Origin of the sequence: Micromonospora sp. NPDC005194 (assembly GCF_040608335.1) — a bacterium.
Lineage (GTDB): Bacteria > Actinomycetota > Actinomycetes > Mycobacteriales > Micromonosporaceae > Micromonospora.
Genome location: NZ_JBEXIA010000027.1, coordinates 1 through 94687, shown reverse-complemented (window position 1 = coordinate 94687; position 94687 = coordinate 1). Strand labels below are relative to the sequence as shown.

Genomic DNA, 94687 nt, shown 5'->3' with positions numbered 1-94687 from the left:
CACGCCGCGCGCGCCCGGCCGCGCCGACCGGCCGGCGGCCCGCCGGCCGTCGCGCAAGCCGCCGCGCCCGCCGAAGCTCGCCGACCCGCGGCTGCGGCTGCGCCTGGGCACCGTGCTCACCCTGGCGCTCTTCGTCGTCATCGGGGTGCGGCTGATCTTCCTGCAGGCGGTCGACACCCCGGCGTACGCCGGTGGTGGCGTCGCCGACCGGACCCGCACGGTCGAGCTGCCCGCGCCGCGCGGCGCGATCTACGACTTCCGGGGCGAGCCGCTGGCCCACAGCGTCGAGGCGCGGTACGTGTTCGCCGACCCGACGCTGATCGAGGACCGGCCCGCCACCGCCAAGGCGCTCTCGCCGCTGCTCGGCATCCCGGTGTCCAAGCTCACCGACCTGATGAAGCCCCGCAAGCTGGAGAACGGCAACCCGTCGCGGTTCGAGTACCTGGCCCGGGGGGTGGAGATCCCGGCGGCCAAGCAGGTGCTGGCGTTGGAGCTGCCCGGCATCGGGGTGCACCGCGACGAGCGCCGGGAGGTGCCCGGCGACGACCTGGCGGCCAACCTGATCGGCTTCACCAGCCAGGACATGGTCGGGCTGGAGGGTCTGGAGGCCCGCTACGACGACCTGCTCGCCGGGCAGGACGGCAAGCGGGTGTACGAGGCCGGCCTCGGTGACCTCGCCGCGCCGATCCCCGGCGGCTACAGCAAGACGACCCCGGCTAAGCCGGGCAGTTCGCTGACCCTCACCATCGACCGGGACCTGCAGTTCCGCACCCAGCAGATCCTCAGCGCGGGGATGGCGGGGCAGCGGGGCGCGACCGCCGCCGCCGTGATCATCGACGTCGCCACCGGCGAGGTGCGGGCCCAGGCCAGCGACCCCACCTACAACGCCGCCAAGCCGGTGCCGAGCGATCCGGTCGCCCGCGAGGACGCCGCGACCAGCTTCGTGGTCGACCCCGGCTCGGTGCACAAGGCGATCACCTACGGCGCGGCGCTGCAGGAGGGGGTGATCACCCCGGACACGACGCTGCCCATCGCGAACAGCATCAAGAAGGGTGACACCTGGTTCTCCGACACCCACCCGGCCAACGGCCGGAAGATGAGCGTGCCCGGGATGCTGGCCTTCTCGTCGAACGTCGGCGCGATCACCGTCGCCGACCGGCTCGGCCCGGAGCGGCTGATCGACTACCAGAAGCGGTTCGGGCTGGGCAAGCCCACCGGCGAGGGCCTGCCCGGCGAGGCCAGCGGCCGGCTGCTGCCGGTCGACGAGTGGAGCGGGTCGTCGGCCGGGTCGGTGCCGATCGGGCACAGCGTCGACGCCACGCCCCTGCAGATGGCCGCCGCGTACGCCGCCATCGCCAACGACGGCACGTACGTGCAGCCGCACCTCGTGAAGGAGACGATCGGCCCGGACGGCAAGCGCACCCCCGCGCCGGCGCCGGTCACCCGCTCGGTGCTCAGCCCGCAGAACGCGGCGGCGCTGCGCACCATGCTGGAGGCGGTCACCACGGTCGAGGGCGCCACCGGCACCCTGGCGGCGGTCCCCGGCTACCGGGTCGCCGGCAAGACCGGCACCGGTTGGCGTCTGGTGGACGGCAAGAAGCAGCCCGGCGAGGTGTCCTCCTTCATCGGCATGGCCCCCGCCGAGAAGCCCCGGTACGTGATCGCGGTCTTCGTGTACGCGCCCGGTGGTGGGGGCGCGGCGATCGCCAACCCGGCGTTCCGCGACATGATGCAGTTCACGCTGCGTCACTACCGCGTGCCGCCGTCCCCGAGTGGTTCCGCACCCAAGTTCGTGGTCTATCCGCGCTGACCAGCGGAGGCGCGACATCATCGGTGAGTGCCGACGAACCACCGGGGCGGCTGTGCGGCCGGAACCGGGCGACCGGGTAGGGTCTGACGCCGTGCCCGGCAATCCACGTCCACGTACCGTGACCGGCGTCCGGCTCGGTGACCTCGCCGTCCGGCTCGCCGTCGACCTCCCGGCGGACGCCGCCGACGTGGTCGTCACCGGTGCCACCCACGCCAGCCAGGAAGTCCGCCCCGGCGACCTGTACGCGGCCCTGCCCGGCGCCCGCCGGCACGGCGCGGAGTTCGCCGTCGGCGCGGCCGAGGCCGGCGCGGTGGCCCTGTTGACCGACCCGGCCGGCGCCGAGCTGGCGGCGGCGAGCGGCCTGCCCGCCCTGGTGGTGCCCGACCCCCGCGCGGTGCTCGGCGAGCTGGCCTCGGCGGTGTACGGCGACCCGACGGCGGCGCTCACCGTGATCGGCGTGACCGGGACCGCCGGCAAGACCTCCACGGCGTACCTGGTCGAGTCGGGGTTGCGCGCCGCCGGGCACACCACCGGGCTGATCGGCACCGTGGAGACCCGGCTCGGCGATCTGGTGATCGACAGCGTGCGCACCACCCCGGAGGCGACCGACCTGCACGCGATGCTGGCCACCGCCCGGGAGCGCGGCGTCACCGCCGTGGTCATGGAGGTCTCCAGCCACGCCCTGGCCATGGGCCGGGTCGGCGGGGTGCGCTTCGCCGTCGGCGGGTACACGAACTTCGGCTCCGACCACCTGGACTTCCACGCCGACAGCGCCGACTACTTCGCCGCCAAGGCGCAGCTCTTCGACGGCCGGTGCGCGGTCGAGGTGCTCAACCACGACGATCCGGCGCTCAAGCCGCTCTACAAGCCGGCGACGGTCAGCTACTCGGCGGCCGGCGACCCGACCGCGACGTGGTGGGCCGACGGCGTCGACGGCGAGGGGTACGCGCAGCGGTTCACCGCGCACGGCCCGGACGGCGTGGCGCTGACCGCCGGGGTGGCGCTGCCCGGGCGGCACAACGTGGCCAACGCGCTGCTGGCGATCGCCGCCCTGGTGGGCGCCGGGGTGGAGCCGGCGACCGCGGCGGCCGGCGTGGCCGCCTGCGGTGGCGTGCCCGGCCGTCTGCAACTGGTCGACGTCGTCGGGCCGGTACGCGGGGTCGTCGACTACGCGCACAAGGCCGACGCGATCGTGGCCGCGCTGGCCGCGCTGCGCGAGCTGAGCGCCGGCCGGCTGATCTGTGTGATCGGCGCCGGCGGGGACCGCGACCGGGGCAAGCGCCCGGTGATGGGCGCCGCCGCGGCCGAGGGGGCCGACGTGGTGCTGGTGACCGACGACAACCCGCGCACCGAGGACCCGGCGGAGATCCGCGCCGAGGTGCTCGCCGGGGCGTACCGGGCGGGCACCGCCGCCCGGATCATCGAGGTGGCCGGTCGCCGGGACGCGATCGACGAGGCGGTCCGACTGGCCGAGCCGGGCGATGTGATCGCGCTGCTCGGCAAGGGCCATGAGCGGGGCCAGGAGGTGGCGGGCGAGATGTTCCCGTTCGACGACAGCACCGAGCTGGCCGACGCGCTGCGGGCCCGCTTCTCCGACCGGGCGGGTCAGCGGTGATCGCGCTGACCCTGGCCGAGGTGGCCGCGGCGGTCGACGGGCGGCTCGTGCACGCGGACCCGGCCGCCACCGTCAGCGGTTCGGTCGAGTTCGACTCGCGCAAGGTGGGGCCCGGTTCGCTCTTCGTGGCCTTCCCGGGGGAGAAGGTCGACGGGCACGACTACGCGGCGACGGCGCTGGCGGCCGGCGCGGTGGCGGTGCTCGGCACCCGCGAGGTGCCCGAGGTGCCGATGGTGCTGGTCGACGACGCGCTGACCGCGATGGGCCGGCTGGCCCGCGCGGCGGTGGCCCGGCTGCCCGAGCTGACCGTGATCGGTGTGACCGGCTCCTCGGGCAAGACCACCACGAAGGACCTGATCGGCCAGCTGACCGCCCGCCTCGGCGCCACGGTGGCCCCGCCCGGGTCGTTCAACAACGAGCTGGGCCACCCGTACACGGCTCTGCTGGCCGGGCCGGACACCCGCTACCTGGTGATGGAGAAGGGCGCTCGCGGCATCGGGCACGTGCGTTACCTGTGTGAGCTGGTGCCGCCCCGCATCTCGGTGGTGCTCAACGTCGGCACGTCGCACATCGGCGAGTTCGGCTCGCAGGACAACATCGCGCTGGCCAAGGGCGAGCTGGTCGAGGCGCTGCCGGCCGACGGCCTCGCCGTGCTGAACGCCGACGACCCCCGGGTGGACGCCATGGCGGGTCGCACCCGGGCCCGGGTGGTCCGCTACGGCGAGGCGCCGGACGCCGACCTGCGCGCCGAGGACGTCACGCTCGACGAGCGGGGGCACCCGTCGTACACCCTGGTCACGCCGGAGGGGCGCGTGCCGGTGCGGCTCGCGTTGACCGGCCGTCACCAGGTCGGCAACACCCTCGCCGCCGCCGCGGTCGCCCGGGAGCTGGGCATGCCGCTGGCCGACGTGGGCACGGCCCTCGGCGAGCTGGGGCTGAAGTCCACCCGGCGGATGGACGTCTTCGACCGGCCCGACGGGGTGACGGTCATCGACGACTCGTACAACGCCAACCCGGCCTCGATGGCTGTCGCGCTCCGGGCGCTCGCCAGCCTCGGTCGGGGGCGGCGTACCGTCGCGGTGCTCGGTTACATGGCCGAGCTGGGCCCGTTCGAGCGCGACGGCCACGCCGAGGTCGGCCGTCTCGCGGCCGAGCTGGGTGTCGACCGGCTGCTCGTGGTGGGTGAGCCGGCCGCGCCGATCCACGAAGGCGCGACAGCGGTAGCGAACTGGGGAGGAGAGTCGGTGCTGCTCACCGATCAGGCGGCGGCCGTCGAGGTGCTGCGGGGCGAGCTACGGCCGGGCGACGTCGTCCTGGTCAAGGGCTCCCGGTACCGGACCTGGGAGGTGGCCGACGCCCTGCGCGCCGACGCCGCCGAGGAGGCCGGTCGATGAGGGCCATCATCGTCGCCATCGGGGTGGCCTTCGTCGTCTCGCTGTTCTGCACGCCGATCGCGATCAAGGTGTTCACCCGGCTCAAGGCCGGCCAGCCGATCCGGTCCGACGGCCCGGCCATGCACCAGGGCAAGAAGGGCACGCCCACGATGGGCGGCGTGGTCTTCATCCTGGCCACGGTGATCGCGTACGTGGCCGGGCACCTGGCCCTGACCACCCTGCCGGACGCGCAGATCGCCCAGGTGGAGCCGACCATCACGGCGCTGGTGCTGCTGGGGCTGATGGTGTTCTCCGGCGCGGTGGGCTTCCTCGACGACTTCCTCAAGGTGCGCAAGCGCAACAGCGCCGGCCTCAACAAGCGTGGCAAGTTGCTCGGCCAGATCCTGGTCGGCGCGGTCTTCGGGGTCATCGCGCTGTGGTTCCCGAGCACCATGACCGACGCGACGGGTAAGGCCACCAACACCCAGACCGTGGGCAGCACCACGCTGAGCTTCATCCGGGACATCGACTTCCTGGAGGTCAGCAAGGTCGGCGCGGTGATCATCTTCATCTTCGTGGTGATGGCCGCGACGAACGGCGTCAACCTCACCGACGGACTGGACGGTCTGGCCACCGGCGCCTCGGTGATGGTTCTCGCGGCGTACGCGCTTATCGCGTTCTGGCAGTACCGGCACTGGTGCGCCGACCCGAGCTACACCCAGCCGTACTGCTACGAGGTCCGTGACCCGTTGGAGATCGCGCTGATAGCCGGGGCCGCAGCCGGGGCCTGTGTGGGCTTCCTGTGGTGGAACACGTCCCCGGCGCGGATCTTCATGGGTGACACCGGGGCGCTGGGCCTGGGCGGCCTGATCGCCGGCATGGCGATGTCCACCCGGACCATCCTGCTGCTGCCGATCATCGGCGGGCTCTTCGTGATCATCACGATGTCCGTGGTGATCCAGATCATTTCCTTCCGCACCACCGGCAAACGCGTGTTCCGGATGTCGCCGCTGCAGCACCACTTCGAGTTGGCCGGCTGGAGCGAGGTCAACATCGTGGTCCGGTTCTGGATCATCGCCGGCATCGGTGTGGCCATCGCCCTGGGCCTGTTCTACAGCGAGTTCCTCGCCAACATGACCTGATCCACCCTGTTCACCCGCCTGCCTGCCTGCCTGCCTGCCCGGCCGGCCGGGCGGTGCGGTGTGCGCGTAGCCGGTCGGGTGGCAGGGTAGTCGAACTCTCCTTTGCTCTGCTTCAACGGACGCAACACTCGCGCGGCAAAAGTGTTGCGTGGGGTGAAGCAGAGCAAAGGGGTGAGGCGCCTTCCCTGGGGGGCGAAGCCCGACACGCCCGGTGCATCGTTGTGGGCCTGTCGGGCGTGCCGAACGGTGATGATGTCCGGGTGGGGGAGGAACCAGGCACCGAGGACAGGACAACCGGTCGACCGCGACGGTCATCGGGCACGGCGCGTGCGGCGGAGGCCGGCCGCGCGGCCCGCGAGCCCGACCGCGCGGCCCGCCAGGCGGACGGCCCGGCGCGTCCGGCGGAAGGCGCAGCGCGTGAGCCGGGCCGGGGAGCGCGTGAGCCGGGCGCCCCGGGACGTGCGGCGGGATCGACGGGGCGTGCGGCGGGATCGACGGGGCGTGCGGCGGGATCGACGGGGCGTGCGGCGGGATCGACGGGGCGTGAGCCGGAGGGCGGCGCTGCCGTCCCGCTGCGCGGATTCGACGCGGCCGGTGGGCTGGCCGCGCTGCGTGGCCTGCTGGACCGGCCGCTGGCGTCCTACTACCTGCTGCTGTCCTGCGCCGGCCTGCTGCTGCTGATCGGGCTGACCATGGTCTTCTCGGCGACCAGCGTGAAGGACTACGCCGAGGACGGCAACGCCTCGGCCTCGGTGACCAAGCAGGCGATCTTCGCGGTGATCGGCATCGGGGCGTTCTGGGCCTGCCAACGCCTGCCCGCCAGCACCTACCGGTCGCTGGGTCGGCCGTTGCTGATCACCTCGGTCGCGCTGCTGGTGGTGCTCAACCTGCTGGTCGGCTACGCCCGGCTCACCGGTCAGCGGTCGGCCGGGTTCGGGCCGGTCGAGGCGCGGCTGAACTGGCTGTTCGTCGGCGGGATCCAGCTACAACCGTCCGAGTTGGCCAAGTTCGCGATGGTGCTCTGGGGTGCGCACATCGTCGCCCGCAAGGGCGCCGCACTGGGGTGGTGGCGCGAGTTGGCCACCCCGCTCTTCCCGGTGGTCGGCCTGCTCTTCGTCCTGGTCGGCTACAACGACACGGGCACGATGCTCTGTCTGCTGGCCCTGGTGGTCGGCCTGCTCTGGGCCGCCGGGGTGCGGATGCGGGTCTTCGGCGCCCTGGCCACTGCCGGTCTGATCGGGATCGGCCTGCTGGTCGCGGTGGCCTCGCTGGGCGCCGGCTCCGGAGAGCGTGGCGCGGACAACTACCGGCTCGCCCGACTGGACATGTTCTTCAATCCACCGGACCCGGAGACCTGCAAACTCAACGACTGCCTCCAGTTCTACCAGGGGCGGCTGGCCATCGAGCACGGTGGCTGGTTCGGTGTCGGGCTGGGCAAGGGCAGCCTGAAGTGGGACTGGCTACCCGAGGCGCACAACGACTTCATCTTCGCGATCATCGCCGAGGAGCTGGGCGTGATCGGCTGCGCGGTGGTGCTGAGCCTGTTCGCGGTGCTCGCGTACACCGGTCTGCGCATCGCCCGACGGGTCGACGACCCGTTCCGGCGGCTCGCGGCCGCCGCGGTGACCACCTGGCTGGTGAGCCAGGCGGTGATCAACATTGGTGGGGTGGTCGGGCTGCTGCCGATCACCGGCCTGCCGCTGCCGTTCATCTCCGACGGCGGAAGTGCCCTGGTCGTGACGTTGGCGGCGATCGGGATGCTGGCGTCCTTCGCCCGCGCCGAACCCGATGCGGCCAGAGCACTGCATGCCCGTCCGCCGGCCCGGTGGGTCCGACTACTCTGGGCCCCGTTGCCGCCGCTTCCCGGCCGGCGTCGCCGACCGGCGTCGCCGCCGGCTGGCCGAGGGTCCGTGCCCCGGTCCCGCGAGCGGCGCCAGGACGACCAGGCCGCACCGCGCGGCGCCCGGCAGGGCCGGAGCCGCCAGGGTACGGCGAGCGAGAGGAGACGCTGATGGGTCCGCTGCGTTCGGTGGTGCTCGCGGGAGGTGGCACCGGGGGGCATATCTACCCGCTGCTCGCCTTCGCCGACTGCCTGCGCCGACACGACCCGGGCGTCCGGATCACCTGCCTCGGCACACCCAAGGGCATGGAGAACGAGCTGATCCCGCCACAGGGATACGACCTGCGGCAGATCCCGGCGTACCAGCTGCCCCGGTCGGTGAACATGAACCTGGTGCGTACGCCGGGCCGGATGTGGACCGCGGCCCGCGCCGCGGGCAAGGTGATCGACGAGGTACGCGCCGACGCGGTCGTCGGCTTCGGCGGGTACGTCTCGGTGCCGGCCTACCTGGCCGCGTGGCGCCGCGAGCTGCCCATGGTGATCCACGAGGTGAACGTGCCGCCGGGCGTGGCCAACCGGCTGGGCATGAAGTTCACCAAGAACATCGCGGTCGGCTTCCCGCACCAGCCGAGCCAGGCCGAGTCGCTGCGCGACGCGACGGTGGTGGGGGTGCCGCTGCGCCGCAGCATCGCCTCGCTGGATCGGTACGCGCTGCGCAACGCCGCCCGCGCCCACTTCGGGCTCCGCCCCGACCTGCCGGTGCTCTTCGTCGCGGGCGGCTCGTCGGGCGCCCGCTCGATCAACCTGGCGGTCTCCGGCGCGGCCAAGGAGCTGGCCCGCAACGGTGTGCAGGTGCTGCACGTGATGGGGGCCCGCAACGAGCCGGTGCCGATCCCCACCGACCTGCCGGTGCCGTACGTGACGCTGCCGTACCTGTCCGAGATGGAGCTGGGCTACGCGGCGGCCGACCTCATGCTGGCCCGGGGCGGTGCGATGACCGTCGCCGAGGTGGCCGCGATCGGCCTGCCGACGATCTTCGTGCCGTACCCGCACAGCAACCAGGAGCAGAAGCGCAACGCGCTGCCCGTGGTGGAGGCTGGCGGCGGGCTGCTCGTCGACGACGGGGAGCTGACCCCGGACTGGCTGGAGCGCGCGGTGATCCCGCTGATCCGCGATCCGCAACGGCTCTACGCGATGGGCGCCGCGGCGTCGGCGTACGGGCGGCGCGACGGTGACGAGGCGCTGCGCTCGTTCGTCCTCGAGGCGGTGGCCCGGTGACCGCGCAGTTCACCCCGGCGGGCACGCTGACCGCCGAGGACCTGGGCGCCGTCCACCTGATCGGCGTGGGCGGGGTGGGCATGCTCGGCGTGGCCCGACTGCTGCTCACCCGGGGCATCCGGGTTTCCGGCAGCGACCTGCGCGAGTGGCCCTCGCTGGCGGGTCTGCGGGCGCTCGGCGGGACCATCTACCTCAGCCACGAGGCGACCAACCTCGACGGGGTGGACACCGTCGTCTACTCCTCGGCCATCCCGAATGACCACCTGGAACTGGTCGAGGCGCGTCGCCGCGGCCTGCGGGTGCTGCACCGCTCGGAGGCCCTGGCCGCGGCGATGACCGGCCGCCGGGCGGTGGCGGTCGCCGGCACCCACGGCAAGACCACCACCACCTCGATGGTGACCATGGTGCTCCAGCAGGCCGGGGTCGACCCGTCCTTCGTGATCGGCGGGGAGATCTCCGAGGTCGGCTCGGGCGCGCACCACGGCACCGGCGAGTACTTCGTGGTGGAGGCCGACGAGAGCGACCGCTCGTTCCTCATCTACCGCCCGTACGTTTCGATCATCACGAACGTCGAGCCGGACCACCTGAACACCTACGGCGACTACGCGACGCTGGAGGCGGCGTTCGTCGAGTTCGCCCGGCTCACCGACCCGAACGGGTTCATCATCACCTGCGCCGACGACCCGGGCGGTCGGCGGTTGGCGGCGACCCTGCGCGCCGAGGGGCGGCGGGTGTTCACCTACGGCGCGGCCGAGGACGCCGACCTGCGGCTGACCGAGATCGTCTCCTCCGCGCGGGGGGTGCGCTACCTGGCCGCGATCGACGGCCGGTCGCTGGGCGAGTTCCGGCTGCCGGTGCCGGGGCGGCACATGGGGCTCAACAGCGCCTCGGCGGTGCTGACCGCGTACCTGCTCAAGCTGCCGCTGGAGGCGGCGGAGGCGGCGCTGGCGGTCTTCCCCGGCGTGCGACGGCGCTTCGAGCGCAAGGGCGTCGCGGACGGCGTGCTGGTCTACGACGAGTACGCCTACCACCCCACGTCGATGACGCTGGCGATGCAGACGCTGCGCGAGGTGGCCGGCGACGGACGGTTGATCGTCGTCTTCCAGCCGTACCGGCTGTACCGCACCCGCGACAACCAGGCGGAGATCGCCGAGGCGCTGGCCATCGCCGACGAGGTGGTGCTGCTGGAGGTCTTCGGGCCGGGCGAGCTGCGCCAGCCCGGTGAGGGCTCGGCGGCGCTGATCGAGGCGGTGGCGCTGCCGGCCGAGCGGAAGGTGTTCGTCGACTCCTGGGATGCCGCGCCGGTCGAGGTGGTCCGCCGGGCCCGCCCGGGGGACGTGGTGGTGACCATGGGCGCTCCGCCGATCTCGCTGATGGGTGACGAGCTGCTGGCCGCCCTGGGCGCGCGTACCGCCGAGTCTGCGCCGGGGGCGACGGTCGACCCGGTGGCCACGACCCCGGCGATCGGCCAGCCGGTGCCCGGCGGGTCCACGGCCGGTGGCGACGGGGCGGCGCTCGGGGGCGCCGCCGCACCGGACGGCGCGGCCCCCACGGCCGGATGAGCCCCGGCCCCGCCCGAGGGCGGACCAGCGGCGCCGACGGCGGCGCCCCACGGCGCGGTCCGGTCCGGCGTTGGCAGTTGGTCCGGGCCGGCAGCGACGCGGTGCCGGCGTCGACCCGCCGCTTCATGGCCCGGGCCCGGCAGCGCCGGATGCGGGCGGCGTTGCCGTGGGCGGTGGCCGCCGGGGTGCTGGCCCTGCTCGGGATGGTCGCCTGGACGGTCCTCGGTACCGGGCTGTTCGGGGTCCGCACGGTGACGGTCGAGGGCGCCAGGCTGGTCACGGACGTGCAGGTGCGCGACGCGGTGGGGGTGGCCGACGGGGTGCCCCTGGCCCGGGTGGATCTGGCGGCCGCCGCGCGTCGGGTCGGCGCGTTGGCGCCGGTGGAGCGGGCCACGGTGTCGCGGGACTGGCCGGGCACGCTTGTGGTCCGGGTGACCGAGCGGACGGCGGTGGCGGTGGTGCCGCAGGCGGACACGTTCGCGCTTGTCGACCGCAGCGGCGTGGCGTTCCAGACGGTGGCCCGCCGCCCCGCCGGGCTGCCGCTGGTGCAGGTGGCCCGGCCCGCCGCCGACGACCCGGACACCCGGGCCGCGCTGGAGGTGCTCGGGGCGCTGACCCCGCAACTGCGGGCCGAGCTGGTGGAGCTGAGGGTGGAGGGGCTGGCCCGGATCAGCCTGCGGCTGCGCGGAGACCGCACGGTGGTCTGGGGCGACGCCACGCGGGGTACGGACAAGGCCCGGGTGGCCACCGCGCTGCTCGACGAGGACAGCAAGCGCATTGACGTGAGCGCGCCGGACGTGGTGACCTTCCGCTGACCGGCGAGCGTGCTCCGGACGTGACGAGTCGCGCTCCGGCGGCGACACGCCGGTCAGGTCCTTGGCTCATCGCGTGGTGGCGCTTACGTTGCCCCGAAGAGGTTCAGTGGTTGACATAACTGTAAGCCTCTAGTAGAGGGTGAGGGTTCACCCCTGACTCTCGCTGGTGACAGCTGTCGTCGGCCGCTGGTCTGGCCACGCCGTACCCGGTCGGCCGAAGCCAATCTCGAAGGAAAGGACCGGAGATGACACCTCCGCACAACTACCTGGCGGTCATCAAGGTCGTCGGCATCGGGGGCGGCGGCGTCAACGCCGTCAACCGGATGATCGAGGTTGGGCTCAAGGGCGTCGAGTTCATCGCGATCAACACCGATGCCCAGGCGCTGCTGATGAGTGACGCCGACGTCAAGCTCGACGTCGGCCGGGAGCTGACCCGTGGTCTGGGGGCCGGGGCCAACCCGGACGTCGGCAAGAACGCCGCGGAGGACCACCGCGACGAGATCGAAGAGGTGCTCAAGGGCGCCGACATGGTCTTCGTGACCTGCGGCGAGGGTGGCGGCACCGGCACCGGCGGCGCGCCCGTGGTGGCCAACATCGCCCGCAAGCTCGGCGCGCTGACCATCGGCGTGGTGACCCGCCCGTTCTCCTTCGAGGGCAAGCGCCGCCAGGTGCAGGCCGAGACGGGGATAGACGAACTCCGCAACCAGTGCGACACGCTCATCGTCATCCCGAACGACCGGCTGCTGGCGCTCGGTGACCGCAACATCAGCATGATGGACGCCTTCCGCACGGCCGACCAGGTGCTGCTCTCCGGTGTGCAGGGCATCACGGACCTGATCACCACCCCGGGTCTGATCAACCTGGACTTCGCCGACGTCAAGAGCGTGATGAGCGGCGCCGGCAGCGCGTTGATGGGCATCGGCAGCGCCCGCGGGGAGAACCGCGCGGTCGAGGCTGCCGAGGCGGCCATCTCCAGCCCGCTGCTGGAGCAGAGCATGGACGGCGCGCGCGGCGTGCTGCTCTCCATCGCCGGCGGCTCCGACCTGGGCCTGTTCGAGATCAACGACGCGGCCCAGCTGGTCACCGACGCGGCCCACCCGGACGCCAACATCATCTTCGGCGCGGTGATCGACGACGCGCTCGGCGACGAGGTGCGGGTGACTGTCATCGCGGCGGGCTTCGACGGTGGCACGCCGGCGTACAAGGCGGCCGAGCCGACCCGCAAGACCAACACCAACCAGCCGGCGCCGCAGAGCACCCCGGTGCCGCCGCCGGCCACCCTGCCGGCTCCGGCCCAGTCGCCGCGCCGGGTGCTCTTCGACGACGTGGACGTGCCCGACTTTCTCAAGAACGGTTCCTGAGCGCCGCCGATGACCGACAGTTCAGCCACGGTACGACCGGACCGCCGCGCCGAACTCGCGGCCGGCCTGGCCCAGGTGCGAGCCCGGATCGCCGACGCCTGCGCGGACGCGGGCCGGGACCACGCCGACGTCACGATGATCGCCGTGACCAAGACGTACCCGGCCGGGGACGTGCTGGCGTTGGCCGGGCTCGGGGTGACCGACATGGGGGAGAACCGCGACCAGGAGGCGGCCGGCAAGGCCGCCGAGGTGGCTGCGGCCGGCGTACGCCCCCGCTGGCACTTCATCGGGCAGTTGCAGCGCAACAAGGCCCGCTCGGTCGTCCGCTACGCCGACGTCGTGCACTCGGTGGACAGCGTGCGGCTGGCCCGCGCGCTGGGTAACGCGGCGGCGGAGCGGGAACGGCCGCTGGACGCCCTGGTGCAGGTGAGCATCGACGGCGACCCGGCGCGCGGCGGCGCGTTGCCCGACTCGGCCGATGAGGGCGCGGGGCTGGAGGCGGTCGCCGCTGCGGTGGCCGACGCGCCCGCGCTGCGGTTGGCCGGTCTGATGGCGGTGGCGCCGCTGGGGTGGTCGCCGGAGCGGGCCTTCGCCCGACTGGCCGAGGTGGCCGAGGCGTTTCGGACGCTCCATCCGGGAGCGACAGCGTTGTCGGCGGGAATGAGCGGCGACCTGGAAATCGCGATCCGATACGGCGCGACACATGTCCGCGTCGGTAGCGCGTTGCTCGGAATGCGTCCCACGCTGCGGTAGCCTGACCGCGAGACAGGCAAATTACATCAGTGTTGTTTCAGGGCGGCGGATCCTTGTGGGGGTCGTGACGCGCGACGCGAATCGCGCGCCAGGGGGATTGCCGTTCCGGTCCGATGGGCATGGTTGTCCACTCGCGACGGGCGACATGGCACGGGGGCGAGTGCCGCACGGCGGACGGAAGGGCGCGGGATGGGTGCACTGCGCAAGGCGGGGGTCTGGCTCGGTCTCGTCGAGGAAGACGACGAGCGGGCCTACGACGACGGTGGCTACGACAAGGGTGGCTACCGCGACTCGCGGTACCGGCAGAGCCGGTACGCCGAGGAGTTCGCCGACGAGGACGACGACGACACCGAGGAGCCACCGGCTCCCCGGCCGCGCTCCAGCGAGCGGGGCCGGCTCTCCGAGCGGTCCACCGGGCGTGGCGGCGAGTCCGACCGCGGTGACGGTGAGCGTCCGGAGCGGGCCGAGCGGTCCAGCGTACGGTCGATCACGCGGTCCTCGGCCGGCGACACGTCGGGCGCGCTGACGTACCACACGCGCGACAATCTGGCCCTCGCGCCGCAGGCCGCGACGCGGGAGCGCGTGGCCGTGCCCGAGGAGGAGCAGCGGTACCAGATCACCACGCTGCACCCGACCACCTACCGCGAGGCGCGCACCATCGGTGAGCACTTCCGCGACGGCGTACCAGTGATCATCAACCTCACCGAGATGGACGAGGCCGACGCCCGCCGTCTGGTTGACTTCGCGGCCGGTCTGGCGTTCGGGCTGCGCGGTACGATCGAGCGCGTGACCAATCGGGTGTTCCTGCTCTCACCGGCCAATGTCCAGGTCACCGCGGAGGACAAGGCCAAGATCGCTGAGGGCGGTTTTTTCAGCCTGAGTTGACCCCGCCCGACCCGAGGGACGTCGCTGACCGTGTTGTCGATCTTACTGCAAGTGCTGTACCTGGTCCTTTATGTCTTCCTGCTTCTTCTTCTGTCCCGGTTCGTGTTGAGCGCCGTTCTGCAGTACGGCCGGCGGTGGCAGCCGGGACGCGGCGCATCGGCAGGACTGGAATCCGTGTGGAGCGTCACTGATCCCCCTCTCAACGCGTTGAGGCGTGTGATCCCTCCGCTGCGAATTGGTACCGTGAGCATCGACCTGGCCTCCCTTGTGCTCCTGGTTATCCTGTTCGTGCTGATGGAGTTCGTGTTAGGGCCGTCGATCAGGGCATCTGCCTGATGACCGACGCGCTTTCGCGGCCGCAACTGACCCGAGGAGTTTCGATGCCGCTGACCCCGGCCGACGTCCACAACGTCGCCTTCAAAAAGCCGCCGATCGGCAAGCGGGGGTATGACGAGGAGGAGGTCGACGCTTTCCTGGACGAGGTGGAGCGCGAGCTCGCCCGTCTCATCGAGGAGAACAACGAGCTGCGCGCCCAGGTGGAGCGCGGCGGCCGTGGCGGTGCCCCCGCCGGCCCCGGCGGCGACGCCCGACTGGCGGCGGAGCTCAACGACGTCAAGGCCCAGCTGGACCGGGTGCAGCGCGACAAGGCGGCGGCCGAGCAGGCCGCCCGCGCGATGCAGGCCGAGCTGGAGCAGGTCCGTACCACCGGTGGCCCGGCCGTCGGCGCTGCCGCCGACGGTGAGCAGCAGGCCCTCCGCGTGCTGATGATGGCCCAGCGCACCGCCGACGACCACGTGTCCGACGCGCGCCGCGAGGCCGACCAGCTGCTGTCCGAGGCCCGCAGCAAGGCCGAGGAGGTGACCCGCGAGGCGCGCGCGAAGGCCGACGCCCTGGAGCGGGACGCCCGCCAGCGGCACCAGGAGGCCATGGGCGGCCTGGACGCCAAGCGCACGGCCCTGCAGAAGCACATCGAGGAGCTCAAGCAGTTCGAGCGCGAGTACCGCACCCGGCTCAAGGCGTACCTGGAGAGCCAGCTGCGGGACCTCGACGGTCGCGGCCAGGGCCTCGAAGCCGAGATGACCCGCTCCGAGGCAGGCCGGGTCGCCGGCGGCAACGGGCTGGCGGCGGCAGGTCTCGCCGGTTCGTACGGCGGCGGGCGCTCCGGCGCCCTCGAAGCCGGACGCTGAGCACCGGCCGGCGATCGCTGTCCGCAGATGGTGACGGTCGCCGGCCCTGCCTGGACGGTACGACGCGGCGGGGGTGAGCCGTGATAGTCGCGAGTCTTCTGCTCATCCTCGTCGCTGTGGTGCTGCTGGTGTTCGGTCTGGCCGGTGGCTCCAGCATTCTGTTGACCATTTCCATCGCGGCCAGTCTGCTGGCCGCCGTCGCGTTGGTGGTGGGCGCCCGCCAGGCAGCCGCCAACCGCGCGACGGCGGATCCCGGTCGGGCCGGTCCGCGGGACCGCGCGACATTCCGCAGGGCCAGCCAGGCCCAGCCGGGTTTCGCGTACGGTCCACCGCTGGCCGAGCCGGATGTGCCGGTCCAGCACGTACCTTCGACGGTCGGCAACGGCGGCACCGGGTGGCGGCAACCACCCGAGCCGCCGTCCGACCCCGACGCGGCCCCGCCCTTCGACGCGGCCCCGTCCTTCGACGCGGTCCCGTCCTTCGACGCGGCCCCGCCGTTCGAGCCCGAGGCGCCGCTCGTGACCCCGGCCGACGGGTCACGCTCCTCGCCCGTCAGCCCGGCATCGCCCTTCGTGGCCCGGGGCGACGAGGCGTACCCCGCCAACACGATGTCGGTCGACGCGCTGGCCGACGAGCCGGCCGAGCAGCCGATCACCCCTGCCGAGGCGGCCCGGGTCTCCCGGCTGCCCGACCCCGTCGTGGTGGTCGACGGGCGGCCCCGCTACCACCTGGCCGGGTGCCGACGCCTGGCCGGCCGGGTGCCCGAGACTCTTCCGGTCGCCGAGGCCGTCGAGCTGGGATTCACGCCGTGTGCGGCGTGTGCGCCGGCCACCGCCCTGCTCACCGACGCCCGGCCGATCTGAGAGCCGTGTCGGTGCCCCCGCAGGACGCGCTCACCGTCGCGGTACGGGTGAAGCCTGGCGCCTCCCGGAACACCGTCGGCGGCCGCTTCGACGGCACGTACGGGCCCGCCCTGGTGATCGCGGTCCACGCTCCGGCTGTGGACGGCCGGGCGACCGAGGCGGCCCGCCGCGCCCTCGCCGACGCGTTGGGGGTCCGGGCGGCCACGGTGTCGCTGCGCACCGGCGCGACCAGCCGGGACAAGCTGTTCGTCGTCGACCGGCCCGGCCCCGAGCTGACCGACGTGCTGCACCGACTGCGCGACGGATCCGCAGGGTGAGGACCGCCCGGGCTCGGCAACCGTGACGCCCGGGCTGGACATCGCGCTGCTGCTCGGCGCGGCCGTGCTGCTGGTGGCGGTCGGCGCCGTCCGGCTCTCCAGCCGCCTCGGGGTGCCCAGCCTGCTGTTCTACCTGGCGCTCGGCGTGGCCATCGGCGAGGCCGGGCTGGGTATCCGCTTCGACGACGTCGAGTTGACCCGGACCCTCGGCTTCTGCGCGCTCATCGTGATCATCGCCGAGGGTGGCCTGACCGCCCGGTGGAGCGCGCTGCGCCCGGTCCTCGGGTTGGCCTCCGCGCTCTCCACGGTCGGCGTGATCGTCAGCATCGTGGTGGTCGGCATCGCCGTACACCTGTTGTTGGGTCTGGACTGGCGGCTGGCGTTGCTCTACGGCGCGGTGCTCTCCTCCACCGACGCGGCAGCCGTGTTCGCCACCCTGCGACGGCTGCGGCTGCCACCGCGGCTGGTGGCCACACTGGAGGCCGAGTCGGGCATGAACGACGCCCCGGTGGTGCTGCTGGTGGTGCTGCTGTCGCACGCGGGCTGGTCGCATCCGTGGTGGTACGAGGTCGGCCTGGTCTGCTACGAGTTGGGCGTCGGCGCGGCGGTGGGCGTGGGCGCGGGCCTCGCCGGTACGTGGGCGCTGCGCCGGGCGGCGCTGCCGTCCGCCGGGCTGTACCCGATCGCGGCGGTGGGGATCACCGTCCTGGCGTACGCCGCCGGCGCCGTGCTGCACGCCTCGGGCTTCCTCGCCGTCTACGTGGCCGGAGTGCTGCTGGGCAACGCCCGGCTGTCGCACCGGCAGGCGATCCTCGGCTTCGCCGACGGGCTGGCGTGGGTCGCCCAGATCGGGCTGTTCGTGCTGCTCGGGTTGCTGGTCTCGCCGGGCCGGTTGGACGCGGCGGTGCTGCCGGCGGTGGTCGCCGGTCTGGCGCTGGTGCTGCTGGCCCGGCCGCTGTCGGTGGCCGTCTCGGCGTTGCCGTTCCGGCTTGGCCTGCGGGAGCAGGCGTTCCTGTCCTGGGCCGGGCTGCGCGGGGCGGTGCCGATCGTGCTGGCCACCATTCCGCTCTCGGAGCGGGTGCCGGGCGCGGAGCGCCTCTTCGACGCGGTCTTCGTGCTGGTGGTGATCTTCACGCTGGTGCAGACCAGCACGCTCGGTCCGTTCGCCCGCTGGCTGGGGACCACCGCGCCGGCCGAGGCCACCGAGATCCACGTGGAGACCGCGCCACTGGAGCGGATGCGGGCCGATCTGCTCCAACTTGAGGTGCCTCCGGGCTCACGGCTGGCCGGCGTGCACGTCGACGAGTTGCGATTGCCGCTGGGCGCCTCGGTGACCCTCGTGCTGCGCGACGGGGTGGGCTTCGTGCCCGGCCCGGACACCCGGCTGAAAACCGGCGACAGCCTGCTGATCGTCGCCACCGGTGGGGTGCGCGACGCCGCCGAACGGCGGCTGCGGGCGGTCAGCCGACGCGGTCGGCTGGCCCGATGGTTTGGCGAGTACGGGGATGAGGCGGTCGGTTGATCTGCTAGCGTTCCCTTTGCCCCGGTTAGGCAGGGCTCGGGGCTGTTGAGCGGTGCGACGGTGCGCCACGTTGTCGGACGCCTGTACGTTCCGTATTCTTGCCAACCTCCGGAGTGCGCGGCCATCGTCGCCGTGCGCCCCTTTTCGTACTTGGGGGACGCCTTCGTCGGCGCCCCTGACCAGGTGCCGCGACCGAGCGGCTCCGCGGCCGAGGAGCGACCCATGGCGAAGCCAGCCGACACCAGGACCGCCGGCCGCAAGCCGGTGGCCAAGGCCACCCGCAGCGCGGCGGAGACCGAGAAGATCCGGGCGGCGCTGGCGGCGCGGCGGGACGAGCTGCGCGCCGAGTACGATCAGACGCTGAGCGAGATCACCGAGCTGCAGCGCGATCGGTTGACGGACTCGGCCGGGGACGACCAGGCCGACACCGGGACCAAGACGTTCGAGCGGGAGCAGGAGATCTCTCTCGCCAACAGCATTCTGGAACGGATCACGCAGGTCGAGCGCGCCCTGGAGCGCCTCGACGAGGGTGGTTACGGCTGGTGCGAGCGGTGCGGCAACCCGATCCCGGTCGAGCGCCTCGCCGCCTTCCCGTCGGCCACCCTGTGTGTGACGTGCAAGCAGTTGGAGGAGCGGCGCTGACGCCCGGTCCCCGTCTGCGATGAGGCGGTGAGCGATCACCGCCGAGACACCTCGATGGGGAGCGCATGACCGCAGCACCGCCCGCCGACCCCGGCCGTACCGACCCGGGCGGCGGCAAGCCCCGGCCCCGGGCCGTCGCGATCCTCGCCGGGGTGGCCCTGGTGGCCCTGGTGGCCGACCTGCTGACCAAGCACCTCGCGCTGGCCGCGCTGAGCGACCGGGAGCCGGTCCGGGTGCTGGGTGGGCTGGTCTACCTGAGCCTGACCCGCAACAGCGGCGCCGCGTGGAGCATCGGTGCGAACTACACCTGGGTGTTCCCGCTGATCACCATCGGCGTGGTCGGCTGGATCGTCTGGATGGCGCTGCGGCTGCGTTCCCTGCCGTGGGCGATCTCCCTCGGCCTGGTGCTCGGTGGCGCGCTGGGCAACCTCATGGACCGGATCTTCCGGGCGCCCGCTCCGTTCCACGGTCACGTGGTCGACATGATCAGCGTCTTCGGGCCGTACGGCGAATATTTCCCGGTGTTCAACCTGGCCGACAGCTCGCTGGTCTGCGGTGTGCTGCTGGCCGTGCTGCTGGAGCTGACCGGTCGCCAGCGTGACGGGCGGCGGGCCGGCCGTGACGGCGCCCCCGCCGACGCGGACGCCACCGCCGATGCCGAGCAGAGGGAGCGGGCATGACCTCCGCGTTCGCCGCCGGTGGCGACCACCGTTCGCTGCCCGTGCCCGACGGCCTCGACGGCATGCGCCTGGACCAGGCGGTGTCCCGGCTGTTCGGCCTCTCCCGTACCGCAGCCGCCGCCCTGGTCGACGCGGGCGACGCCCTCGTCGACGGCGCTGCCCGGCCCAACTCCCACAAGGTCAAGGCCGGCTCCTGGCTGGAGGTCACGCTGCCCGCCCCGGTCGCCCCACCGACCGTGGTGCCGCAGGCGGTGCCCGGCCTGCGCGTCGTGTACGCCGACGACGACATCGTGGTGGTGGACAAGCCGGTGGGCGTGGCCGCGCATCCCAGCCCGGGGTGGACCGGCCCGACGGTGATCGGTGCCCTCGCCGCGATCGGGCACCGCATCTCCACCAGCGGCGCCGCCGAGCGGCAGGGCGTGGTGCACCGTCTCGACGTGGGCACCACGGGGATCATGGTGGTGGCCAAGAGCGAGCAGGCGTACACGGCGTTGAAGCGGGCCTTCAAGTACCGCGAGGTGGACAAGGGCTACCACGCGGTGGTGCAGGGGCACCTGGACCCGCTGCGGGGCACCGTGGACGCGCCGATCGACCGGCACCCCACCCACGACTACCGCTGGGCGGTGGTGTCCGGCGGCAAGCCGAGCATCACCCACTACGACACCCTTGAGGCGTTCCCGGCGGCCAGCCTGGTCGATGTGCGATTGGAGACCGGCCGGACGCACCAGATCCGGGTGCACTTCTCCACGCTGCGGCACCCCTGTGTCGGTGATCTCACCTACGGCGCCGATCCCACCCTCTCGGCCCGTCTCGGCCTGGCCCGACAGTGGCTGCACGCCCGCGAACTGAGCTTTTTGCACCCCCGTTCGGGGGACGAGGTCCGGTTCGTCAGCGACTACCCTGACGACCTGGAACGTGCGCTTGAGATCCTGCGTGACTGAGCGGCGACCACCCGACATCGATCCGACGAGGGGATCCCGCCTGTGCGCGCCGGCGACCTGCTGCGGCAGCTGGACCAACAGCTGCTGCCGCCGCTGACCCGGGCGGTGGCCCGTCTCGGTGACCGGTCGGGGCGGTCCGGGGTGCTCACCTGGGCCGCCGTGCTCTCCGCGGCGGCGGTCCTGGGCACCGCAGTGTGGGCCGCCGACGATGCTCCGGTGGGCGACCGGACGGTTGGCGAGGTGACCCGCGTCGGGGTGGCCGACGGCGACTGGGTCCCCGGCTACCTGCGTTCGGCCGCGGCCGATCTGGCCGCGCTGAGCCCGACGGCCCCGGCCACCGGGGACGGGACGTACGCCCTGGTGATGCTCGACGCGTACCTTCCGCCGCAGCGGCTGGCCGCGGTGCTCGGTGACGTGTCGGTGTCGACGGTCTTCGGCCGGGTGCCGCTGCCCGGCCGGCAGACCGAGATCGTCCGGATCCCCGCGTCGCGGGTGCCGGACGACGTGGTCGCTCAGATGGCGCAGGTGGCCGCCCGCAAGGACGGCGAGGCCGCCGACTACCGGGCCAGGGCCGCCGGGGTGCGTGGCGACGGCGCCGCCGAGCGCGAGCTGCGCCAGCGGTACGTCACCGGGGCGGACGTGGCGAGCGCCGAGGCGGCGGCGTACCGCACCGGCTGCGCCTGCGTCTACGCCGCGGTGGTGCGCGCGGCGCCGGAGGTGCTGCGGGGCGTGGCCTCCCGCCCGGACGTGCGGGCCGTCGATCCGGCGCCCGAGGTGTACCGACTCGACCGTACGGTCTTCACGCCGCCGCTGCCCGAGCAGCGCGACGTGGTCCGCCCGCCGGCCGACACCGGGCCGAGCCCGGAGCCGACGCCGCTGGCGAGTGGCGGGCCGACGTCGAGCACGCCGAGACCGCCGGTGCCGATGGGCGAATCGTCGGAACCCGCACCGCTCGTAACGATTCCGTCACCCGCGTCGCCCTCGGCCGAACCCACCGAGGCGGCCCCGCCGGGTGTCGCCACCTCCCCGGACGCGATCGACGAGGGGCTGCTGACGCCCTCCCCGTCGTGATCTGCGCCGGGTGGTGTGCGTGCTCAGGTGTGGTCCGAATAGGGTTTGGTTCGTAGCCTGTCAGACAGAGATCGATGGTGCTGGGAGGGCGGGCCGTGGAGGGCAGTGAGACCGGCTGGGGCCGGCCGGCCGAACCAGCGCCGAGGTGGCGGGCATTGCTGGACCGCGCCCGGCTGGGCGGTCGGGCCGCTGAGCAGCCCGAGCCCGAGCGCCGGGCCGACGAGGCGCCGCCGGACCCACTGCCGCGGCGCGCGGCCCCCAACGGCTACGCGGGGCGGGCGTCGGCCATCGGGCATCCGGCCGATCTGTCGTACGGCCAGGAGCCCGGTTACCGTGCCGAGGCGACCTACCGGGTCGATCCCGCCTACCGGGCCGAGCCGGGGTACCGGGCCGAGCCGGACTACCGTGCGGAGCCCGCGTACCGGGCCGAGCCGGACTATCGGGCGGAGCCCGCGTACCGGGCGGAGCCGGACTACCGTGCCGAGCCTGCGTACCGGGCGGAGCCGGACTATCGGGCGGAGCCCGCGTACCGGGCCGAGCCGGACTACCGCGCCGAGCCGACGTACCGGGCTGACCCCGGTTACCGGGCCGAGCCGACGTACCGTGCCGACCCGGGCTACCGGGCCGAGCCGACGTACCGTGCCGACCCGGGCTACCAGGCCGAGCCCGAGCCGCCGCCGCGCCGGGCCGAGCCCGAGTCGCGCTACGCCCTCCTGGACAACGGCTACCGGCCGGGCAACCCGGCGGGGGAGTCCCGCTACGCGCTGCTGGAAACCGGTTACCAGCCGGAGACCGGCTACCCGAGCGCCGCGCCGCCGGTGACCCCGCCGGTCCCGGCGGTCGCGCCACCACCGGTCGCGCCGCCGCCCGCCCCACCGGTCGCGCCGCCGGTCACTCCGCCGCCCGCCGCGCCGGTCACCCCGCCACCGGGCTCGGCCATCGCCGAGCGCGGCTACCCCGCCCGAATCGAGTGGCGGCCGCAGGGCGGCGACCAGGAGCTGGAACGCGCCACCGGCGTGCTCCGCCGCGATCTGGGCACACCCCGCGTGTTCGCGTTCGCCAACCCCAAGGGCGGGGTGCACAAGACCACCGCAACGGTGCTCGCCGCCGCCACCATCGGCAGCGTCCGGGGGCGGGGCGTGCTGGCCTGGGACGACAACGAGCTGCGCGGCACCCTGGGGCTACGCGCCGGCAGTGCCCGCCACGCGCGCACCATCCGGCACCTGATCGGTGACCTGGCCCAGATCGAGATCCTGGAGGGCGCGACCCTGCTGGAGCGGCTGGACGACTACCTGCGGCACGCCTCCGACGGCTCGTACGACGTGCTGGCCGGCGAGGAGAGCCCGCGCTTCGCCCAGCGGCTCGACCAGTTCACCGTCAAGCGGGTGCTCGAGCTGCTGCGGCGTACGCATGACGTGGTCTGCGTGGACACCGGCAACAACGTGGAGAGCGCCAACTGGCGCACCGTGATGCAGGCCGCCGACCAACTGGTGGTGACCACCGTGCCCCGTGAGGACGCGGCGTTCAGCGCCGACTGGATGCTCGACCTGCTGCACGAGGAGGGCATGGGCGAGCTGGCCGACAACGCGGTCACCCTCATCTCCTGCCCCACCCCCGGCCGCTCGCCCCTGCAGGACGACCTGGAGCGGCACTTCGCCACGCGTACCCGCGCGGTGGCCGTCGTGCCGTACGACCCGGCGTTGGAGACCGGCTCGTCGATCGAGTACCACCAGCTCCAGCCGGAGACCCGGCAGGCGTGGCTGCGCGCCGCCGCGGCCATGGCGGAGCCGTTCGCCCGGTGAGCGGGTTCGCCGCCACCGGCGCCCCGGCCCGTCTCGGGGCCTGAGAGGATCATCGGGTGAGCCCGGACAACCCCGACCCTGAGCGGCACGTCGACGACGCCGACCGGCCCGCCGCACCCCCACCGTCGGGTGCGGCGCCCACGGGAAGCGAGTCGGCCGTGCCGCCACCAGCCGCGCCGCCGCCCGGGTTCGGCCCCGGTGAGGGTCCCGCCTCGACGGCGTACCGGAGCGAGCTGGAGCTGACCCTCGACGAGCCGCGCCGGCCGCTGCGGACGGTGGCGACGGTGCTCGGCGTCGTGCTCGCCCTGGCCGTGCTGGGCGGGGGGCTCGGGCTGCTCTGGGCCGTGCTCGCGCCGGACACCCCGGTGCTCAAGACCGCCGAGGGCGCGATCTACGCCGAGCCCCAGCCGGAGCAGCCGATCGCCGCGGACGGCTGGTTCAGCCTGCTCGGGCTGGCCTTCGGGGTGCTCGCGGCGCTGGCCCTGTGGTTCCTGCTGCGCCGGCAGCGCGGCCCGGTCGGGCTGCTCGGCGTGGTGCTGGGCACGCTGGCCGCCGCCCCGGTGGCCTGGCAGGTGGGGCGTCGGGTCGGGCTGGCGACCTTCGACCGGCTGCTGGACACCGCCCCGGCCGGGCAGGCGTTCACCAAACCCGCCGACCTGCGCGCCGGCGGAATCGACTGGCTCTTCGGCGTGTTGCCGGTGCCGCACGGCAACCTGCTGCTGCCCGCGTTCGGCGCCGCCGTCACGTACACCCTGCTGGCCGGTTGGTCGCGCTGGCCGGGCCTGCGGCCGGAGCCGGACCCGGCGGCCCTCAGTTGGGTGTCGGCGGGGACGCCAGCTCCGACAGCGGCACCGGAACCGCCCGCACCTGGCGCAGCAGAGCCGCCTCGCGGTTGAGCAGTCGCAGCTCGGCGCGGAGCCGGGCGGCGGTGTCGTCGATCGCGAGCAGCCGTTGCCGGTCGTCGACGGTCAGCGCGGCGGTGGCCGCCACCAGGTGGGAGAGCACCGTCGGATCCTCCGGCAGCTGCTCGGAGATCTCCTCCGGGTCGGGGCGGATCAGCCCCAGGTACTGCCGGAACACGGCGATCACCCGGGCGGCCAGCAGGTCGGCCACCTCGTCCGGCCCGGTGGCCTCGGGCAGCCATTCCACGGCAGCCGTCAGGTAGGGCGCGGACGTGTCGTCGACGTCGGCGATCCGGAAGCGACGGCGGCCGACCGTGACGATGTCGAAGCCGCCGTCGGCCAGCTCGGTGACCTGGCGCAGCTCGGCGGTGCAGCCCACCTCGTGCAGGGTGACGTCGCCGACACCGGTGCTCGCGCGGGTGCCGGGCCCGGCGGGCGCGACCTCCCAGCCGGCCTGGATGGCCACCACCCCGAACTCGCGGGACGCGCCCTCGGGCAGGTCGACAAGGTGCCGGACCAGGGCCCGGTAGCGCTCCTCGAAGATGTGCAGCGGCAGCACCAACCCGGGAAAGAGCACCGTTGCGAGCGGGAACACCGGCAGCCGTGCGGTCACGTGGTCGAGCCTAACCAATCGCGTCCGCGGCGGCGTGGCCCGGCTCACCGTCCCGCCGAGCGGGCGACTGGGGTGAGCTCCGGGCGGGCCGCCTAGACTCGCAAGGGTGCTGAATCGGATCGACCTGCGCGACGGTCTCGTGGACCCGCGCCGCCTGCTGCCCCGTGCCCAGCTCGACGTGTCGGTGGCCGTCGAGCGGATCAAGCCGCTCGTCGAGGCGGTACGGGAGCATGGGTACCCGGCGATCCGGGAGGCCAGTGAGCGGTTCGACGGCATCTCACCGGAGGTGCTGCGGGTGCCGGTGGAGGCGATCGCCGAGGCCGAGGGTGTGCTCGACCCGGCCGTGCGTGCCGCGCTGCTGGAGTCGATCGCCCGGGCCCGCAGGGTGCACGACGACCAGCGGCGCACCGACCACACGACCCGGGTGGTTTCCGGCGGCACGGTCACCGAGCGGTGGCTGCCCGTCGACCGGGTGGGCCTCTACGTCCCCGGCGGCCTGGCGATGTACCCGTCGACAGTGGTGATGAACGTGGTGCCGGCCCAGGCGGCCGGAGTCCGCTCCCTGGTGGTGGTCAGCCCGCCGCAGAAGGACAACGGCGGCCTGCCCGACCCCCGGGTGCTTGCCGCGTGCGCGCTGCTCGGCGTCGACGAGGTCTACGCCGTGGGCGGCGCCCAGGCGGTGGCGATGCTGGCGTACGGGTCCGCCGTCGACCCGGCGGGCGCGCTGCGGTGCGAGCCCGTCGACCTGGTCACCGGCCCGGGCAACATCTGGGTGACCGCCGCCAAGCGGCTGCTGCGGGGTGTCGTCGGCATCGACGCCGAGGCCGGCCCGACCGAGATCGCGATCCTGGCCGACGCCAGCGCCGACCCGGCGCACGTCGCCGCCGACCTGATCAGTCAGGCCGAGCACGACCCGCTCGCGGCGAGCGTGCTGGTCACCCCGTCGGTGGCGCTCGTCGAGGCGGTCGAGCGGGAGCTGGCCCGGCAGGTGCCCGCCACCAAGCACGCCGAGCGGGTGACCACGGCGCTGACCGGCGAGCAGAGCGGCGTGGTCCTGGTCGACGACCTTGAGGCGGGGCTGCGGGTGGTCGACGCGTACGCGGCCGAGCACCTGGAGATCCAGACGGTCGACGCCCGGGAGTGGGCGCTGCGGGTGCGCAACGCCGGAGCGATCTTCGTGGGCGCCTGGTCGCCGGTGTCGCTCGGCGACTACTGCGCCGGCTCCAACCACGTGCTGCCCACCGGCGGCTGCGCCCGGCACTCGTCCGGGCTGTCGGTGCAGTCGTTCCTGCGCGGCGTGCACCTGATCGAGTACACCGAGGCCGCGCTGCGCGAGGTGGCCCCACACGTGGTCACCCTGGCCAACGTGGAGGACCTGCCGGCGCACGGCCAGGCCGTGCAGGCCCGCTTCCCGAAAGGGGTGGCGTGACCTCGCTCGATGATCTGCCGATCCGCGACGACCTGCGCGGGCTGTCGCCGTACGGGGCGCCGCAGCTCGACGTGGCGGTGCGGCTCAACACCAACGAGAACTCCTACCCGGTGCCGGAGCCGGTCGTCGACGCGATCGGCAAGGCGCTCGCGGCCGAGTTGCGCGACCTGAACCGCTATCCGGACCGGGACGCGGTGGCGCTGCGCGCCGACCTGGCCGAATATCTCGGGCACGGCCTGACCGTCGAGCACGTCTGGGCGGCCAACGGCTCGAACGAGATCCAGCAGCAGTTGTTGCAGGCGTTCGGTGGGCCGGGGCGCACCGCGATGGGTTTCGTGCCGGCGTACTCGATGCACCCGCTGCTGGCCCTCGGCACCGGCACCCGGTGGGTGCCCGCTGAGCGCGGCGTCGACTTCGGGCTGACGGCCGACGAGGCGGTGGCCCAGGTCCGCGAGCACCGGCCCGACGTGGTCTTCCTCTGCTCGCCGAACAACCCCACCGGCACCGCGCTGGACCCGGCGGTGGTCGCCGCGGTGCTCGACGTCGCGCCCGGCATGGTGGTCGTCGACGAGGCGTACGCCGAGTTCGCCCGGCCGGGCACGGTCAGCGCCCTCGCGGTGCTGCCCGGCCACCCGCGGCTCGTGGTCACCCGCACGATGAGCAAGGCGTTCGGCTTCGCCGGTGGCCGGCTGGGCTACCTGGCCGCCGACCCGGCGGTGGTGCGGGCGGTGCAGCTGGTCCGTCTGCCGTACCACCTGTCCGCGCTGACCCAGGCCGCCGCCCGCGCGGCGCTGGCCCACCGCGACGCCCTGCTGGGTACGGTGAGCGCGATCATGGCCCAGCGGGACCGGATCGTCGCGACGCTGCGCGAACGCGGCCTGCGGGTGGCCGACAGCGATGCCAACTTCGTGCTGTTCGAGTCCGGCGGCGACCAGGCCGCCGCCTGGCAGGCCCTGCTGGCGCAGGGGGTGCTGGTCCGTGACGTCGGCCTGCCCGGCTGGCTGCGGGTGACCGCCGGCACCCCCGCCGAGACCGACGCCTTCCTAGCTGCAATGGAGATTCAGCAATGAGCCGGACCGCCCGGGTGGAGCGGATCACCAAGGAGACCAAGGTCCTCGTCGAGATCGACCTCGACGGCACCGGCGCCGCCGAGATCAGCACCGGCGTGGGCTTCTACGACCACATGCTGAACCAGATCGCCCGCCACGGCGGCTACGACCTGACCGTGCGCACCGTGGGCGACCTGGAGATCGACGCCCACCACACGATGGAGGACACCGCGCTCGCGCTGGGCGCCGCGTTCGACCAGGCGCTGGGCGACAAGGCCGGCATCCGGCGGTACGGCTCGGCGACCGTCCCGATGGACGAGGTGCTGGTCCGGGCCGCGGTGGACCTGTCCGGCCGCCCGTACGTGGTGCACGACGAGCCGGTGCTGGCCCCGTACATCGGGCCGGTGTATCCGACCAGCATGACCCGGCACATCTGGGAGTCGTTCGGCCAGGCGGCCCGGATGACCCTGCACGTCGACGTGCTGCGGGCAGCCCGTCCGGGTGGGCACCCGGACGCGCACCACGTGGTGGAGGCCCAGTTCAAGGCGGTCTCCCGGGCGCTGCGCGAGGCCACCGCTATCGACCCGCGGGCGGCCGGCGCGATCCCGAGCACGAAGGGGGCGCTCTAATGGGTGCCGCGTTGCCGACGTTGCTGCTGATCCTGGCCGGGGTGCTGGTGGGCGGCGCGTGGTCGCTGCACCGGCAGGGTGCGCCGAGGGGCGCCGTGGTGATCACCGGGCTGCTCGCGCTGCTCGCCACGGCCGCCGGGGTGCTCCGGCTGATCCCGGAGTCGGGGTCGTGACCGCCGACGTGGTGGTGCTCGACTACGGCTCGGGCAACCTGCGCTCGGCGGAGCGGGCGCTGGCCGCGGCGGGCGCGTCCGTCCGGGTGACCGACGACCTCGCCGCGGCGGCCGCCGCGGACGGTCTGGTGGTGCCGGGTGTGGGCGCCTACGCGGCGTGCATGGCGGGTATCGAGGCGCTCGGCGCCGGGCCGGTGATCGCGGAGCGGGTGGCCGCGGGCCGCCCGGTGCTCGGCATCTGCGTGGGCATGCAGGTGCTCTTCGAGCACGGCGAGGAGCACGGGGTGGTGACCAAGGGCCTCGGGCTGCTGCCCGGCGGGGTGACCCGGTTGGCCGCGCACCGCCTGCCGCACATGGGCTGGAACACGGTTCGCGCGCCCCGCGGGTCGGTGCTGTTCGCCGGGTTGCCGACGCAGAGCCGGTTCTACTTCGTGCACTCGTACGCGATGGGTGACCCGGCGGCGTTGGCGGCCGCGGGGGCCGTGGTGACCACGGCCCACCACGACACCGACTTCGTGGCCGCGGTGGAGCGTGGGCCGCTGTCGGCGGCGCAGTTCCACCCGGAGAAGTCCGCCGACACCGGTGCCGCGTTGCTGCGCAACTGGCTCGCCACCCTGCCCGCCGGTGACTGAGCGCCGGCACCGCCCGGCGTCCGGCGGGCGGGCGTCGCGGTGAGCCGGGAGCGGGCTCGTCGGCGGGCCGAACGTGAGGCTGACCTGGCGCGGGAGCGGGCGGCCCGGCAGCGCCGGGTGGCGCGTCGGCAGCGCCGCCGCGCGGTCGTCCGACGGTTGACGCCGCAGTTGCGCCGGGGCCGCACGGGCCGGCTGGCTCGGCACACGCGGGGTGAGCGGGCGGCGATCGTGCTGCTCACCGGGGCGGCGATGATTCTGATCTGGACGTTCGTCGACGATCTGGCGTTGCGTGTCGCGCTGATCGTGCTGTTGCTGCTCGTACTCCCGGCGATCGTGGTGATCGCTCTGGACCGTCGTACCTGATCGAGGAGAAGACGTTGAGTCTCACCCTGTTACCCGCCGTGGATGTCGCCGACGGCCGGGCTGTCCGGCTCGTGCAGGGCGCCGCCGGCAGCGAGAGCGTCTACGGCGACCCGTTGGACGCGGCGCTGGCGTGGCAGCGCGACGGCGCGGAGTGGATCCACCTGGTCGACCTGGACGCGGCGTTCGGCCGGGGCACCAACGCGCACCTGCTCGCCGAGGTGGTGCGGCAGTTGGACGTGCAGGTGGAGTTGTCCGGCGGCATCCGTGACGACGAGTCGCTGCGCGCGGCGCTGGGCACCGGGGCGAGCCGGGTGAACATCGGCACCGCCGCGCTGGAGGACCCGGTGTGGTGCGACCGGGTCGTCGGGGAGTACGGCGACCGGGTCGCCATCGGGCTGGACGTACGCGGTCAGACCCTGTCCGCGCGGGGTTGGACCCGTGACGGCGGTGACCTGTACGAGGTGCTGGAGCGCCTGGACAAGGCGGGCGCCACGCGGTACGTGGTCACCGACATCACCAAGGACGGCACCATGCGCGGCCCGAACCTGGATCTGCTGCGCGAGGTGTGCGCGCGTACCGACCGGCCGGTGATCGCCTCGGGTGGCGTGTCCACCCTGGACGACCTGCGGGCGCTGGCCACGCTGGAGCCGCTGGGCGTGGAGGGCGTGATCGCCGGCAAGGCGCTGTACGCGGGCGCGTTCACGGTGGCCGAGGCGCTGCGCACGTTGGCCGAGGCGTGACGGTCACCCGGCTGGGCTCGGGAGGGCCGTGGGAGCAGAGCTACGGCTACTCCCGGGTGGTCCGGGCCGGTGACCTGGCCTGGACGGCTGGCTGTACGGCCACCGTCGACGGTCGGGTGGCGCACGTCGGGGACGCCGCCGCGCAGACGGCGCAGGCGTTGCGGATCGGGTTGGCGGCGCTCGCCGAGGTGGGCGTGCAGCCGGGTGACGTCGTCCGGACCCGGATGTACGTGACCGACCGGCTGCACGCCGACGAGGTGGGCCGGGCGCACAACGCGGTCTTCGGGGCGGTCCGCCCGGTGGCGACGCTGGTGGTGGTGGCGGGTCTGCTCGACCCGGAGCATCTGGTCGAGGTGGAGTTGGAGGCGTACGTCGGCGACCGCTGAGCTGCCGGTGGCCCTCGTCACGGCCGCGCTCCGGCCCGATAGGTTGTGCACAACTTAATTGCGGGCTACGGTTCACGGGTGACCGATGATCTGGTGCTGCGCCGGCAGGTGTGCTTCGCGCTCTACGCCGCGTCGCGCGCCCTCACCGACGTGTACCGGCCGATCCTCGACGAGTTCGGGCTGACCTATCCGCAGTACCTGGTGCTGCTGGTGCTCTGGGAACGCCCCGACGACGCGCCGACGGTGTCCGAGCTGGGTGCCGAGCTGCGGCTGGACTCCGGCACGCTCTCCCCGCTGCTCAAGCGGCTGGAGGGGGCGGGCCTGGTGGTGCGGCGGCGGTCGGCGCGCGACGAGCGGCGGGTCGAGGTGGGCCTCACCGAGCAGGGCCGGGCGCTGCGGGAGCAGCTCTGCGACGTCCCGCTGCGGATCGCGCAGGCCACCGGGCTGGGCATCGCCGAGCTTGTCGCGCTGCGCGACACCCTCACCCGGGTCACCGACACCATCCACCGACAGAAGGAGCAGTGACTCTCATGCAGGTTCTCTACACCGCGTCCGCGACCGCCACCGGCGATGGCCGGGACGGCCACGTCGAGACCTCCGACGGCACCCTCGCGTTCGACCTGGCGGTGCCGAAGGAGATGGGTGGCGCGGGTGGCGCCGCTAACCCCGAGCAGCTCTTCGCCGCCGGCTACGCGGCCTGCTTCCACAGCGCCCTGCGCGTGGTGGCCCGCCGCGCCAAGGCCGACGTGACCGGCTCCGTGGTCGGCGCCGAGGTCGGCATCGGCCCGAACGGCAGCGGTGGCTTCGGGCTCACCGTGCGGCTCGTCGTCGACCTGCCCGCCGTCGCCCGCGACGCCGCCGAGCAGCTCGTCGAGCAGGCCCACCAGGTCTGCCCGTACTCCAACGCGACCCGTGGCAACATCGAGGTCGCGTTGACTGTCCGCGAGACCCTGGCCGCCTGATGTCGCGGACCCGGACCCCACCCGCGGACGAGAGGACGACCACCCGATGACCAGCAACCGTGAGATCCACCTGGCCAGCCGCCCCGAGGGCTGGCCCACCGAGGACACCTTCCGGCTCGTCGAGACCGACGTCCCGAGGCCCGGACCGGGCCAGATCGTGGTCCGCAACCAGTTCATGTCCGTCGACCCGTACATGCGGGGACGGATGAACGACGTCAAGTCGTACGTCCCGCCGTTCGCCCTCGACGCCCCGCTCGACGGGGCCGCGATCGGCGAGGTGGTGGCCAGCGAGTCGGCCGACATCGCGGTCGGCGACACCGTGCTGCACGGGCTGGGCTGGCGGGAGTACGCGCTGCTCGACGCCACCGCCGCGCGCAGGGTCGACCCGAGCGTCGCCCCGGCCAGCGCGTACCTCAGCGTGCTCGGGATGACCGGCCTGACCGCGTACGCCGGTCTGCTGGAGGTCGCCGCGATGAAGCCCGGCGAGACGGTCTTCGTCTCGGCCGCGGCCGGCTCGGTCGGCAGCCTGGTGGGCCAGATCGCCAAGCTCAAGGGCGCCGGCCGGGTCATCGGCAGCGCCGGCTCGGCCGCCAAGGTCGAGCGGCTGCGGGCGCTGGGCTTCGACGCCGCGTTCGACTACCACGACGGGCCGGTCCGCGAATCGCTGCGGGCGGCCGCCCCGGACGGCGTCGACGTCTACTTCGACAACGTCGGCGGGGACCACCTGGAGGCGGCGATCTCGGCCATGAACCTGCACGGCCGGGCCGCCATCTGCGGCATGATCGCCCAGTACAACGACACCGAGCCGCCCGCCGCGCCCCGGAACCTGTCGCTGGTCATCGGCAAGCGGCTGACGCTGCGCGGCTTCCTGGTCCGCGACCACAACCACCTGCGGGACGCGTTCGTCCGCGACGTCGCGGGCTGGCTGCGCGAGGGCAAACTCTCCTACGACGAGACGGTCGTCGACGGCATCGAGAACGCCCCGGCGGCGTTCCTCGGCCTGCTGCGCGGCGAGAACCTGGGCAAGATGCTCGTCCGGGTGTGAGCACCCGCACGTGGCGCACGGCGGTCGGCCCGGTCGGGTCGGCCGTCGTGCCATGCGCGGAGGATAGGCTGGCGGCATGACGGTGGCGGTGCGCGTGATCCCCTGTCTCGACGTGGACGCCGGGCGCGTGGTCAAGGGGGTCAACTTCCTCGACCTGCGGGACGCCGGCGACCCGGTGGAGCTGGCCGCCGCGTACGACCGGGCCGGCGCCGACGAGCTGACCTTCCTCGACGTCACCGCGTCCTCCAACGACCGGGGCACCATGCTCGACGTGGTGCGCCGCACCGCCGAGTCGGTCTTCATCCCGCTGACGGTCGGGGGTGGGGTCCGGCAGGTCGGCGACGTCGACACGCTGCTGCGCGCGGGCGCGGACAAGGTCGGTGTGAACACCGCCGCCATCGCGCGGCCGGAGCTGATCGCCGAGATCGCCGACCGGTTCGGCCGGCAGGTGCTCGTGCTCTCCCTCGACGTACGCCGTGCCCCGGCCGGGGTGACGCCCAGCGGGTTCGAGGTCACCACCCACGGTGGCCGGCGCGGCACCGGCCTCGACGCGGTGCGCTGGGCGCGGCAGGTGGCCGAGCTGGGCGCGGGGGAGATCCTGCTCAACTCGATGGACGCCGACGGCACCAAGGCGGGCTTCGACCTGGAGCTGATCGGCGCGGTGCGGGCCGTGGTGGACGTGCCGGTCGTGGCCAGCGGTGGGGCCGGCGAGGTGGCGCACTTCCCGCCGGCGATCGGGGCCGGCGCCGACGCGGTCCTCGCCGCCAGCGTCTTCCACTTCGGCGAGCTGACGGTGGGCGAGGTCAAGGACGCCCTGCGCCGCAGCGGTCACCCCGTGCGCTAGCCACGCCGGGCCGTCGTCCGCGCCGCGCCCAGGTGGTACGCGTCGTGCGCGATCAGATTCGCGAACGCTCCCGCCCATACCCAGCACCGGGCGCGGGTGCCGCAGATCGGGCATCGCCCGTGTCGCTGCTCATGCTCGGCCAGAACCCGCCACCATCTGGCCAGTTGCTCCGGGCTTGGCGCACTCACCGGGCTCCATCCAGGTTCGCGCGGATCGCAGCGACCGACACCTGCGCCTCGAAGCACCACCCGCCGGCGCAGTCCGGTACGGGGCCAGCACACGTGTGCCCCCGCATCCGCACCAGTCCGCCGACCGGCTGCTGGTCCACGACCACCGCCCACACCAGTTCGTCGCGGTTGGTCGGGTTCGGGCTGATCTCCCACGCCAGCAGGTGCAGCAGGGTGCCCGCAGGCACCTGAAGGCTGTCGGTCATGCTCGGCTCCGAGGGCAAAGGGTGGACATCACCGGGAACGGCAGCCACAGTTCCCGTCGATCCCGCCGGAAGCTGCTGTGCCAGATGGGCTGACACGTCGAGCGTGGCCGATAAGCTGGGCCTACGGCAGGCGTGAGCGGTGTGCACACGCTCCTGCACACGCTGGGGGTCGGGAATGGACACCTTCGGGCAGCTACTCAGACGGCATCGCGAGAGCGCCGGGCTGTCCCTGCGGCAGCTCGGTTCGCTCATCCACTTCCAGTACAGCCACATCGCCCAGGTGGAGCGTGGTGGACGCCGTGCCACCGATGCGCTGGCCACGGCCTGCGATCGGGCCTTGGGCGCTGACGGCGCGCTCGTCGAGGCGTACCGGACCGACCGTGCCGGCGCCACCGACATGCACAGACGCACCATGCTGCGCGCCATGACCGCCTTGGCTGCCGCCCCCGCCGTCGCGCCCCTGGCCGGGTTGGAAGCCCTCCGCCACGGCCTCGGCGACGCGGTGACGCCCGACCACGACGAGTGGGAGCAGATCGTGGCCGACTACGGCCACAGCTACTACCGGCAGGCCCGTCCCGCGCTGATGGCCCAACTGGGTGCCGACCTGACCGTGCTGCAACACCAACTCGCCGCCGACACTGGTACGCGCCGGCCTGGTCTTCTGCGAGCTGCCTCCCGCCTGTCCGTCATCGTCGCGTTGAGCCTTGTCGCGTCGGGGCAGACCGTGCTAGGTCGCCGCTGGTGGCGGACCGCCCATCGGGTTGCCGACGAATCCGGGGACACCGACACCCGGGTGTTGGTGCGGGCGTGGAATGTGGTGAACGGCTGCTACGACGGACGCCAACCGTCGGCGGTCGTCGCCCTGTCGGACGAGGCACTGCCTCTACTGGGGCGGCGGGCTACGTCGGCGGCGTGCGGGTTGCTCGCCGGCCGGTCCCAAGCCCTGTCGTTGGCCGGGCGGCATGCGGAGGCGGTGGCGACGGTGCGGCAACTCGCCGACCTTGCCCAGCAGCTACCAGCCGCGATCGTGGACGACGTGGAGTCGTTGTGGGGGTGGCCGGAGCATCGGCTTCACCACACCGAATCGTGGGTGTACACGCACGGTGGCCGTCTGGTCGACGCGGAGGCCGCGCAGGAGCGGGCCCTCGACCTGTACCCGGCGTCGCAGGCGCGGTTACGTGCGCAGGTGCAACTGCATCAGGCTGCCCGGCTGATCCGGGGCGGGCATGTTCCCGACGGGTTGCGGTACGCCGCCGACACCCTCGACGCGCTGCCGGTCGAGCTGCACAACCACCTGCTGCGGTCGGTGGCCGCCCAGGTCACGGCTGCCGTACCCACAGTGGAGCGGTCGCGGCCCGCGTTCGCCGATCTCGCCGACCGGGTTCGGGCCTAGGCTCATCCGCTATGCCGGTGACGTACACCGTGCACACCGCCGAGTCGGCCGCGGCCGTGTTTCCGGCGCTGGCCCGCCTGTACGCGGTCGTCTACGCCGAGCCGCCCTACGCCGAGGGGCCGGAGCAGGTTGCCGCGTTCGCCGACGGGTTGCCCGACGAGTCGCGACGCCCAGGATTCACCCTCGTGGTCGCCGAGGAGGTGGGTGTGCTGGTGGGTGCGGCGTACGGGTGGACGATGCCCGCCGGCCGTTGGTGGATGCGCGCCGACACCAAGCCTTTCGCCGACCTCCGGACCGCCGACAAGTTCGCGGTGATGGAGTGGGTCGTGCATCCCGACCGGCGCGGTGCGGGCATCGGTGCGGAGCTCATCCGCCGGCTCCTCGACGGGCGGCCCGAACGGTGGGCGACCCTGGCGTCCAACCCGGCCGCACCCGCCCGTGCCATCTACCAGCGCGCGGGTTGGCAGCAGGTCGGCGGATCGGCGATGCCCGACGGCACACCCATGCACCTGCTCGTCCTGCCGTTGCCCGCTGCGCCGGTCCGGCGTCGCTGACCCCCGGCCCGGGTCCATCGGCGCGACGTTTCGCCCGCTTGGCAATCTTGGACAGTTTCCGTTAGCAGGTAACGGAAACTGTCCAAGATCTGCAATGGGTGTCAGTGGCCGCCGGAGTGGCCCTCGGGTGACCGGCGGGGGGTGGGGATCGACCGGACGGCGTACTCCTGCACGGCCGCCGCGTGCTCGGCCTCGTCCAGGATCCAGTCGGCGCGGCCCGGCGCGTGCCGGCGGCTCAGCACGCCCTGCACGGTGTCCACCATCGTCGCTACCCCGGCGCGCGGCCGGGTGCGCCAGAGCTGCTCACCCTCCGTGGTGATGCGGAACCAGCCGTCGGCGACGGTGACCAGACCCGCGCCGACCAGCCGCTGCACCGCGGCCTCCACCTCGTGCCGCTGCGGAATCGCCTGGTTGAGGTGATCGGCGGTGGACAGCACGTCGGTCAGGCGTACGCCCTCCGGCCGACGACTCGTCGCGGACCGTCGGTGCCGCCCGGCCCCGCTCGCGATCACCAACGACACGAAGATCCAGGCGTCGCTCCAGCGCCAACCGTTCTCCCCCATGCAGAGATGATGACGGCGAGCGCCGCGGAAGGGAACACCCACCCTCCAACGAGCCCGTTTCGACCATCGTGCGTGCCGGCCCGTGGACGGTCGGTGAGCGCTCAGGCGGCCGGGGCGGGAGCGGCGCCCGGCGGGTCGCCCGCGGTGGCGCCCGGCGGGTCGCCGGCGGTCGCGTCCAGCGCGGGCACCGCGACGAGCGGGATGAAGAACTGCGCCAGTGGGCCGATGGCCAGCGCGTACGCGATGGTGCCCACGCCGACCGTGCCGCCGAGCAGCCAGCCCAGCGCGAGCACGGTGACCTCGATGACCGTGCGCACCAGGCGGATCGAGCGCCCGGGTCGGCGGGCGACGAAGCCGGTCATCAGCCCGTCGCGTGGACCCGGACCCAACTGGGCGCCGAGGTAGAGCGCGGTGGCCGCGCCGTTGGCGACGATCCCGGTGATCAGCAGAGCGATGCGGGCGCCGAGGGGGCCGCCGGTGGGCAGCAGGGCCAGGGTGGCGTCCACCACCAGGCCAATCACCACCACGTTGCTGACCGTGCCGAGGCCGGGCCGCTGGCGCAGCGGGATCCACAGCAGCAGCACCAGGGCGCCGACGCCGATGGTGACCGTGCCGAAGGAGAGCCCGGTCCGCTCGGACAACCCCTGGTGGAAGACGTCCCACGGGTCGAGGCCCAGGTCGGAGCGGATCATCAGGGCCATGCTGACCCCGTAGAGGACGAGCCCTGCGTAGAGCTGGGTGAGCCGTCGCACCGGCCGCTGCCGCAGATTGCCAATCAGTGCCATGCATGCCACCCTAGGTGCCAATCCTCCCGGAGGAAGAGGCCAATATCCGAGGAGTGGCCATGACAGCGCAGGTGCGAGGCGTCCAATTGGCCCGCTTGCTGGGGCAGTGGCACGCCCTGCCGGGCCGTCGTCGCAGTCCCGACTACGCCGCCCTGGCCGGCGCGGTGCGCGGCCTGCTCGCCGACGCCCGGCTCCCGCTGGGCGTGCGCCTCCCGGCGGAACGCGAGCTGGCCGAGGCGCTGCGGATCAGCCGCACCACGGTCACCGCCGCGTACCGGGAGCTGCGCGAGACCGGGCATCTGGCCAGCCGCCGGGGCGCCGGCAGCTGGACGATGCTCCCCGGCAACCACCGGGTCGCCAGCACCGGGCTGTGGACCCCGCTGGACGACCGGGAGATGATCGACCTCGGCGTCGCCGCGTTGGCGGCCCCGCCGCAGCTGCTCGCCGCCGCGCGGGCCGCCGCCGAGGATCTGCCCCGCTACCTGGGCGGGGCCGGCTACCACCCGACCGGGATCGGCGAGCTGCGCGCCGCGGTGGCCGCCGGCTACACCGCGCGGGGGTTGCCCACCTCGGCCGACCAGATCATGGTCACCAGTGGCACCCAGCACGCCCTGGACCTGGTGCTGCGCCTCGCCCTGGCGCCCGGCGGGAGCGTGCTCGTCGAATCCCCGACCTACCCCAACGCGCTCGCCGCGCTGGCCAGCCGGCGGGCCCGGATCACGACACACGGGCTGTCCTCCGACGCCGGTGGCTGGGAACCCGACCTGCTGCTGGGCAGCCTGCGGCAGACCCGGCCCAAGCTGGCGTACCTGATTCCGGAGTTCCAGAACCCGACCGGGCACCTGATGCCGTCCGCGTTGCGCGAGCAGGTGGTCGCCGCCGCCCACGCCGTCGGCACCGACCTGATCGTCGACGAGTCCTTCGTGGACCTGCCGCTGGACGACACCGAGCTGCCCCCGCCCACGGCCACGTTCGACCGGCACTCCCGGGTGGTGAGCATCGGAGGAATGAGCAAGCCGTACTGGGGTGGCCTGCGCATCGGCTGGGTACGCGCCTCCGCGCCGCAGGTGCAGCGGCTGGCCGCCGTCCGGGTCGGTGTGGACATGTCCAGCCCGGTGCTCGACCAGTTGGTCGCGGTGCACCTGCTCAACGACGCGGCGGCCATCGTCGCCGCCCGCCGGGCCCAGCTCACCGCCCAGCGCGACGCGTTGCTGGCCGCGCTGGCGCACCGACTTCCGGACTGGCGGGTGACCGTGCCGCGCGGCGGCGTGACCCTCTGGGCCGAACTGGACGGCCCGGTCTCCAGCGCGCTCGCCCGCGCCGCCGAGGAGGTCGGTGTCCGGCTCGCGCCCGGCCCCCGGTTCGGTCTGGACGGCACCCTGGAACGCTTCCTGCGGCTGCCGTTCACCCTGCCGGCCGCCGACCTGGTGGAGGCCGTGGAGCGGATCGCCACGGTCCGCTACGACCTGGACCGGACCGGCCGGCAGCGATGGCGGGAGCCGTCCGTCATCGCCTGAGCCCGGCCGGCCCCCCGGTCGACGCGCCGGTGGCCCCACACCCGAGCGGGTGCGAGGCCACCGGCGGACCGTTTCTACAGCTCGGCGAGGGTGCCCGCGTACATCTTGTCGATCTCGGCGGCGAAGTTGCTCTCCACGCCACGGCGCTTGATCTTCAACGACGGGGTGATCTCGCCGTCCTCGATCGTCAGGTCGCGCGGCAGGATCGCCACCTTCTTGATCGTCTCCCAGCGGTTGAGCTTGGCGTTGAGCTGGGCGACGTACTCCTCGACCATCGCCTGCGCCTCCGGCGAGGCGACGATCTCGGCATAGTCGCGGCCCTCCAGCGGGCCGCCGGCCACCCAGCCCCGGATCGCGTCCGGGTCCAGCGTGACGAGCATCGTGCAGAAGTTGCGGGCCTGACCGACCACGACCGCCTGCGAGGTGTACGGGCAGATCGCCTTGAACATCCCCTCGATGTGCGACGGCGCGATGTACTTGCCGCCCGAGGTCTTGACCAGGTCCTTCTTGCGGTCGGTGATCCGCAGGTAGCCCTGCTCGTCCAGGCTGCCGATGTCACCGGTGCGGAAGAAGCCGTCCTCGGTGAACGCGGCAGCGGTCTCCTCCGGCAGGTTGTGGTAGCCGCGCATCACGGGCCGGCCACGGACCAGGATCTCGCCATCGGTGTCGATCCGGCACTCCAGGTCGCCCATCGCCTGCCCGACAGTGCCGATCCGCAGCCCGGAGGGCGGGTTCACGAAGTTGCCGGCGCTGGTCTCGGTGAGGCCGTAGCCCTCGGAGATCGGCAGGTTGGCGGCGGCGAAGAAGGTGGCGATCTCGGGGCTCAGCGGAGCGGCGCCGGAGACCAGCACCCGCATCCGGCCGCCCAGGCGGGCCTGGAGCTTGCTGAACACCAGCTTCTCGGCCAGCCCGTAGCGCAGCTTCAACCCGGCCGGCACCGGCTTGCCGGCCTGCTCCAGAGCGACCTTCTCCTTGCCGACCTGGACACCCCAGGCGAAGATCTTCGCCTTCGCGCCGCCGGCGCCCTGCGCGGTGGTCACCGCCCGGTTGTAGACCTTCTCGAAGACCCGGGGAGCGCCGCACATCAGGGTCGGCCGGATCACCGCGAGCAGGTCGACCAGCTTGTCCACCCGCCCGTCGACGTAGGTGGGCAGACCGACGTGGATCGCGCCGCAGAGCAACGTCTTGCCGAACGAGTGGGCCAGCGGCAGCCACAGGTACTGCAGGTCGTCGTCGCGCAGCAGCCCGACCTCGGCCTGCGCCACGGCCTCCCAGCACCAGCCGCCGTGCAGCAGCTCGACACCCTTGGGCTGGCCCGTGGTGCCGGAGGTGTAGATCAGCGTGGCCAGGTGATCCGGGCCGATGCCGGCCACCAGCATGTCGATCAGATCGGGCTCGGCGGCCAGCGCGCGGGTGCCCTGCTCCTCCAGGTCGGCCAGGGTGAGCTGGGGAACCGCGGCGTTCGGGTCCGGGGTGCCGTCGAAGAGCACCACGTGGGTCAGCGCCGGCAGGGCCGCTCCGGCGATCTTGGCGGCCTGCGTCGGGTTCTCCGCGAAGAGCACCCGCGAGGCGGAGTCAGCGATGATGAATGTCGCGTCCGCCGGCTCGGTGGTCGGGTAGACGGTGGTGGTCGCCCCGCCGGCGCACATGATGCCGAGGTCGGCGACCACCCAGTCGAGCCGGGTGTTGGCGAGGATAGCGACGGGATTCTCCTGGCCGACGCCGAGCGCGTGCAGGCCGGCGGCGACGGCCTTGGCGCGTTGGCCGACCTGCTCCCAGGTCAGCCAGTCGGGGCCCGAGTCGTCGGGGGTCGGGGACGCGAACGCGTGGCGGTCGGGGGTGGCCGCCACACGCTTGAGGAACATGTCCGGGATGGAACGGTACGGTACATCGAGAGCCATCGCTGTAGCCGCCTTCGGGGGTGGTGGCGTGACGGTCGTCACGTCATAGTGGTTACCGAAGAGTATTGCCTGGCACCGGGCATCGGCTAGTGCTGGTGATCGGCTGGCTGCCCTGGCCCGCCGGCCGACACACCCCGGATCAGGCGTAGCGGGCAGCCACGAGTGACCAGTCGTAGGTCGCCTGGACCCAGTTGCGCCGCGCGGCCAGCGGCGAGCGCAACGCCTCGACACCGCTGGCCAGCAGCCTCTCCTCCGCCGCCAGGTACGCCGCCAACCCCCGGTTGAAACGGTCGGCGGCCGCCCATAACGCGTCCGCCTCGGCCAGGCCGCCCTCCTGGGCGATGACCGTCACCAGGTTGTGCGCGTCCGGGTCGGCCCGGCTCTCCTTGCCGTACGAGAAGAGGTCGTTGCACCAGCAGACCAGGTCCACCGCCAGCAGGTCCAGGGCGGCCAGCGCCGGTTCGGCACGCCGGGTCGGGCCGGGTGGCTGTTCCGACGCCAGGTCGGTCAGGGTGAGACAGGGGTGCACGCCGCCGATGTGCCGACGCAACTGGACGTACTCCGTCAACCCCGGCACCCGCCGGCGTTCCCGGTTGGCGGCCTCCCAGAGCAGCGCCAGCAGATACTGGCGCACCTGGCTGACGAACCGCAGCAGCATCGGCGCCCGACCCTCGGCCCGGGTCCGGCGGCACAGATCGTGCAGCGCGGCACCCAGCGGGCCGGCGTTTGGCGGCAGTGGCGCGAGCGGGTCGCCGCACCGGTCCAGCACGTCGAGCAGCGCGGCGATGACCGGCGCCAGCCGGCCCGGGTCGGCCCCGAGGCCGTCCTCGTCGCAGGCGTCGTCCATGACGAAGAGCCAGGAGATCAGGTCGGTGAGGAGCCGCAGCCCCTGCGCCGGCCCTTCCGGGCAGGCCCGGCCGGCCAGGCCGGCGGCGTCCGCCAGTTGTAGTCGATGAACCTGATGACCGGAATTGACCAAACCGAGAGCGCGCGCCCACTCGACGCTCTCGCTGGCCACCCGATCCGTGGACTTGTGGCGCCCCGCCGCGAAGGAGGGTTCCCGTAGCGCCGAGATCGCGAAGCTCCGCATCGTGTGCCCCCACATAGTGCCGCCCCGGCGCGGAACGGCGCGGTGAAGCGTACGGGAGGAGGTATCGGCGCGCATCGCTAGGACTGCGGCAGTTGTCCGGCGCCTATGACCGATTAGGCGCAGAAAGTCACATGCCCAGGCTGGCGTTGCGGAGCTGCCGCGCGGACGTCGCCGAACCGTCCAGTTGAACCCGGGCCACCCGCTGCCGACCGGAGAGGAACAGGGTCAACTCGGCCGGCGCGCCCACCAGCCGCAGCCGCTCGCCACCACGGCCGACGGAGATTTCGCCGTGACCGGGCGCCTGCACGTAGAGGTCCGCCGGGAAGCGGCGCAGCGTCAGCCGGGCGAGCGGGGCGACCCGCTTCCACAGGGTGGCCTGCAAACCGCGGGACAGCTCGCGCGGCTGCCACCCCGGGACGGCCCGCCGCACGTCCTCGTGGTGGATGAAGAACTCCACCGTGTTGACCAGCTCGTCGGTCAGCGGGTTGCTGATCGGGCTCCACACCGGCGGCCGGCGCACCTGCGCCACCAGCTCAGGGTAGGGCCCGGCGGCGAGCCGTCGGCGGACCCGCTCGGCGTGCCCCCGCAGCGGCGCCAGCAGGATCCCGCCGGCCGCGTCCGGACGGCGCTCGCGCGACACCAGGTGCGCGGCGAGGTCACGGGTCGCCCAGCCCTCGTTGATCGTCGGCGCGTCGGGCCCGAGGGCCAGGAAAAGATCGGCCAGCGCCTCGCGCTCGGCTCGGGCGTACCGCGACATGGCCCGATCGTAGGCCCGCGGACGCGCCACCGCGCGCCGGCGGACGCCCGGCCGCACCCAGAGCCCGTACGTCCGGTACGTGACGGTCGACATATCCCGTCCGGGTCGGCGGTGCCGGCTCGCAGCGGTAAGGATGAGGGAGATAATTGTGGCTTACGGCGGGGGAGAGCGTGGCGAGCAGGACAAGTCGGGACGTGCTCGGCAGGGGGCTGGGGGTTCTGCGGCAGGCGATCCGGGAGCAGCCGCGGATCTTCGCGGTTGCCGTGATCGGCAGTGTGCTGTTCGGCTCGATGGTCATCGTCAGCGCGTACGTGGTGGGCGCGGTGGTCGGTGATGTGGTGGTGCCGGCCATCGCGCGGGGCGAGGTGGGCGTCGGCACCCTGGCGCTGGCGGCGGTCGCCCTGTTCGGGATCAGCGTGCTGCGGGTGGTGGGCATCTTCGGCCGCCGGCTCGGCGCGGGCTACATGCAGTACCGGCTCCAGGCCGCCTACCGCCGCCGGGTCACCCGCCGCTACCTGGACCTGCCGCTGTCGTGGCACCACCGCAACGCCACCGGCACGCTGCTCTCCAACGCCAACTCCGACGTGGAGGCGGCCTGGTATCCGATCGCTCCGCTGCCCTTCGCGGTGGGCACGCTGGTGATGCTGGTCGGCGCGATCGTCTCGCTGTTCGCCACCGACTGGGCCCTCGCCCTGGTCGGCCTCGCGGTCTTTCCCGCGCTGTTCGCGCTCAACGTGGTCTACTCGCGCCGGATGGCGCCCCGGCAGGCCCGGGCGCAGCGGTTGCGCGCCGAGGTCAGTGGCATCGCGCACGAGAGCTTCGACGGCGCGTTGGTGGTCAAGACGATGGGCCGCGAGGCGCAGGAGACGGCCCGGTTCGCCGGTCGCGCCGGCGAACTGCGCGACGCGTTGATCGCGGTCGGCCGGCTGCGGGGCGTCTTCGACCCGCTGCTGGAGACGCTGCCCAGCCTCGGCACCCTCGCGGTGCTGGTGGTCGGGGCGTTCCGCCTGCGCGAGGGCGCGATCAGCGTCACCGAGCTGGTCAGCGTCGCGTTCCTCTTCACCGTGCTGGCCTTCCCGGTGCGGGCCATCGGCTGGGTGCTGGCCGAGCTGCCGCGCAGCGTCGCCGGCTGGGACCGGGTGCGCCGGGTGCTCGACGCCACCGGCGAGATGCCGTACGGGCAGCACGTGCTCGACCCGGCCACCCCGGGGCCGGCCACGCTCACGTTCACCGACGTGCACTTCTCCTACCCGCCGGCCGAGGCGCACCAGCCCGGCGCGCAGGTGCTCGGCGAGGTCGGCTTCACCGTGCCGGCCGGCCGCACGGTCGCGCTGGTCGGGCCGACCGGCGCCGGCAAGTCCACCATCGCCTCGCTGGCCGTACGCCTGGTCGACCCGGACTCCGGCGTCGTCGAGCTGGACGGCGTGAATGTGCGCGACCTGACCGCCGCGTCGCTGGCCGGCACGGTCGCGCTGGTCGCGCAGGTGCCGTTCGTCTTCGACGACACCGTGCGGGCCAACGTCGCCCTGGACCGGGCGGGCATCGACGACGAGGACGTCTGGGCGGCGCTGCGCCTGGCCGAGGCGGACGGGTTCGTCGCCGCGCTGCCGGAGGGCCTGGACACGATGGTCGGCGAGCGGGGCACCTCGCTCTCCGGCGGCCAGCGGCAGCGGCTCACGCTGGCCCGCGCGCTGGCCGGTCGGCCACGCCTGCTGGTGCTCGACGACGCGACGAGCGCCGTGGATCCCCGTGTGGAGGCGGCCATCCTCGCCGGTCTGCGGGCGTCGGCGGGCGAGCCGGGAGTGCCGGCCGCGTCGATCCTGGTGGTGGCGTACCGCCGGGCGACCATCGCCCTCGCCGACGAGGTCGTCTACGTGGAGCAGGGCCGGGTGGTCGCCCGGGGCACGCACACCGAGCTGCTGGCCACCGTCGGAGGGTACGTGGACCTGGTCACCGCGTACGAGCAGGCGGAGGTCGACCGCGCGCAGGAGCGCGCGTACGACGACGAGGTGGCGCAGCTGCCGTCGGGCCTGGAGATCGAGGTGGACCGGTGAGCGCGAGGAGTGCAGCGCAGCGGAGCCCCGCAGTCGCGAACGAAAGGCAAGACCGGTGAGTACGACGGTGACGAATGACGAGCGGGACGCGCGGACGGAGACGACCTGGCAGACCCTGCGGCGGGGGTTGGCGCTCTCCCCGGAGCTGCGGACCGGCCTGGCCGCCACGCTGGGCCTGGCCCTGGTCTACATGGTGGGCCGGGTGGCCGTTCCGGTCGCGGTGCAGCAGGGCATCGACCGCGGCATCGTCGGCGGTCTGAACCTCGACGTGGTCTGGTCGGTGGTGGCGGTCACCGCGGCGATCCTCGTGGTCACCACGGCCTGCGGCTATCTGATGATGCGCCGGCTGTTCACGGTCAGCGAGACGGCGTTGGCGAATGTGCGGACGCGGGCGTTCCGGCACGTGCACGACCTGTCGATGTTGCACCAGCAGTCGGAGCGGCGTGGGTCGCTGGTCTCGCGGGTGACCAGCGACGTCGACCAGATCACCCAGTTCCTCCAGTGGGGTGGGGTGATCCTGCTGGTCAACCTGGGTCAGCTGGTGGTGACGACGGCCGTCATGCTGGCGTACTCCTGGCAGCTGACCCTGGTGGTGCTGGTGGCGTTCCTGCCGGCGGTGCTCGTCATCCGACAGTTGCAGCGTCGCCTCGGCGCGGCGTACGCGACGGTGCGTCAGCGCACCGGCACGCTGCTGGGCGCGGTCGGCGAGAGCGTCGTGGGCGCGCCGGTGATCCGGGCGTACGGCATCGCGGGGCGCACGGCCCGGCGGTTGGACGACGCCATCGACAATCAGCGCCTGGCGCAGCAGCGGGCGATCCGGATCAGCATCGTGGGCAGTTCGGTCGGCGAGCTCGCGGCCGGGTTGGCGCTGGCGGGCGTGGTGGTGCTCGGGGTGACGTTGGGGGTGGACGGCACGCTGTCGATCGGCCAGCTGACCGCCTTCCTCTTCCTGGTGACGCTGTTCATCCAGCCGGTGCAGATCGCCACCGAGGTGCTCAACGAGGCGCAGAACGCGATCGCGGGCTGGCGGCGGGTGCTGGACGTACTCGACGTGGCCCCGGATGTGGCGGACCCGGGGGAGCAGGGACGGGACCTGCCGGCTGGTCCGTTGGACATCCGGTTCGCCGGGGTGCGGTTCGCCTATCCGGGTGGCCCGCCGGTGCTGCACGACATCGACCTGGAGATCCCGGCGAAGAGCCGGGTCGCGGTGGTCGGCGAGACGGGCAGCGGCAAGACGACCTTCGCGAAGCTGCTCACCCGCCTGATGGACCCGTCGGCGGGAGCGGTGCTGCTGTCCGGGGTGCCGCTGGCGCAGGTGCGGTTCGACTCGCTGCGCTCCCGGGTGGTGATGGTGCCGCAGGACGGGTTCCTCTTCGACGCGACGGTGGGGGACAACGTCCGGTTCGCCCGGCCGGAGCTGACCGACGAGCAGCTCGGCGCCGCGTTCACGGAGTTGGGCCTGGCGGACTGGTTGGATGGTCTGCCCGCCGGCCTGGACACGCCCGTCGGGGAGCGTGGCGAGGCGTTGAGCGTCGGGGAGCGGCAGCTTGTCGCGCTGGCCCGGGCGTACGTGGCCGATCCGGACCTGCTGGTGCTGGACGAGGCGACCAGCGCGGTGGACCCGGCTACCGAGGTGCGGCTGCAACGCACCCTGGACGCCGTCACGCGGGGTCGCACGACGCTCGCCATCGCGCACCGGCTCTCCACCGCGCAGGCTGCCGACGAGGTGATCGTGGTGGACCGGGGTCGCATCGTGCAGCGCGGCCCGCACGATGAGCTGGTGCACGATGCCGACTCGGTCTACGGCCTGCTGTACGCCTCCTGGTTGGAGCAGACCCGGTAACGAAGTGCCAGGCTGCTGGACGCCGTGGAACGGGTGCTCTACGCTCCGGGTTAGGTAAGCCTAACCTCTTAAGGAGGTCGCGCCATGCGGCCCAGCCCCGCCGAGATCGTTCGTACCCTCGTCGCCGGTCGGCTGCCCGGTCTCGTCCACCTGGCCCGCCGGCCGGGCCCGCACCACGCCCGGCACGTGACCGATCCCGACGGCCGGGTGCTGCTGCTGGTGCCGGTGGCCAGCCACCTGGGCGCCGCGCTGCGGCCGGTGGCCGGTGGCGCCGACGTCGCAGTGGTTCTGGACGTCCTCGACCTGCCGCCCGCGGCCGGCGCTCCCGGGCTGGGGCGGGCCTGGGTCTCCGGCTGGGCCGCCGAACTGCACGACGAGGAGGCACGCCGAGCGGCGCTCGACTTCGCCGCGGTCGAGCCGACCGGCGACCTGCTCGACGTGGGCGTCCGGTTCCGGCTGTTCCGCTTCGAGGTGGCCGAGGTGCGCTGGGAGCGGGCCGGCGTCGTGCACCGGATCGACCCGGGGGAGTACGCCGAGGCCGAGCCGGACCCGGTGCACCCGTTCGAGGCGCTGCTGCTGGCCGACCTCGCCGAGCGCGACGCCGACCAGGTGACCGACTACCTGCGCCGGCAGCTCGGGTTGACCGAGCAGACCCCGGACGGGCCGCCGCGCGTGGTGCGCATCGACCGTTACGGCCTGGTGGTCGCCCTCGGGCGCCCCGGCGCGCGGCGGCGCGTCCGGCTGGCGTTCCCGTGCCCGCTGGCCGAGCCCGATGAGCTGAGCCGCCTCCTGCCGCCGCTGCGTCGCCCGGCCGACGCCCGCCCGCCCCGCTGAATGGCGGTCTAGGTCGGCAACTGCCCGGTGAGGTAGCGCTGAATGGTCGGGCCGATCATGGCGACCAGCGTCTCCCGGTCCGCCGAGGCGACCGGCTCCAGCCGTACCACGTGCCGCATCATGGCCAGCCCGATCAGCTGGGTGGCGACCAGCGAACCGCGCAACGGCAGCTGGGCCGGATCGACGTCGAGCTGGTCGAGGACCCGACGCAGCACCTGCGTGGTGATGAACTCGCGCAGCAGGCGGGCCGTCCACTCGTTGCTCACAGCGGAACGCATCAGCGCCACACCCGCACTGCCGGCCGGGGAGTCCCAGATGCCGAGGAACGCCCGCACCAGTCGCTCGCCGATGCCGTTCCGGTCGCCGGCGAGCACCGTCGGTAGCACCTCGCCGGGATCGACCGGGAACTGCATCGCGGCCAGGAAGAGCTGGTCCTTGCTGCCGAAGTAGTGGTGCACCAGCGCCGGGTCCACCCCGGCGGTGGCGGCGATGCCGCGGATCGAGGCGGCGTCGAAGCCGCGCTCGGCGAACGCCGCCCGCGCCGCGTCGAGGATCGCCTCCCGGGTGTCCGGGTTGCCGGGTCGCCGGCCGGTCCGCCGCGTCATCGCCGCCCTTCGTTCGTCCGCTGACGCCGCCGGTCGCCCGACGGCTGGCGGCAACCCGCGGGGCGCGGGTCGCCGCCGGTCGGTCAGCCGGTGCGCCGGCGCAGGGTCGCCGCCGCGAGCACCAGCGCCAGCACCACCGCGCCGAGCACCACGCCCACGTCCCGCCACATCGTGCCGGTCGGCTCGGCGTTGGCGCCGACTTCCTGCAACGCCTCGATGGCGTACGACAGGGGGAAGGCGTCACTGAGCGCCTGGAGCCAGCCGGCCATCTGGTCGCGGGCCACGAACAGCCCACAGAGCAGCAGTTGAGGGACCACCACGACCGGCAGAAACTGTACTGCCTGGAACTCGGTGCGGGCGAAGGCGCTGCACAGCAGCCCGAGGGCGACGCCGAGCACCGCGTCGAGCACCGCGATCCCGATCACCAGGCCGCTGCTACCGACGGTCCGGAGATCGAAGATCCAGTACGCCACACCGGCGGCGACCGCGGCCTGTACGGCGGCGGCCAGCCCGAACGCGATGCCGTACCCGAAGAGCAGGTCGAGCTTGCCCAGCGGGGTCGTGAGCAGCCGTTCCAGGGTGCCGGAGGTGCGTTCCCGCAGCATCGCGATGCTGGTGACGAGGAACATGATCACGAAGGGGAAGATGCCCAGCATCACCAGCGCGATCCGGTCGAACGTCGACGGCTGCCCCGGCGGGGTCGGCTGGTCGACGTACATGAAGTAGACCAGGGTGAGCAGGACGGCCGGCACCAGCACGAGCAGCGCGATGGTGCGCCGGTCGTGCCGGAGCTGACGCAGGATGCGGCCGGTGGTGGCCGCCAGGATCCGCGGGTTCACGATGCCTCCCGTCCGGCCGGCGCGTCCGTGGCGCCGGCCTTGATCAGTCGCAGGAACGCCTCGTCGAGGTCGTCCACGCCGGCGGCGGCGCGGATCGCGGCCGGGCTGTCGTCGGCGATCAGCCGCCCCTGGCGGATCAGCAGCAGCCGGTCGCAGCGGGCCGCCTCGTCCATCACGTGACTGGACACCAGCAGGGTGGTGCCGGCGGCGGCCATGGCGTGGAACCGGGCCCACAGGTCGGCCCGCAGCACCGGGTCCTGACCGACGGTCGGCTCGTCGAGGATGACCAGCTCCGGGTCGCCGACCAGGGCGCAGGCCAGCGAGGCGCGGCTGCGCTGACCACCGGAGAGGGTGGCGACCAGTTGACCGGCCGCCTCGGCCAGCCCGACCGCGCTGACCGCCTCGTCGGCCTCGGCACGACCACGGCCGTACAGGGCCGCGAAGTACCGGGCGTTCTCCCGGACGGTCAGGTCGGCGTAGACGCTCGGCGCCTGGGTGAGGTAGCCCACCCGGTTGCGCAGCTCCGGGGCGCCCGCCGGCTGGCCCAGCACGGTGACCGTCCCCGCGCTGACCAGCTGCACGCCGACCACCGCGCGCATGAACGTGGTCTTGCCGCTGCCGCTGGGGCCCAGCAGGCCGGTGACGGCGCCGCGCGGAACGGCGCAGCTGATGCCGTCCAGCACCCGCCGTCCGCCCCGGTCGACCACCAGGTCGCGGACGGTTATCGCGTCGTCCATCACGCACCTCCGAAAAACTCATCGTCTGTTGAACTCAACGCTAGATGAGATAACTCCGTCCGCGCAACAGCCCGCTTCCCCGACACCGCCCGCCGTCGCGCCCAGCATCACAACGGGCAGTAGGCTCCGGACCGGACAGCAGGTCCGGCAACGGGCATTGCGTACTGATCGGGCGTACGGCACGATGACGCCGTGGGTCACGCTCCGTTACCGCACAGCGGATTTCTTGAGGACTGGGCCGCGCGGTTGCGGGACGCCGCTGAGCGGCCGGTCGTCGGCATCCTGCTGCGCGGCAGTCACGCCCGACGGGCCGCCACCGCGCACAGCGACGTCGACCTCGACGTGCTGGTCGGCGGCTCCCCGTACGCTGCCCGCCGCGCGTACCTGGCCGAGACCGCCGGCCGGGTCACCCACGTCTCGGTGGCCGCCCGCGACGTCCGCTCCTGGGTGCACCGGCTCGGCGAACCGGCCGACTGGGCGTTCGGGCTGCCGGTCACCGCGCCGGCCCGGCTGCTCTGGGCCGACCCGCACTGGCGGCCCCGGATCGACCTGCCGGTGCTCTGCCAGCCCGCCGGGCCACCCCGGCTGGAGGAGCTGATCGCCATGCTCGGCAAGGCCGCCGCCGCCCGGGCCGCCGCCGACCGCCTCGGGGTCCGGCTCGCCGTGGCGGACCTCGCCCGGCTCTGCCCGTCGGTGCTGCGCCCGGCGAACCCGTCGGTACGGGTGTCGTCCCGGCGGGCGGCGTTCGCGGCGGCCCTGGAGCTGCCGGTCGCCCCCGCCGGTTACCGGGACGACATGCTGCTCTGCCTCGGGCTGCGTCCGGGCGGCACCGGGCAGCTCTGGGCCGCCGCCGTACGGCTGGTCGCCGGGATCCTGCCGTTGATCCGCCCGTACGCCGGGGAGATCGCCGACACGGCCGGCGCCGACCTGGCCGACGCCCTGGTCGACGGCCGGCTGGACCGCTACGTGGCCCAGCTCGCCCGGCCCGGGGGCCACCTGCCGAACCCTCGGCGGGAGTCGTCGCCGGTGCCCGCGCCGCGTGCAGGACAATGGGTAACTGTGCCCGTACCTGACGCGCCGGTGACCGGCGTCCCCAGCGATCCGAGCGGCCCGGCGGCGTCGACGCCGGCCCGTCCGACCCGGCTCGACCCGGCCATCGCGGCCCGGCTGCGCCGCACCGCCGACGGTCTGGTCGCCGCCGTGGTGCGCGCCCACGACTCCGGCGAGGTGCTGATGGTCGCCTGGATGGACGACGAGGCGCTGCACCGCACCCTCACCACCGGCCGGGCCACCTACTGGTCGCGCAGCCGCCGGGAGTACTGGGTCAAGGGCGCCACCTCCGGCCACCACCAGTACGTGCGCTCCGTCGCGCTGGACTGCGACGGCGACGCGCTGCTGGTCAGCGTCGACCAGGTCGGCGCGGCCTGCCACACCGGGCACCGGACCTGCTTCTTCACCGAGCTGCCGGTGACGGGGGCCGGCACATGACCGACGGCGCGGTGAGCCCCGACCTGGCCACCTTCACCGACGTGGCTGCCCGCTGGCGCGTGGTGCCGGTCACCCGACGCCTGCTGGCCGACGCCGAGACCCCGGTGGGTGTCTACCGCAAGCTCGCCGGCGGGCCCGGCACGTTCCTGCTCGAGTCGGCCGAGCAGGGCGTCGGCTCGGCGGGCATGGCCTGGTCGCGGTACTCGTTCATCGGCGTGCGCAGCAGCGCGACCCTCATCGAGCGGGACGGGGTGGCGACCTGGCTCGGCCAGCCGCCCGCCGGGCTGCCCACCGACGGCGACCCGGTGCGCGTGCTGCGGGACACCGTCGTGGCGCTCGCCGGCCCGCTCGGGGACCCGTCCGACGGTCTGCCCCCGCTGACCGGGGGCATGGTCGGCTACCTCGGCTACGACCTCGTCCGCCGCTTCGAGCGGCTGCCCGAGCTGACCGAGAACGACCTGGGCGTGCCCGAGCTGGGCATGATGCTCGCCACCGACCTGGTGGTCCTCGACCACTACGACGGCTCGGCGATCCTGGTCGCCAACGCGGTGCTGCCGCCGCTGGACACCCCGGGCCGCGACGCGCAGGTCACCGCCGCGTACCACCACGCGGTGGGCCGCCTCGACGCGATGACCACGGCGCTGTCCCGACCCATCCCACCGATGATCTCCACGGTCGAGCGTCCACCGGCCGACGAGGTTCTCTGTCGTACGCCCGAGGGTGGCTACCTGAAGGCGGTGGAGGCCGCCAAGGAGGCGATCCGGGCGGGCGAGTGCTTCCAGATCGTGCTGTCCCAGCGCTTCGAGCGGGCGACGCACGCCGATCCGCTGGACGTCTACCGGGTGCTGCGCACCAGCAACCCCAGCCCGTACATGTACCTGCTGCGCTTCGACGGGTTCGACATCGTCGGCTCGTCGCCGGAGGCGCACCTGAAGGTCACCGCCGGTGCGGACGGGCGGCGCCGGGCGCTGCTGCATCCGATCGCGGGCACCCGGCCACGCGGTGCCACCGCGACGGCGGACGCCGGGCTCGCCGCCGAGCTGCTCGCCGACCCCAAGGAGCGTGCCGAGCACGTGATGCTCGTCGACCTGGGCCGCAACGACCTGGGCCGGGTCTGCGAGCCGGGCAGCGTCCAGGTGCCCGAGTTCGCGACCATCGAGCGGTACAGCCACGTGATGCACATCGTCTCCACCGTGACCGGCACGCTGCGTGACGACTGTTCCGCTTTCGACGCGCTCGCCGCGACCTTCCCGGCCGGGACGCTCTCCGGGGCGCCCAAGGTGCGGGCCATGGAGATCATCGAGGAGTTGGAGCCGGTTCGCCGCGGTCTCTACGGCGGCACGGTCGGCTACTTCGGCTTCGGCGGCGACCTGGACATGGCCATCGCCATCCGGACCGCGCTGATCCGCGCCGGCCGCGCCTACGTGCAGGCCGGCGCGGGGGTGGTCGCCGACTCGGATCCGGCCGCCGAGGAGCAGGAGACCCGCGACAAGGCCGCCGCCGTGCTGGCCGCGATCGCCGCGGCGGAAACGCTGAGGGCGGCCCGGTGAGCGCGAGGAGTGCAGCGCAGCGGAGCCCCGCAGTCGCGAACGAAAGGTTGGTCCGGTGAGCGCGGGGGGTCGGCGTCAGTTGACGTACGCCATGCTGCTCTGCCTGGCGGGCGCGGGCCTGGCGCTGTGGGCGGCGACCCGGGGCTGGTCGGTCGAGGTGACCGCGCGGCCGGCGCCGCTGCCGCCGGTTCGCGAGGCCCGCAGCGGGGCCGCCCTGCTGCCGTGGCTGCCGGCGCTGGCGCTGGTCACGCTGGCCGGCGGTGGCGCGGTGCTGGCCACCCGGGGTTGGGTGCGGCGGCTGCTGGGCGTGCTGCTGGGCGTTCTGGGCCTGGCGGTGGCGGCCGGTGGTGGTTACGGGTTGGTCGCCGACCTCGACGGCGTGGTGAGCCGGCAGTGGCCTGCGCTCTGCCTGCTCGGCGGTCTGCTCGCCGCCGTGGGCGGCGGGTGGACGGCGCTGCGGGGCGACGTGTGGCCGGCGATGGGCGCCCGGTACGAGCGGCCGACGCGGACCGTCACGGAGAGTGCGCCCAGGACGGTCGCCCCACCGGGCCGGATGGCCGGGCGGCGGACCACCGAGGCGTGGGACGCGTTGGACCGGGGCGAGGACCCGACGGCCGGCTGATCAGCCGACCGGCTGACGCTCCCGCTGCGGGCGGGCGGAGACGGCGCGGGCGGCGGTCAGTTCGGCCACCAGGCGGTCCAGTTCGGCGCGTCGGTCGGCGCGGGCCCGGTCGGCGCAGACCGCCTCCCAGGCGTTGCCGCGCGCCGTGCGCATCCGGCCCTCGCCGACGACGGCCCGCTCCAGGGTGTGCACCACGCCGACGGCGAGTGACGCCACGGTCCGGGAGATGGTGGTCAGTCCGATGCTCGGGTTCGACTCGGCAATGCTCATTGGTCACCCCGCACGAGGAGTTGGCGACGGTCGGGCAGGCGCGTCATCGAGTCTGCCCGAGGACGATGCTGGCCGGCTGACGTTTCGCCGGGGTGACCGCCCGGTCAACTGTCCCGCCAGGCCCGCGATCTGGCACCGGCCGTTCGGCCTTGAGCTTGCTCACAGCATCGACCGGTGTCGTTGTCGTCGGGCGGCGAGCCGGAAGCGGTGGCATGATCGATGGGTCGGCCCGGTTCGACCGGGGCCGCCGGGCCCCCGTCGTATGACGGCGGTCGATACCGGAGGTGGCGCTGCGTGACATCCCGTTCACGGCAAGTCGGCCATTATGCCGCAGCCCTTTTCGTGAGCAGCGCCATACCCCCGGCTCCCGGCGTCGGTCGGCTGCCCCTAGCATCGGCCCATGACACCCGGAGAGGGGAGTCCGTTGGTGACTGCTGAGCATGCGCACGCGGAGGGGGACGAGGCCGGTCAGGCGGCGTCCGTAAGCGTGCTCGACGAGATTCTGGCTGGCGTGCGCGAGGACGTCGCCCGACGCCAGGAACAGGTTCCGTTGGAACGGATCCGTGAGCTGGCCGCGGCGGCGCCGCCGCCGCTGGACGCCTACGCTGCGTTGCGTAAGCCCGGCGTGGCGGTCATCGCCGAGGTCAAGCGCTCCTCGCCGTCGAAGGGCCGGCTGGCCGAGATCGCCGATCCGGCCGATCTCGCCGTCGACTACGCGGCGGGCGGGGCGCGGGCGATCAGCGTGCTGACCGAGGGGCGCTGGTTCGGCGGGTCGCTGGACGACCTGGCCGCCGTCCGGGCCGCGGTCACCGTGCCCGTGCTGCGCAAGGACTTCGTGGTCTCCAGCTACCAGGTGCACGAGGCGCGCGCGCACGGCGCCGACCTGGTCCTGCTGATCGTGGCCGCCCTTGAGCAGAACGTGCTGATGGGCCTGCTGGAGCGGATCGAGTCGCTGGGCATGACCGCGCTGGTCGAGGTCCACGACGAGGAGGAGGCCGACCGGGCCCTGGAGGCCGGCGCGCAGGTGATCGGGGTCAACGCCCGTGACCTGCGTACCCTTCAGGTGGATCGGTCGGTGTTCGAGCGGATCGCGCCGGGCCTGCCGAGTAGCGTCGTCAAGATCGCCGAGTCCGGCGTCCGCGGACCGCACGACCTGATCCGGTACGCCTCCGCGGGCGCGGACGCGGTTCTCGTCGGCGAGGGCCTGGTCACCCAGAAGAGCCCACGCGAGGCGGTGGCCGAACTGGTCAACGCCGGCAACCACCCGGCGACGCCCCGGCCGGTGCGCTGACCCGCGCCGGTGTGACGCCCCACCGAGAGGATTTCCGATGAGCGCCGATGCGCTGGCCCCGGCGGCCGGCTCGCAGCCCGACTCCGCCGGCCACTTCGGCCGCTTCGGCGGTCGGTTCGTGCCCGAGGCCCTGGTGGCCGCGCTGGACGAGCTCGACGGGGCGTGGCGTACGGCGATCGCGGACGAGTCCTTCCGGGCCGAGTTCGGGGCGCTGCTGCGCGACTACGCGGGCACGCCGTCGCTGCTCTACGAGGCCCGGCGGTTCTCCGCGAAGGTCGGCGCGCGGGTGCTGCTCAAGCGTGAGGACCTCAACCACACCGGCGCCCACAAGGTCCGCAACGTGCTCGGCCAGGCACTGCTCACCAAGCGGATGGGCAAGACCCGGGTGATCGCCGAGACCGGGGCGGGCCAGCACGGCGTCGCCACCGCGACCGCCGCCGCCCTGTTCGACCTGGAGTGCGTGGTCTACATGGGCGAGGTCGACACCGAGCGGCAGGCGCTCAACGTGGCCCGGATGCGGATGCTCGGCGCCACAGTCGTCCCGGTCACCACCGGCTCGCGCACCCTCAAGGACGCGATGAACGAGGCGATGCGCGACTGGGTGGCGAACGTCGACGAGACCCACTACCTGATCGGCACCGCCGCCGGGCCGCACCCGTTCCCGGCGATGGTCCGTGACTTCGTCCGGGGCATCGGTGACGAGGCCCGCCAGCAGTGCCTCGACCTGACCGGCGCGCTGCCGGACGCCGTCACCGCCTGCGTCGGCGGCGGCTCCAACGCGCTGGGCATCTTCCACGCCTTCGTGCCCGACGAGGACGTGCGGCTCTACGGTTTCGAGGCCGGCGGCGACGGGGTGACCACCAGTCGGCACGCCGCGAGCATCACCGGCGGGTCGGCGGGCGTGCTGCACGGCGCCCGCACGTACGTGCTGCAGGACGCCGACGGGCAGACGCTGGAGTCGCACTCGATCTCCGCGGGCCTGGACTACCCGGGCGTCGGGCCCGAGCACGCCTGGCTGCACGACACCGGCCGGGCCAGCTACCTGCCGGTCACCGACGCCGAGGCGATGGCCGCGTTCGAGCTGCTCTGCCGCACCGAGGGGATCATCCCGGCGATCGAGAGCGCGCACGCCCTCGCCGGCACCGTCACGCTGGCTCCGAAGCTGGCCGCCGAGCTGGGCCGGGAGCCCACCATCGTGGTCAACCTCTCCGGCCGGGGCGACAAGGACGTGCACACCGCCGGGGACTACTTCGGCATCCTCGACAAGGAGCACTGAGATGAGCCGCATCGGGGTGGCCTTCGACAAGGCCCGGGCCGACGGGCGGGCCGTGCTGGTCGGCTGTATGCCGGCCGGGTTCCCGACCGTCGAGGGCAGCATCGCGGCCATGACGGCGATGGTCCAGGCCGGCGTCGACGTCATCGAGGTGGAGATCCCGTACTCGGATCCGGTGATGGACGGCCCGGTAATCCAGAAGGCCAGCGACATCGCGCTGGCCGGCGGCGTCCGGACGTCCGACACGCTGCGCATCATCGAGGCGGTCGCGGCGACCGGCGCGCCAGTCGTCACGATGACCTACTGGAACCCCATCGAGCGGTACGGCGTGGACGTGTTCGCCCGCGACCTCGCCGCCGCCGGCGGCACCGGCCTGATCACGCCGGACCTCATCCCCGACGAGGCTGCCGAGTGGCTGGCCGCCTCGGACGCGCACGGCCTGGACCGCACCTTCCTGGTGTCGCCGTCGTCCACCGACGCCCGGGTGGCGATGACCGTGGACAACTGCCGGGGCTTCGTCTACGCCACCGCCGTGATGGGGGTGACCGGCGCTCGGGCGCGGACGTCCGACGCCGCCCCCACGTTGGTCTCGCGGGTTCGCGCGGTCACCGACCTGCCGGTCGGTGTCGGCCTGGGCGTGGGCACCGGAGCGCAGGCCAGCACCGTCGCCGGGTACGCCGACGGGGTGATCGTCGGCAGCGCGCTCGTCCGTTGTGTGCTCGACGCCTCCTCGGAGGCCGAGGGGCTGGCCGCGCTGCGCACCCTCAGCGCCGAACTCGCCGAGGGCGTCCGCAACCCCGCGCGCTGACCTCGGCCCCCGGGCCCGGACGCCGGCCCTTCGGGCCGCTGGGCGCTGCACCGCTGGTCCCGTTCGGCTGGCCGGTGGTTTCGTTCGGCCGGCCGGTGCGACGGACGGCATGAGCGCCGGGCCTGCCTTTCGCTGAAGAGACGTATGCCTGTGAGTCATGTTCATGACTCACAGGTATACGGCTCTGCGGCGCGTGCGCTCCCCAGGGCGCGGGCATCAACGACCCGTGACCCCCGCTGGCCCGGGCCGCGGTGAGTGCGGCGTCCGGCAGTGCGGTTGCCGGCAGTGCGGAGTCAGGGCAGTAGGGACGGGTCCGCTGCCGGCTCGCCGCGTTGCTCCGGCGGCTGACCGGCCCCCGACCGCTCATCGCGATCCGCGATCGGCCGGGCCTGCGTGGCAGGTTGGCCCTCCCCGGTGGGGCGGCCCGGCGGAGTGGGGGTGACGGTGTCGAGCGCCCAGGAGACGCGGCGCAGGACGCCGGAGCGGCCGGCGAGCCCGTCGGTGACGGCCGCCCGGGTGAGCGGGGTGACGGCCTCGGGCAGCACCCCGGGGGCGTGCCAGGACAGCCGGCAGCCCGGCGGCGGGTCGGCACTCGGCCGGCCCTCGGCGACACGCGCGCGGAACACGTGCACCAGGATGTCCGGCAGCGGGCCGGCCCGCCCGGCTCGCGTGTGCGTCGTCGGGCCGTCGAGGTGGTAGACGCCCACCAGGTCGACCAGGTCGATCTCCCAGCCGGTCTCGGCACGGATGTCGCGCAGCGCCGCCCGCACCGGGCTCTCCGCCGGGCGCAGCCGGCCGCCGGGCAACGCGTAACGGCGCTGGCCCCGGCCCTGGCGGCAGAGCAGCACCCGGCCGGCGGCGTCGGTGACGACCGCGGCGACCGCCCAGGTGAGCGCGCTCATGGACAAAGAGCGTACGGCGGCGCAAACCAGAAGTCATCGGGATCCGCGCACGGCGGCCCGGGGTGCCGCTGCGGGGGTGCGCAGCGGTAGCGTGTGCACCCGTGACCATCGCCTCGCTGTCCCCCCAGGCGGCCCTGCCCAGTCCCAGCACCGCGGTATGGCAGCTCGGGCCGGTCCCGATCCGGGCGTACGCGCTGTGCATCATCGCCGGCATCGTGCTGGCCTGCTGGGTGACCGAACGCCGTCTGCGTCAGCGCGGCGTCGCGCCCGGCGCGGTGCTCGACATCGCCGTGTGGGCGGTGCCGACCGGCATCATCGGCGCCCGGATCTACCACGTGATCACCTCTCCGGAGAAGTACTTCGGCGCCGGTGGCGAGCCGATGAAGGCGTTCGCCATCTGGGAGGGCGGTCTCGGCATCTGGGGCGCCGTCGCCGGTGGGGCCATCGGCGTGTGGATCGCCGCCCGCCAGCTGGGCATCCCGTTCAGCGTGGTGGCCGACGCGCTCGCGCCCGGGCTGCCGCTGGCCCAGGCCGTCGGGCGGCTCGGCAACTGGTTCAACAACGAGCTGTTCGGTGGCCGCACGACGCTGCCGTGGGGCCTGGAGATCCACCGGATGGACCCGGACAACCCGGGGCACGCGCTGCGGGACGACGCCGGGCAGCCGATCCTCGAACCCGGCCTCTACCACCCGACGTTCCTCTACGAGGCGCTGTGGAACCTGGGCGTGGTCGCGCTGGTCCTCATCCTGGACCGGCGGTTGCGGCTCGGGCGGGGCCGGGCGTTCGCGCTGTACGTGATGGGCTACACCGCCGGCCGGTTCTGGATCGAGCTGATGCGCACCGACGAGGCGAACCAGATCTTCGGCGTACGGCTCAACGTCTGGACGGCCGCCCTGGTCTTCCTCGGCGCGTTGATCTACTTCGTGCGGGTCCGCGGCCCCCGGGAGTACCTGATCCCGATCGGCCCGGCCGCCACGCCCACGCCGCCCACCACGTCCGACCTGTCCCAGGTCGACGTCTCCGAAGGCCAGACCGGCGCGCGCGCCGCTGCCCCGGAGGGTTACCGGGTGGTCAGCGAGGAGCAGTACGACACCTGGCGGAACACCGGCGTGGCGCCGCCGGAGGCGGCCGACGACGTACGCCCCGAGGGCGCCGAGCCGCTCGACGACGAGGCGACCGACGACGAGGCAGCCAGCGCCCGCGCCGACGGGCCGGCGGATGACCCGCGCGAGGCGCGCGACGAGGACCGGGCCGACGCCGCCGGCGTACGCCCCGCCGACCGGGACAGCTGAGCGGGGGCGGCACCGATGCGAAGCGCGGTGGTGGTCGGCGCCGGGGTCGGAGGCCTCGCGGTCGCCGGCGCGCTGGCCCGGTCCGGTTGGCAGGTCACCCTGCTGGACCGCGCCGAGCGGGTCCGCCCCGAGCCGACCGCCGTGGTGCTCTGGCCCAACGGCGTCCGCGCGTTGCAGGCCCTCGGCCTCGGCGCCGGTCTGGCCGCCATCGCCACCCCGCTGCCCGACGGTGGGGTCCGCCGCCCGGACGGGCACTGGCTGGTGCAACCCCGGCCGACGCCGGCCGACCGGATGCCGGTGGTGGTGCACCGGGAGGATCTGCACGACGCGTTGATCGCCGGCCTCGGTGACCGGGTCGAGCTGCGTACCGGGGTGACCGTGCGCCACGTTCGCGTCGAGCCGGGCGAACGCCCGGGTGTGAGCGACGGACGGCACACCATCGAGGCCGACCTGGTGGTCGCCGCGGACGGCACGGACAGCGTCATCCGTCGCCAACTGGCCCCCGAGTCCGGCGTGGTCAGCTCCGGCTGCGCGGCCTGGCGGGCTGTCATCCCCTGGTACCGGGCGCCCCGGCTGCCCGCCGACCAGCCGATCGCCGGCGAGGTTCTCGGCGCGGGCTACCGGTTCGTGGCCGCCTCGCTGGGCGAGCGTGGCTCCTCGGGCGGTTCCAGCCGGGGTGGCATCTACTGGGTGGCCACCGCCGCCGGCGCTCCCCGCCCCGAGCCGCCGGAGACCCAGCTCGCCCTCCTGCGCCGCTGGTATGCCGGCTGGCCGGCACCGATCGCCGCGCTGCTCGACGCCACCGACCCGAGCGACCTGGTGCAGCAGGAGGTCCGTGAGCTGCGCCCGTTGCCCCGCGCCTACGGCTTCGGAGTCGGGCCGGGCGGGGTGGTGCTGCTCGGCGACGCGGCGCACGCCATGCCGCCGCACCTCGGCCAGGGCGCCTGCCTCGCCTTCGAGGACGCCGCGACGCTCGCCTCGCTGCTGCGCGAGGCCCGCCTGCCCGACGCCGTGCAGACGTACGACCGGGTGCGCCGTCCCCGGGCGGCGACAGTGGTCCGCCAGACCCGGCGCATGTCGGCGGTGCTCCAGACCCGGGGCCGGTTGGCGCTGCGCGCCCGCGACGCCGCGCTCGGCACCATCAACTCGCGGCTGCTCTCCAGCGCCGCCGCCTCCGCGGCGCAGTGGCGTCCGCCGGCCTGACCGTCCGCGTTGCTCTGCAAACCGCGTTGCTCTGGGAAACCGCGTGGCTCTGGGAAACCGCGCGGTTCAGGGGATCAGGGCGGCGGGTTCGGCGATGCAGGCGGTGCCGATGCGGCGGAAGCCGACCCGCAGGTAGACCCGTGCGATCTCCTCGCTGCCCGCGGAGAGGAAGACGAGGTCGGTGCCGGCGGCGAGCAGTTCGCGGGCGAGGGTGGCGGTCAGCGCGGCGCCCATGCCGCGACGGCGCGCGGCCGGCAGGGTGGCTACCCCGGCGATCTCCGCGACGTCGTCCACCCGCATCGCCATGCCGCTGGCCAGCGCGCCCTCGGTCGGCGTCCCGGCCAGCGCGGAGATCCGCCGGCCGTCGGCGATCCGGGCCCGCTCCTCATCCAGCGCGGCGAGCTCCAACTCGGTGACCGCCGCGTCGCGCTCGGCCGGCCCGGCCGGGCCGGTCGCGGTGCCGGCGGCGCCGAACGCCACGGCCGCCACCGCCCGCCGGGCGGCCACGTCGGCGGCGAAGTCGGGCGAGTCCGCCGCCAGAACCCGCACCGGTACGTCGGACAGCGTCGCCGGGTCGGGCAGCGCGGTCTCGTCGAGGACCATCAGCGGGGCCTCCAGCACGTTCAGCCCCGCCGAGCGGGCCACCGCCAGCAGCTCCGGGGTCGTCTCGTGCACCCACTCGAAGGCCTCCGGAAGGCCCAGCTCCCGCTGGCGCTCCCGCACCGAGCTCACGTCGGCCAGGGACGGCGCCTCGGTGGCGCCGATCCGGGGCCGGGCGTAGAACGGCCAACCGGCACCCTCGCGGACGAACAGCACCAACCCGCCGTGCTCCTCGGCGCCGGCGACGTCGCGGGGCACCGCGTCGTAGAAACGTTCCAACCGGTCGAAGATGTCCTTGTGTACCGAATCCACCGCGCGAGACTACACGTCCCAGACTCTGGACGGTGTGATCAATCTTGAGTGGCCTTGTGCCCCCAGCCCTAACGTAGACTCAACAGACCCACGGGCCGACGTCGTCCCCACCATGATCCAACCTGAGTGACGACAGGAGGCCCGGTGGCTCAGCCGTACGCGGACATGACACAGCCGCACCCGCACAGCCCGCAGGCGTCCCCGACGCCCGGCCCCCATCCGCCCGCCCAGGGCCTCTACGACCCGGCGCAGGAGCACGACGCCTGCGGGGTGGCCTTCGTGGCGGACATGCACGGCCGACGGTCCCACGCGGTCGTCGCCAACGGGCTCGGTGCGCTCTGCCGCCTGGACCACCGGGGTGCCCGGGGCGCGGAGCCCAACACCGGCGACGGCGCGGGCATCATGATCCAGGTCCCGGACGCGTTCCTGCGCGCGGTCGCCGACGTCACGCTGCCACCGGCCGGCGAGTACGCCACGGGCCTGGTGTTCCTGCCCGACGACGACGCTGCCGAGGCCCGTGCCCGCCGGGTGGTCGAGAAGTACGCGCTGGTCGAGGGCGCGGACCTGCTCGGCTGGCGGGACGTGCCGATCGAGCCGCAGGGGCTCGGCGACACCGCCCTGGCGGCCATGCCCCGGGTGCGGCAGGTCTTCGTGGCCGCCCACCGCCTCACCGACTCGCCCGCCGGGCCGGCCGGTTCCGCCCTGAGCGGCATCGACCTGGACCGGGTGGCCTTCTGCCTGCGCAAGCAGGCCGAGCGGGAGACCGCCGAGCGGGGCGTGCCGGCGTACTTCCCGTCGCTGTCCAGCCGCACCATGGTCTACAAGGGCATGCTGACGCCCGACCAGCTGCCGGCGTTCTACCCCGACCTGCGTGACGAGCGGGTGGAGAGCGCGATCGCGCTGGTGCACTCCCGCTTCTCCACCAACACCTTCCCGTCCTGGCCGCTGGCGCACCCGTACCGTTTCATCGCCCACAACGGCGAGATCAACACGATCCGGGGCAACCGCAACTGGATGCAGGCCCGCGAGGCGCTCCTGCGCTCGCCGAACGTGCCGGGCAACATCCGGCGGGTCTTCCCGGTCTGCACCCCCGCCGCCTCCGACTCGGCGAACTTCGACGAGGTTCTGGAGCTGCTGCACCTGGCCGGGCGAAGCCTGCCGCACGCGGTCCTCATGATGATCCCCGAGGCCTGGGAGAACGACCCCGGGATGGATCCGGCCAAGCGTGCCTTCTACCGCTTTCACGCCAGCCTCATGGAGCCGTGGGACGGTCCGGCGTCGGTGGCCTTCACCGACGGCGAGATCGTCGGCGCGGTGCTGGACCGCAACGGGCTGCGCCCGGGGCGCTGGTGGCAGACCGACGACGGCCTCGTGGTGCTCGGCTCCGAGGCGGGCGTGCTCGACCTCGACCCCGCTCACGTGGTCGCGAAGGGGCGACTCCAGCCGGGCCGGATGTTCCTGGTCGACACCGTGGCCGGGCGGATCGTGCACGACGACGAGATCAAGTCCGAGTTGGCCGCCGCGCAGCCGTACGGCGAGTGGCTGCACGCCGGGCTGATCGAGCTGGACGACCTGCCGCCCCGTGAGCACACCGTCTACACCCACGACTCGGTGCGCCGCCGCCAGCAGACCTTCGGCTACACCGAGGAGGAGCTGAAGGTCCTGCTCGCGCCGATGGCCCGTACCGGCGCGGAGCCGCTGGGCTCGATGGGCACGGACACCCCGATCTCGCCGCTGTCCACCCGGCCGCGGCTGCTCTACGACTACTTCCACCAGCTCTTCGCCCAGGTCACCAACCCGCCGCTGGACGCCATCCGCGAGGAACTGGTGACCAGCCTGGCGTCGACGATCGGGCCGGAGGGCAACCTGCTCGACCCGGGCGCGGCGAGCTGCCGGCAGATCGTGCTGCCGCACCCGATCATCGACAACGACGAGCTGGCGAAGATCCTCTCCATCGACGAGGACGGCGACCTGCCCGGCTTCAAGGCGGTGCGGGTCTCCGGGCTGTACCGCATCCGCGAGGGCGCCGCCGGGATCAAGGCGCGACTGATCGAGATCTGCCGGCACGTCTCCGAGGCCATCGAGGACGGCGTCCGCATCCTGGTGCTCTCCGACCGGGACTCCAACGCCGATCTCGCGCCGATCCCGTCGCTGCTGCTCACCGCCGCGGTGCACCAGCACCTGGTGCGGGAGCAGACGCGCACCCAGGCGGCGCTGATCGTGGAGTCCGGCGACTGCCGAGAGGTGCACCACGCGGCGGTGCTGATCGGGTACGGCGCGGCGGCGGTCAACCCGTACCTGGCGTTCGAGTCCGTGGAGGACATGATCACCACGGGCACGCTGGCCGGCGTGCAGCCCGCGGCCGCGGTGCGCAACTACGCCAAGGCGCTCGGCAAGGGCGTCCTGAAGATCATGTCGAAGATGGGTATCTCGACGGTCTCGTCGTACTGCGGTGCGCAGGTCTTCGAGGCGGTCGGGCTGGACACCCGGCTGGTCGACCGCTACTTCCGGGGCACCCCGAGCCGGATCGGCGGCGTCGGGCTGGCCGGTGTGCACGCCGAGGTGGCCGCCCGGCACGCGCTGGCCTGGCCGCCGGCCGGCACCGTCGGCTCCGACCGGCTGGAGGTCGGCGGCGAGTACCAGTGGCGCCGCGAGGGTGAGCTGCACCTGTTCAACCCGGAGACGGTCTTCCTGCTCCAGCACGCCACCCGCAGCCGCCAGTACGACGTCTTCCGCCAGTACACGGCCAAGGTCGACGCGCTCGCCGCGCAGGCCGGCTCGCTGCGCGGGCTGTTCACCCTGCGCACCGGGGTCCGCCCGGCGGTGCCGATCGAGGAGGTCGAGCCGGCCACCGAGATCGTCAAGCGGTTCGCCACGGGCGCCATGTCGTACGGCTCGATCTCGGCCGAGGCGCACGAGACGCTCGCCATCGCGATGAACCGCCTCGGCGGCAAGTCCAACACCGGCGAGGGCGGCGAGGACGTCGATCGGCTGCACGACCCGCTGCGGCGCTCCTCGGTCAAGCAGATCGCCAGCGGCCGGTTCGGTGTCACCAGCGAATACCTCGTCAACGCCGACGACCTGCAGATCAAGATGGCCCAGGGCGCGAAGCCCGGCGAGGGCGGCCAGCTGCCCGGCAACAAGGTCTGGCCGTGGATCGCCCGGACCCGGCACGCCACTCCCGGCGTCGGCCTGATCTCGCCGCCGCCGCACCACGACATCTACTCCATCGAGGACCTGGCCCAGCTCGTGCACGACCTGAAGTGCGTCAACCCGGCCGCCCGGGTGCACGTCAAGCTGGTCAGCGAGGTGGGTGTGGGCACTGTCGCCGCCGGTGTGGCCAAGCTCAAGGCCGACGTCATCCTGATCTCCGGCCACGACGGCGGCACGGGCGCGTCCCCGATGAACTCGCTCAAGCACGCCGGCACCCCGTGGGAGCTGGGGCTGGCCGAGGCGCAGCAGACGCTGCTGCTCAACAAGCTGCGCGACCGGGTCACCGTGCAGGTCGACGGCCAGCTCAAGACCGGCCGGGACGTGCTGATCGCGGCGCTGCTCGGCGCGGAGGAGTTCGGCTTCGCGACCGCGCCGCTGATCGTCTCGGGCTGCGTGATGATGCGGGTCTGTCACCTGGACACCTGCCCGGTCGGCATCGCCACCCAGAACCCGGTGCTGCGCGAGCGGTACACGGGCACGCCGGAGTTCGTGGAGAACTTCTTCCTGTTCCTCGCCGAGGAGGTTCGGGGGTACCTGGCCGAGCTGGGCTTCCGGTCCATCGAGGAGGCCATCGGGCAGACCGAACTGCTCGACGTGGCCCCGGCGGTGTCGCACTGGAAGGCCCACGGGCTCGACCTGGCACCCGTCCTGCATCTGCCGGAACTGCCCGCCGGCGCTGCCCGCCGCGGGGTGCGCGCCCAGGACCACGGCCTGGAGCACGCTCTGGACAACGAGCTGATCGCGCTCGCCCGGCCGGCGCTGTCCGAGGGTGCGCCGGTCCGCGTCGAGGTCGCGGTGCGCAACGAGCACCGCAGCGTCGGCGCGATGCTCGGCGGCGAGGTGACCCGCCGCTTCGGCGGGGGCGGCCTTCCGGACGACACCGTCGAGTTTGTGCTGCACGGCACCGCCGGGCAGTCGTTCGGCGCGTTCCTGCCGCGCGGGGTGACGCTGCGTCTGCACGGCGACGCCAACGACTACGTGGGCAAGGGCCTCTCCGGGGGCCGGCTCATCGTCCGTCCGGACGCCGCCGCGCCGTTCCTCGACCCCGACGCCGAGCCGGGGCAGCGCGCGGAGGATCAGATCATCGCCGGCAACACCATCCTGTACGGGGCCACGTCGGGCGAGGTCTTCCTGCGCGGCCGGGTGGGGGAGCGGTTCGCGGTCCGCAACTCCGGCGCGGTCGCCGTCGTCGAGGGCGTCGGCGACCACGGCTGCGAGTACATGACCGGCGGCACGGTGGTGGTGCTCGGCGCGACCGGCCGCAACTTCGCCGCCGGCATGTCCGGCGGGACGGCGTTCGTGCACCTGTTGGACACCGCGCGGGTGAACACGGAACTGGTCGACCTGGCGCCGCTGGGCGAGCAGGAGCAGACGCTGCTGCACGAACTGGTGCAGCGACACGTGGCCGAGACCGGGTCGGCGGTCGCCGAGGAGCTGCTCAAGCGCTGGCCGGAGGCGGTGTCCGAGTTCACCGCGGTGGTACCCTGCGACTACCGCCGGGTGCTGGAGATCATGCGGGCCGCCGAAGCAGCCGGCCGCGACGTCGACGACGCGGTCATGACAGAACTGACCGCGCCCGCTGTGCCGGCGATGCCGGTGCCGCCCGCCCCGCGGGTGGCTGCCCAGGAGGTGGCACGTGCCTGACCCGAACGGTTTCCTGCGCTACGACCGGCGGCTGCCGGCCCGCCGCCCGGTGCCGGTACGGATCAGCGACTGGCGGGAGGTGTACCCGCCGGCCGGCGAGGAACTCATCCGCGAGCAGGCCACGCGATGCATGGACTGTGGCATCCCGTTCTGCCACGACGGCTGCCCGCTGGGCAATCGCATCCCGGACTGGAACGACCTGGTCCGCACCGGCAACTGGGACGCCGCGGTGGAGTCGTTGCACGCCACCAACAACTTCCCGGAGTTCACCGGCCGGCTCTGCCCGGCGCCCTGCGAGGCGGCCTGCGTGCTGGGTATCGCCGGCGGCCAGCCGGTCACCATCAAGCAGGTCGAGGTGGAGATCGCCGACGCGGCCGCGGCGCGCGGGTTCATCCCGCGCCCGGTGCCGGCGCCGTCGGGCCGGTCGGTCGCCGTGGTCGGTTCCGGGCCCGCCGGCCTGGCCGCCGCCCAGCAACTGGCCCGCGCCGGTCACGCCGTGACGGTGTACGAGCGCGACGACGCGATCGGCGGCCTCCTCCGGTACGGCATCCCCGACTTCAAGTTGGAGAAGCGGCACATCGACGCCCGGTTGGCGCAGCTCGCCGCCGAGGGGGTGCGCTTCAGCACCGGCGTGAACGTCGGCCTCGACGTCACCGCCGAGCAGTTGCGCGCCGAGCACGACGCGGTGCTGCTGGCCTGCGGGGCCTTGCAGGGCCGGGACACCCCGGAGACCCCGGGGCGGGCGCTGCGGGGCGTACACCAGGCGATGGCGCACCTGGTCGCGGCGAATCGCGCGGTCGCCACGGCGGCCGGCGGCGGGCCTGGCGTGGCGGTCACCGGCGAGGGTCGGGCGGCCCGCGCGGTGCTGCCGGACGGCACCCCGATCGACGCGGCCGGCAAGCACGTGGTGATCATCGGTGGCGGGGACACGGCGGCCGACTGCCTCGGCGTCGCCCACCGGCAGGGCGCCGCCGGCGTACACCAGCTCGACCTGTACCCGCAGCCGCCGCACGAGCGCGACGAGGCCCGGGACCCGTGGCCGACCTGGCCGTGGATCCTGCGCAGCTACCCGGCGCACGAGGAGGGTGGCGAGCGGGTCTTCGCCGTGGCGGTGCAGGAGTTCGTGGACGACGGCACCGGTCAGGTGCGCGCGGTGCGGATCGCCGAGGTGACCGTCGAGAAGCGCGACGGCCGGCGGATGGTCACCGTCGTCCCGGGCTCCGAGCGGGAGTTGCCGGCGGACCTGGTGCTGTTGGCGATCGGTTTCGAGGGCACCGAGCAGCAGCCGCTGCTGGAGCAGTTCGGGGTGACCCGCAACGCGCGGGGCGCCGTCGACGCCCGGGACGACTGGCAGACCGACGCCGACGGCGTGTTCGTGGCCGGGGACATGCACCGGGGCGCCTCGCTGATCGTGTGGGCCATCGCCGAGGGGCGCGCGGCGGCCGCCGCGATCCACGGTTACCTGGGTGGTGCCGGTGCGCTGCCGGCGCCGGTCGGCCCGGCCGCGCAGCCGCTCGCCGTTCGCTGACTCGCCGTTCGGTGACTCGCCGTTCGCTGAGGAGTTCCCGGAGCCGTCCGGCCGGCGTGACAGGTACCTGGCACGCCGGCCGGGCGCCGGTGAGACAGCGGTCACCGCTGGCGGGACGAACCGGCGCCAAGATCATCGTTACGCTGCGGTCATGGACATCGAGGAGCGGTTGCGGCGTACGCGTCGGTGGCTGTGGATCGTGCTGATCGGCCTCTTCCTGAGCGGTGCCACCGCCTTCCCGCTGGAGATCGAGGTGCGCTGGCTGCTGCGCGCGCTGGACCCGCTCGCCGGGCAGATGCCGGCGCTGGTCGACTGGATCGAGCGGGTCCACACCGGACTCGTGACGGCGGGGCAGGACTACCCGTTCCTGCTCTACGGCACCGACTGGCTGGCCTTCGCCCACCTGGTGCTGGCGGTGGCGTTCTGGGGGCCGCTGCGTGACCCGGTGCGCAACGTCTGGGTGGTGCAGGTCGGCATGATCGCCTGCGCGGGGATCGTTCCGCTGGCGCTGATCTGCGGCCCGATCCGGGACATCCCGTGGTTCTGGACACTCATCGACCTGTCCTTCGCGGTCGGGGCGTTCCCGCCGCTGTGGTTCGCCTACCGGCACATCCGCGCCGTCGAGGCGAGCACGGCCGAGGCGGCCGGGTCCCCGGCGACCGTGGGCCGTCCGGTGGCGCCGGCGTCCTGAGCCGCCCGCCTGAATCCGGCCGCTGGCGACGACTCCGACCCGGAGGTCAGCCTCCCTCGCGCGTCCTTTGCTCTGCTTCACTCCACGCAACACCGCCCGTCCGATAGTCGGACAACCGGTGTTGCGTCCGTTGAAGCAGAGCAAAGGACGCGTGGGGGAGGGGCGACGGGGGACGCTGCGTTGGCAGGTGAGATCGCTCCGGCGGGACCAGCGGGAAACGCCGCAAGGCCCGCCGCCTGGGCGACGGGCCTTGCGGGTGACGACTGCCGCTAGTGCGACAGCAACTCGTGGGACTCGCGGATCTTGGCCCACGACTTGGGCTCGGCCGGCGGCGCGGCCTTGCGGGCGGCGCTGGCCACGTCGGGCCGGCCCGCGGTGAACAGCCAGGTGGTGAACAGCTCGTCCAGGTCCAGACCGGAGATGCGCTCAGCCAGGGCCTGGAACTCCTCGATGGTGCCGTTGCCGTGCCGGTGTTCGGCCGTCCACGCCGGCAGGATCGCGAAGAACGCGTCGTCGCCGACGGCCAGCCGGAGCTGGTGCAGGGTCATCGCGCCCCGGTCGTAGACCGCGTTGTCGAAGACCCGGTCCGCGCCCGGGTCACCGGGCAGCACCTGCCAGAACTCGTCGTCGGCCGGGTAGCTGGCGTAGGTGAAGTCGAAGACCTCCTGCGCGGTGCCCTCGTCCTGCTCCTCGGACCAGAGCCACTCGGCGTACGAGGCGAAGCCCTCGTTGAGCCAGATGTTGCGCCACTCGGCCACCGAGACCGAGTCACCGAACCACTGGTGGGCGTTCTCGTGGGCCACCACGTACGTGTTGGCGCCGCGACGCCAGAAACCCGGGCCGTACACCGGGCGGGTCTGCGTCTCCAGGGCGAAGCCGATGCCGTCCACCGGCCCGGCCACGCCACCTCGCGCCTCGAACGGGTACGGGCCGAAGATCCCGCTCTCCCAGTCGATGATCTCGCCGGTCCGCTCGATGCTGGCCCGCGCGGCCGGCCCGAGCGCCCCCAGCGAGGTGCTGTACGCGTTGATCACCGGCTGACCGCCCGGCGTGGTGTCGGTGACGATGTCGTACTGACCGATCGCCATGAAGGCCAGGTAGGTGGCGGTGGGGGAGGTGGTCCGCCAGATCCACCGGGTGCGATTGCCGGCCTCGGCCGCCGGCGGACGGGGCTGCACGCCGTTGCTGATCACCTCGACGCCGGTGGGCACCGAGACGGAGATGTCGAAGGTGGCCTTGTCCAGCGGGTGGTCGTTGCTCGGGAACCACCACCACGCCGACTCGGGCTCGTTGACCGCGAGCGCCCCGTCGTCGGTGCGCGTCCAACCGGTGTAGCCGCCGACCAGGGTCTCCGACGGGATGCCGTCGTAGCGCACCACGATGGTGAGCTGCTGGCCCCGGGTGATCGTGCGGGTTGGCGTGACCACCAGCTCGTGCGTGCCCGCCCTGGCGGTGCCGGCCTCCCAGCCGTTGACCCGCACCGACTCGACGTCGAGCAGGAAGTCCAGGTTGAACGCCGAGAGGTCCTGTGTCGCGGTGGCGAGGATGGTGGTGGTGCCGGTGAGCCGGTCGGTGGCCGGGTCGTAGCGCAGCCGGACGTCGTAGTGCGAGACGTCGTAGCCGCCGTTGCCGTAGTCGGGGTAGTAGGTGTCGCCCAGGCCGGGAGCGCCGGGTTGCGGCGCGACCGAGACGACGGGCCGGCCCCAGCCCGTCGGGGCGGCCGGGGCGGGTGCGCCGGTGAGCATGGTGCCGGCGGTGGTGAGGGTCAGGGCGGCGGTGGCCGCCGTGAGGACTCGTCGCACGAGGTGGACTCCCTCCATCGGGTGTACGCACCGCCAACTTAATCGACAACTGTGAACGTCGCTGGCCCGGCGCGCTGTGGGCGTGTCACGGCGTCGGCCGCCGCGAAAGCGCGGGTCGCTACTGTCCCGGTGTCACCGCTGTCCGTTAGGGTTTCGGCGAACCGGACGGCCGTGGCGTGGGAGGCAGAGCGTGGGCAGGCTCGCGTCGGCGTACGGGCAGGCGGTCACCGCCCACCGGGCGGCCCGCGTACACCTGGATGCCGCCCGGGGCGTGCTCGGCGCGGCGCCTGCTCCGCCGGCGCAGGCGGGCGGGGGCGACCTCGTGGCCCGACTCGCGCGCCTCGGCGGCGCGCTGGCCACCCCCACCCCCGGCGCCACCGCGCTGACCGACACACCGGCCGCGGTGCGCATCGGCGAGGCGTCCACTCCGGACGGCGGCTTCCCGGTCCTGCTGCCGCTCGGCGGCGGCCACCACCTGGCACTGGACACCGACGCCCGGGACGGGCGCGTCGCCGCGCTGCTGCGGGCGCTGGTGCTGCGGCTGGTCGCGACCGCGCCACCCGGTCGGGTCCGGGTCACCGGCATCGACACCGCCGCGCTGGGCGCCACCTTCGGCCCGCTGCGCCCGCTGCTCGACGCCGGCGTGCTCGACCCGCCGGCCACCAGCGAATCCGAGGTGGCCGCCCTGCTGACCGCCGCCGAACGGCACGCCCGCGCCGCCCAGCACGCCGATCCCTCCACCCGGCAGTTGCTGCTGGTGGTCGCCACCGCCGCCCCGCCGCCGCGCGAGCTGGCCCGGCTCGCCGCGCTCACCCACGCCGGCCCGGCCGCCGCCGTCTGCGTGCTCCTCGCCGGCCATCCGTCCCGGCTGCCCGGCGAGACCGCACCGCCGCTGGGCAGCACCACCGCCCTCCGGATCAGCGAGGGGTACGCGCACGTCGGCGACCCGCCCGGCGTCCCGTTCAGCGTCGACGGCAGCGGTCTCGCCGCCCCGGTGCTGCTCGACGGCGACCCGCCGCCGGCCTCGGTCCGCGCGCTCGCCGAGCACCTCGGCGCCGCCGCCCGCCGTGCCGAGGCGCTGCCCTTCGCCGAGCTGCTGCCCGAGCGGCGCTGGGCCGAGTCCGCGGCCAACGGGCTGCGCACCGTCGTCGGCCGGGCCGGCCCCGCGCCGCTGACGGTCGCCTTCGACACCGCGCTGACGGTCGCCTTCGACACCGCGCTGACGGTCGCCTTCGACGACGCCACCCCGCACTGGCTGGTCGGCGGGCGCACCGGCGCCGGCAAGACCGTCTTCCTCCTCGACGTCCTGTACGGACTGGCCGCGCGCTACTCGCCGGCCGAGTTGCAGCTCTACCTGCTCGACTTCAAGGAGGGCGTCAGCTTCACCGAGTTCGTGCCCACCGGGCGTGACCCGTCCTGGCTGCCGCACGCCCGTGCCGTCGGCATCGAATCCGACCGCGAGTACGGCCTCGCCGTGCTGCGCGAGCTGCGCCGGGAGGCACAGCGCCGGGCCACCGCGCTGAAGCGGCACGGCGTCACCAAGCTCGCCGACCTGCCACGGGACAATCCGCTGCCGCGCATCGTGGCCGTCATCGACGAGTTCCACGTGCTGCTCGCTGGCAACGACGCGCTGGCCCGCGAATCCGTCGACCTGCTGGAGGAGTTGGCCCGCAAGGGCCGCTCGTACGGCATCCACCTGGTGCTGGCCAGTCAGAGCATGACCGGCATCGAGGCGCTCTACGGTCGGGCCGAGGCGATCTTCGGGCAGTTCGCGCTGCGGGTGGCGCTGCCCGGCGGCGGCGGTGTCCTCGACCAGCTCAACGACGCCGCCGCGGCCCTGCCGATCGGCTCGGCCGTGGTCAACACCGCCGCCGGCGCGGTCGGTGCCGACACCGTGCTGCGCTTCCCCGACGCGCACGCCGCCGCGGCCGACCTCGCCGCGCTGCGCCACGAGCTGTGGCAGGCCCGCCCGCCGGGCTCGCGGGCCCCGGCGGTCTTCAAGGGGTACGAGGCGGCGCGCGTCGAGGACGATCCCACCTTCGCCGGGCTGCGCCCCGGTGGCCGACGCCCCATGGCGCTGGTCGGCCGGACGGTCGACGTGCACGGCACCACGGCGCTGTTCCTGATGGACTCCACCCCCGGCCGGCACCTCGCCGTGGTGGGCACCGCACCGGCCGGCGCGGACGTGCTGCGCGCCGCCGCGCTGAGCCTGGCCCGTCAACACACCCCCGGCGACGCCCGGTTCCAGGTGGCCTCCCTGGTCACCGCCGCCGACCCGATCGCGGCCGAGACCGAGGCCGCGCTGCGGGCCGCCGGTCACCCGGTGCACCGCCTCGACGCGGCCGGGCTGCGCGACCGGATCGCCACGCTGGCCGCCGAGCCGGCCGGCCGCGAATACCTGGTGGTGTTCGGGATGGACGCCGCCGCTCCGGTCCTCGGTGCGGCCGACCCGGTCACGTTCCGCTCCGGCCTGGACGACCTGCGTACGCTGCTGCGCCACGGCCCCGCCCAGGGCGTGCACCTGCTCGGCTGGTGGCGCGGCCTGCGGCGGCTCTCCGACGACCTCGGCGGCACCCAGAACCGCGACGACGTCGCCTGCCTCGTCGCGCTCAACGTGCCCGGCGCCGAGCTGGCCCTGCACCTCGGGGTGCACGACCTGGCCTACACGCCGCGCGCCGACCGGGCGCTGCTGGTCGACCGGCACGACCAGCGCACCAGGCTGATCGTGCCGTTCGCCCGCGACGGGCACGAGCCGCACGGGGAGCGTTGACAGTGTCCTTCGAGGAGTACGCGGCGCTGGCCCGACAGCTCGCCGAGCACCGCCGCGCCGGCGAGCGGGACGCCGCAGCCGAGTCCGAGCGCCGCCGTGACCTGCACGCCGCCGCCGACTACCTGCACCAGCGGCTGACCGCCCAGGGCCACCGCCTCGACCAGCTCGGCCGCGCGATCGGCATCGACCAGCCACCGGCCGGCCCGACCGCCGCACCGGGCAACGACGCGCCGGGAACGAGTACGGGCGTCCCGCCCCGCCCGCCGGCAACCGGGGCGGCCACCACCTGGCCCGGCTCGCCGCCGCCGGTCGGCTCGGCCGGTGACCCGGGCACCCGGCCTGGCTCGCCGACGGGGTCCGGCCCGGCCGGTGACCCCGCCACCTGGCCTGGTTCACCGGCGGGGTCTGGCTCGCCCATCGTCAGCGGATCGGGGGACGGCGGGTCCGCCGGCGCAGCCGGCGTGCCGGGGCGGGCGGGTGTCGGGGCGTACCCCGAGCTGCCGGTCGTGCAGTCGCCGCTGGCGCTGCCGACGGCGGTGAGCCCGGCGGGCGCCGGGGTGCCGGCGCAGCGGGCGGCGGCGGTCGACCCGGTGGTGGAGCTGGAGCTGGCCCGGCGGATGGCCGACGAGGCCGACCGGCACGGGCAGCAGGCCGAGCTGCTTGCCCAACGGCCGGCGCTGCTGCCGACGTGGTCGCCGCTGGCGCGGGCGGTCGCCGTCTACGCCGCGTGCGGGGCGGCGGCGGGGGTGCTCATGCTGACCCTCGTGCTCGCCTCCGGGGTCGGCCTGGTCGACGGCTTCACCCTCGGCGCGTGGATCTGTGCGGGGCTGCCGGCGCTGGCGTTCTTCGGCGGGTACCTGGTGCTGGGCCGATGGGGGAGACCCGCCATGGTCGCCGGCACCCCACCCCGGTACCTGCCGCTCGGGTTCCTGATCTGCTTCCTGCTGGTGCCGCTGGGCTACTGCGCCTACCTGCTGCTGTTCCGCGCCCTGCGCTGAGGCGCATCCGAGTGGCCGAAAGGCGGAGCACGCGGGGTTTACGACGAAGACCTCATGTGTCAGTGTGGTGAACGACCCGTGGCGGGGGGTGAGCAGGACACTCACATCCACGTCGGACTGCCGCCGCCGGTTCCTTGTGTGATACCGGGGGTTCGTGCGCATGTAGGGATGCGAACGGCCCCCGATCCAATCACGAATCTGGCGAAGCGATGTCCCCTGCCCCGCGCAGGAGTGACCGTTTCGTGGCAGACGAGCGGGGAGCCTGCATGTCCTACCCACGTACCAACAAGGTCTTCACGTCCGGGGAACTGCACGATCTGCGCCGGACGGTGGCGATCCGGTCGGCGACGCGCCGCAATCTGGCGGCGGACCCCCTCTACGCCACCGCGTTGCCGCAGGAGGTCAGCATGCAGCTGACCTACCGGTGCAATCTGCGGTGTCACCACTGCTTCCAGTGGAATGAGCAGGGGTTCTTCCACAACTACGACAGCCAGCGCAGGCGTTCCGAACTCGACCTCGACGTCGTCCGGGACGTGCTGGAGACGACCGCGCCCGAGCAGGCGAAGGTCTTTCTGTGGGGCGGTGAGCCCCTGATGCACTCCCGGTTCGGAGAGATCGCCAAGCTGCTGGGCGCCGTGCCGCGAGTCGTCAACATGTGCACCAACGGCCTGTTGATGGAGCGCAACGCCGAACACCTGCTGGCCATCGGGCCACGACTCAACCTGCTGGTCAGCCTGGACGGCTTCGAGCCGGAGCACGAGGCGTTGCGGGGCAAGGGATCGTTCCGGCGCACCCTGCGCAACGTCGAGGCGATGCTCGACCTCCAACGGCGCGGCGAGTACCAGGGCGAGTTGTCCGTCGCGTGCATGGTCAGCGAGGACATGGTCGGCCGCATGTACGAGTTCACCGAGTGGGCCGAGCAGACCGGCTTCAACTCGGTCTACTGGCTGCTGCCCTGGTACATCAGCCCGGAGACGGCGTCGGCGATGGACCGGCTCTACGAGGAGTCGTTCTCGTGGCTCAACCCGCCGGAGCCGGGCGACAAGCCGACGTGGCACTCGTACACCTATGCGCTGCCCGAGCAGTACCTGCCGGTGCTGAAGGAGTCGATGGCCCGGCTGGCGAGCCGGGTGTGGGATCTGCGGGTGCGCTACCAGCCGCAGGTCGAGCAGGATGAGATCGACGACTTCATCCGCGGCACGTCCCGTCCCGCCCAGCGGCGCAGCCGCTGCCTGGCGGTGTCCAACCGGATCGAGATCCACGCCGACGGCCGGGTCAGCTCGTGCAAGTTCTTCCCCGAGTTCGTCATCGGCGACCTGAGCGAGCAGTCCATGCAGGACATCTGGCAGAGCGAGCGGTTCACCCGGGTCCGCGGCATCCTGCGCGACAGCGGCCTCATGCCGGTGTGCTCGAAGTGCATCCTTCTCTACCTGAGCGGGGAGTGAACGCATGGCAGAGGTGGTCACCCGCATGGCGGTCCTGCTCGCGCGGGTTCTGGAGGATCCGGCGCTGGCCCAGGAGGTGACGGCGGACACGAATCTGCTGCTCGACCTCGGAATCGACTCGCTGCACATGATCACGTTCCTGCTCGCCGTCGAGGAGGAGTTCGACGTCGAGATCGACTTCGAGTCGCTGGACAGCATCCACCTGGAGTCGGTGAAGGCGTTCTGCCATTTCGCCCTCGACGGCGATGGTCGGTGAGGTGAGCGGGACCGTTCACTTCGGCTCGTTCGACGCGGAGGCGGCGTGGCGGCCGGAGGATCTCGCCGGGCTGCCCGCCGGCCCGGCGGCAGGTGGCAGCCGGGGACGTCGCGGCATGGACGAGCTGCTGGCGGTCGGGTGCGCTCCGGGCGATCTGCTGCTCACCGCCGAGCCGATGGACGAGGCCCTGGTCGAGGCGCTGGCGGTCGCCGGCATCGCACCACGGGTCGCGGCCGTGCCGGGTCACCAGGACGCCACCGTGGAGGAGCGGCTGGCGTCGGCTGGTGGCACGTCCCTGCCGGAGATGTCCGGGTGGGCCGCGGCGTTCTACGCCGTCCGGCCGGACACCTCCGTGGCGGTGCGCCGACTCGGCCTGCGTGCCACGGTTCCCCCCGTCGAGGTCGTCGCCCGCGTCAACTCCAAGGTCTGGTCGAACGACCTGGTTCGGGACGCCGGCCTGCCCGGCGCCGCGGTCCTGGCCACCACGCCCCGGCAGGTGCGGCGGCTGGTGCAGGACGCGCCGGACGACGTCGTGCTCAAGGATCCGTACGGGGTCGCCGGCCGGGGCGCCCTGCGGGTCGGCAACCCTCGGGTGCTGGACACGGTCGTCCGGCACCTGGAGCGGCAGGTCGCGCGCGGGGCTCGGGTGGAGCTGCTGGTGCAACCCCTCTTCGCGGAGGCGTCCAGCTTCTCCACCCACCTTGAGGTCGACCCGAGCGGCGCGGTGCGGTGGCGGGGCGTACAGCACGTCGACAACGCCGAGTTCGCCTACCGCGGCTCCGGTCCGCTCCCCGCGGATCAGCACGCGAGCCTCGACACCACCGCGCACCGGGAGGTGATCGCGCGGGTCGGGACGGCGCTCGCGGCCGAGGGCTACACCGGGCCGGTCTGCGTCGACGGACTGCGGCTGGGCGACGGCACGGTCGTACCGGTGCTGGAGATCAACGCCCGACGATCGATGGGCCTGCTGAACCTGCACCTCGACCGGCGGGCCCGGACGGTCGGCCTGCGCTCCTGGTTGCGCTGCCGCACGACGCCGGTGCGGCCCGGCGACACGGTGGCCAGGCTGGTGTCCGCGTTGGACGACGCGAAGCTGCTGTTTCGCGGCGACGAGCCGGGGGTGCTGCCGCTGGCCTCGGGGACGCTCACCCCGCCCCGTGGGCGGCTCTTTCTCGCCGTGTTCGCCCCGGACGACGCGGCCCGGGTCGCCCTCGAAGCGCAGGTGGGCGACCTGCTCGTCGCGACGGCCGGCGCCCCGAGTCTCGTCACCTGACTCCCGACGATCGGAGCATCGATGGCCACTGTGCTGCTGACGTCGGGCGCCACGCTCGGCACCCACGTACCGGCCCTCATCCTGGCGGGTCGGTTGCGTGCCCTCGGGATCGAGGTGCGCGTGGAGGTGTTCGAGCGGCTGCTGCGACCCGACGAACTCGACCGGCTGAGGGCCGCCAAGCTGGCCTTCAGAGGGAACTTCAAGCTCGCGGTGGCCGCCCAGCGCATGGTGCGTGATCAGATGCCGGCGCTCGACGACGCCGCGGTCGGTGACCTGCTGCACCGGTGGCGGGCCGCGGACGTGGACCAGGTGGTGATCTTCTCCGGCTTCTGGGTGCCCGTCGTCGAACGGTACGAGGCGCTCACGTCCCGAACGCCTCGGGTGGACATCTGTCACCTCGACGCCGCGCCGACCGCCTCCTTCAACCTCTTCCGGGCCCGCACAGAGCGCTTCCGTCACGTGTGGATGTTCGACGCCGAGCGGGGCACCGCGCCGACGAGCATCCGCGTCGGCGACGAGGACCCGGTGCCGTGGCAGCGGCGGGAGCCCCGCCTGCTGGCGCACGGCGGCGGCTGGGGGCTGGGCACCTACCGGGACCGCGCGGCGGATCTCGCCCGGGCGGGGCTGCTGGTCGACGTGGTGACCCACGACCCGGCCGACGTGTCCGAGCTGCCCCCCGGCTGCCGGGCTTTCATGATCGACCCGGAGTGGGAGGCCTGGCAGGACGACGGCTTCCCACCGTTCGGCGAGATCCTTCCGGACGGCGCGGTGCGGTACCGACGGGGTGCGGCGTACCACGACTCGTTCGACCTCGCCCGACACCGCGTCGCCATGCTCTGCAAGACCGGCGGGGGCACCCTGATCGACTCGCTCTGGTCGGCCACGCCGATCGTGCTGCTGGCGCCCTTCGGCGCGCACGAGCAGGTCAACGCCGACCTGTGGCGTCGGCTGGGCTACGGCGTCACCGAGCAGGAGTGGCGTGACAGCGGATACTCCCTCGACCTGCTGGAGACCCTGCACCGCAACCTGCTGGCCGCCCGTGTGGGGACCGCCGACTACGCCGCCGACCTGGCGACCCGCGCCGTGCAGACCGAGGTTCCGGGGTGAGCGCCGTCCCCGCCCCGGTCACGGTGGTCGTCGGGTCGGACGGTTTCATCGGCGCCAGTCTGTGCCGTGCGCTCGAACGCCGCCGCCTGCCTCCGCACCGGGTGACCCGACCCCGCAACGCCGTCGAGGAACACCGCTACGCCGATACGATCAGGCGGGCGGACCTGGTCTTCTGGGCCGCCGGCACGGTCACGCCGAAGAGGGCCGTCAGCCAGCCCGAACTCGTCGAGCTGGACCAGCGTGCCCTCGCCGCCGCGCTGGAGGCGTGCAAGCTGGGCGCCCGTCGTCCCACCTTCGTCCTGCTGGGATCCGGCGGGACGGCGTACCGGCCGGATGTGCCGCCACCGGTGGACGAGACCGGCCCACTCGGCCCCGACAGCGTCTACGGCCGGGCGAAGCTGGCCCAGGAGCAGGCCCTGCGCGAGGCCGCCGACCACCTCCGGCCGGTCGTGCTGCGGCCGTCCAACGTGTACGGGCCCGGCCAGCGCGCCGAGGGCGGGCTCGGCGTGGTGTCGCACTGGCTGGAGGCCGCGGCCACGCACCGGCCGTTGCAGGTGTTCGGCGACCCGGTCACCCGCCGCGACTACGTCTACATCGACGACGTCGTGGCCGCCCTGCTGGCGGTGTGGGACCGTCACCTGGACCGCGACACCCGCGAGGCGCTCGACGGCGCCGTCCTCAACGTCGGCGCCGGCCATCCCACCTCCCTCGCCGAGCTGCTGGAGGTGGTGACGGCGACCGTCGGTCGGCCGTTGACCATCCGGTACGCGGACCGTCGGGCCTTCGACCGGCGCGACATCTGGCTCGACGTCCGACGCGCGTCGGCGATGCTGGACTGGCACCCCGTCACCGACCTGCCCACCGGGGTGGCGCGTACGTGGGCGGCGCTGGCCGGCCCGAACCGCTGACGTCCCCGCGCCTCGCCGGCGACTCGCTGTCAGGCCTGGCTGGCCGGCTCGGGGACGGGCGTGAAGTCACGCATTCTCCGCAGCGGCGAGAAGTAGACCCACAGCCCGGAGGCCCAGACGCCGAGGGCGGCGATCACCAGGGTCTCGCGGACGCCGAGCCAGGTGCCCAGCACACCACCGAGAACCGCGCCGATCGGCAGGGCGCCCCACACGATCCAGCGGACCCCGGCGGTGAGGCGGCCGAGCAGTTCCGGCGGGCACATCTGCTGCCGGTAGCTGATCTGGGCCGCGTTGTAGATCGCGCAGAGTGCGGCGAAGCCGGTCATGCCGACGGTGTAGAACGCGACCCGCCAGCCGGGCTCGGCCAGCGGCACCAGCAGCATCGTCCAGCCGAGCCCGAGCAGGGAGACCCAGATGATGCGGGCGGTGCCGATCCGTCGAGCCAGCCTGCCGGAGGCGAGTCCGCCGGCGATGCCGCCGGCCGTGCCCAGCGCCAGTTGCACGGCCACCTCGGCCGGCGTCAGCTTGAGGACCCGGACCAGGTAGATGACCGAGAGGGCGTAGATCACCTGACTGAACACGTTCAGGGTGCCGCTGGCCGCGACGATCTTCCGCAGCACCGGATGCCGGAAGGCGAAGGCCAGGCCGGCGGAGATCTCCTCCCGCAGCCGCGGCCGGGGGCCCTGCGGTACAGCCACCTCCGGCTCCCTGCGCCGGATCAGCAGCAGCGAGACGGCGCTGACCGCGAACGAGGCGGCGTCGATGAGGACCGTCCGCGCCGCGCCGAAGACCGCGACCAGTCCTCCGCCGAGCCCGATACCCGCGACCTGGGCGACCGAGTACGTGGTGCTGAGTTTGCCGTTCGCGTCCAGCAGTTGATCCGAGCGCACCACAGTCGGCAGGTAGCACTGGTAGGCCACCTCGAAGAAGACGGAGCAGACGCTGCACAGGGCCGCCACCAGCCACAACTGCGCCATGGTGAGCTCACCGGCGAAAAACGCCAGCGGAATGGTGCCCATCGCGAGGGCCCGCAGCAGGTTGCAGAACACCATCAGCCGCCGCTTGCGCATCCGGTCGACGATCACCCCGGCCGGCAGCGCGACGAGCAGGTACGCCGCCATCCCGGCGGCCTGCAGCAGGCTCACCGAGAACGTGGACGCGTTCAGCACGGACACCGCGATGAGCGGGACGGCGAGGGTGGACACCGCGGAACCGGTCTCGCTGAGGGTCTGGCCGGTCCACAGCGTCATGAAGTCCCGGTGACGCCACAGGCTTGGCGTGACCGCCGGGGTGGTGGGCGGCGCGGTCGTGGTCATCCGGCGGCCTCCGCGCTCGCGCCGACCAGCTCCAGCAGGTCATCGCGCATGGCGACGAGCAGAGCGTCGAGTTCCGCGCGTTGGTAGCCTTCGCGGATCACCCGCACGGTCAGCCGGACCGTCGTGTCGGCGTTGGCCATCAGGTAGAAGCCGGGCCCGGTCGAGCGGATCGGCACGTGCCACTCGATCCGCGATTCCTGGATCGTCTCCGGCGGCTGCACCACCATCGGGGGCAGCAGGAAGGTGAAGTGGTACCCCGGGTCGAGCGGGCCGCCCTCCCGTTCGGCGTCCTCGCGAATCCGCGCCACCGTGTCCGGGTCGTAGACCCCGTGCTTGAGGGCCCGCATGTTCCGTACGTACAGGGCGCGCGCGGTGTGCGCGAACGGTTCGTCCGGTTCCGGCGCGGCCAGCAGCGGCACCCACTGGTTCATCGACGTGACGAGCGACGTGACCGCCGGGTCGAAACGGTTGGACGACATGGGGTAGAGCAGGACCGGGGTGCTGGTGGTGCCCGTCGCGATGATCGCCCGGCAGTACGCGGTGAGCAGCACCCCTGCCACGGTGACGCCGATGCCGCGCGCCGCCTGGCGGAGGATGGGCTCGGGGATGCCGGTGTGCATCGTCGCCCGGAGCACCGGCCCCGGTGCGGGCGGCGTCCGCCGGGGTGCCCCCGCCAGCACCTTGCGCCAGTACGACTCCGCGGCGAGCAGTCTGGCGTCCATCTCGCCGGACCGTTGCCGCGTCGCGAGGTCGGCCGGCTGCGGCGCCGGTGGCAGCGCCTCCCCGGCCAGCAGGGCGTAGAAGTCCCGCTCCATGGTGTTGATGCCCGCGCCGTCGGCCGCCATGTGGTGGATGACGACCAACAGTTCACGGGGGCGGCCGTCGCTCTCGGTCAGCCACACCCGCCACGGCAGGTCGGTGGTGAGCGTGAACGGCCGCTGGATCTCCTCGGTCTCGATCCGGGACATCCCCGTCTCGCCGTCGGGCTGTCGTACCGCCTCGACCACGTCGGCGGGGGAATCCACCGCGACGCGCTGGCGCGGATCTCCCGGGTCCTCGACGTCGAACGTCGTGCGCAGCGAGGCGTGCCGCATGCCGAGTGCTCCGACCGCGCGCCAGACGTCCGCCGCGGTCACATTTTCCGGCAACGACCAGGAAAAGCAGAGGTTGCCCTCCCACCACTTCTCCGGATGCATTTTTTCGATGTCCCGCCAGACCGATAGTTGGCCGAGGGTCATCGGGTAGGTCGTCTCCGGGGTCACACCTGTTCCTTCCCGAGCGGGAACGGTTGCGCTGCCGATGAGCGTGTGCCGCGACGCGACACACGCTCATCGGGACGAAAGATAATTGGTTGCGTCAGCCGGCCGAGTTGTTCTTCATCACGACACCTCCCGAAGAATACGGTTGTCGGAAGTGAGGCCGCGGCCCTGCGCCGTGCTTAGGGGTGCATGACGCGCCACCGTCGGATGACGGGTGGAATCACCGTGCAGCAGTCCGACCAGCGATCGACCGAGCTGGTGCGACAATTGCCCAGGCCCTACTTCGGATGCTCTTCGCGGCAGTACCGCAGCACCCGACAGCGACCATGGACGACGGCCGTCCTATTCGGAGCATTCGCTGGCGGAGAGACTTCCAGTGATGGCCATGGAGCCGCGCACAGGCGAATGCAGTGAAAGACCGACTCCCCCGGATACGTGGCCCCGCCTCGGTTAGCAGGACCCCCACAGCATTCCGGCCGTCTATGCCGGTGTCAACCCTCACATTGATGGATCTTGCTATCTTGACCACGATGGCCGCCGTGATTACGGTCGGGGCGGCGGACGTGCCCACAGCACCCGCCACACGGGGGCACAAAATGGGTACGACGAGTCCTTTCGGGCCACCGATGACGGCTGGCCCGACATGATCAATCCCGCGCACGCCGTCATCGTCGGGGCGGGAATCGCCGGAACGGCAGTCGGTCTCTTCCTGCGCCGGATCGGCTGGCGCGTGACGGTTCTTGAGGCCCGGCCGCCGCGCGAGCGGCCGCTCGGGTCGCACCTGAGCCTGGCCGACAACGGCCGTACCGTGCTGCGCGACCTGGGCCTGCTCGCCGCGGTCGACGCCGCCGGCACGCCGACTGACCGCATCTCCTTTTACGACCACCGGGGACGGGAGATCGGCAGCAACAACCAGGTGAGCACGCTGATCCGCCGGGACCGGCTCGGCGAGGTGCTGCGCGAGGCGGCCCGTGGCGCCGGCGTCCGTATCGTCGAGGGTGAGCGGGTCGTCGGGCTGCGCGATGACGGGCACGACCGGGTCGTCGCCACCCTCGCCGACGGATCCAGTCACAGCGGTGACCTCTTGATCGGCGCCGACGGGGTGCACTCGTACACGCGTCGGACGATGTTCCCCGAGCATCCGCCCGCCCGGTTCACCGGAGCCCTCGACGGCGGCGGCTCGGCCCCGCGGGTCGACGGGATCGCACCGGACGGAGTGCTGCGGCTGACGTTCGGCGCCAACGCGTTCTTCGGCTACCAGGCGTTGCCGGACGGCGAGGTGGTCTGGTTCCAGAGCCTGCTCACGGGCGAGGTGGAGGTGGTGGCGGGGCCACGGGCTGATCCGATGGACCGGTGGCGGCAGCGGCTCGTCGAGCTGCACGGCTCAGACCACCCGCCGATCCCCGCCATCATCGACGCCAGCACCGGCCCGATCATCCGGTGGCCGGTGCACGACCTCGTCCCGCCCGCGCGGTGGAGCCGCGGTCGGATGTGCCTGGTCGGCGACGCGGCGCACGCGATGCCGCCGCACGACGGGCAGAGCAGCTCCATGGCGCTCGAAGACGCCCTGGTCCTGGCCCGGTGTCTCGCCTCGGCAGAAGACGTCGGTGACGCCTTCGTGCGCTTCCAACAGCTGCGTGAGCCACGGGTGGCGACGGTCGCCGGGCTCGCTCGCCGTACCGGCAGCCTGAAGTTTCCGACCGGCACCCGCGAGCGGCGGGCGCGCGACGCCGTGCTGACGATGTTCATGAGGGCGGGCGTGGCCGCCTCCGAGGACGTCAGCCGGTACCGCCTGCGATGGCCGACGGACTCGCACGCCGCAGCTCGGTCAGCTCCTGATCAAGCAGGTCGGCCAGCCGCGCGAACCGGTCCGGGCGATTCTCCCAGGTGATTCCCCGGCTGGGCATCTCGACAGTCATCAACAGGTACAGGTGCAGGCGGTAGAGGCTGAGCCGCCGCAGGGTGGACTCGTCGAAGAACACCGGATCGGCCGCGGCGGCGCGGTAGCCCCGCAGGAACGGGTGGTCGGGGTCGTCCTCCACCCGGCGATACAGCAGGGGTGACACGAGGTCCAGCAGCGGATCGCCGAACAGGAACCGCTCGCCGTCCACGATCCCGCGCAGGCGCAGGGTGCCCGCAGGCCCGGGTTCGGCGAGCACGTTGCCGTCCCAGCCGTCGAAGTGCAGCAGCGCCGGCCGGCGTACCTGGTCCAGGGCCCAGGCGTACCGCTCGGGCAACTCCCGGATCCGCGCCGGCGAGGTGGGAAGTCGTACGTCCCAGTCCGCCGCGTCGGCGAGCAGGTCGTCGAGCATGGCGGCGAAGGCCGTACGCCACGTCGCGCCGCTCGCCCGGCCGCCGCCGTACCCGTAGTGGTCGCCGGTCACCCGGTGCAGCGCGGCGATCGCGACGCCGAAGTCGTAGCGGGCCGGGGTGTCGTCGAGGTGCTGCTCGCCCTCCGACCATTCCCGCAGCGACCGTCCGGGCAGCAGGCCGGTGACCAGCCACTCGCCGAGTTCCGGATCGTCGCCGTGGTGCAGCAGCGGCGGCACCGGCACCTGCGGCGCACGCGCGGCCACGAGGCGGAAATACCGGGCTTCGGCGGCGGCGAGCCCCCGCTCGTAGCGCAGCAGCGGCGCGTCGGGTGGTGGTGCCACCTTCAACACGACCTCGCGCCCGTCGTCGAGCGCCACCCGCCACACCGTCGCGAAGCCGCCGCCCAGGATCGGCCCGCAGTCCACGACCCGGCGGTCGGCGCCGAACGACGCCGCGACGAAGCGTTGCACCTGATCGTGGTCCAGTGGCCGCTGGGTGCGGCTGAGCCCTTCCACCCCGTGGTCCCTTCCTCCCCGCCGTGACGCCCGCCAGCGTGCCAGAGTCGTCGGGGAATTGTCGTCCTGGTCTTGGTCTTGGTCCGCCGGCCGACGATCCTGCGGAAGGTCCCCGGTGGTGGCGTCCTAGTGGGTCTCCTGCTGGTCCCGTGCGCCTGCCTGGTGCTCGTTCCCGCCCGGTGCGGCGTTGTCGGCGGTGTGCGCCGCCGCCGCGAGGACGTCGTCCCGTTCCCGGTCGGTGCAGCCCTCGTCCTCCAACAGGCCGAGCAGCAGCACCGTCCGGGCGACGATGGCCGGCGCGTCGTCGGGCACCGGAGGGCGTTCACCGAGCGCCGCCCACACCAACGCCTCGGCCAGCGCCGGCTCGACGTCCATTCCGGTGACGTCGTAGCGTTCCCGCGCGGATGCCACGAACCGGATCACCGGCGCCCGGTCCTGCCCCGCGACGAACCGCCGCCGCACCGCCACCAGCAGCGCTCCGGCGAGCAGGTCCGCGTACCGCCGCCAGTCCGCCTCGGTGAACCGGCGCAGCCGCCGTTCGTGCCCGCGCAGCCGTCCCGCCAGAAGGCCACGCAGCGCTGCGTGCGGGTCGTTCACCACTGTCGCCCCCTGATCATCGTGAGTGGGTTCTTCCGTCGGCGTCGCCTGGTCACCAGGCCGCTCGCCACCCGGCAGCCGCGTGCGATCTCGCTGGTGCTGGTGCTGGTGGTGCTTCTTGGCGCGGTGGGTGCGGGGGTGGCCGCCTCGCCGGTCAACGCCGCCACCGAGCGGTCGATGCGGCAGCCGCCGATCGCCAGCCGGGTGACGACCAGGTCCAACCGGGTGATGGCCGCCGCGAAGTGCCGGGCCGCGACCGCGTCCGCCACGATGTGGGTACGCCGCAGCCGGTCCTCGGCCGCCGCCAACCGCCACCGGGTACGGGCGGCCAGCGCGGCGGCCCGGTCAGCGTCGACCCGAGCCGCGCGCAGCCCGGCGAGCAGCTCACCTGCTGTCGCGGTCACCGGCGATGCTCGATCGGCAGCCAGGCCGGCGTAGACCAGACCGAGCGCCCGCCAACACTCGGTGACCGCGTCCTGCCAGGGCAGCCTCCGGCCGGGTGGCCCCGCACCGTGCAGGTGCGCACCGGCCCGGTCGGCGGCGGCGATCGTGGCCAGCCAGGCGTCGCGCAGATCGTCCACCGGGCCGCCAAAGTGCGCCAGCCGGGCCCGCGCGGCCCGCTGCTCGTCGCACGGGCCAGGCCGTCCGCAGCTCCGGCAGATCCCGGTGTACGCCTCCGTCACGTGCTCGGCGACCCGCATCCTCGCCTCGATGACCTGCTGATTGGCGTGCGCGTGCAGATCATCCGCGTTCATCGGCGGCCTCGGCAGCTCACTGCTCCGCCTCGGCGGTGGCCTTGACCAGGCGGGCGAAGAGCACGTCGGTGCACGGGTAGTCCCTGCCGCAGCCGCAGACCCACCGGCGAACCACGCGCGGCGGATGGGCGAAGAGGGTGTCGTCGGCGTCCTCGACGTCCTGTTTGGACACGAGACGCTGGGCTGGAGGGTGTCGGGAGGGTGGGTCGGTGGGCTGGTCGTCGGGTCGATCGGGCATCGGGTGCTCCCGTCCGGTCGTCTCCTTGCTGGTCAGGGCGTTGCTCGTGGCGGCACGTGCCGCCCGGCGGCGATGCGGTGGGGCGGCGGTGCGTTGGGCGGCGGTGCGGTGGGGCGGCGTGCGGGCGTGCCCCGGCACGCCCGGCCGGACGGGGGGACCGACAGACCGGGCGCTTCCTGCGCGGTGGGGAAAGAACCAACTCCGGGTTTGCAGACCTGGGAGCCGGTCGTTTGGAGCTTTACACAACTAGTCACGGATAGCAAGCACGACAACACGTTACTTGTCATGGGTAGTTGGGCGTGATCGAATGGCGGGGCAGACCTGGGAGTCCATATGCCCGTCAAACCGAAGTGGGAACAGCTCGCGGATCACATCCGGGGCCAGATCGAGTCGGGAGAGCTCGCGCCGGGGGATCAGTTGCCGTCCACGGTGCAGCTCAAGACTCAGCACGGCGTCTCGACGACCGTGGTTCGGCAAGCCATCCTGGTCCTTCAGACCCAGGGTTGGGTGCAGGGCGTGCACGGTCTCGGCGTGTTCGTCGCCGATCGCTGACCGTTGGACCCTGCGGTTTCGGTGAACCCGGCCAGATCTTGGACAGTTTCCGTTAGCCGAGAACGGAAAGTGTCCAAGATCTAGAGATTCCGGCCGGGGTTCCTCGTCGATTCCTTGATCACTTGATGCGTACTAGTTGCCGAGGGCCTGCCCTGGCTGGTCAGCATCAAGTGATCTTCGCCTTGGGCGGCGGGGACACCGCGCACATCATGATTGGGCGATCGAGCGGTCGCGCTGGGTGCGTGGATCTCGTACGCTCCCTTGTGGTCTCCGCCGGTGCGGTGGTGGAGGCGATGGTCGACCAGGGGGAGGATGCGCGTGAGCGCAGCGCAGATCATCGCGAAGTTGGCGGCGGCGTCGCAGAAGCTCGATGAGGCGAAGGCCAAGACCGCAGCGGCAGCGCAGGACGCGGCCGAGGCGCGAACCCTTGTCGCCGGTGCGCTGGAAGGTGTTGCCGCCGGGCCGCTGGTCGGCATGATCGACGCGTACCGGCAAGCTCTGGCGCAGGCGTCCCAGGGCGGCGAGCCGGCTAAGCAGCACGTCCAGGAGACGATCGCCAAGGTCCGCGCACTGGGAAACTGACCACGGGTGGTGGTCCCACAACCCACCGTGGTGGTTCAACTATCTGGACAAGGTGGAGGCGGCAATAGAGGCCGCGGGGTGACCGGACGTACCTGGTCCGGCTAGCCGGGAGGCGGTGGGCCTGCTGTAGGGCTTCGCCAAGCCATGCCGGTGGGCTCCGACCATCCCACATCGCACGTCGAGGAACATCAGCTCAATCGGCGGACGACTGGACGCAGGACCGCGACGAGGCGCCCGGTGTCGGTCGTGGCCAGGTGTACACGGCACGCTTCGATGTTGTCGGCTTCGTTGAGTTCCGACCAGTCGAGGAGAAAGCCCGCAGCGGCGGCAAGTTGCCGAAGAAAGGAACGGATGGTCCGGCCGTTGCCCTCGCGAAACGGGTGACACACGTTCAGCTCGCCGTAGTAGTGCGCGAGCGTCTCGACGAACACTTCGTGCTTGAGGCCGAGGAGAAAGCCATCCGCAGTCAATCCACCAAGGACCGCGCTGACCTGGTCGTCAATGAAGCGCCAGTGACAGAAGCGCGCTCCCGGCTTGCTGATGTCGACGGTTCTGGTCTGTCCGGCCCACTCGTAGAGATCTCCGAAGAGCTGCCGGTGGAACGTCTGAAGATGGTCGAGGCCGTAGTTGCCGGGAATGATCATGCGCGATGCCTGAACCTCCCGGATCGAGGTCAGGCGAAACTCGGCTTCCCGGAGGAGGTCCGGGTCGGTGATGCCCAGCTTGTTCTTGAGGCAGTCGGTCCCCGGCCAGCAGTACGGATCAGTCACCCTTGAGGCGGGCAATCTCTTCGGAGATCAGGTCGTCCGCGCTGATCACCCCTGCTGCCACGTCGCGAAGCTTGTCCTGCCAGTTCTGATCGAACTCAGCGCCTTCCAGGGCAGCGTTCGCGGTTGCGAGACCGACGGCAGTTTCCGAGTCTGCGATCTGCCGGGCGTAGTAGGTACGCATGAGGTCGGTGCTGATCCTCGCCGACGAGTTGGCCGACTCGGGAAGCCCACCCCGCGCAGCCCGCCAGGGAAGCTCGTTGTGTGTCATAACGGACAGCTGGCTCGCCGAGAACTTTCCGTACTGATCTGTGACCCACCGGACGGTTCTTCGTTCGTCGGGGGTCAGGTGGGAGGCTTGCCCGTGCGGCCAGTCAGACACGGTGAGCTGCCGACGGTGGTGCCGGTAGAGGGGCGGCACCACCGGCCCCTCCCGCCAAGCTTCGATCGGCTCGGGGAACAGCAAGGTGCCTTCACGTGCCAGATGCCACCCCTGGCAGTAGTAGACCAGCTTCTCCAGCTTCATAGCAGTGACGCTGCCGAGGTTGCCGAGCACTGTGGCAGCGACATCGTGCGCGGTAGCCATACGCTAACCACCTCCCACCTCAGCTTGCTCCCGACGCTAGCTACTGACGGTGATTCCGTCGGCGCTGAACTTGTGTCGAGCCCTATTTCGATCCTATAGGTCCGGGCGACACCTTCGTAGAACACAGGTTCTGCTAGAACGTGCTGTCGGATAGGTGTCACCGCGCGTGGCGGGGGCTGCGCAGACCGGTGATCTTCCCTATCCTGGCGTGTTCACCGACGGCTAGCGACGTGGAGTGTCGTGGATCCTCGACAGGTACGACGTCTGGCAGAGCAGTCCGCCAACTTCGGGTTCCTCAAGGAGCATCCGCTACTGGTCTGGTACGGCGCGGGCGCTGAGTTGCTCGTCTATGTCGACGCCCAGGCCGCGATGTTCAAGATCCGTGCCTTCGGTGACGAGTTGGCCAAGGACCTCGTTCGCCGCACCGGCGCGAGGCCGCAGAAGAACGACTTCTACCACCGGGTCCAAGCGCTGTATGGCGACGGCACGCTGGTCGCTCATCTCCACCTCGTCCGAAAAACCCGATGTCACTGACTCGGTTCCCAGCCAACGAGTCCCGACCGCCGTGGCCACACGGACTCGTGCCTACTTCGGTGGCATCACGGTCGCTCGGCTGGTGGCCGTGGGTGCGCTCACCGCTGGCGAGGAGATGGTTCTGACCTATAAGCGGGCCGACTATAAGGCGCGCATCAGCGCGGCTGGCCAGATCGAGTTGGAAAGGGGGGAACTTTTCGAGTCGCCCTCCCCGGCCGGCGCGACGGTCACCGGTAAAGTGGCCATCAACGGATGGAGCGCGTGGAAGGTTCGCCGAGCGGACAAGTTGATCCCGCTGTTCGACGTGCGGGCGGATGCGCTATCTCGCGGCCTGCTTGAAGGAACGTCATAGGTGGCGCTTGTCGTCGCGCCGGTCGCGATGATTGTGGAGCCATCCAGGCAGCCGTTTCCTGGCTAGTGCGTCCGACCGGTTCAGCGGGTGATGCGGACCTCGTCTTCGAAGCGCGGGTAGTCGCACGCGTCCTGGCCGCACAGCTCGAAGCCGCCGCTGGCAAGCGCCACGCCCCGGTTGAAGGCGAAGCCGCCGCCTTCCGCGTACACGCGCCCGGTCACTGCCTGCGGTTGGCCGGTGCAGCTGACCGGCGCCCAGCCCGATCCGTACGCCACCCGGTTGCCCGAGCGCTGGCGCAGGATCAGCTCCGCGCCGCCGGATAGGCCAGCGTCGCAGGTCACGGTGAGGGTGAGGTCCACGGCGACGCCTTTCGCGACCAGGGTCGCGGACGTGACCTCGACGGTGCTCGCCGCGCTCGCCGGCGACGGCGTCAACAGGGCGAACAGGGACAGCCCGAGCAGCGCGATGGTGGTGGTGAGGCGGCGCACGGCGGCTCTCCTATCGGAGTAGGTGCTTACCTGCGGTCACCATAGCCCCCTGCGGCGCTGACGTGGATCAATAGATCGTCGAGTCTTCCGGGGACGTCCGCTCGATGACAACGACGGGGATCTCCCGGTCGGTGTCCCTCTGGTAGCGGGCGTACGTCGGGAAGACCTCCGTCATCACCGGCCACAGCCGGGCCCGCTCCTCGGTGGACGCCGTCCGGGCGCGAGCGGCGAACCGTTCCGCGCCGACCTGGACCTCCACAGTCGGGTCGGCGCTCAGGTTGAGGTACCAGGCGGGGTGCGTGGCAGCACCGCCGTTGGACGCCACCACCAGGTGGTCGTCCCCGTCGCGGCCATAGATCAACGCGGTGCGGCGGAGTGTGCCCGAGCGGCGTCCCCGCGTGGTGAGCAGCAGCGCGGGGTAGCCCTGGAAGGTGCCACCGTCGGCGCCGTCGGTCTCCACGTACCGCCGAATGTGCTTGGCCACCCAGCCGACCGGACTGTCCTCAATCGTCTCGTGCTGCTCCTGCGCGCTCACGCCATCGCCTCCATCGCCGAATCCGCCCGGCTGAAGCGGAGGTGTCGATCGTACGCGGAGTGCCCTGCTCTGGACTGGCCATGGCCATCGATGCGGCGGATGCGAGGGGCGTCCGTGCGGACAGGGTGAGAGCGGTATACCTGTGAGTCATCAATATGACTCACAGGTATACGTCTCTCAGGGGAAAGTGCCCCGGCGGGTCAGTCGCGCGAGCGGGGCAGGCAGCACTTCTTGTACTTCGCACCCGATCCGCACCAGCAGGCGTCGTTGCGCCCGGGCGGCCAGGACGTCAGACCCACCTCGTCGAGGCTGTCGGCGTACTCGTCAAGGGTTTCCTCGTCGATGGGGTCGCTGCCGGCGAACGCCGCCAGGCCCTCGACGGTGCCGGCGACCACGCCCAGGTCCGCGCCGCCCAGCCCGGCGGCGTCGGCGAGCGCGCGTTCGATCTGGGTACGGTGCTCGTCCCACGTCTTCGGGTAGCTGTCGACAAGCGCGGGCCAGCGCATCAGCAACGCGTTGAACTCGGCCTCCGGCCAGTACAGCAGCGTCGCGGGGCCGTCGTCGAGCGCGTCGAGGGCGTGGGTGCTCGCGGCGCGCAGCCGGTCGGCGAGGTTGTCGTACTCGTCGTGCGGGAGGCCCATCTCCTCGCGCAGGTGGTGCCGCCGCTGGGCCAGCCCGTAGATCATGGCCGCGGCCTCGTCCTGCGCGTCCTCGGACTCGTGCTGCTGGGTACGGGTCCGTTCCAGGATCGTGTCGAGCGCCCCGGTCAGCCATTCCAGCGCCAGGTCGGTGTGGCCGGATTCGGCCAGCTCGTCGACCAGGTAGGTCGCGTTGGGGTTGGTCTCCAGCAGCGGACGCAGCTCGGTCAGCTCGGCCATGCCCTCGTCCGAGCGGCCGAGGCGCAGCAGCAGGCCGCCGCGCACCGCTCGAGCGTACGCGTCCTCGTCGGGCTGTTCGGCGATGGCGCGGGTGGCCAGGGCGAGGGCGTCGGCCAGGTCACCGGCCTGCTCCAGGATGTCGGCGGCGACCAGCAGCGCGTACCCGATGTCGTCGGGGTCGGCGAGGCGTCCCTCGTCGACGGCGCTCACCAGCTCGGCGACCAGCGCGGCCGGGTCCGGGCTCTTGACGCCCAGGGCGCCGATCTCTTCGATGCGGTCGGCGGTCAGCAATTCGGACATGGGCGCATCCTGAAGACGACGAACGGTGGATGGGGGAGCGGCCAGCGTACTCCCGAGCAGGCCGGAGCCCGGGCGGCGAACCGCCCGGGCTCCGACTTGCCAGCGAACCTCAGCGGGTCGCGGGCATGGTGGCGAACTCGCCGGCTAGCTCGGACTCGACGATCGTCGCGGTGGACGGCCGGCGACCGGCCGACGCCCGCCGGGTGGACGGGACGGCCAGGGCCGCGAGCGCGGCGGCGAGGGCGATCGCGGTGAGGACGAGAAACCCCGTCGTGAAACCGGCCTCCCGGGGCAGGCCGTTGGCCTGCGGGTGGGCGGTGATCACGCCGCTGACCATGGCCGCGCCGATCGCGCCGCCGATGGTACGGATGTTGGCGTTCATGCCGGTCGCCACGCCGGTCTGGCTGGCGGGCACGCTGCCGACGATCAGGTTGGCCATCGACGCGAACGCCAGGCCGATGCCGAGGCCGACCAGGCTACCGGCGATGGCGACCTCCCAGCGGGTGTCGTGCGCGGCGGCCAGCATCGCGGAGGCGGCCACGTTGAACGCGGCGCCGGTGGCGAGCTGCGCCTTGGCGCTGAACACGGCTTGGAGCCGGCCGGCGACCAGGCCCGCGACGAACATCGCGACCAGCATCGGCAGCATGAGCAGACCGGACTGGCTGATGCTGGCGCCGAAGCCGTAGCCGGCGGCGGTCGGGGTCTGCACGAACTGGGGCAGGAACGCGTACACGGAGAACATCGACGCGCCGTAGAGCAGGGCGACCAGGTTGGTGGTCCACACGCCCGGCAGGCGCATCATCCGCATGTCGATCAGCGGGTTGGTCGAGCGCACCTCGGCGACGAGCCAGCCGATCAGCAGCACCACGGCGAGCACCAGCAGGCCGAGCACCCGGGTGGAGGTCCAGCCCCAGGCCGCGCCCTGGCTGATCGGCAGGAGCAGCGCGACCAGCCAGCCGGAGAGCAGCAGGGTGGCACGCCAGTCGATCCGACCGGGGGTTCGCACCGGCGACTCGGGCACGAACAGGTGCGCGGCGACGGCGGTCAGCCCGACCACGACCATCGGGATCCAGAACAGCCAGTGGTAGTCCAGCGCGGCCACGATCGGGCCGGCGAGCACGACGCCGAGGCCACCGCCCGCAGCGACGATCGCCGAGATGGAGGCGACGGCGCTTCCGACCCGCGCGGCGGGGAACTCGTCGCGGATGATGCCGAACGACAGCGGGAAGACCGCGCCGCCGATGCCCTGCACGACCCGGGCGACGATGAGGACGCCGATGTTCGGCGCGATGGCGGCCACCAGGCAGCCGAGGGCGAGGGCGGCGAGCGAGACGACAAGCATCCGCTCCTTGCCGACCATGTCACCGACCCGTCCGAGGATCGGCGTGAAGATCGACGCGGAGAGCAGGTAGGCGGTCAGGACCCAGGTCACGGTGTTCTGCGAGGTGTGCAGGTCCTGCTGGATGGTCGGCAGCACCGGGGTGATCAACGACTGGAGCATCGCGAAGAATCCGGCGCCGGCCGCGAGCACGGTGAAGGTGAGCCGACGCGAGCTGCGTCGGGATGTCACTGACACGAGAGAAAACTCCTGATGCGGTACGGAAGGAGGTTTGTCGCCCGTCGTCGGAGGCGGGCAGGTCTGCGGGGTCCGGGCGATCGGGTGGCCAGGCCGGATCGGGCGGGTCCCGAGGTACGCTAAGCGGAGGCTGTCCTCCGGCAGTTCCGGAGGGGTGCCTCCACTAAGCTAGCGGAGGGGTTCCTCCGGATGCAACCAAGGTGAGGTGACGCACGCCATGACCAGCGCGGGGCAGACGCCCGAGGTCTTCGCGCAGCGGCCCAAGCGGGCCGACGCGCGGCGCAACTACGACGCCCTGGTCACCGCGGCGCGCGAGGCGTTCGCCGAGAACGGCGCGGCCGCCTCCCTGGAGGACGTGGCCCGCCGGGCGGGGGTGGGCATCGGCACCCTCTACCGCAACTTCCCGACCCGCCGGCACCTGTTCGAGGCCGTCTACGTCGAGGAGGTCCGTGCGCTGAGCAGCTCCGCCGCCGACCTGGCCGAGCTGCCTCCGTGGGACGCCCTGGTCGCGTGGCTGCACCGCTTCGTCGCGTACGTCGCCACGAAGCGCGCGCTCGCCGAGCAGTTGCTGCACGACTCGGAGATCTTCGCCAGCTGCCGGACGGAGATCTACGCCGCCGGCGAGCCGTTGATGCGCCGCGCCCAGGCCGCCGGGGTGGTGCGCGACGACGTCGGTTTCGACGATGTGGTCCGCCTGATCAGCGGCCTCACGATGGCCCAGTTCCCCGCACCCGAGCAGCGTGACCGGGTGCTCGGCGTGGCCCTGGACGGGTTGCGCGCGACCGTGCGCTGAGACCGCGTCAGCGCGACCGTGCGCTGAGCGCGCGTTGGCGGTCGACGAGCAGCAGCCCCTCGTCGTCGAGCCGTTCGACCACCGTGTCCGCCGACGACCGGGCCGCGCTGTCGTTGCCGAGCAGCTCGACGGCCCGGGTGTAGAGCTCGGTCCGGCGGCGTTCGGCCGCGCCGCGTTCGGCCGCGCCGCGTTCGGCCGCGCCGTGTTCGGCCGCGCCGGCCTGCCGGTCCTGATGGCGCTGCGCGGCCTCGGCCGCCGACTCGGCGTGCGCCTGCCCCCGGTCCCGGTGTGCCTGGTCGCGGGCGGCGACCCTCGCGCGGGGCGGGGTACGCGCGCAGCGGCGGGTGTCCGCTGTGGAGCGGCACCGAATTGCCGGTTTGCGCCGTCGGTGGAACAACGGGTTACCGGCGCGTAACAAGTCATTGACGTTTCTGAATTGTGACGTGCATCATCGTCGCACGGTCGACCGGACACCCCCACCCACCTGCCCGGTTCGCCGGGTGCCTCCCCCCGGAGGTGCAGCCATGCTGCTCCGAAAGACCGTCCTCGTCGTGTCCCTGGCCACCGCCGCGCTGCTGGCGTCCGCCGGTGCCGCGACCGCTGCCACCCCCACCGCCCCGGCTGCTACCGCCCCAGCTTCCACCGCCCCGGCTTCCACCGCCGCCTTCGCTGCCGCTGCCGCAGCCAACCCGGTCATCGTGGTCGGCGGGCTCAGCGGCGTCGCCGTGGCGTACGAGCCCATCGCCGCCCGGCTGCGCGCCGACGGCTACCGCACCTTCATCTACCAGCTGCCCGGGTTGGGCCTCGGTGACATCCCCGCCTCGGCCCGCGCGTTCGCCGGCTACGTGGAGCAGGTGCGCGCCAGCACCGGCGCGGCGACCGTCGACCTCGTCGCCCACTCCGAGGGCGGTCTGGTCAGCCGCTACTACCTCAAGAGCCTGGGCGGCACCGCCAGCGTCGGCCGGTACGTCAGTCTGGGCACACCCCAGTACGGCACCTACGTCGCCAACATCGTGGCGTTTCTCGGCCTCGGCAGCTGCGCCGGCATCGTGGCCTGCCAACAGATGACCATCGGCTCCGCCTTTCTCGCCGACCTGAACGCCGGGGACGACACCCCGGGGTCGGTGCGCTACACCACCGTCCGCACACTCCAGGACGAGCTGGTCCGTCCGACCGGCAACGCCGCCGTCAACGACGGGGCGACGAACGTCCTCATCCAGGCGTACTGCCCGCTGCGGGTGGTCGGGCACCTCGGCCTCGTGCTCGACGGGACCGCGTACACCATCGTGCGCGGCGCCCTGACCGACGGCCCGGTGCGACCCAACTGCCTCGCGCTCTGAGAGCCGTGCGGGTGGTCCCGGCCGGGACCACCCG

At 72.9% G+C, this 94687-nt stretch carries 92 protein-coding genes and 1 pseudogene; 66 read left to right on the top strand and 27 right to left on the bottom strand.

Going from position 1 to position 94687, the window contains the following annotated elements; all coding sequences use genetic code 11:
- The 22 genes from ABZU53_RS22245 to ABZU53_RS22140 all read left to right on the top strand — a co-directional run.
- A partial coding sequence (locus ABZU53_RS22245) for a penicillin-binding protein 2 (RefSeq protein WP_355067227.1) occupies positions 1 to 1810 on the top strand: 1810 nt, incomplete at its 5' end.
- Positions 1811 to 1862: 52 nt separating this feature from the next.
- Positions 1863 to 3425 (top strand): UDP-N-acetylmuramoyl-L-alanyl-D-glutamate--2,6-diaminopimelate ligase, encoded by a 1563-nt coding sequence (locus ABZU53_RS22240; protein ID WP_354856131.1) that lies wholly within the window; start codon positions 1863 to 1865, stop codon positions 3423 to 3425.
- Positions 3422 to 4819, top strand: a complete 1398-nt coding sequence (gene murF, locus ABZU53_RS22235; RefSeq protein ID WP_355067226.1) for a UDP-N-acetylmuramoyl-tripeptide--D-alanyl-D-alanine ligase — start codon at positions 3422 to 3424, stop codon at positions 4817 to 4819. Before ABZU53_RS22240 ends, murF begins: the two co-directional genes overlap by 4 nt.
- Complete coding sequence (gene mraY, locus ABZU53_RS22230) at positions 4816 to 5940, top strand: phospho-N-acetylmuramoyl-pentapeptide-transferase (protein WP_354856133.1); 1125 nt, start codon at positions 4816 to 4818, stop codon at positions 5938 to 5940. Before murF ends, mraY begins: the two co-directional genes overlap by 4 nt.
- A gap of 572 nt (positions 5941 to 6512) precedes the next feature.
- Positions 6513 to 7952 carry a putative peptidoglycan glycosyltransferase FtsW gene (locus ABZU53_RS22225; protein ID WP_355067230.1) on the top strand — a complete coding sequence of 480 codons (1440 nt, stop codon included), beginning with the start codon at positions 6513 to 6515 and terminating at the stop codon, positions 7950 to 7952.
- Positions 7952 to 9058, top strand: coding sequence for an undecaprenyldiphospho-muramoylpentapeptide beta-N-acetylglucosaminyltransferase (gene murG / locus ABZU53_RS22220; protein WP_354856134.1), 1107 nt, complete (start codon positions 7952 to 7954; stop codon positions 9056 to 9058). The genes ABZU53_RS22225 and murG overlap by 1 nt, the downstream gene beginning before the upstream one ends.
- The gene (murC, locus tag ABZU53_RS22215; RefSeq protein ID WP_354856135.1) at positions 9055 to 10620 is read left to right on the top strand and encodes a UDP-N-acetylmuramate--L-alanine ligase; all 1566 of its coding nucleotides are present in this window, start codon (positions 9055 to 9057) and stop codon (positions 10618 to 10620) included. The genes murG and murC overlap by 4 nt, the downstream gene beginning before the upstream one ends.
- The gene (locus ABZU53_RS22210; RefSeq protein WP_354856136.1) at positions 10617 to 11435 is read left to right on the top strand and encodes an FtsQ-type POTRA domain-containing protein; all 819 of its coding nucleotides are present in this window, start codon (positions 10617 to 10619) and stop codon (positions 11433 to 11435) included. The genes murC and ABZU53_RS22210 overlap by 4 nt, the downstream gene beginning before the upstream one ends.
- Before the next feature lie 245 nt (positions 11436 to 11680).
- Positions 11681 to 12796: a cell division protein FtsZ gene (ftsZ, locus tag ABZU53_RS22205; RefSeq protein ID WP_234588050.1), complete on the top strand. Its 1116-nt coding sequence runs from the start codon at positions 11681 to 11683 to the stop codon at positions 12794 to 12796.
- Positions 12797 to 12805: 9 nt separating this feature from the next.
- A complete protein-coding gene (locus ABZU53_RS22200) occupies positions 12806 to 13549 on the top strand; it encodes a YggS family pyridoxal phosphate-dependent enzyme (protein WP_354856137.1) in 744 nt (247 codons plus the stop codon).
- A gap of 189 nt (positions 13550 to 13738) precedes the next feature.
- The gene (gene sepF / locus ABZU53_RS22195) at positions 13739 to 14434 is read left to right on the top strand and encodes a cell division protein SepF (protein WP_354856138.1); all 696 of its coding nucleotides are present in this window, start codon (positions 13739 to 13741) and stop codon (positions 14432 to 14434) included.
- A 30-nt stretch (positions 14435 to 14464) separates the two neighbouring features.
- Positions 14465 to 14770 (top strand): YggT family protein, encoded by a 306-nt coding sequence (locus ABZU53_RS22190; protein WP_088949372.1) that lies wholly within the window; start codon positions 14465 to 14467, stop codon positions 14768 to 14770.
- A 44-nt stretch (positions 14771 to 14814) separates the two neighbouring features.
- The gene (locus ABZU53_RS22185; protein WP_355067225.1) at positions 14815 to 15621 is read left to right on the top strand and encodes a DivIVA domain-containing protein; all 807 of its coding nucleotides are present in this window, start codon (positions 14815 to 14817) and stop codon (positions 15619 to 15621) included.
- Between the two features lie 80 nt (positions 15622 to 15701).
- Complete coding sequence (locus ABZU53_RS22180) at positions 15702 to 16484, top strand: hypothetical protein (RefSeq protein ID WP_355067224.1); 783 nt, start codon at positions 15702 to 15704, stop codon at positions 16482 to 16484.
- 5 nt (positions 16485 to 16489) lie between these two features.
- Positions 16490 to 16801, top strand: coding sequence for a DUF167 domain-containing protein (locus ABZU53_RS22175; protein ID WP_355067223.1), 312 nt, complete (start codon positions 16490 to 16492; stop codon positions 16799 to 16801).
- Between the two features lie 22 nt (positions 16802 to 16823).
- Positions 16824 to 18323, top strand: a complete 1500-nt coding sequence (locus ABZU53_RS22170) for a potassium/proton antiporter (protein ID WP_354856141.1) — start codon at positions 16824 to 16826, stop codon at positions 18321 to 18323.
- Between the two features lie 222 nt (positions 18324 to 18545).
- On the top strand, positions 18546 to 18965 hold the full coding sequence (locus ABZU53_RS22165; protein ID WP_007463005.1) for a TraR/DksA C4-type zinc finger protein: 420 nt from the start codon (positions 18546 to 18548) through the stop codon (positions 18963 to 18965).
- A gap of 65 nt (positions 18966 to 19030) precedes the next feature.
- The gene (gene lspA, locus ABZU53_RS22160; protein ID WP_354856142.1) at positions 19031 to 19645 is read left to right on the top strand and encodes a signal peptidase II; all 615 of its coding nucleotides are present in this window, start codon (positions 19031 to 19033) and stop codon (positions 19643 to 19645) included.
- Positions 19642 to 20586, top strand: coding sequence for an RluA family pseudouridine synthase (locus ABZU53_RS22155; protein ID WP_354856143.1), 945 nt, complete (start codon positions 19642 to 19644; stop codon positions 20584 to 20586). Before lspA ends, ABZU53_RS22155 begins: the two co-directional genes overlap by 4 nt.
- Before the next feature lie 42 nt (positions 20587 to 20628).
- Positions 20629 to 21657 (top strand): hypothetical protein, encoded by a 1029-nt coding sequence (locus tag ABZU53_RS22150; RefSeq protein WP_355067222.1) that lies wholly within the window; start codon positions 20629 to 20631, stop codon positions 21655 to 21657.
- A gap of 95 nt (positions 21658 to 21752) precedes the next feature.
- Positions 21753 to 23459 (top strand): AAA family ATPase, encoded by a 1707-nt coding sequence (locus ABZU53_RS22145; RefSeq protein ID WP_355067221.1) that lies wholly within the window; start codon positions 21753 to 21755, stop codon positions 23457 to 23459.
- Between the two features lie 56 nt (positions 23460 to 23515).
- Positions 23516 to 24355 carry a DUF2567 domain-containing protein gene (locus ABZU53_RS22140; protein WP_355067220.1) on the top strand — a complete coding sequence of 280 codons (840 nt, stop codon included), beginning with the start codon at positions 23516 to 23518 and terminating at the stop codon, positions 24353 to 24355.
- Here ABZU53_RS22140 and ABZU53_RS22135 read toward each other — a convergent pair.
- The gene (locus ABZU53_RS22135; protein ID WP_354856147.1) at positions 24270 to 24974 is read right to left on the bottom strand and encodes an LON peptidase substrate-binding domain-containing protein; all 705 of its coding nucleotides are present in this window, start codon (positions 24972 to 24974) and stop codon (positions 24270 to 24272) included. The two genes, ABZU53_RS22140 and ABZU53_RS22135, sit on opposite strands and share 86 nt — an antisense overlap.
- 106 nt (positions 24975 to 25080) lie before the next feature.
- On the opposite strand from ABZU53_RS22135, the gene hisD reads away from it, so the two are divergent.
- The 12 genes from hisD to hisF all read left to right on the top strand — a co-directional run bounded on the left by hisD (position 25081) and on the right by hisF (position 33226).
- Positions 25081 to 26403: a histidinol dehydrogenase gene (gene hisD, locus ABZU53_RS22130; protein ID WP_355067219.1), complete on the top strand. Its 1323-nt coding sequence runs from the start codon at positions 25081 to 25083 to the stop codon at positions 26401 to 26403.
- Positions 26400 to 27473, top strand: a complete 1074-nt coding sequence (locus ABZU53_RS22125) for a histidinol-phosphate transaminase (protein ID WP_355067218.1) — start codon at positions 26400 to 26402, stop codon at positions 27471 to 27473. The genes hisD and ABZU53_RS22125 overlap by 4 nt, the downstream gene beginning before the upstream one ends.
- A complete protein-coding gene (gene hisB / locus ABZU53_RS22120) occupies positions 27470 to 28081 on the top strand; it encodes an imidazoleglycerol-phosphate dehydratase HisB (protein WP_355067217.1) in 612 nt (203 codons plus the stop codon). The genes ABZU53_RS22125 and hisB overlap by 4 nt, the downstream gene beginning before the upstream one ends.
- A complete protein-coding gene (locus ABZU53_RS22115; protein WP_355067216.1) occupies positions 28081 to 28254 on the top strand; it encodes a hypothetical protein in 174 nt (57 codons plus the stop codon). The genes hisB and ABZU53_RS22115 overlap by 1 nt, the downstream gene beginning before the upstream one ends.
- Positions 28251 to 28886, top strand: coding sequence for an imidazole glycerol phosphate synthase subunit HisH (gene hisH / locus ABZU53_RS22110; protein WP_354856151.1), 636 nt, complete (start codon positions 28251 to 28253; stop codon positions 28884 to 28886). The genes ABZU53_RS22115 and hisH overlap by 4 nt, the downstream gene beginning before the upstream one ends.
- A 39-nt stretch (positions 28887 to 28925) precedes the next feature.
- Positions 28926 to 29249, top strand: coding sequence for a hypothetical protein (locus ABZU53_RS22105; protein ID WP_354856152.1), 324 nt, complete (start codon positions 28926 to 28928; stop codon positions 29247 to 29249).
- A 14-nt stretch (positions 29250 to 29263) separates the two neighbouring features.
- Complete coding sequence (gene priA / locus ABZU53_RS22100; protein ID WP_234588027.1) at positions 29264 to 29989, top strand: bifunctional 1-(5-phosphoribosyl)-5-((5-phosphoribosylamino)methylideneamino)imidazole-4-carboxamide isomerase/phosphoribosylanthranilate isomerase PriA; 726 nt, start codon at positions 29264 to 29266, stop codon at positions 29987 to 29989.
- Positions 29986 to 30375, top strand: a complete 390-nt coding sequence (locus tag ABZU53_RS22095) for a RidA family protein (protein WP_354856154.1) — start codon at positions 29986 to 29988, stop codon at positions 30373 to 30375. The genes priA and ABZU53_RS22095 overlap by 4 nt, the downstream gene beginning before the upstream one ends.
- Before the next feature lie 78 nt (positions 30376 to 30453).
- The gene (locus ABZU53_RS22090) at positions 30454 to 30900 is read left to right on the top strand and encodes a MarR family transcriptional regulator (protein ID WP_355067215.1); all 447 of its coding nucleotides are present in this window, start codon (positions 30454 to 30456) and stop codon (positions 30898 to 30900) included.
- 5 nt (positions 30901 to 30905) lie between these two features.
- Positions 30906 to 31337, top strand: a complete 432-nt coding sequence (locus ABZU53_RS22085; protein WP_355067214.1) for an organic hydroperoxide resistance protein — start codon at positions 30906 to 30908, stop codon at positions 31335 to 31337.
- Positions 31338 to 31383: 46 nt separating this feature from the next.
- Positions 31384 to 32382: an NADP-dependent oxidoreductase gene (locus ABZU53_RS22080; RefSeq protein ID WP_354856157.1), complete on the top strand. Its 999-nt coding sequence runs from the start codon at positions 31384 to 31386 to the stop codon at positions 32380 to 32382.
- Positions 32383 to 32458: 76 nt separating this feature from the next.
- Entirely contained in the window at positions 32459 to 33226 is a 768-nt protein-coding gene (gene hisF / locus ABZU53_RS22075; RefSeq protein WP_354856158.1) for an imidazole glycerol phosphate synthase subunit HisF, read from the top strand.
- A gap of 184 nt (positions 33227 to 33410) precedes the next feature.
- Here the strand turns inward: hisF and ABZU53_RS22070 are convergent, their stop codons facing one another.
- Complete coding sequence (locus ABZU53_RS22070; RefSeq protein ID WP_355067213.1) at positions 33411 to 33659, bottom strand: hypothetical protein; 249 nt, start codon at positions 33657 to 33659, stop codon at positions 33411 to 33413.
- A gap of 175 nt (positions 33660 to 33834) precedes the next feature.
- Here ABZU53_RS22070 and ABZU53_RS22065 point away from each other — a divergent pair, with 175 nt between their 5' ends.
- Positions 33835 to 35052 (top strand): helix-turn-helix transcriptional regulator, encoded by a 1218-nt coding sequence (locus tag ABZU53_RS22065; RefSeq protein ID WP_355067212.1) that lies wholly within the window; start codon positions 33835 to 33837, stop codon positions 35050 to 35052.
- Positions 35053 to 35063: 11 nt separating this feature from the next.
- On the top strand, positions 35064 to 35606 hold the full coding sequence (locus tag ABZU53_RS22060; protein ID WP_354856161.1) for a GNAT family N-acetyltransferase: 543 nt from the start codon (positions 35064 to 35066) through the stop codon (positions 35604 to 35606).
- A gap of 101 nt (positions 35607 to 35707) precedes the next feature.
- Here the strand turns inward: ABZU53_RS22060 and ABZU53_RS22055 are convergent, their stop codons facing one another.
- Both ABZU53_RS22055 and ABZU53_RS22050 read right to left on the bottom strand, forming a co-directional pair.
- Entirely contained in the window at positions 35708 to 36169 is a 462-nt protein-coding gene (locus ABZU53_RS22055) for a hypothetical protein (protein ID WP_354856162.1), read from the bottom strand.
- 101 nt (positions 36170 to 36270) lie between these two features.
- Positions 36271 to 36954: a hypothetical protein gene (locus ABZU53_RS22050; protein WP_354856163.1), complete on the bottom strand. Its 684-nt coding sequence runs from the start codon at positions 36952 to 36954 to the stop codon at positions 36271 to 36273.
- A 59-nt stretch (positions 36955 to 37013) separates the two neighbouring features.
- Between ABZU53_RS22050 and ABZU53_RS22045 the strand changes: the two genes are divergently transcribed.
- A complete protein-coding gene (locus ABZU53_RS22045; protein ID WP_354856164.1) occupies positions 37014 to 38471 on the top strand; it encodes a PLP-dependent aminotransferase family protein in 1458 nt (485 codons plus the stop codon).
- A 74-nt stretch (positions 38472 to 38545) separates the two neighbouring features.
- Here ABZU53_RS22045 and ABZU53_RS22040 read toward each other — a convergent pair whose 3' ends face one another.
- The 3 genes from ABZU53_RS22040 to ABZU53_RS22030 form a co-directional block, all read right to left on the bottom strand.
- Positions 38546 to 40372: a long-chain fatty acid--CoA ligase gene (locus ABZU53_RS22040; RefSeq protein WP_354856165.1), complete on the bottom strand. Its 1827-nt coding sequence runs from the start codon at positions 40370 to 40372 to the stop codon at positions 38546 to 38548.
- A gap of 139 nt (positions 40373 to 40511) precedes the next feature.
- On the bottom strand, positions 40512 to 41462 hold the full coding sequence (locus ABZU53_RS22035; RefSeq protein ID WP_355067211.1) for a terpene synthase: 951 nt from the start codon (positions 41460 to 41462) through the stop codon (positions 40512 to 40514).
- Between the two features lie 127 nt (positions 41463 to 41589).
- Positions 41590 to 42219: a TIGR03085 family metal-binding protein gene (locus ABZU53_RS22030; protein ID WP_355067210.1), complete on the bottom strand. Its 630-nt coding sequence runs from the start codon at positions 42217 to 42219 to the stop codon at positions 41590 to 41592.
- Positions 42220 to 42389: 170 nt separating this feature from the next.
- On the opposite strand from ABZU53_RS22030, the gene ABZU53_RS22025 reads away from it, so the two are divergent.
- From ABZU53_RS22025 to ABZU53_RS22015, 3 genes are all read left to right on the top strand, one after another.
- Positions 42390 to 44273 carry an ABC transporter ATP-binding protein gene (locus tag ABZU53_RS22025; protein WP_355067209.1) on the top strand — a complete coding sequence of 628 codons (1884 nt, stop codon included), beginning with the start codon at positions 42390 to 42392 and terminating at the stop codon, positions 44271 to 44273.
- Positions 44274 to 44340: 67 nt separating this feature from the next.
- On the top strand, positions 44341 to 46116 hold the full coding sequence (locus ABZU53_RS22020; protein ID WP_354856181.1) for an ABC transporter ATP-binding protein: 1776 nt from the start codon (positions 44341 to 44343) through the stop codon (positions 46114 to 46116).
- Between the two features lie 84 nt (positions 46117 to 46200).
- Complete coding sequence (locus ABZU53_RS22015; protein WP_355067208.1) at positions 46201 to 46950, top strand: DUF2470 domain-containing protein; 750 nt, start codon at positions 46201 to 46203, stop codon at positions 46948 to 46950.
- Between the two features lie 8 nt (positions 46951 to 46958).
- Here the strand turns inward: ABZU53_RS22015 and ABZU53_RS22010 are convergent, their stop codons facing one another.
- From ABZU53_RS22010 to ABZU53_RS22000, 3 genes are all read right to left on the bottom strand, one after another.
- The gene (locus ABZU53_RS22010) at positions 46959 to 47555 is read right to left on the bottom strand and encodes a TetR family transcriptional regulator (protein WP_354856170.1); all 597 of its coding nucleotides are present in this window, start codon (positions 47553 to 47555) and stop codon (positions 46959 to 46961) included.
- Between the two features lie 83 nt (positions 47556 to 47638).
- Entirely contained in the window at positions 47639 to 48394 is a 756-nt protein-coding gene (locus ABZU53_RS22005) for an ABC transporter permease (protein WP_354856171.1), read from the bottom strand.
- Positions 48391 to 49131 (bottom strand): ABC transporter ATP-binding protein, encoded by a 741-nt coding sequence (locus ABZU53_RS22000; RefSeq protein ID WP_354856172.1) that lies wholly within the window; start codon positions 49129 to 49131, stop codon positions 48391 to 48393. Before ABZU53_RS22000 ends, ABZU53_RS22005 begins: the two co-directional genes overlap by 4 nt.
- 192 nt (positions 49132 to 49323) lie before the next feature.
- Between ABZU53_RS22000 and ABZU53_RS21995 the strand changes: the two are divergent.
- From ABZU53_RS21995 to ABZU53_RS21980, 4 genes and pseudogenes are all read left to right on the top strand, one after another.
- Positions 49324 to 50010: pseudogene (locus ABZU53_RS21995) on the top strand (phosphoribosyl-AMP cyclohydrolase); the annotation flags it as partial.
- Between the two features lie 180 nt (positions 50011 to 50190).
- Complete coding sequence (gene hisI / locus ABZU53_RS21990) at positions 50191 to 50619, top strand: phosphoribosyl-AMP cyclohydrolase (protein ID WP_355067229.1); 429 nt, start codon at positions 50191 to 50193, stop codon at positions 50617 to 50619.
- The gene (locus tag ABZU53_RS21985; RefSeq protein WP_355067207.1) at positions 50616 to 52169 is read left to right on the top strand and encodes an anthranilate synthase component I; all 1554 of its coding nucleotides are present in this window, start codon (positions 50616 to 50618) and stop codon (positions 52167 to 52169) included. Before hisI ends, ABZU53_RS21985 begins: the two co-directional genes overlap by 4 nt.
- Before the next feature lie 55 nt (positions 52170 to 52224).
- Positions 52225 to 52791: a Trp biosynthesis-associated membrane protein gene (locus ABZU53_RS21980; RefSeq protein ID WP_355067206.1), complete on the top strand. Its 567-nt coding sequence runs from the start codon at positions 52225 to 52227 to the stop codon at positions 52789 to 52791.
- Here the strand turns inward: ABZU53_RS21980 and ABZU53_RS21975 are convergent, their stop codons facing one another.
- Positions 52792 to 53061, bottom strand: coding sequence for a hypothetical protein (locus ABZU53_RS21975; RefSeq protein ID WP_354856175.1), 270 nt, complete (start codon positions 53059 to 53061; stop codon positions 52792 to 52794).
- Positions 53062 to 53548: 487 nt separating this feature from the next.
- On the opposite strand from ABZU53_RS21975, the gene trpC reads away from it, so the two are divergent.
- Genes trpC through trpA form a run of 3 tightly spaced genes read left to right on the top strand, consistent with a single transcriptional unit; the run spans position 53549 to position 56433 of the window.
- On the top strand, positions 53549 to 54352 hold the full coding sequence (gene trpC / locus ABZU53_RS21970) for an indole-3-glycerol phosphate synthase TrpC (protein WP_039906616.1): 804 nt from the start codon (positions 53549 to 53551) through the stop codon (positions 54350 to 54352).
- Between the two features lie 37 nt (positions 54353 to 54389).
- A complete protein-coding gene (trpB, locus tag ABZU53_RS21965) occupies positions 54390 to 55628 on the top strand; it encodes a tryptophan synthase subunit beta (protein WP_355067205.1) in 1239 nt (412 codons plus the stop codon).
- A gap of 1 nt (position 55629) precedes the next feature.
- Positions 55630 to 56433, top strand: coding sequence for a tryptophan synthase subunit alpha (gene trpA / locus ABZU53_RS21960; RefSeq protein ID WP_355067204.1), 804 nt, complete (start codon positions 55630 to 55632; stop codon positions 56431 to 56433).
- 293 nt (positions 56434 to 56726) lie between these two features.
- Here trpA and ABZU53_RS21955 read toward each other — a convergent pair whose 3' ends face one another.
- Entirely contained in the window at positions 56727 to 57335 is a 609-nt protein-coding gene (locus ABZU53_RS21955) for an NUDIX hydrolase (RefSeq protein WP_355067203.1), read from the bottom strand.
- Between the two features lie 101 nt (positions 57336 to 57436).
- On the opposite strand from ABZU53_RS21955, the gene lgt reads away from it, so the two are divergent.
- Both lgt and ABZU53_RS21945 read left to right on the top strand, forming a co-directional pair.
- Positions 57437 to 58627, top strand: coding sequence for a prolipoprotein diacylglyceryl transferase (lgt, locus tag ABZU53_RS21950; RefSeq protein WP_355067202.1), 1191 nt, complete (start codon positions 57437 to 57439; stop codon positions 58625 to 58627).
- A 15-nt stretch (positions 58628 to 58642) separates the two neighbouring features.
- Positions 58643 to 59830, top strand: coding sequence for an FAD-dependent monooxygenase (locus tag ABZU53_RS21945; RefSeq protein ID WP_234587996.1), 1188 nt, complete (start codon positions 58643 to 58645; stop codon positions 59828 to 59830).
- A 66-nt stretch (positions 59831 to 59896) separates the two neighbouring features.
- On the opposite strand, the gene ABZU53_RS21940 is transcribed toward ABZU53_RS21945, so the two are convergent.
- Positions 59897 to 60742: a GNAT family N-acetyltransferase gene (locus ABZU53_RS21940; RefSeq protein ID WP_355067201.1), complete on the bottom strand. Its 846-nt coding sequence runs from the start codon at positions 60740 to 60742 to the stop codon at positions 59897 to 59899.
- A 165-nt stretch (positions 60743 to 60907) separates the two neighbouring features.
- Here ABZU53_RS21940 and gltB point away from each other — a divergent pair, with 165 nt between their 5' ends.
- The 3 genes from gltB to ABZU53_RS21925 all read left to right on the top strand — a co-directional run bounded on the left by gltB (position 60908) and on the right by ABZU53_RS21925 (position 67818).
- Entirely contained in the window at positions 60908 to 65599 is a 4692-nt protein-coding gene (gene gltB / locus ABZU53_RS21935; protein ID WP_355067228.1) for a glutamate synthase large subunit, read from the top strand.
- On the top strand, positions 65592 to 67127 hold the full coding sequence (locus tag ABZU53_RS21930; RefSeq protein WP_355067200.1) for a glutamate synthase subunit beta: 1536 nt from the start codon (positions 65592 to 65594) through the stop codon (positions 67125 to 67127). The genes gltB and ABZU53_RS21930 overlap by 8 nt, the downstream gene beginning before the upstream one ends.
- Positions 67128 to 67278: 151 nt before the next feature.
- Complete coding sequence (locus ABZU53_RS21925) at positions 67279 to 67818, top strand: hypothetical protein (protein ID WP_354863216.1); 540 nt, start codon at positions 67279 to 67281, stop codon at positions 67816 to 67818.
- A gap of 269 nt (positions 67819 to 68087) precedes the next feature.
- On the opposite strand, the gene ABZU53_RS21920 is transcribed toward ABZU53_RS21925, so the two are convergent.
- Complete coding sequence (locus ABZU53_RS21920; protein WP_355067199.1) at positions 68088 to 69620, bottom strand: M1 family metallopeptidase; 1533 nt, start codon at positions 69618 to 69620, stop codon at positions 68088 to 68090.
- Positions 69621 to 69810: 190 nt separating this feature from the next.
- Here ABZU53_RS21920 and ABZU53_RS21915 point away from each other — a divergent pair, with 190 nt between their 5' ends.
- The 7 genes from ABZU53_RS21915 to ABZU53_RS21885 all read left to right on the top strand — a co-directional run bounded on the left by ABZU53_RS21915 (position 69811) and on the right by ABZU53_RS21885 (position 78377).
- Positions 69811 to 72390: an FtsK/SpoIIIE domain-containing protein gene (locus ABZU53_RS21915; RefSeq protein ID WP_355067198.1), complete on the top strand. Its 2580-nt coding sequence runs from the start codon at positions 69811 to 69813 to the stop codon at positions 72388 to 72390.
- Positions 72391 to 72392: 2 nt separating this feature from the next.
- A complete protein-coding gene (locus tag ABZU53_RS21910) occupies positions 72393 to 73388 on the top strand; it encodes a hypothetical protein (RefSeq protein ID WP_355067197.1) in 996 nt (331 codons plus the stop codon).
- A gap of 266 nt (positions 73389 to 73654) precedes the next feature.
- Complete coding sequence (locus ABZU53_RS21905; protein WP_354861043.1) at positions 73655 to 74833, top strand: radical SAM protein; 1179 nt, start codon at positions 73655 to 73657, stop codon at positions 74831 to 74833.
- A gap of 4 nt (positions 74834 to 74837) precedes the next feature.
- Positions 74838 to 75089 (top strand): phosphopantetheine-binding protein, encoded by a 252-nt coding sequence (locus tag ABZU53_RS21900; protein ID WP_354861041.1) that lies wholly within the window; start codon positions 74838 to 74840, stop codon positions 75087 to 75089.
- Position 75090: 1 nt separating this feature from the next.
- Entirely contained in the window at positions 75091 to 76362 is a 1272-nt protein-coding gene (locus ABZU53_RS21895; protein WP_355067196.1) for a hypothetical protein, read from the top strand.
- Between the two features lie 21 nt (positions 76363 to 76383).
- Positions 76384 to 77469, top strand: coding sequence for a hypothetical protein (locus ABZU53_RS21890; RefSeq protein WP_355067195.1), 1086 nt, complete (start codon positions 76384 to 76386; stop codon positions 77467 to 77469).
- A complete protein-coding gene (locus ABZU53_RS21885; RefSeq protein ID WP_355067194.1) occupies positions 77466 to 78377 on the top strand; it encodes an NAD-dependent epimerase/dehydratase family protein in 912 nt (303 codons plus the stop codon). Before ABZU53_RS21890 ends, ABZU53_RS21885 begins: the two co-directional genes overlap by 4 nt.
- 29 nt (positions 78378 to 78406) lie before the next feature.
- Here the strand turns inward: ABZU53_RS21885 and ABZU53_RS21880 are convergent, their stop codons facing one another.
- Positions 78407 to 79693, bottom strand: a complete 1287-nt coding sequence (locus ABZU53_RS21880) for an MFS transporter (protein WP_355067193.1) — start codon at positions 79691 to 79693, stop codon at positions 78407 to 78409.
- Positions 79690 to 80955 carry a condensation domain-containing protein gene (locus ABZU53_RS21875; RefSeq protein WP_355067192.1) on the bottom strand — a complete coding sequence of 422 codons (1266 nt, stop codon included), beginning with the start codon at positions 80953 to 80955 and terminating at the stop codon, positions 79690 to 79692. The genes ABZU53_RS21880 and ABZU53_RS21875 overlap by 4 nt, the downstream gene beginning before the upstream one ends.
- A gap of 640 nt (positions 80956 to 81595) precedes the next feature.
- On the opposite strand from ABZU53_RS21875, the gene ABZU53_RS21870 reads away from it, so the two are divergent.
- A complete protein-coding gene (locus ABZU53_RS21870; RefSeq protein ID WP_355067191.1) occupies positions 81596 to 82843 on the top strand; it encodes an FAD-dependent monooxygenase in 1248 nt (415 codons plus the stop codon).
- Here the strand turns inward: ABZU53_RS21870 and ABZU53_RS21865 are convergent.
- The 4 genes from ABZU53_RS21865 to ABZU53_RS21850 form a co-directional block, all read right to left on the bottom strand.
- Positions 82731 to 83780 carry an aminoglycoside phosphotransferase family protein gene (locus ABZU53_RS21865; RefSeq protein WP_355067190.1) on the bottom strand — a complete coding sequence of 350 codons (1050 nt, stop codon included), beginning with the start codon at positions 83778 to 83780 and terminating at the stop codon, positions 82731 to 82733. The two genes, ABZU53_RS21870 and ABZU53_RS21865, sit on opposite strands and share 113 nt — an antisense overlap.
- Positions 83781 to 83906: 126 nt before the next feature.
- Entirely contained in the window at positions 83907 to 84377 is a 471-nt protein-coding gene (locus ABZU53_RS21860; protein ID WP_355067189.1) for a hypothetical protein, read from the bottom strand.
- Positions 84374 to 85132, bottom strand: a complete 759-nt coding sequence (locus ABZU53_RS21855) for a hypothetical protein (RefSeq protein ID WP_355067188.1) — start codon at positions 85130 to 85132, stop codon at positions 84374 to 84376. The genes ABZU53_RS21860 and ABZU53_RS21855 overlap by 4 nt, the downstream gene beginning before the upstream one ends.
- Before the next feature lie 16 nt (positions 85133 to 85148).
- Positions 85149 to 85370 (bottom strand): hypothetical protein, encoded by a 222-nt coding sequence (locus tag ABZU53_RS21850; RefSeq protein ID WP_355067187.1) that lies wholly within the window; start codon positions 85368 to 85370, stop codon positions 85149 to 85151.
- Between the two features lie 333 nt (positions 85371 to 85703).
- Here ABZU53_RS21850 and ABZU53_RS21845 point away from each other — a divergent pair, with 333 nt between their 5' ends.
- Together ABZU53_RS21845 and ABZU53_RS21840 are read left to right on the top strand one after the other, a co-directional pair.
- Positions 85704 to 85922, top strand: coding sequence for a winged helix-turn-helix domain-containing protein (locus tag ABZU53_RS21845; protein WP_354861024.1), 219 nt, complete (start codon positions 85704 to 85706; stop codon positions 85920 to 85922).
- Positions 85923 to 86240: 318 nt separating this feature from the next.
- Positions 86241 to 86504, top strand: a complete 264-nt coding sequence (locus tag ABZU53_RS21840; protein ID WP_354861022.1) for a DUF6244 family protein — start codon at positions 86241 to 86243, stop codon at positions 86502 to 86504.
- A gap of 188 nt (positions 86505 to 86692) precedes the next feature.
- On the opposite strand, the gene ABZU53_RS21835 is transcribed toward ABZU53_RS21840, so the two are convergent.
- Positions 86693 to 87274, bottom strand: a complete 582-nt coding sequence (locus ABZU53_RS21835) for a Fic family protein (RefSeq protein WP_354861020.1) — start codon at positions 87272 to 87274, stop codon at positions 86693 to 86695.
- Positions 87267 to 87857 (bottom strand): type II toxin-antitoxin system antitoxin SocA domain-containing protein, encoded by a 591-nt coding sequence (locus tag ABZU53_RS21830; RefSeq protein ID WP_354861018.1) that lies wholly within the window; start codon positions 87855 to 87857, stop codon positions 87267 to 87269. Before ABZU53_RS21830 ends, ABZU53_RS21835 begins: the two co-directional genes overlap by 8 nt.
- A 240-nt stretch (positions 87858 to 88097) precedes the next feature.
- On the opposite strand from ABZU53_RS21830, the gene ABZU53_RS21825 reads away from it, so the two are divergent.
- Positions 88098 to 88391 carry a hypothetical protein gene (locus ABZU53_RS21825; RefSeq protein WP_355067186.1) on the top strand — a complete coding sequence of 98 codons (294 nt, stop codon included), beginning with the start codon at positions 88098 to 88100 and terminating at the stop codon, positions 88389 to 88391.
- A 31-nt stretch (positions 88392 to 88422) separates the two neighbouring features.
- A complete protein-coding gene (locus tag ABZU53_RS21820; protein ID WP_355067185.1) occupies positions 88423 to 88743 on the top strand; it encodes a hypothetical protein in 321 nt (106 codons plus the stop codon).
- An 80-nt stretch (positions 88744 to 88823) separates the two neighbouring features.
- Here the strand turns inward: ABZU53_RS21820 and ABZU53_RS21815 are convergent, their stop codons facing one another.
- The 4 genes from ABZU53_RS21815 to ABZU53_RS21800 form a co-directional block, all read right to left on the bottom strand.
- Complete coding sequence (locus ABZU53_RS21815; protein ID WP_355067184.1) at positions 88824 to 89231, bottom strand: hypothetical protein; 408 nt, start codon at positions 89229 to 89231, stop codon at positions 88824 to 88826.
- Positions 89232 to 89298: 67 nt separating this feature from the next.
- Entirely contained in the window at positions 89299 to 89766 is a 468-nt protein-coding gene (locus tag ABZU53_RS21810) for a nitroreductase family deazaflavin-dependent oxidoreductase (RefSeq protein ID WP_355067183.1), read from the bottom strand.
- A 200-nt stretch (positions 89767 to 89966) separates the two neighbouring features.
- The gene (locus ABZU53_RS21805; RefSeq protein ID WP_355067182.1) at positions 89967 to 90944 is read right to left on the bottom strand and encodes an SEC-C domain-containing protein; all 978 of its coding nucleotides are present in this window, start codon (positions 90942 to 90944) and stop codon (positions 89967 to 89969) included.
- A gap of 109 nt (positions 90945 to 91053) precedes the next feature.
- On the bottom strand, positions 91054 to 92520 hold the full coding sequence (locus ABZU53_RS21800; RefSeq protein WP_355067181.1) for an MFS transporter: 1467 nt from the start codon (positions 92518 to 92520) through the stop codon (positions 91054 to 91056).
- Positions 92521 to 92737: 217 nt separating this feature from the next.
- On the opposite strand from ABZU53_RS21800, the gene ABZU53_RS21795 reads away from it, so the two are divergent.
- The gene (locus ABZU53_RS21795; RefSeq protein WP_354861005.1) at positions 92738 to 93313 is read left to right on the top strand and encodes a helix-turn-helix domain-containing protein; all 576 of its coding nucleotides are present in this window, start codon (positions 92738 to 92740) and stop codon (positions 93311 to 93313) included.
- A 7-nt stretch (positions 93314 to 93320) separates the two neighbouring features.
- Here ABZU53_RS21795 and ABZU53_RS21790 read toward each other — a convergent pair whose 3' ends face one another.
- Positions 93321 to 93710 (bottom strand): hypothetical protein, encoded by a 390-nt coding sequence (locus ABZU53_RS21790; protein WP_355067180.1) that lies wholly within the window; start codon positions 93708 to 93710, stop codon positions 93321 to 93323.
- Positions 93711 to 93837: 127 nt separating this feature from the next.
- Between ABZU53_RS21790 and ABZU53_RS21785 the strand changes: the two genes are divergently transcribed.
- Positions 93838 to 94653, top strand: a complete 816-nt coding sequence (locus tag ABZU53_RS21785) for an alpha/beta fold hydrolase (RefSeq protein WP_354861004.1) — start codon at positions 93838 to 93840, stop codon at positions 94651 to 94653.
- The last annotated feature ends 34 nt before the right edge of the window (positions 94654 to 94687 follow it).

What these genes read in the sequence shown, in the direction of transcription:
- mraY (WP_354856133.1), top strand. Translation starts at nt 4,816, where the DNA reads ATGAGGGCCATCATCGTCGCCATCGGGGTGGCCTTCGTCGTCTCGCTG.
- murG (WP_354856134.1), top strand. Translation starts at nt 7,952, where the DNA reads ATGGGTCCGCTGCGTTCGGTGGTGCTCGCGGGAGGTGGCACCGGGGGG.
- ABZU53_RS22210 (WP_354856136.1), top strand. Translation starts at nt 10,617, where the DNA reads ATGAGCCCCGGCCCCGCCCGAGGGCGGACCAGCGGCGCCGACGGCGGC.
- ftsZ (WP_234588050.1), top strand. Translation starts at nt 11,681, where the DNA reads ATGACACCTCCGCACAACTACCTGGCGGTCATCAAGGTCGTCGGCATC.
- ABZU53_RS22200 (WP_354856137.1), top strand. Translation starts at nt 12,806, where the DNA reads ATGACCGACAGTTCAGCCACGGTACGACCGGACCGCCGCGCCGAACTC.
- sepF (WP_354856138.1), top strand. Translation starts at nt 13,739, where the DNA reads ATGGGTGCACTGCGCAAGGCGGGGGTCTGGCTCGGTCTCGTCGAGGAA.
- ABZU53_RS22185 (WP_355067225.1), top strand. Translation starts at nt 14,815, where the DNA reads ATGCCGCTGACCCCGGCCGACGTCCACAACGTCGCCTTCAAAAAGCCG.
- ABZU53_RS22165 (WP_007463005.1), top strand. Translation starts at nt 18,546, where the DNA reads ATGGCGAAGCCAGCCGACACCAGGACCGCCGGCCGCAAGCCGGTGGCC.
- lspA (WP_354856142.1), top strand. Translation starts at nt 19,031, where the DNA reads ATGACCGCAGCACCGCCCGCCGACCCCGGCCGTACCGACCCGGGCGGC.
- ABZU53_RS22155 (WP_354856143.1), top strand. Translation starts at nt 19,642, where the DNA reads ATGACCTCCGCGTTCGCCGCCGGTGGCGACCACCGTTCGCTGCCCGTG.
- hisB (WP_355067217.1), top strand. Translation starts at nt 27,470, where the DNA reads ATGAGCCGGACCGCCCGGGTGGAGCGGATCACCAAGGAGACCAAGGTC.
- ABZU53_RS22115 (WP_355067216.1), top strand. Translation starts at nt 28,081, where the DNA reads ATGGGTGCCGCGTTGCCGACGTTGCTGCTGATCCTGGCCGGGGTGCTG.
- ABZU53_RS22085 (WP_355067214.1), top strand. Translation starts at nt 30,906, where the DNA reads ATGCAGGTTCTCTACACCGCGTCCGCGACCGCCACCGGCGATGGCCGG.
- ABZU53_RS22080 (WP_354856157.1), top strand. Translation starts at nt 31,384, where the DNA reads ATGACCAGCAACCGTGAGATCCACCTGGCCAGCCGCCCCGAGGGCTGG.
- hisF (WP_354856158.1), top strand. Translation starts at nt 32,459, where the DNA reads ATGACGGTGGCGGTGCGCGTGATCCCCTGTCTCGACGTGGACGCCGGG.
- ABZU53_RS22070 (WP_355067213.1), bottom strand. Translation starts at nt 33,659, where the DNA reads ATGACCGACAGCCTTCAGGTGCCTGCGGGCACCCTGCTGCACCTGCTG.
- ABZU53_RS22065 (WP_355067212.1), top strand. Translation starts at nt 33,835, where the DNA reads ATGGACACCTTCGGGCAGCTACTCAGACGGCATCGCGAGAGCGCCGGG.
- ABZU53_RS22060 (WP_354856161.1), top strand. Translation starts at nt 35,064, where the DNA reads ATGCCGGTGACGTACACCGTGCACACCGCCGAGTCGGCCGCGGCCGTG.
- ABZU53_RS22055 (WP_354856162.1), bottom strand. Translation starts at nt 36,169, where the DNA reads ATGGGGGAGAACGGTTGGCGCTGGAGCGACGCCTGGATCTTCGTGTCG.
- ABZU53_RS22050 (WP_354856163.1), bottom strand. Translation starts at nt 36,954, where the DNA reads ATGGCACTGATTGGCAATCTGCGGCAGCGGCCGGTGCGACGGCTCACC.
- ABZU53_RS22045 (WP_354856164.1), top strand. Translation starts at nt 37,014, where the DNA reads ATGACAGCGCAGGTGCGAGGCGTCCAATTGGCCCGCTTGCTGGGGCAG.
- ABZU53_RS22040 (WP_354856165.1), bottom strand. Translation starts at nt 40,372, where the DNA reads ATGGCTCTCGATGTACCGTACCGTTCCATCCCGGACATGTTCCTCAAG.
- ABZU53_RS22035 (WP_355067211.1), bottom strand. Translation starts at nt 41,462, where the DNA reads ATGCGGAGCTTCGCGATCTCGGCGCTACGGGAACCCTCCTTCGCGGCG.
- ABZU53_RS22030 (WP_355067210.1), bottom strand. Translation starts at nt 42,219, where the DNA reads ATGTCGCGGTACGCCCGAGCCGAGCGCGAGGCGCTGGCCGATCTTTTC.
- ABZU53_RS22015 (WP_355067208.1), top strand. Translation starts at nt 46,201, where the DNA reads ATGCGGCCCAGCCCCGCCGAGATCGTTCGTACCCTCGTCGCCGGTCGG.
- ABZU53_RS22010 (WP_354856170.1), bottom strand. Translation starts at nt 47,555, where the DNA reads ATGACGCGGCGGACCGGCCGGCGACCCGGCAACCCGGACACCCGGGAG.
- ABZU53_RS22000 (WP_354856172.1), bottom strand. Translation starts at nt 49,131, where the DNA reads ATGGACGACGCGATAACCGTCCGCGACCTGGTGGTCGACCGGGGCGGA.
- ABZU53_RS21985 (WP_355067207.1), top strand. Translation starts at nt 50,616, where the DNA reads ATGACCGACGGCGCGGTGAGCCCCGACCTGGCCACCTTCACCGACGTG.
- ABZU53_RS21975 (WP_354856175.1), bottom strand. Translation starts at nt 53,061, where the DNA reads ATGAGCATTGCCGAGTCGAACCCGAGCATCGGACTGACCACCATCTCC.
- trpB (WP_355067205.1), top strand. Translation starts at nt 54,390, where the DNA reads ATGAGCGCCGATGCGCTGGCCCCGGCGGCCGGCTCGCAGCCCGACTCC.
- trpA (WP_355067204.1), top strand. Translation starts at nt 55,630, where the DNA reads ATGAGCCGCATCGGGGTGGCCTTCGACAAGGCCCGGGCCGACGGGCGG.
- ABZU53_RS21955 (WP_355067203.1), bottom strand. Translation starts at nt 57,335, where the DNA reads ATGAGCGCGCTCACCTGGGCGGTCGCCGCGGTCGTCACCGACGCCGCC.
- ABZU53_RS21945 (WP_234587996.1), top strand. Translation starts at nt 58,643, where the DNA reads ATGCGAAGCGCGGTGGTGGTCGGCGCCGGGGTCGGAGGCCTCGCGGTC.
- gltB (WP_355067228.1), top strand. Translation starts at nt 60,908, where the DNA reads ATGACACAGCCGCACCCGCACAGCCCGCAGGCGTCCCCGACGCCCGGC.
- ABZU53_RS21925 (WP_354863216.1), top strand. Translation starts at nt 67,279, where the DNA reads ATGGACATCGAGGAGCGGTTGCGGCGTACGCGTCGGTGGCTGTGGATC.
- ABZU53_RS21905 (WP_354861043.1), top strand. Translation starts at nt 73,655, where the DNA reads ATGTCCTACCCACGTACCAACAAGGTCTTCACGTCCGGGGAACTGCAC.
- ABZU53_RS21900 (WP_354861041.1), top strand. Translation starts at nt 74,838, where the DNA reads ATGGCAGAGGTGGTCACCCGCATGGCGGTCCTGCTCGCGCGGGTTCTG.
- ABZU53_RS21890 (WP_355067195.1), top strand. Translation starts at nt 76,384, where the DNA reads ATGGCCACTGTGCTGCTGACGTCGGGCGCCACGCTCGGCACCCACGTA.
- ABZU53_RS21880 (WP_355067193.1), bottom strand. Translation starts at nt 79,693, where the DNA reads ATGACCACGACCGCGCCGCCCACCACCCCGGCGGTCACGCCAAGCCTG.
- ABZU53_RS21870 (WP_355067191.1), top strand. Translation starts at nt 81,596, where the DNA reads ATGATCAATCCCGCGCACGCCGTCATCGTCGGGGCGGGAATCGCCGGA.
- ABZU53_RS21855 (WP_355067188.1), bottom strand. Translation starts at nt 85,132, where the DNA reads ATGAACGCGGATGATCTGCACGCGCACGCCAATCAGCAGGTCATCGAG.
- ABZU53_RS21850 (WP_355067187.1), bottom strand. Translation starts at nt 85,370, where the DNA reads ATGCCCGATCGACCCGACGACCAGCCCACCGACCCACCCTCCCGACAC.
- ABZU53_RS21845 (WP_354861024.1), top strand. Translation starts at nt 85,704, where the DNA reads ATGCCCGTCAAACCGAAGTGGGAACAGCTCGCGGATCACATCCGGGGC.
- ABZU53_RS21830 (WP_354861018.1), bottom strand. Translation starts at nt 87,857, where the DNA reads ATGGCTACCGCGCACGATGTCGCTGCCACAGTGCTCGGCAACCTCGGC.
- ABZU53_RS21805 (WP_355067182.1), bottom strand. Translation starts at nt 90,944, where the DNA reads ATGTCCGAATTGCTGACCGCCGACCGCATCGAAGAGATCGGCGCCCTG.
- ABZU53_RS21795 (WP_354861005.1), top strand. Translation starts at nt 92,738, where the DNA reads ATGACCAGCGCGGGGCAGACGCCCGAGGTCTTCGCGCAGCGGCCCAAG.
- ABZU53_RS21785 (WP_354861004.1), top strand. Translation starts at nt 93,838, where the DNA reads ATGCTGCTCCGAAAGACCGTCCTCGTCGTGTCCCTGGCCACCGCCGCG.